This is a genomic window from Mycobacterium sp. NPDC048908, assembly GCF_043197955.1.
Classification (GTDB): Bacteria; Actinomycetota; Actinomycetes; order Mycobacteriales; family Mycobacteriaceae; genus Mycobacterium.
In genome coordinates this window covers 1-82,893 of the sequence record NZ_JBICUE010000021.1, presented here as the reverse complement: position 1 = coordinate 82,893, position 82,893 = coordinate 1, and the positions used below count along the sequence as shown (strand labels likewise).

Here is an 82,893-nt window from a genome sequence, read left to right as displayed (position 1 = left end):
CACTGGACTGGAAAACACCCGCCGAAGCCCTCGACGAACTACTCTCCAACCCGTCCACACCGACCGCTGTTGCATAGAGCGCTAGAAACCGCCGCAAGAAATGGGCAGTTTTGTGTCTGCTCGCCGAGAAGGTTGCTAGGCGGAAACCGCCTCGAGTGCGCGGTGTTTGGTGAACGCGAGCGCCTCGTCGTCGACGTTGCCGCGCCGGATCAGGCGCAGATCGAGCAGATAATTCTGCTTGAGCCGCCATGGCGCGACGTGACCCGCCTTCGGCAGGTAGTCCAGAGCACGCAGCACGTAGCCCGGGGTGAAGTCCATCAGTGGACGCTCATCGACCGAGTTACCGGGATGCTGCGGCTCGACCGTGTCAAAGCCGTTGGCGTCCATGTAGTTCAGCACGCGGCAGACGAACTCCGACACCAGGTCGGCCTTGAGCGTCCACGACGCATTTGTGTAGCCCATGGTGAAGGCCATGTTCGGCATGTGCGTCAGCATCATGCCCTTGTACGCCATGGTGTCGTTCAGTTCCACCGGCACACCGTTGCGCGAAATCGCGGCGCCGCCGAACAGCTGCAGGTTCAGACCTGTTGCGGTGACGATGATGTCGGCCTGCAACTCCTCACCGGAGGCCAACTTGATGCCGGGCTTGGTGAAGCGGTCGATCGTGTCGGTGACCACGTCGGCCTTGCCGGAGCGGATGGTCTTGAATAGATCACCGTTGGGCGCCAAGCACAGTCGCTCGTCCCACGGGTTGTAGCGCGGACCGAAGTGCTTGTCGACGTCGTAGTCCTTCGGCAGTCGCCGGGCCGCCATCGTCATCAATTGCTTGCGGAAGAATTTCGGGAAGCGCCTTGCGATCCGGTATTGGGCCGACCGGACCAGGATGCACTTCCAACGGTTCACCACGTACGCGGCCTTTGGAGGCAGCGTCTTGTTCATCCGCACCGTGAACGGGTCGACGTCTGGAAGCGCACCGATGTACGTGGGTGAGCGCTGCAACATCGTCACGTGGTGAGCGCCCGAATTGGCAAGGGCGGGAACCAAAGTCACCGCGGTGGCGCCACTGCCGATCACCACGATCTTCTTACCGGTGTAGTCCAACTCCTCTGGCCAGTGCTGCGGGTGAATGATCGTCCCGCCGAAGTCCTCGGAACCGGCGAACTCCGGGGAGTACCCCTGGTCGTAGTTGTAGTAGCCGCTGCACGCGGACAAAAACGACGCCTTGATCTCGACTTGTTCGCCGTCACGCTCGACGTGCAGGGTCCATCGGTTCTCGGCGTCGGACCAGTTCGCGCCCGCCACCTTGTGCCCGTAGCGGATATGCTCGTCGATGCCGTACTCGGCGACCGTCTCCTTCAGGTACGCCATGATCGACGGCCCGTCAGCGATGGCCTTCTCGGACGTCCAGGGCTTGAAGCGGAAACCCAGGGTGAACATGTCGGAGTCCGAGCGGATGCCGGGATACTTGAACAGATCCCACGTGCCGCCGAGGTTCTCGCGGCGCTCCAGGATCAGATAGCTCTTATCGGGACAGCGGTCCTGCAGATGCCAGGCGGCGCTGATGCCGGAGATGCCGGCTCCGACGATGACGACGTCGACAAATTCGGTCATGATGTAAAGCTATCAACACCGTGTCGAGAGAGTCAACAGCGTGTCGAGAAATTCAACGTAGCGTAAAGTAAAGCGCTGTGACGACTGCCAGCCAGTCCCGAACCGGTCGTGCCCGCCGGGCCACCCGGCCGTCCGGCGACGACCGCGAACTGGCGATTCAGTCCACCCTCGAGCAGTTGCTAAAGGACCGACCCTTCGCCGATATCTCCGTCGATGATCTGGCAAAAGGCGCAGGCATCTCGCGGCCGACCTTCTACTTCTATTTCTCATCCAAGGACGCTGTGCTGCTGACGCTGTTCGAGCGGGTGCTCGCCGAAGCCGACGCCGCGTTCGGCGGTCACACGGCGGACTACAGCGTCGATCCCACAGCCGCTTGGCGGGACGGCATCTACGGCTTTTTTGAGCCACTACGTGCTCGCCTGGCCGTCGTGCTGGCGGGTGTCGCGGCGACCGGGACAAATGCGGAGATCCGCGAGATGTGGTCGAGGTTCATGCAGAACTGGGTCGATCGCACCGCCACGGTCATCACCGCCGAACGCGCCCGCGGTGCCGCGCCGGAGACTGTCCCGGCACAAGACCTTGCTGCGGCGCTGAATCTGATGAACGAGCGCACTATGGTCGCCTCGTACACAGGCCAGACGCCTGCCATCGCCGAGGATGCTGCGCTCGATACGCTCGCCCACATCTGGATCACCAGCGTCTACGGCCGCACACCTTAGCCTGTCGGCCCTCTATGCGAACATACGTTCGTGTCGGCTGCGGACTTCTACTCGGCGGCTCGGCCGCCGACCATTCTGCATGCCGACTTGGACTCGTTCTACGCGTCCGTCGAGCAGCGGGATGATCCGTCACTGCGTGGCAAGCCGGTGCTTGTCGGCGGCGGCGTGGTGCTTGCGGCCAGCTACGAGGCGAAGGCCTACGGCGTACGCACCGCGATGGGCGGGCGTCAGGCTCGCGCATTGTGCCCGCACGCCATCGTCGTGCCGCCCCGGATGAAGGCCTATTCGGAAGCAAGCGCTGCTGTGTTCGAGGTGTTCCACGACACCACGCCGATGGTTGAACCGCTGTCAGTCGATGAGGCGTTCCTCGACGTGTCCGGGCTGTGGCGGGTTTCGGGCACGCCTGTGGAAATTGCCGCCCGACTGCGCGCGCAGGTTCGTGACCGGGTCGGGTTGCCGATCACGGTCGGTATCGCGCGGACCAAATTCCTGGCCAAAGTCGCCAGTCAAGAAGCCAAGCCGGACGGTCTGCTACTGGTGCCGCCCGACCGCGAACTCGCCTTCCTGCACCCGCTCCCGGTGCGCCGACTCTGGGGCGTCGGCGCCAAGACGGCAGAGAAATTGCGCGCGCACGGCATCGAAACCGTCGCTGACGTCGCGGAACTGAGCGAGTCAACACTCGGGTCGATGGTCGGCGGCGCCATGGGCCGCCAGTTGTTCGCGTTGTCCCACAACATCGATCGGCGTCGCGTCCTCACGGGCGTTCGGCGCAGATCGGTTGGGGCGCAACGAGCGCTGGGCCGCGCGGGTAACACCATGACATCCGCGGAGGTCGACGCGGTCGTCGTCAATCTCATCGATCGGATCACTCGGCGGATGCGCAAGGCTGGGCGCACCGGTCGAACTGTGGTGCTGCGGTTGCGATTTGACGACTTCGGTCGCGCCACCCGATCGCACACGATGCCGAGGGCCACCGCTTCGACTGAGACGGTCCTCGACGCTGCGCGTGGTCTGGTGGCCTCTGCGGCACCACTTATCGCAGAGCGCGGCCTGACGTTGGTCGGGTTCGCCGTCTCGAATATCGATCGGCAGGGCGCGCAACAGCTGGAATTGCCGTTCGAGGAGGTCGCCGACGCCGTCGCGATCGACGCCGCGGTCGACAAAGTGCGGCAGCGTTACGGCAATGCGGCGTTGACGCGGGGCGTCCTGCTTGGCCGCGACCCCGGACTGGAGATGCCGCACCTACCCGACTGATCAGCGGGCCTTACGTGCCCTGTTGGTTTGGCTTTTCGGACTCGATGTGGAGCCACCGCGCTTGGCAGCAGCTTTCTTCGCGGGCACCTTCTTCACAGGCACCTTCGTCGCCGCCGCCTTCTTGGCAGGCACCTTCGTCACGGCCGCCTTTTTCGCGGGCGCCTTCTTGGCAGGCGCCTTCGTCGCGGGCGCCTTCTTCGCGGGCGCCTTTTTCGCGGGCGCCTTCTTGGCAGGCACCTTCGTCACGGCCGCCTTCTTGGCAGGCACCTTCGTCACGGCCGCCTTCTTGGCTGGCGCCTTCGTCGCGGGCACCTTCGCCGCCGGCTTCTTGGCAGGCACCTTCTTCGCGGGTGCCTTCTTGGCCGGTGCCTTCGCCACGGCTGCCTTCTTGGCCGGTGCCTTCGTCACGGCCGCCTTCTTCGCCGCCGCAGGCTGAGATTCGGACGGATTGCCCGAGTCCTGTTGGTCAGCCATAGGTAGGCCGACCCGCTCGGCGGTCTGCTGAACGACCTCACGAACGCGGCGCACGCCGCGGCCCGCGGCCTTGGCTCCCGCGGTGGCCACCTCTGCCGCGCGTTGCGCCAGTTGCTCGGGGTTCACACTGCCTCCTTCAAGCCGCCTTCGACCCAGCTGGTCCGAAGGCGGGTACCCCGTCTACCGCAATTCATCCCAGCGGGTCAGGAAGTCGTCCACTCCAGCAGTTTGTCGGCCGACCAGGTGTTGACGATCCGTTCGACGGGGACGCTGTTCGCCACCGCACGCTGCGCGCCGTAGCCGAGAAACTCCAGTTGCCCGGGCGCATGCGAATCGGTATCGATGGAGAACACGCACCCGATGTCCAGCGCAAGCTTCAGCAAGCGTGTCGGTGGATCACGGCGTTCCGGACGGGAGTTGATCTCCACGGCAGTGCCGTGATCACGGCACGCGGTGAAGACCTTCTCGGCGTCGAATTTCGATTCGGGCCGGGTACCGCGGCCGCCGGTGACCAGTCGACCAGTGCAGTGCCCGAGCACATCGGTGTGAGGGTTGGTGACCGCCTTGATCATTCGTCGTGTCATCGACGGCGCGTCCATCGCCAGTTTGGAGTGCACGCTGGCCACCACCACGTCGAGTCGCTCGAGCAACTCAGGTTCCTGATCCAGCGAGCCATCCTCGAGTATGTCCACCTCGATACCGGTCAGGATGCGCATGGGGGCCAGCCGATCGCGCAACTCGTCGATGACGTCGAGTTGCTGACGCAGCCGGTCGGGCGACAGGCCGTTGGCGACCCTGAGCCGCGGCGAGTGGTCTGTCAACGCGCAATACTCGTGGCCCAATTGCTTTGCGGCGAGCATCATTTCCTCGATCGGCGCCGACCCGTCCGACCAATTGGAATGCACATGGAGATCACCCTTCAGAGCCGCGCGCACGTCGCCGCCACCGAGATCCTTTGCTGTCGAACGTAATTCGACAAGCGCGTCGGGCTCGCTGCCGGCCCACGCCTGCGCGATGACCTTGGCGGTCTTTGGCCCGATGCTGGGCAACGACTGCCAGCTGTTGGCGGCACCGTGGCGGTCACGCTCGGCGTCAGACAGCCCTTCGACGACATCGGCGGCATTGCGGTAGGCCATGACGCGACGCGGATCCTCGCGCGCCCGGTCCTTGTAGTACGCGATCTGGCGCAGGGCAAGTACCGGATCCATTTCTCCAGTCTGCCCTGGCGAGCATCCAATTTGTGCAAAGGGTCGCCGCGCCCTAATCTAAATTGAGAATTCGTTCAATCCATCAACCCGCTAGGTCGTCACGTGCCCCACCGCTTCCCAGGAAGCCCCGAGCTGCCGCTATACGAGATCAAGGCGAACCTGTTCAAGGCGCTCGCGCACCCAGCGCGCATTCGCATCCTCGAAATTCTGTCGGCCGCCGACCGGCCCACTGCGGTCAGCGAGATACTCGCCGAAACCGAGATCGAAGCCACCTTGCTGTCGCAACACCTCGCCGTCCTCAAACGTCACCAGGTGGTCAGTGCCCAGCGCATCGGCAACGCCGTGATCTACGAACTGGCTCACCCGAAGATCGGTGAACTCTTGGTCATCGCGAGGGCCTTCCTCGCCGACACGCTCGGCGCTCAACGCGATCGACTCAAGACGTTCGACTCGCTGCCACCATTGCGACCCCGCAGTTGATCGCCGCCACCGCAGCGAACATCGCTCGACTGCTGTGGTCGCCGCGACGGTAGGTGTAGCAGCGTTGGGCGTCTCGGTTGCGACCATTCACACGTTGGCGCAGATCGCGACCGAGCTGGAGGCCCGCGGAAACTCGGTGATCATCAAGGGCGTTCGGCCCGAACACATGAGCCTGCTGACCAACGTCGGTGTGTTCGAGTCGCTTCGGCATGAGAACCACCTGCTCGACTCGCTGGAGGCCGCCATCGGTCAACCACGTAAGCACGTTGCCCACCAGCCGCACTAGTCGCGCGACGGTTGCCGTCCGGTCAATGCGATAGCGCGGTCGAGGTCCGAGACATCCTGGGACACCGGAACGGCAGGACCGAACAGGCCTTCGGTCGGCCCCTCAGCGGCGATCGCGGTCACGTGCGGCAGCACCGCCGCCAGCGTCGCGGGATCGACGTCGTAGTCCTGCCCGGTGGCGACCGCGACATCCCAGCCGTGGACAACGACCTCGGTCAACGCGATCATGCCGCCAACCTCACCAGGGAAATCGATGCCTCCCGCGCGGGACATGCCTTCCCAGGCCGTCGGTTCCTGCCAGGCCTGCGCCAGTTCGGCGAGCCTTCGCGGGTACGCCGCACGCCAGTCGTCGTCAAGCGGTGCGCCCGGCTCCGGCGGGGTGTCGGTCAGCGGGCCGAAGTCCTTCCTTGCGGCCGCCGTGAAGGCCAGCGTCAGCCCACCGATATGCCCGACGAGATCTCGCAGGCTCAGCTTGTCGCACGGGGTGGCGCCGTCCAGCTGCTCGTCAGTGATGTGGGTCAGTAGGTCGGCGGTGCGTTGACATGCGGGGGTCAGATCGATCATGTGTGTACTGACCGATGACGCGCCAGGAATTAATCAGCTTGCAGGACTACTTTGGACAGACGTGAGATTCGCCTTCAAGACATCCCCGCAAAACACCACCTGGTCGGACATGCTCGCCGTCTGGCAGGCCGCTGACGACATCGACGTCTTCGAGTCGGGTTGGACCTTCGACCACTTCTATCCGATCTTCTCGGACTCGTCCGGGCCCTGCCTCGAGGGCTGGACCACCTTGACCGCACTGGCGCAGGCCACCAAGCGCCTTCGCGTCGGCGTGTTGGTCACCGGCATCCATTACCGGCATCCTGCGGTGCTCGCCAACATGGCTGCAGCACTCGATATCGTCTCCAACGGCAGGCTCGACCTCGGTATCGGTGCGGGCTGGAATGAAGAAGAGTCCGGCGCCTACGGCATCGAGCTGGGCAGCATCAAGGAGCGCTTCGATCGCTTCGAGGAAGCATGCGAGGTGCTCACCAGCTTGTTGAGCAAGGACACCACCACCTTCGACGGCAAGTTCTATCAACTCAAGGACGCCCGCAACGAGCCCAAGGGCCCGCAGCAGCCGCATCCTCCGATCTGCATCGGCGGGAGCGGTGAGAAGCGCACGCTGCGCATCACCGCGAAATACGCCCAGCACTGGAACTTCGTCGGCGGCTCACCCGAGGAGTTCGCGCGCAAGCGTGACGTGCTCGCATCACACTGCGCGGATATCGGCCGCGATCCCAAAGAGATCATGCTGTCATCGCACATCCGGCTCAGCGACAACCACCTCTCCCCCGACAGCCCGATCGACTTCGGTCATGCCATCGACGAGGCCGCCGCACTCGGTGAGGAAGGCCTGGATCTGGCGATTGTTTATCTGCCGACGCCGCACACGCCCACGGTGCTCGAGCCGCTCGCCGAGGCGATCAGGGAGTCCGGGCTGCTTGCCAGCAAAGGTAATAGTCGGTAACGAAAATATAACGATTAGGCAAATGAAAGGTCACTCGGCGCCCGGTACAGGTAACCAGTCGGGCGCGGGTTCTCTAGATGCTGTAACGAAGTAGCTCGTCGGCGGTGATCAGACGCTCCGCCTTGGCGGGAAACTCGCGACTCTTGACAGGGTGCCGAAGCCATGACCAGGCGATTCGCGTCACCCGGGACCTCGATATCGGATTGAGGTACACGGTACTCACTCCTGCGATATAGCAATAGCTGACCGGGGGCTTACGTTACCGCAAAACCCTCACCAAGTCATTAGATACCCAGCATCTGGCAAACTCCACTAGGCGCGCCGATCAAAAATCTGATGTTTTTAGAGTGACTGGTGTGACTTATGAGGTCTAATCGGTGTGCCCTCACGCCTGCGTCTCGGGCTTGGCGAACACGTCGTCGAGCGTGACCGTGCGCAGTTGGCGCGACCGGATCACGTCCACCAATTGGTCGTACACATGGGTGACCGGCAGGTGGTTGAGGTGGCCGATCACGATCGCCTGCGGATGGAAGTACTTGTTGGCCATCTTCACGATCTCGGTTTCAGCGATGACGTTCTGGTCCTCCAACGACCCCGACCACATCGTCGGCACCGTGTAGCCCAGTTCGGCGGCGATCGCATCGACCACCGGATTGTGGCTGCCGTAAGGCGGCCGGAAATAGGGCCTGGCGTCGACCCCGTACTCCCGGGCCAGGAACTGGTGGTTGCGTCGAAGTTGGTCCACCACTTGGTCTTTCGGCAAAGTCGCCAAGTCTGGATGCGCCCACGTGTGGTTGCCGAGCTGAATCTGGCCGGCCTCGACGAGCGGCCGCAGCAAGTCCTTGTTGTCGGTCCACGACGCATACCTACCATTGACGAAGTACGTCAACCGCACGCCGGTGTCCCTGGCGAACTGCGTATAAGCCCGCACCACATCGGAATTGACACCGTCGTCCAGGGTCAACGCCAACAGGTCGCCATCGCCGGGAATGCTGCTCAATTCCCCGCCGCCAGGCAGCGGGAACCGGTTCGGAACCAGCGGCGATGGTACGGGCGCTGAGGCCGCCTGCGCGACGCGCGGTTGCGCGTTGACGGTGCACCGTGCCAGGCCGACGCCGGCGAGAGTCGCGACGGACAGGCCCGCGAGAAAGTGGCGCCGAGTTAGCTCGGTGCCCGCATAGGTGATCGGTCTGCGGCCAGTCATCGGGACTACTGTCTCCCGGCCGCACGCGAAAGCCCCTGATTCGGCCGCGTGTCGCAGCCGCTTGCGGGCTAACCCACAGGTTAGCGCTGCGGTACTGCGGTGGGCTTGATCGGCGCAGGAAGCAGCGTCTCGCCCATCAGGTAACGGTCGACACCGGCCGCGGCCGCCCGGCCTTCGGCGATTGCCCACACGATCAGCGACTGCCCGCGGCCCATGTCTCCCGCCACGAACACACCCGGCACCGAAGTCGCGAAATTCGGATCGCGGGCAACGTTGCCCCGCTCGCTGATTTCGACGCCCAGGTCGGTCAGCAGGCCGTCACGCTCGGGGCCGACGAAGCCCATCGCGAGCAGCACCAGATCGGCTTGCATCTCGAAGTCGGTGCCTTCGACCTTCTCGAACTTGCCCGCCTTCATCACGACCTCGTGGCCGCGCAGTCCCGTGACGTGCCCGTCGCTGCCGAGAAACTCCTCGGTGTTGACCGAGTAGACGCGCTCGCCGCCCTCCTCGTGGGCCGACGACACCCGGAACATCAACGGATACACCGGCCACGGGGTCGACGCGGCTCGCTCCTCCGGCGGACGGGGCATGATCTCGAACTGGTGCACGCTGGCGGCGCCGTGCCGGTGCACGGTGCCAAGGCAATCCGCCCCGGTGTCTCCGCCGCCGATGATGATGACCCTCTTGTCCTTGGCGTGGATCGGCGGCAGGCCGTTCTCGTCGACCACCGGATCACCCTGCTGCACCCGATTGGCCCACGGTAGGAACTCCATCGCCTGGTGGATGCCGTCGAGGTCGCGCCCTGGTATCGGCAGATCGCGCCATGCGGTCGCACCGCCTGCCAACACCACGGCGTCGAACTCGGCGCGCACCTGCGCAGCGGAGATGTCGCGGCCGACGTTCACGCCGGTACGGAATTGCGTGCCCTCGGCCTCCATCTGCGCAAGGCGCCGGTCGATGTGGCGCTTCTCCATCTTGAACTCGGGGATGCCGTAACGCAGCAGGCCGCCGATCCGGTCGTCGCGCTCGAACACCGTGACGGTGTGGCCCGCGCGGGTCAGTTGCTGGGCGGCGGCCAGCCCGGCGGGGCCCGAACCGACGACGGCGACGGTCTTGCCGGTCGTCCTGGTCGGCGGCAGCGGCACCACCCAGCCTTGATCGAAGGCGTTGTCGATGATCTCGACCTCGACCTGCTTGATCGTCACCGGATCCTGGTTGATGCCGAGCACGCACGAGCCCTCACACGGTGCCGGGCACAGCCGGCCGGTGAACTCGGGGAAGTTGTTGGTGGCGTGCAGTCGCTCGATGGCGTCGCGCCAGCGGTCGTTACGCACCAGATCGTTCCACTCGGGAATGAGGTTGCCCAGCGGACAGCCGTTGTGACAGAACGGAATACCGCAATCCATGCACCGGCTCGCCTGCTCGCGCAACACGTGGTGGGAGAAGTCTTCGTAGACCTCTTTCCAGTCCATCAGGCGCAGCGGGACCGGCCGCCGTTGCGGCGTCTCACGTTTGGTGAACTTGAGGAAGCCCTTCGGATCAGGCATTGGCCGCCGCCATGATCGCCTGATCGACGTCCGCGCCGTCATGTTCGGCCTCGGCAATCGCTTCCAGCACCCGCTTGAAATCGCGCGGCATCACCTTGGTGAAGTTCTTCAGCTCGTTCTCCCAATCCGACAGGACGCGTTGTCCCACCGCTGAATCCGTCGCATCGACGTGTGCCTGGATCATGCCGTGCAGCCATTGGATGTCGTCGGCGTCCATCTCGTCGAGGTCGACCATCTCGGCGTTGAGGTTCTGTTCCAGCGCATTGTTCGGGTCGTACACGTAGGCCACACCGCCGGACATGCCTGCCGCGAAGTTGCGGCCGGTGGGTCCGAGGATGACGACCTTGCCGCCGGTCATGTATTCGCAGCCATGGTCGCCGACGCCTTCGACGACGGCATGCGCACCGGAGTTGCGAACCGCGAACCGTTCGCCGACCACCCCGCGCAGGAACATCTGGCCGCTGGTGGCGCCGAACAGGATCACGTTGCCCGCGATGATGTTTTCCTCGGCCACATAGTCGGCTGGCGCGTCGTCTGACGGCCGTACCACGATGCGCCCACCCGAAAGACCCTTACCGACATAGTCGTTCGCGTCGCCATACACCCGCAGCGTGATGCCCTTGGGCACGAACGCGCCGAAGCTGTTGCCCGCCGAGCCGTCGAACGTAATGTCGATGGTGCCGTCGGGAAGCCCTTGCCCGCCATAGGCTTTCGTCAGCTCATGGCCCAGCATGGTGCCCACCGTGCGGTTGGTGTTCGCGATCGTGGTGGAGAATTTCACCGGGGTGCCGGAGTCAAGAGCCTCCCGGCTCATCACGATCAGCTGCTGATCCAGCGCCTTGTCCAGACCGTGGTCCTGACGCGAGCTGCAATACAGGTCCTGGTTCATGAACGCGGACTCCGGCTCGTGTAGCACCGGTGTCAGGTTCAGCTTGTAGGCCTTCCAGTGCTCGGCGGCCTGCGTGGTGTCAAGCACCCCGACCTGGCCGACCATCTCATTGACGGTGCGGAAGCCAAGCTGCGCCATCATCTCGCGCACCTCTTCGGCGATGAACATGAAGAAGTTCTCCACGAATTCCGGCTTGCCGGTGAATCGTTGGCGCAGCACGGGATTTTGGGTCGCGACGCCGACCGGGCAGGTGTCGAGGTGGCAGACCCGCATCATGATGCACCCGGAGACCACCAGCGGCGCGGTCGCGAAGCCGAACTCCTCGGCACCGAGCAGCGCGGCGATCACCACGTCGCGTCCCGTCTTGAGCTGGCCGTCGACCTGGACCACGATGCGGTCGCGTAGTCCGTTGAGCAACAACGTCTGCTGCGTCTCGGCCAGACCGAGCTCCCACGGCGCGCCCGCATGCTTCTGCGACGTCAGTGGCGTCGCACCCGTGCCGCCGTCGTGACCCGAGATCAGCACCACGTCGGCGTGCGCTTTCGACACACCGGCAGCGACGGTGCCAACACCGTTCTCGCTGACCAGCTTCACGTGCACGCGAGCCTGGGGGTTCGCGTTCTTCAGGTCATGGATCAGCTGTGCCAGATCCTCGATCGAATAGATGTCGTGGTGCGGCGGCGGAGAGATCAGGCCGACACCAGGCGTCGAGTGCCGTACCTCAGCCACCCATGGATACACCTTGTTACCCGGAAGCTGGCCACCCTCACCGGGTTTCGCACCCTGGGCCATCTTGATCTGGATATCGGTGCAGTTGGTCAGGTAGTGGCTGGTGACGCCGAACCGCGCCGACGCGACCTGCTTGATCGCGCTGCGTCGCCAATCGCCGTTCTCGTCCTGCTCGAAGCGCCGGACGTCCTCACCGCCCTCGCCCGAATTCGACCGGCCGCCAAGGCGATTCATCGCGATCGCCAGCGTCTCGTGCGCTTCGGCCGAGATCGAGCCATAGCTCATCGCGCCGGTGGAGAACCGCTTGACGATCTCACTGGCCGGCTCCACCTCGTCCAGCGGTACCGCCGGGCGCACACCGTCGCGGAACTTCAGCAGGCCGCGCAGCGATGCCATCCGCTCGCTCTGGTCGTCGACCAGCTTGGTGTACTCCTTGAAGATGTCGTACTGGCCGGTGCGCGTCGAGTGCTGCAGCTTGAATACCGTGTCCGGGTTGAACAGGTGGTACTCGCCTTCGCGGCGCCATTGGTACTCTCCGCCGACCTCGAGTTCGCGATGTGCCCATTCTTCGGGGCGGTCCACATACGCCAGGGCGTGGCGGGCCGAGACATCGTTGGCGATGTCGTCGAGGTCGATGCCGCCGACCGGACAGGTCAGCCCCGTGAAGTACTCGTCGAGCACCGGTTGGCTGATGCCGATCGCCTGGAACAACTGCGCGCCGGTATAGGAGGCGAGCGTCGAGATGCCCATCTTGGACATCACCTTCAATACGCCCTTGCCCGCGGCCTTGACGTAGTTCGCCTTGGCCTGATCGCTGCTGATGCCTGCGATCACCCCGCGATCGACCATGTCCTCGATCGACTCGAACGCCATGTAGGGGTTGATCGCGGCCGCACCGAAGCCGACCAGGCAGGCCATGTGGTGCACCTCGCGGGCGTCACCGGCCTCCACGACGAGGCCGACCTTGGTGCGGGTGCGGTCACGGACCAGGTGGTGGTGCACGGCCGCGACACTCAGCAGCGACGGGATCGGTGCCATCGACTCGTCGGACTCGCGATCGGACAGCACGATGATGCGTGCGCCGTCGCGGATGGCCGCCGACACCTTCGCGCGGACGTTGTCCAGCGCCTCCTTGAGACCCTGCCCGCCGCGGTTGACCGGATACAGGCAGCGGATCACCGCCGCCCGCATGCCGTGCTTGTGGCCGCGGATCTCGTGGTCAGGGTCCACGCACATCAACTTGGACAGCTCGGCGTTACGCAGGATCGGCTGCGGCAGCACGATCTGGCGACAGGACTCGGCGTCCGGGTTCAGCAGATCACCCTCCGGCCCGACGGTGCCCTGCAGGCTGGTCACCACCTCTTCCCGGATGGCGTCCAGCGGCGGGTTGGTCACCTGGGCGAACAACTGCTGGAAGTAGTCGTAGAGCATCCGCGGCCGCTCCGACAACACCGCGATCGGGGTGTCGGTGCCCATCGAGCCGATCGGCTCGGCACCGGTGCGCGCCATCGGCGCCACCAACAGGTTGAGCTCCTCGTAGGTGTAGCCGAAGATCTGCTGGCGCAACACAACTCGGTGGTGCGGCATCCGTACGTAGTCGCCGGGCGGCAGATCCTCGATGCGGAACAGGCCGGCGTCGAGCCAGTCCTGATACGGCTGCTCGGCAGCCAGCTCGGCCTTGATCTCCTCGTCGGAGACGATGCGGCCCTTCGACGTGTCGACCAGGAACATGCGGCCCGGCTGCAGGCGCATCTTCTTGACCACGGTGGACGGGTCCAGGTTGAGCACGCCGGCCTCGGATGCCATCACCACCAAACCGTCCGCCGTGACCCAAATGCGGGACGGGCGAAGGCCGTTGCGGTCGAGCACCGCACCGATCACCGTGCCGTCGGTGAACGTCATCGACGCCGGGCCGTCCCACGGTTCCATCAGCGACGCGTGATACTCGTAGAACGCCCGCCGCGCCGGGTCCATCGACTCGTTGCGCTCCCATGCCTCGGGGATCATCATCAGCACCGCGTGCGGCAGGCTGCGCCCGCCCAGATGCAGCAGTTCGAGCACCTCGTCGAACCGGGCGGTGTCCGAAGCGCCAGGGGTGCAGATCGGAGTCACCTTCTCCAGGTCTCTGCCACCGAACAGGTCGGTGTTGATCAGCGCCTCACGCGCGCGCATCCAGTTCTCGTTGCCGGTGACGGTGTTGATCTCGCCGTTGTGGGCGATGCGCCGGAACGGGTGGGCCAGCGGCCAGGACGGGAACGTGTTTGTCGAGAACCGCGAGTGCACGATGCCGAGCGCACTGGTCAGCCGATCGTCCTGCAGGTCAAGGTAGAACGCCTTGAGCTGCGGTGTGGTCAGCATGCCCTTGTACACGAAGGTCTGACCGGAAAGGCTTGGGAAATACACGGTTTCGCGGCCGGGACCATCCTGGCCCGGTCCCTTGGTGCCGAGTTCGTGCTCGGCCCGCTTGCGCACGACGTACGCGCGGCGCTCAAGGTCCATGCCTGAGGCGCCCGCGAGGAACACTTGCCGGAAGGTCGGCATCGCGTCACGGGCCAGCGCACCCAGCGACGACTCGTCGGTCGGCACGTCGCGCCAGCCGAGCACCTCGAGACCCTCGGCCTCGGCGATCTTCTCCACGGCCTCGCACGCGGCGGCGGCGTCCTTGGACGACTGCGGCAGGAAGGCGATGCCGGTGGCATAGCTGCCGTACTCGGGCAGGTCGAAGTCGACGACGACGCGACAGAAGTCGTCGGGGACCTGCAGCAGGATGCCTGCACCGTCACCGGTGTGCGGTTCAGCGCCCTGGGCACCGCGATGCTCGAGGTTGACCAGGGCCGTAATGGCCTTGTCGACGATGTCGCGACTGCGCCGACCGTGCATATCGGCCACCATCGCCACGCCACACGCGTCGTGCTCGAACGCGGGGTTGTACAGCCCTTGCGTCCTGGGCGCCATTCCCACCTGTCCTTTACTCACACGCCTTAACGAAGCTGCTGCAAGGCAGCCGTCAACGACGGCTTTAGCCGGCTTGCGATGGAGGTGCCCGCGTGCAGCATCGAACGATGGCCCTATCCCACTCGCCACAAGTGGTGAAACGATATGACAAACACCGCCTGACATGCCAACTTAGTCATACCTAACTATACTGATTGCGCGCGGGCGCGGCGGTGCCGATCTCGGCCCAGATAACGAACGAATAACGTTGCCGCTGTTCGACTTTCAGCGACGTTGTGGTGCAGCCGGCGAAGCGAGCGGTCGATCACGTCTTTGGTCCATCCATTGACGATGTTTGCTGTAGTGAAAGACTGATTGTGTGCGCTGCATTAACTGCGTCTGGTTGATTTGCACAAAGCCTAGCCAGATTCTTAGAGAATGGCCGCCACGCTGGCCTGCGGCCGCAGATCCAGGCGACGCAGCAGTTGAGCATTCAGTGCCACCACCACCGTCGAGATCGACATCAAGATCGCGCCCACCGACATCGGCATGACGAAGCCGATCGGCGCAAGCACACCCGCTGCCAGCGGCACCGAGATGAGGTTGTATCCCGCTGCCCACCAAAGGTTTTGCTTCATCTTCCGATACGACGCCTTCGACAGCGCAAGCACCGACAGCACCGACCGGGGATCCGAGCTGGCCAAGATGACCCCCGCCGACGCGATCGCGACATCGGTGCCAGCGCCGATCGCGATCCCCACGTCTGCCTGGGCCAGTGCGGGCGCGTCGTTGACCCCGTCGCCGACCATCGCCACCTTGAGGCCCTCGTTTTGCAGCTGCGCCACCTTGGCGGCCTTGTCCTCGGGCCGCACACCTGCGAAAACCCTGTCGATGCCGAGCTGGCCCGCGACCGACTCCGCGACGGTGTGGGCGTCCCCTGTGATCATCACCACGCGGACGCCCAGCCGGTGCAGGGCGTCGACGGCTTGGCGGGATTCCTCACGCACCTCGTCGGCCAACGCGAGTGCGCCGACAACCTCTGCGGCCCCGTTGTCTTCCAAGAGCACGTGCAGGACGATCGCGCCCTGCTGCCGCCACGCCCCTGCACCGGCCAACTCGGCCCGGCCCACCTCCTCGAGCAGCCGGGGCCCACCGACACGCACGGTCATGCCCTCGACCCGCGCCGTCACTCCGACCGCAGGCGAGGAGCTGAACCCCGATGACGACGGCACCGTCAGCCCGCGGCGCGCTGCCGCGGCCACGACGGCTTTCGCGAGCGGATGCTCGGAGTCCGACTCCGTGGCCGCCGCCAGCGCCAGCACCTCGTCCTCGGTCCGGCTCACCGCGAGTACGCCCGTGACCGTCGGTTCGCCCTTGGTCAGCGTGCCGGTCTTGTCGAACAGCACCGCGCCGACAGTCCGCATGCTCTCCAAGGCCAGCCGATCCTTGATCAGCACGCCGCCGCGGGCTGCACGTTCGGTCGCGATCGACACCACAAGCGGAATCGCCAGGCCGAGCGCGTGGGGGCAGGCGATCACCAAGACGGTGATGGTCCGGATCACGGCGTCGGCGGGTTGCCCGGTCGAGCCCCACACGACCGCGGTCACGATCGCGGCTCCCAGCGCGAACCAGAACAGCCAGGCCGCCGCCCTGTCGGCCAACCGTTGCGCACGCGAGGAGGAGTTCTGCGCCTCCGTCACCAACCGCTGGATGCCTGCCAGCGCGGTGTCGTCACCGACGGCGGTGACCTTGACCCGAAGCCCGGAGTCGGTCGCGACGGTGCCCGCGACCACGGCGTCGCCAACGCTGCGGCGCACGGTTCGGGATTCACCCGTCACCATCGATTCGTCCATCTCGGCGGCGCCCTCGACGATCGCTCCGTCGGCGGGCACGCTGCCGCCCGGTCGTACGATCACAATGTCGTCGACCCTGAGGTCGGACGGTGCGACGGTCTGGGTGCCGTCGGCCGTGATGCGCTCGGCCTCGTCGGGCAGCAACGCCGCCAAGGAGTCCAGCGCTGAGGTGGTCTGCGCCAGCGACCGCATCTCGATCCAGTGGCCGAGCAGCATGATCACGATCAGCAGCGCCAACTCCCACCAGAAGTCGAGATTGTGGGGCAGCAATCCGATGCTCGCACCCCACGACGCGACGAATGCGACCGTGATCGCCAGGCCGATCAGCAGCATCATTCCCGGTGTGCGGGAACGTATCTCACTGATCGCACCGGTGAGGAAGGGCGTGCCGCCCCAGAGGTACATCACCGTGCCGAGCAGCGGCGACACCCAACGCGAACCCGGGAAGTCGGGCACCTGGTAGCCCAGGATCATCGCGAACATGCCCGAGAAGACGACCGTGGGGACGGCCAACGCCAGCATGGTCCAGAACAGCCTGCGGAATTGGGCGACGTGATCGGCGTGGCCGCCATGACCGTGCGCTGCGTGGTCGGCCTGCATGTGGTGCTGCGGATGGGTGACCTCGGTCATGCGGTTCAATATATACCCCCTAGGGGTATATGGCCACCCTCCCGCACGCCACCCTGGATCCGATGTCGCATCCGCTGAACACTCCACTGGGCCGCTTCGGCATCGTGACGCCCGAGGAAGGTCCGCAGCGCTTCCTCGCCGCGATACCCGCAGGCGGCATGCTCAACCCGTTGACCGGCCAACCCACCGTCGCGACGCTGGCGATGCTCGTCGACCACATCGGCGGGCTGGTCAACCATCACCGCCGCGGGCCCGGCGAATGGACGGTCAGCAGCGAGCTGTCGCTCGAGCTGGCGCCGGATGCCCTCCCCCGACTCGAGTCCGCACCCGAGGTGCCGGTGTACGCGACCGGTCAGCCGTGCGGACCCAAGGGCCGCAACGCGCTCAGTCTGTGCGAGCTGACTCACCGCGACTCCGTGATCGGCACCGCGACCGTCCGGTCGTTCTACATCGCGGCCCCCGAGCACCTCGCCGCGTGGCCGGACGGTCCGACGGGGCCTCTTCCAGCCGGGTCGCTCGCCGACCGGATGGCGGTTCGAATCGCCGAGAGCGGCGGCGCGGCCAAGGTGCTGATACAGGACCGGGATCCCGTGCTGAACAACAGCCTTGGCATCGTGCACGGCGGCGTATCGGCGATGGCACTGGAGTTGGTCGGTTCCGCGGCCGTCAACGGTGGCCGCGAGGGCCCGCCACTGCAGACCGCGTCGCTGCGGGTGAACTTCCTGCGCCAGTTCCGCGCCACCTCCGGCGGCCCTCAATCACGTTACGAGGGAACCGCTTTGCGGCTCGGCCGTAGTACCGGTGTCGCGGAGGCACTGGCCGTCGACGACACTGGCAAGGCCGCGATCATCGCACGCGTGACGGCTTATCTCGGATAGCATCCGCTCATGTCCGAGCCCGACGATTCGATGCGGGGTTCGGTACACATCTGCGTCACCGCGATCATCGCCGGCGTCGTCATCGGTTTCGTCGGCGGCGCGTTCCGGTGGTGCCTACAAACGGCCGATGACCTACGCATCGATCTCGTTGACTGGGCACACCGGTTGCCTGGGCCGGGTTGGCTGGTGGCGATCGCTGCCGCCGCGGCAGGCGCCACGCTCGCCGCGCTGATCGTGCGGTGGGAACCGCTGGCCGCGGGCAGTGGCATCCCGCACGTGGAGGCGGTGTTCCTGGGCGCCGCGCAGCCACCGCTCATCCGGTTGCTTCCCGCGAAGTTCATCGGCGGCGTGCTGAGCATAGGGTCCGGCCTGGTGTTGGGCCGCGAGGGACCCACCGTGCACATGGGCGCGGCCATCGGAGCCGAAACGGCGCGGCGCGCACGGTTACCGGATTCTGAGGTCAGAATGATGCAGACGGCGTTGGGCGGCGCCGGCCTTGCCGTCGCGTTCAACGCACCGATCGGCGGAGCGCTGTTCACCCTCGAAGAGGTGACCAAGTCATTTCGGTTGAAAACCGTACTGGCGACCCTCTTTTCGGCTGCTGTCGCAGTCGCGTGTTCACGGCTGATATTGGGAAACCACGCCGACTTCCGCGTCGAACCGATGGCCGCTCCGGCGCTGGCATGGCTGCCGGTGTTCATCGTCTTCGGCCTGCTGACGGGACTGCTAGGGGCCGCCTACAACGGGTTGGTGTTGTGGTTCCTCGATCACGTGGGTGCAATACGGCGAGTCCCGCCCGTGGCGAAAGCCGCGGTCATCGGTGCCATCGTCGGGCTCGCGATGTTCGTATATCCCCTCTCGGTGGGCGGCGGCGATGACCTGACGCAGCGAATCCTCGGCGGACAACACCTGGTCGTCTCCGTCGTCGTCGGAATCCTCGCGGTGCGATTCATCGCCGGTCCGCTTTCGTACTCGGCCCCGGTACCCGGCGGTCTGTTCGCGCCACTGCTGGCCGTTGGTGCACTGTGGGGATTGTTGTTTGTCGGAATCTTCGGCGCGGTATGGCCCACAGATGCAACGCAATTGGCCGTCCCGATGGCGCTTGTCGGCATGGCGGCGTTCTTCGGCGCCACGGTGCGCGCTCCGGTGACGGGGATGGTCGTCGTCACCGAGATGACGGCGACGACCGCGACGCTCGTGCCGATGATGGCCGCGACCGCTGCGGCGGTGCTCGTCGCATACCTCATGGGATCACCGCCGATCTATGACAGTCTGCGGGAACGGATGCCCGCCAAGGCCGATCAGTAGGTCACGCAACAGTCGCGATAGTTTCCGTTGCGGCACAATCCGGATACGGGGTGCCCGTGAGGCAGCCACCCGTGTCACTCTCTCCGCACAGGCGTCACATCCACCGAAGGAGTCACGCATGCGCGAACCGACAATGCTGCATCGATTGGCGGCGGAATTCATCGGCACGTTCTGGCTGGTGTTCGGCGGTTGCGGCGCGGCGGTCTTCGCGGCGAAGTTCACCGCCGACGGCACCTCGCTCGGCATCGGCTTCCTCGGCGTCGCACTCGCATTCGGGTTGACCGTACTCACCGGCGTCTACGCATTCGGCACCATTTCCGGCGGCCACTTCAATCCCGCGGTCACCCTGGGGGCGGCACTGGCCCGTCGGGTGGAATGGAAGGCGGTGCCTGGCTACTGGATCACGCAGGTCGTGGCGGGCTTGGCGGCAGGCATGATGATCTACGTCGTGGCCAAGGGCCAGGAAGGCTGGACGGCGACGGGACACATGGCCGCCAACGGCTTCGGCGACCACTCCCCAGGCGGCTACTCGCTGTGGGCCGTGATCGTGGCGGAGGTGCTGCTCACCGGCGTGTTCCTGCTGGTGATCCTCGGTTCGACCGATGACCGTGCACCGAAAGGATTCGCGGGGCTTTCAATTGGATTGACCTTGACGCTGATCCACTTGATCTCCATTCCCATCTCCAATACGTCGGTCAACCCCGCGCGGTCCACGGGCGTCGCCTTCTTCAACGGCGAAGGCGCCGCCGCGCAACTCTGGGTGTTTTGGCTGGCGCCCCTGCTGGGCGCCGCGGTCGCGGGTATCGCCTACCCGTTCCTGTTCGGCCGGCACGAGGAACTGGCCGACCGTCCGGTACGCGACGACGCCCTCGAAGAGACCCGGCCTGACCCGCCATAGACGAATTCGCCGCCGGGCCAACGGATGTGAATCAACGGCGTCTTCGGTAAAGGCCGAACGGACCTACTTGACCGGCGCCTTCTTCTTGGCCCGGCTCGCGGCGGCCTTTTCGGTCCTCGCGCCCTCATTGGCCAGCTGTCCGCCCGAGTTCTCCAGGTGGGCACGCATGAACCACTGGAACTTCTCCAGCTCGCCTGCGTGGCTGATGATCATGTCCTGAGACACCAGGTCGAGTTCCTCGAGTGTCTCGATGCACTTGCGGGTGTCCTCGATGACGCCGTTGTAGACCAGGTCCAGTGCCGCGAGGTGGGCCTGCACGGTGTCGCGCTCCACGGAGTAGTCGTCCCAGGTGCGGTCCTTGAGAATCGCCCCCGGTGTGCCGAGCGGCGATTTGCCAAGCGTGGCGATGCGCTCCGCGACCTCGTCGGCGTAGCCGCGCACGAGTTCGACCTGCGGGTCGATCATCTCGTGCACACCGATGAAGTTCGGGCCGACGACGTTCCAGTGCACATGCTTGAGCGTCAAATGCAGGTCGTTGTAAGTGCTCAGCTGCTTCTGCAGCAGATCGGCGACCTTGTTGGCGCTCTTTTCGGAAAGGCCAGGGATCGTGAATGAAGTCATGGGCCCCGTGTACCCACCGTCCGCGTCCGGTATTCGCCGCTACATGGCGCGCAGCCTCGGGATGGCTTGACGCGGCGCCCGGCGTGGTGCGTGCGCAGGCCCGGTGACTTCCAACAAGCGCACGGCCCGGTGACGATGCGGCCGCAACGGTTCGAGCAATGTCTCCATCGCCGCGTCGTCGATGGGACGGCCGAGCAACCGCCAGCCGACCATCTTCGCCAGGTGGAAGTCTCCGATGCTCAGCGCATCGGCGTCACCGAACGCCCGCTGCGCGGTCTCCGCCGCGGTCCAGATGCCGATTCCTGGCAGCGACATCATCGCCGCGCGGGCGTCCTCGGGCACGCGCGTGGTCAACCGCTCGAGTGAATCCGCCCGCTGCGCGCAGCCCACAATGGTTCTCGCCCGGCCGGGGTCGACATTGGCACGGTGGAACTCCCACGACGGTATCCGCCGCCACCCGTCCGCAGGCGGCGGCACCCGCATGTGCTCGGGCGCCGGGCCGGGGGCGGGTGCGCCGAACTTCGTCACCAGCGCTCGCCAGGCGCGCCGCGCGTCCTTGCCGTACACCCGTTGTTCGAGGATCGCCGGTACCAGTGCCTCCAGCACGCGGCCGGTGCGGCCCAGTCGCAGGTGCGGCACCCGCCGGTGGGCCGCTGCGATGGTCGGCTCCGACGGCGCGAACCCGGTAGCGTTGTCATGCACACCGAGGAGGTCGGGCAGCGCATCGACGAATTCTGTTGCGCCCGTTCCCCATGCCTCACAGTCGACGGTGTCCACCGCCGACTTCTGCAGCCGCGCGGTGACGGGTCCGCTACGCATCAGGCTGGTCCGCCAGATCGCGCCGTCTTCCGCGTCGTGATAGCACGGATCGCCGCGGCCGCGGCGCAACGGCGACAGCGTCAGTCCCGGAGTGGCAGGCCCGTCGAAGACGACGCTGACCGATCGATGCACCGGTCCAGGCTATGCGACGGTGATGTCGGCCTTGTTCGGATAGAAGGCGACATGGCCCGCGATCTGACCCACCGCGGGGTACGGCTCCCGGTACGTCCAGATCGCATCATCAACTGTGGCGCCTGCCGTGGTGACGACGTGGTAGTAGCTGGCATCACCCTTGTACGGGCAGTAGGTCTCGGTGCCGCTCGGTTTCAGGCGCTCGGCCACCACGTCGCGCAGTGGAATGTATTGCACCGCCGGATACGTGGACTCCTGCAGCGTCAGCGCGGCATCGGTCTCGGCCACCAGTTCACCGTTCACACGCACGGTGACGTGTCTGCCGGTCGGTACGACCGTGATCGGGTGGGAGTCGGTGGGTTCGAGTACGGGTCGCTCGCTCATAGAAGTCCCAACGCGCTCACGCCATACCCTGTTCCACACCCGCTTCCAGGTCCGTCGATACCATCACGCCATGACCGACCAGCAACCGGCCGATGCACAAGCACAGGTGGTCATCAACGCCGACCCGCAGACCGTGTATGCCCTCATCACCGACCTCTCCTCTCTTGCCTCGCTTGCCGAGGAGGTCACGTCGATGACGTGGCGCAAGGGCGATGCGGCGCGGCCCGGTGCGGTGTTCAAGGGCCACAACCGCAACGGCTTCTACCGATGGAGCACCGTCTGCACGGTCACGGATGCGCAGCCCGGACGCACGTTCGCGTTCGACGTCAAGACCGGCGGCGTCATGCCCGTGGCCCGTTGGCGCTACGACATCGAACCGGTCGACGTCGGTTGCAGGGTGACCGAGCGCACCTGGGACCGTCGTCCTGGGTGGATCGTCAAACCCTCGCGGCTCACCACCGGCGTCAGGGACCGCACCGCGGCCAACGTCGAGCACATCAACGTGACACTGCAGCGGCTCAAGCGCAAGGCCGAGCAGGGCTAGTGCGGGCGACCCGCGATCTTGTCGGCGACGACCGCGATGGGTGACGTCGTCGCCCGTCCGCGGCCCTCATGCCAGTCGGCGGCCTTGTAGGCGAGGTACATGCCGCGGACGCCGATCCAGCGCAGCGGTTCGGGCTCCCAGTTCCGTGACCGGTGACCGACCCACGGCAACTCGGTGTGCGCACCGGGCCGGTCGAGCACCAGGTCCGCCAGCGTGCGGCCGGCAAGGTTGGTGGCGGTGACGCCGTGGCCGACGTAGCCGCCCGCCCAGCCAAGACCCGACGCCTTGTCGAGTACGACGCCGGACTCCCAGTCCCGCGGTACCGCGAGCACCCCGCACCAGCCGTGGGCGATCGGAATGTCGCGCACCTGCGGCAGGATCGCATGCAGCGTCGCAGTGAGGTGTTCGATCGTCTCCTTTGGCACCCGTCCGTCGACGTCGATGCGTGAGGCGTACCGGTACGGCACGCTGCGCCCACCGATTGCGATTCGGTCGTCGACGGTGCGCTGGGCGTAGAAGAAGCCATGCGCCGTGTCGCCGACGGTTTCTCTGCCGTCCCAACCGATGGACGCCCAGACGCCCTCGGGTATCGGCTCCGTCGCGATCATCGAGCTGTTCATCGGCAGCCAGCGGCGTCTCAGGCCGCGCATGCGGGCGGTGAAGCCCTCGGTCGCACGCAGCACGATCGGCGCGCTGACGGCGCCCACCGGTGTCCCCGCACGGCCCGCGTCGATCGTGGTGACCGGCGAGTTCTCGTAGATGACGACACCGAGCCGCTCGACGGCGTCGGCCAGCCCGCGCGCCAACTGGGCGGGCTGGATCCGCGCGCAGTGCGGTGTGTGGTAGGCCGATACCACACCGTCGAACTGAATGCGTTCGGCCGCTTCCGTTTTCGTCAACGGGGCGATGCCGCCGATCTTCCAGCTCAACTCTTCGTCGATCTCGGCGGCCAGCCTCGAGGCCTGCGCAGCGTTGCGTGCGATCTGCATGGTGCCGCCCTTGGCGATGCCCGCGTCGATGCCCTCGGTCGCGGCCACGTCGATGACCTCGTCGATGGCCTCGTTGAGCGCCGCCTGCCACGCCAGTACGCCGTCGCGGCCGCACAGCCGGGCCATCCGGTTGCGATCACCAGGCACCAGCCCGGACAGCCAGCCGCCGTTGCGTCCGGAGGCGCCGAAGCCGGCGAAGCGGGCCTCGAGGATCACCACGCGTAGCGAGGGGTCGGCGCGTTTGAGGTAGTACGCCGTCCACAGTCCGGTGTATCCCGCACCGACGATGCACACGTCCGCGTCTCGGTTCCCCGGCAGCGGCGGCCGCGATGGCGGGTAGCCGCTGAACCAGTGCGAGACGCGACCGTTGACGGGACCTGTGGTTGGCACCGTCCGATTCTGGCACCACCCGCACTTGTCGGACCCGAGGGGCAAGCTGGCCGCACCGACGGCAGAAAGAGACGCAGCATGTGCTGGTTGTGCGATCACCCCGAAGCGACGCGCGACGACTACTACGACCTGCTGCAGGCAAAGATCCGTAGGAAGGGGTGGACGGTACAGTACGTCGAAAGTGACAGCAGGCCATACGCTTACACGATCGGGTTGCACGCCTGGGACGTCCCCGAGTTACTGATCACCGGCGTCTCCCCACAACGTGCACTTCGGCTGCTGGACACCGTGGCGCGCAAGCTGGTGCGCGGTGAGGTGCTCACGCCGGGCCAGCAGTTCTCGCTGTCCGACGGACCGCTCGTCGAGGTTGTCGAGGTCGGCCACCCGGATGTGCACATGGGCTGGGCGGTGGCGTTCGGCGGACCGGAGGTCGAGGCGCTGCAGCTGGTGTGGGCTGACGGCAGGGGGCGCTGGCCGTGGTCAGCGGAATTCGCCGACGGGCGGGCGACACAACCGGTGCTGGGTTGTCGGACCCCAGGCGCAAGCTGGCCGTAACCACTAACGAAAGGTGCGGCCATGTGCTGGCAGTGTGAGAACCCGAACGGCACCACCGAGCAATACCTCGACGAACTCCGCGCGATGGTCCGGCTGCACGGTTGGGTGGTGCAGGGCGTCGAGGACGATCGACTCCCCTTTGCCTACACAATCGGCTTGCACGACCGCGGTCTGCCTGAGCTGCTGGTGACGGGCATGTCGCAGCGGAACGCGGCGCGCCTGCTGAACGACGTCGCGGTCGCCGCGCTCAGTGGACGGACATTCGAGCCAGGCGCGCATGTCGCGGTGGGCGACGGCCCGCTACTGGAGATCGTCGAGGTGGACCATCCCGATGCGCACCTGAATTTCGCGGTGGCGCTTGGCGGTCCGGATGTTCGCGCGCTGCAGCTGGTGTGGTCCGACCAGCGCGGTCGGTGGCCGTGGGCTGCGGGATGGGGTCGCGGTCAGCGTCGGCAACCGGTGTTGGGCATGCGCGCACGGAACGCTCAAAAAGCGTAGCGGTGGTATTGCGCCATAAACCGCAGAGCCGGCACGGAACTCATCGCCTTGAGCGTCCACCGGTAGTACCACGGCACATGCTCCAGCGCGTCCGAATCGAGGGCAGATACCCATGACAGCAACCGCACCCCGGGCACCGCCTCGGTGATGTCGTCCGGCCCATTGATGCCCCAGTACAGGGTCGCTCCTGACCGTCGCACCACGGTGTTGGTCCACTGCGATCTGATGCCAAGCCGGTTGAACGCGTCGAACTGCAGCTCACCGGACGGGGCATGGTCCAGCACCCGACGCAGAAGCGCAACGCCGTCGTGCTGTGTCAGGTACATGGTGAGACCTTCGCCTATCATCAATGTCGTTCTGCCGCAGGGGATCTCGGCAAACCAGGCTGGATCGGTGACCGACGCGGCGATGAGGTGGTAGTGGTCGCGCGCGGGGTAGAGCTGGCGACGCAGGTCTGCGACCTCGGGATAGTCGACGTCGTACCACTCGACGCCAGGACCGGGGTCCAACCGCAGGAAGCGGGCATCCAAGCCGCAACCAAGGTGCAGCACGACGGCTTCGGAATGCACTGCGAGAAATTGGCGCGCCCAGCGGTCGAAGTGCGCCGAACGAGTCGTCACCGCAGGTGAAGTCGACGCCGTGATCGACGTCTTCGTCCAGTCGTAGTCGATGCGGTCGACAATGTCCTTGGCGAATCGATCGCCGAGGACAGGACGGTCGAGACTGGCATCCAGCGCCTTGGCGTAGAACGTGGCCAGCATGGTCTGCGGCGCACCGGACAGATCGACGTGAAGTTTCTCGGTCACGTCATCCGACGGTAGTCACGTCGCGGATGGACGGCTAACCGCTGAACGGCGGTCGGCGCGCCGTTCAGCTACCGGTCCTGCTCCCGCGCCTGGCGTCCCGAAGGCTCACCCAGAACCGGGCGGCTTCGCGAATCGAGTCCTCGACGGGCCTTGGCTGCCAACCCAATTCGCGTACCGCCTTGCTGTGATCAACGGGTGCCTCCGCGCGCATCAGGCGCAACGAGCCCATCGACAGCTGCTCGTCGGTGCCGCGCAGCTTGGCTTTGACGCTGCCGGCCGCGGCCAGCGCATACGACATCGGCAGCGGAATCGACTTGGTCGGCGCGGGCACTCCTGCCGCAGCAGCCGCGATCCGGACGACCTCGGCGTTGCTGATCATCTTCTCCGAGATCAGGTACCGCTCGCCGGCCCGCCCACGGTCGGCGGCCAGGATCATCGCGCGTGCCGCGTCGTCCACGCCGACGGCCTCGAGTTCGATGCCGCTCATCACGAACGGCAGCTTTCCGAACGCGGCGCCCGCGATGATCGCGCCGTGTGGCGTGCGGCCCCAGTCGCCGCTTCCGTAGGTCGTCGACACACACATCGCCACCGCGGGCAGGCCGTGTTCCCTGGCGTAGTCCAGCACGATGTTCTCGGCGTGCACCCGCGACCGGACATACGGGGTCAGTCCGCGGAGCCGATTGGTCGGCGACATTTCGCCTCTGTCGACAATGACGTCGTCCTCATTGGCAACACGGCCGCGGCGCCGCCCGACGGTGACGTAGCTACTGGTGAACACGAACTTCCGAAGGCCCGCGTCCTTCGCGACGTCCAGTACGTTGCGGGTGCCGTCGACGTTGGTGTGGAAAAGCGGCGCGGGATCACGCAGCCAACCGCGGGTGTCGACCACGCAGTAGTACACGTCGTCGACGCCGGTCATCGCCTCGCGCAACGTGTCGTTGTCCCAGATGTCGCCGACGAACCGCGTCACGTCGAGATCGTCGATGCCGACGGTCATCGCGTTGGGACGCACCATCGCCCGAACCTGATGGCCGTTGGCGACGAGTTGCCGGGTGACGTGCGAGCCGAGGAATCCGTTGGCGCCGATCACCAGCTTCGCGGTCACTTGTCACCTCCGAACTGCCGCAGCCACACCTCGGCCTCGTCGGGAAGCGTGCCGAGTTCCTGAGCCTTGCGGCACCACTTGCGCGTCGCGGCGACGAACCGAAGCGGGTTGTAGACGTCCTCCTGGCGGCGCCACTGACCTTCGCCGGCATAGGTGAGGATCGAGATGTTCGTGGCGCTGATGATCGTGCCGTCGCCAGGATCGCGCATCGGGTTGTCCAGTTCGCAGATTATCCGCCCGGTCGACTCGTCGATCACCGACCACAGCGACGGAAACGACGTCATGTAGCTGCCGGGAAACGATTCCATGGTCTGCCAGATCCAGGGCCGCACCGCATCCCTGCCGTGCATGGTCCCTGCCGCGTGCTCGACGTAGGTGACGTCGGGTGTGTACTGGTCAACCCAGGGATCCCAGTCACGGGTCTGAGCGGCCCGGTCGACTGTCGCCTCGAACGTCTCGAACGCCGCGGCCAGCTCTTCGTGGGTGAACGTCTCGCTCGTCACACCCAGAACTAGAACACGTTCTATCTGTATTTGTCGAGTGCCCGGCCGTATCGTCAGGTGAGTGAAGGGCCTGCTCGGGCTCGTCTTCGCGCTGGTCTTCGCGGCCGGCTGCGTGGCTGAACCGCGGGCGGCGAACTTCGCGGGTGCCGTCGACATCGGGTCCGGCAGGCAGTTGTTCCTCGCCTGTCAGGGTGCGGGTTCCCCGACGGTGTTCATCATCCCGGGCAAGGGCAGCTACGCCGGAGCGTGGAGCGCTGTCATGCCTGCGATCGCGAAGACCACCAGGGTCTGCGCCTACGACAGACCGAACACCCGTCAGGACGGGGCCTACCTGTCCACCCCCGTGCCGCAACCGCACACCGTTCAGCAGGATGTCGGCGACGTACTGAAATTGGTTGCCGCCGCTGGCCTTTCCACACCGATGGTGCTCGTCGCCCACTCTTACGGCGGACTGATCGCCGATCTGCTGGCCCGCACCCACCCCACTGTGGTCGGTGGGCTGGTCTTCGTGGATCCGACCTCGGAGTACCTGCCGCGACTGGGCCGGGCAGAACAGGACGCCCAGTTCGATGAGGCTGCGCGCACGCCGACGCCTGACCCCGGCGGCGAGGCGTTCTTCGCCGACGATGCGTTCAGCACGATCAGTACGGCCCCGCCGTTGCCGGTGCCGCCGCTGCCTGCGGTCGTGTTGAGCGCCGACGTGTTCCGCGGCGACATGCGCCAGGAGGACTACACCAAATTCCAGGTGCACCGCGCGAACACCCTGCTGGCCGAAACGCTGTGGACGGACAACGTGATCGTCGGCGGCAGCGGGCACAACATGATGCTCTATCAGCCACGCGCGGTCGCCGCGAAGACCCTCGGGATGGTGGACTGGGTGCGCTCGGGCGCTAGCCGGCGCTGAGAACCTGCCGGTCGCCGAGTGGGCTTTCCAGCGGCACGACGAGGGTGCCGGTCACGGCGAGCATGATGCACATCCGGCCTGCGACGGGTGGCAGTGCGCCGCCCTTCAAGTCGATCGTGACGGCCTCGGCCGTTTCGCGCGCGGTCGCGTGCACGCCGTTGCACGCGGGCGTGCCCGACGTGAAATGAACGGCCACGGCCCGATCACCTGCGCGACTCCACGATTCGATGGGCACTGGCTGCGGATCGACGATCGACGCGTTGTCCTTGAAGAGCACGCCGTCCGCATCCGGCACTTCCGGCGGCGCGGTCGGGGCCGCCGCCGCTGCGGGCGCAGCCCACGCGGCGACCACGAGGGCGACGAGAACCACGGCGGCTGCGCGCATGTATTTACGGTAGCGACAACCGCGGATTAACTCGGCGCGGCGCGCGGTTATAAAGACACTATGTCGCAGCATTATCACAACAATCCGGACGCGGTCGCCGCGCTGTCGCCGGAGCAGTACCACGTGACCCAGAAGAACGGCACGGAGCGGCCCTTCACCGGCGAGTACTGGGACAACCACGAGCCGGGCATCTACATCGACGTCGTGTCGGGCGAGCCGTTGTTCGCCTCGGTCGACAAATTCGACAGCGGCACCGGTTGGCCGAGCTTCACCAAGCCGGTCGACGCAGCCAACGTGATCGAGAAGCGGGACTTCTCACACCTGATGATCCGCACCGAGGTGCGGTCCAAACACGGTGACAGCCACCTCGGCCATGTGTTCAACGACGGACCACGCAGCGAAGGTGGGTTGCGCTACTGCATCAACTCGGCTTCGCTGAGATTCATCCACCTCGACGACCTCGAAGCCGAGGGATACGGCGAGTACAAGAAGCTCTTCGAGACGGAGGAAGCACAGGCATGAGTGGCTACAAGAAGGCAATCCTCGCAGGCGGCTGCTTCTGGGGTATGCAGGATCTGATCCGCAAGCAGCCCGGCGTGGTGTCCACCCGCGTCGGCTACACGGGCGGGCAGAATGCGCACCCGACCTATCGCAACCACCCGGGCCATGCCGAGGCCATCGAGATCGTGTACGACCCGGCGCAGACGGATTTCCGCAACTTGCTCGAGTTCTTCTTCCAGATCCACGATCCGAGCACGAAGAACCGACAGGGCAACGACGTCGGGACCAGCTACCGGTCCGCCATCTTCTACCTCGACGACGAGCAGAAGCGCGTTGCACTCGACACCATCGCCGATGTCGACGCATCGGGGCTGTGGCCGGGCAAGGTCGTCACCGAGGTGACGCCTGCCGGCGACTTCTGGGAGGCCGAACCCGAGCACCAGGATTATCTGGAGCGCTACCCCAGCGGGTACACCTGCCACTTCCCGCGGCCAGGCTGGAAACTGCCGGTGGGCCCACGCGCGTAGCGCAGGGTACGGCTCGAGGGTTTAAGCGACCCGGCGGCGCGCCACGATGCGACCGCCATCCTTTGGTGTGAAGGCGATGCCCCGGAAGTGAACCTTCTCGTCCGGGGCGTCGTCCGTCTCAATTACGAAGCGCCGCAGGATCGTTCGCAGCACCACGTCCATTTCGACGTTGGCGAACGCCGCCCCGATGCAGCGCCGGGTGCCGCCGCCGAACGGTATCCACGCCGTGGGTGTTCTGGCGCCAAGGAAACGCTCGGGATCGAAGCGTTCCGGATTCGGGAACACGTCCGCGTTGGCATGCACGTTGGCCAGCGCGATCATCACCGTGTAGCCGTGCGGTATCCGGAAGTCGCCGAGATCGAAATGCGGCGCCTGCACGTGGCGCCCGGAGAAGTCGATCACCGTCCGGTTGCGTTGCAGCTCCTGGATGGTGGCTTGGCGAAACTCGTTGCCGCCCTTGTCGTTTTCCTCGACCAGCCTGGCCAGCACGTCGGGGTGACGGCGCAGCCGTTCGAACGCCCAGCCCAGTGTGGACGCGGTGGTCTCGTGACCGGCACCGAGCAGCGTCAGCAGTTCATCGGATACGTCCTGGCGCGACATCGGCGTGCCGTCCTCATACGTGCTGCGCAACAGCAGCGCGAGAATGTCGGTCCGCTCGCCCAGATGCGGGTCGGCCTCGGCCTTGTCGATGAGCGCGAAGACGGTGCGGTCGAAGTTGCGACGGAACTCTGCGAGCCGGCCCCACGGACTGCGCCTGCCAGTGTCGAACCGCGGTTCCGGCAGCGTGGCCATCCGCGAGCCCAGTTCGGCCCATGGCGGAATGATCTCGCGCAGGTGATCGAGTTCCGCGCCGTCTGCGCCAAAAACGGTGCGCAAGATGACATTCAGCGTGATTCTGTTCATCGCTTCCAGCGTGCGGAACTCGACACCCTCGGGCCATGTCGCGATCTCGCGCAGCGTTTCTTCTTCGATCACCTTCTCGTAGTTCTTGATGCTCTGGCCGTGAAACGGCGGCGCCAGCAACTTGCGGCGGGCCCGATGCTCCTTGCCGTCCAACGCGAAGACCGAACCGGGACCGAAGATCCGGCTCAGGTTCGGTTTGACGTTGATCAGATCATCGGTGCTCGCCAGAAACACCTGTCGCGCCAACGCGGGGTCCGAAACCACCACGCTGCGGCCGAAGAAGGGCACATTGATCGTGAACACCGCGCCATACCGCTTACCGGCGTATCGCAGGAACCTGCGGCGGAATCCGGCCATCAAGACCATCTGAACCGGCTTGGGCAGTCGCACCGCCGGCGGCACCTTGCCCGGCGACTTCGGAGTCGCTGCGGCCTTCGCTTCGACGGTCACTGCGGTGTCTGTCATCGGTGTATCACTCCCCGCCCTTTCCTGGTACTTCGGTGTACCGTTGGTGTGTGTAGTACGGTACCGGTTGGTACCAACAACCACAAGGGCTGCAGGGAGGTGACATGACGACATCGCTCGACAGGGCGGTCGGCGACGCCTACGCAGCTTTTCGGGACCGGTTGATCGACGGGCTGGCTGCATCCATCGGTGAGCGCGGATATCGCGACACCACCGTCGCCGACATCGTCCGGCATGCCCGCACCTCCAAACGCACCTTCTACGAGCAGTTCAGCAGCAAGGAGGAGTGCCTGGTCGAACTGCTGCGGCGAAACAACGAGAACCTGATCGCCAACATCCAAACCGCCGTCGACCCCGAGGCGGACTGGGACGAGCAGATCCGGCAGGCATCGGTGGCCTACGTCGACCACATCGGCTCGCGTCCCGCGATCACGCTGAGCTGGATCCGCGAGGCGCCAGCGCTGGGGGAGGTGGCCAAGCCGTTGAACCGGCAGGCCATGGAGGCGCTGACCGACATGCTGGTCGACCTCACCGACAGCCCCGGTTTCCGGCGTGCGAAGCTAGCGCCGATATCGCGGCCGCTCGCGCTGATCCTGCTGGGTGGATTGCGGGAGCTGACAGCGCTTTTCGTGGAGGACAACCGCGACGTGCACGGCATCGTCGAGCATGCGATCGCGGCGGCCACCGCGATCCTCGGCCCACGCTAACGCAGCATCAGCCTCGCCGACTTCTCGAGTCGCTGCGCGATCTCCGTGTACGACGCATGCCCCATCCCGGCGCGCACCAGCGCCCCCGAGTACAGCATCTCCAGCGAGTCGATGATGTCCGGATCGGTTTCGGGGCGCAGCGCTGCGGCAAGCCGGTCGCGGATGTCGCGGCCGATGCGAAGCCGCAGCACTTCGACGTCGGGATCCTTACCCAGCAGCGCATTGGTGACCGCACAAGCGAATTCAGGTTCGTCGGCGACCAGCAGCGAGATGTGGCGAAGCACGTCGACCACGCGGGTGGCCGCATCGTCGGTCTCGTGCGCGGCGGGTGGCGACGCCGCCAGCCTGCGCCAGAACACCTCCGCGACGAGGTGCTCTTTCGACGAGAAATACGTATACGCGGTGGCAGCCCCGACGCCGGCCTCCGCGGCCACCCGACGCACGGTCAGGCCCGCGAATCCCTCCCGGCTGAGCAGATCGACCGCCGCGCGGCCAAGGCGGTCGACGGTGTCGGCCTGCTTGGCGGTCAGGCGGCGCCGCGTCGACTCCAAGCCCGGATCGGACACGTGTCCGGACGCTACTACAACCACCATCTACCAGCAACGGTAAGTTGGCACCGATGAGCAACACAGAGCAGCTGTTCGCCCTCGCAGAGCAGGTCACCGGCTTCATGCCCGCCGAAGAAGGGCGGACGCTATACGACACCGCCCTGCGGTATCTGGGTGACGGCATCGGTGTCGAAATCGGCACGTACTGCGGTAAGTCGACAGTGCTGCTCGGCGCCGCCGCCCAGCAGAGCGGCGGCGTGGTCTACACCGTCGACCACCACCACGGTTCCGAAGAACACCAGCCGGGTTGGGAGTACCACGACACCACGATGGTGGACGCGGTCACCGGGCTGTTCGACACGCTGCCGGCATTGCGCCACACCCTTGACGCGGCGGGCCTCGACGACCACGTGGTGGCGGTCGTGGGCAAGTCGCCTGTGGTCGCCCGCGGTTGGCGAACCCCGTTGCGACTGTTGTTCATCGACGGCGGCCACACCGAGGAAGCCGCGCAAAGAGACTTCGACGGCTGGGCCCGATGGGTCGACGTGGGCGGGGCGCTGATCATTCACGACGTCTTCCCGGATCCGAACGACGGCGGGCAGGCGCCGTTCCACATCTACCAGCGGGCACTGCAGACCGGTCAGTTCCGCGACGTGCTGGCGGCCGGTTCGATGCGAGTGTTGGAGCGGACGTCGGGATCGACGGGCGAAGCGTTGTAGGCGGCGCGGATTCCTTACCTGCCCGACAGCGAATTCTTGCCTAGGAGCAGGCGCCTGTGGCTTCTGCGCCATTACGGCAGCGCCGGCGGTCACGACACCCTGTTGTGAGCAAAGCCCCCAGAGGGCTTGGCACCGCACCATTGGAGACCACGTCAAGTACATCGGACCCGGGCCGCAACAGCCCGTCCTGAGTCATGTCGACTTCGCCGCCCAACCGTTACGCGTGCTTGATGCCCGTGTGGCACAAGCAGGTAACCATTCATGGATGCACAAGACGCGTGCTCGAATGGCCGCTGCCGTCGTTTCAGTGGGGTTGTCAGTCATCGTCGCTGTGACGCCCTGTGCCGTGGCTGACCCGGAGGTCGATGCGCCGTCCGGCCCGTCGGCCGCCGATGCGCCGCCGCCAATCGCGTTTCCGCTCTTCCAGTTTGCGCTTCCCAACCCAACGCCGGACGGTCAAGACGCGACGCCGTTCACCGGCGTCGCACCGTTCGACGCGCCGACCATCCATCCCTCCGATGGCTCAACGGTCGGCGTCGCCATGCCGATCATCATCAAGTTCAGCGCTCCGATCGGTGATCGAGCGGCGGCAGAAGATGCGATCCACATCTGGTCGGATCCGCCCGTGCCGGGAAAGTTCTACTGGATGAGCGACTCCCAGGTGCGATGGCGGCCCATCGACTTCTGGCCGGCACATACGGTGGTCAACGTCGACGCAGCGGGTACGACGTCGCGCTTCTCGACAGGTGACGCGTTGGTCGCGACGGCCGACGACGCGACCCATCAGCTGACGATCACCCGCAATGGTGCTGTGGAGCACGTGTTTCCGATGTCTATGGGCAAGCCCGGCCACGACACCCCCAACGGCACCTACTACGTTCAGCAGAAGTTCAGCGACATCGTGATGGACTCCGCAACATACGGGGTGCCGAGCTCGGCGCCGGACGGCTACCGGGTGGACGTTGAGCTCGCGGTCCAATTCGACAACAGCGGCAAGTTCGTGCACAGCGCGCCGTGGTCGATAGCGGACCAGGGCGTGCGCAACGTCAGCCACGGCTGCATCAACGTCAGCCCGGCCAACGCGCAATGGTTCTATGACAACTTCGGCGTCGGCGATCCGATCGTGGTGACGAATTCGGTCGGCTCCTACAGCCAGAACGACGGCAGCCAGGACTGGATGATCTAGCGTTCGCTGGTCGCGCAGGCGCAGTCGTACTCGCCCTCTAGGCCGCGCGGCAGGTCGGCCCCACGGAAGATGCCGTTGGCAGGCGTGGTCTGCGACAGCGCATCTGCGGCGAGAATCACCGCCGCGCCGGTCCAGGTGGTGCGCTCCACCGGCCAGCGCTTGCCGTCGGCGTAGACCAGGCCGGTCCAGTAAGACCCGTCTTCCTCGCGCAGATGATGCATGGCGGCGAACTGTTCGTGCGCCCGGCCGGTCTCGCCCATCGCATCCAAAGCCAGAACCAGTTCGCAGGTTTCGGCGCCGGTGACCCACGGTCGGTCGTCGACGCAGCGGATGCCGACGCCGGGCACCACGAAGTCATCCCACCGCGCGTCGATGCGTTCCCTAGCCGCCGCGCCGCGCAGCGCGCCGCCGAGCACTGGGTAATACCACTCCATCGACCATCGATCCTTGACCACGAACGATTCTGGATGGTGCGCGATCGCGTGGCCGAGTTGGCCGACGGCCACCTCCCACTCGGGCTGGGGATCATCGACGTAGTCGGCCAGCGCCAACGCGCACCGGATGCTGTGATAGATGCTCGCGCAACCGGTCAGCAGCGCCTCCGGCTCCGGCCCGGACGGCCCCCTGGCCCAGGCTATTTCGCCACCACTGGCCTGCAGCCCGACCACGAAGTCGATCGCCTTGATCACGACGGGCCACATCGCTTCTGCGAAGCCGCGGTCGCGGGTGATCAACACGTGATGCCACACACCGGTGGCGATGTATGCGCAGAAATTGCTGTCGCTGTTGGCGTCCTCGACCACGCCGTTGCGCAACTGGATGGGCCATGACCCGTCCGGCCGCTGAGCGGTCCGGCACCAGTCGAATGCTGCCCGTGCCGGCTCGAAAAGGCCTGCGACGGTGAGGGCCATTGCGTTCTCGACGTGATCCCACGGGTCGGTGTGACCACCGTCGAACCATGGGATGGCACCCGAGGATTCTTGCGTCGCCGCGATCGATCGCGCGGTCTGCCGACACTGCGCCGGCGTCAGCACGCCGGCAACGCCGGGAACCTCAGGAGACAGCAACAGGCCCCACCGGCTTCCTGAAATACAGCGCCACGCTCTTGCCGATCAGCGGGTTCAGCAGCGACTCAGCGGTGCGTGTCAGCCACGGTTGCTCGACCATGTCCCACACCAGCAGCTTGTGGTAGGCGGCGACCGCGGGGTGGTCGTTATCCGAGGCGCCGACAGCGCATTTCAACCACCAGAACGGCGAGTGCAGCGCGTGCGCATGGTGGGTGTGCGTCAACCGAAGCCCGTGCGTCAGCACCTTGTCGCGCAGCGCATCGGCTTTGTAGATGCGGATGTGACCACCCTCGTTGGCATGGTATTCGTCGGACAGCACCCAGCAGACCTTCTCGGGCAACCACCGCGGAACCGTGATCGCCAACGCGCCACCGGGTTTCAACACGCGCACCAGCTCGCTGATCGCCCGGTCGTCCTCGGGCACGTGTTCCAGAATTTCCGACGCGATCACACAGTCGAAAGTGCCGTCCGCATAAGGCAGTTCGAGCGCATCACCCTTGACCGCCTCGGCACGCGCCGAGTCAGGGACCTCGCCCTGCTCCTTCATGGCCTGCAGAATCTCGTCGACGTCGTTGAGGTCGGCGGCGTTCTGGTCGAATGCGATGACGTCCGCGCCGCGCCGGTAAGCCTCGAACGAGTGCCTGCCCGCACCGCAACCCACATCGATCACCTTGGTGCCCGCGCCGACGCCGAGCCTGTCGAAGTCGACGGTCAGCATTTCGCCATGGCCCGCTCGTAGACCGTGACCGTCTGCGCCGCAACGGATTCCCAGCTGAATACGTCCAGCGCGCGCTGACGTCCGGCGGCCCCAAGGCTGCGCCGGTCACTCGGCGAGTCCAGCAATTCGCCGAGCACTCGGGTCAACTCGTCGACATCGGCAGGGCGCACCAGGCGTGCGCATTCACCGCCGGTGCCGACCACCTCGGGCAGCGCACCCGCCCTGCTCGCGACGATCGGGGTGCCGCTGGCCATCGCCTCGACTGCAGGCAGCGAGAAACCTTCGTAAAGAGAAGGGATGCAAGCGATTTCAGCCGAAGCCAGCAGGTCCGCCAGTTCCGAGTCGGACAGCCCGCTGGAGGTGTGCACGATGTCGGAGATACCCAGCTCGGCGATGAGCTTCTCCGTCGGCCCGTTCGGTTCCAGCTTGGCGACCAGCTGCAGCTCCAGATCCCGCTCGACGCGTAGCCGCGCCACCGCGTGCAGCAGGTGACTGACGCCCTTCAACGGCACGTCGGCGCTGGCGATCGCGATGATGCGACCGCGCACCCGGTGCTGGGCCGGTTTGAACAGCGCGGTGTCCACACCCAGCGGCACCACATGCAGCTGGCTCGGCGCCACCGCGAAGTCCTCGGCGATGTCGGCCGCCGACGTGGACGACACGGTCAGCAGCTCGGGGATCTGGCGGGCGACGTTCTTCTGCATCTCGGCGAACCCGTACCAGCGGCGCACCAATGGCTTGCGCCACCACTTCGCAGCCGCTACCTCGAGTACGCGGTCTCGGGTGATCGGATGGTGCACCGTCGCCACCACCGGCAGGCCGATGGCGGCGATGTCCAACAGCCCCGTGCCGAGGCTCTGGTTGTCGTGCACCACATCGAAGTCATCGCGGCGCTCGGCCAGCAACCGCGCCGCGCGCATCGTGAACGTGCGCGGCTCGGGGAAGCCTGCCGTCCACGTGGTCAGCAGTTCGAATAGATCGATGCGATCACGAATCTCACTGAGCCGGGGAACGCGGAACGGATCCGGCTCCCGGTAGAGGTCGAGGCTTGGCACCTTGGTCAACCGCACGCGCGGGTCGAGCACCTCGGGATAAGGCTGTCCGGAGAACACCTCGACGTCATGGCCGAGTTCGACGAGGCCGCGCGACAGGTGACGGACGTAGACGCCCTGGCCGCCGCAGTGGGTTTTGCTGCGATAAGACAACAAAGCGATGCGCATGGTCAGCTCACGAACGCGCGCAGCCGCGGAGTAATCGAAGGGCCGGTGAGCGGGGCAGATGGCGTCACGCAAGAACTCCGAACCTTCTGGACATGTGTCCAGACTATAGTTTGACGTACTAGCGGGCGCAACGCGACCACCTAGCTCTGACTACCACAGACCCGTCGATTCCCGAACCTCGATCAGGGGTATTCGGCTGCCATGAGCAGACACATCGAGGCGCGCTTCGAGATCGCCAGCTGGGACGAGACACCGTTCGAGGACGGCGACGAAGCGACGAAGCTGACCGAAGCGCTGGTGGCGAAGCGCTACGAGGGCGACATCCAGGGCACCTCGACGACGAAGTGGCTGTTGGCCTATTCGCCGGACAAGAGTGCGTTGTTCGTCGGCGTCGAACACATCACGGGCACGATCGGCGGGAAGAAGGGCGGCATCGTGTTGCTCCACGACGGCCGATACAGCGACGGCGTCGCGGCGGCCGACCTGCGGATCGCATCCGGCACCGAGGGGTTGGCGAAGGTGGCGGGCACCGGAGAGTTCCGGGCCGACCCCGCCGGCGCCATGACACTCGACCTCGACGGCGCTTGGTAGCGCTACTGCGGCGGGGGAAAGCCGCCGGTGGCCACCGGGCCCCACCGGCGCGGCGTGACGCGGATCAGACACTTGCCCTGGTCGACCATCGCCTGCCGGTACTCGTCCCAATCCGGATGCTCACCCGCGATCGACCGGTAGTAGTCGACCAGCGGTTCGACGGCATCAGGAAGGTCGATCACTTCGGCGTCGCCGTCGACTTGCACGTAGGCGTCGTTGAACTCGTCCGACAGCACCATGACGCTGGCCCGCGGCGTGCGGCGGATGTTGGCCGACTTCGCGCGCCGCGGATAGCTGGCGATCACGATGCGACCGTCGTCGTCCACACCGCCGGACACCGGGGAACTCTGCAGCGACCCGTCGGCGCGAAAGGTGGTCAGCACCATGCGATGTCGCGGTCGGATGAAGTCCAACAGATCCGGCAGACTGACCGCGTCGGCGGTCGCATACTTTCGGGCCATAGGACAAACCCTAGCGACGGAGCCTTTGACGGAAGCCAATGACGAACGCCTTTGACAAACTTGTCTCCCTGCTGGACTACCCGATGTACGTCGTCACTGCCCGCGCCGGTGGCGACGCGGACGGTTGCCTCGTCGGGTTCGCCAGCCAAGTCAGCATTCATCCGCAACGGTTCCTGGTGGGGCTGTCCAAGCGCAACCGGACGTATCGGATCGCCGCGAACGCCGATCATCTCGCCGTGCACCTCCTCGAGCGGCGGCACTGCGAACTGGCCCGGTTGTTCGGCGGCGAAACCGGCGATGCGACCGACAAGCTCGCGCGGTGCTCGTGGCATCCCGGCCCGGACGACCTACCGATCCTCGACGACGCGGCGGGCTGGTTCGCCGGTGTCGTCCTGAGCCGTTACGACCTCGGCGACCATGTCGGCTTCCTTCTCGAACCAGTGACCGGTAGCGCGCCCGACCGCTTCGAGCAACTCGTCACGTTCGCCGATGTCCGCGATCTGGAGCCCGGTCACGAGGCGTGATCCGGCAAGCACGACTGTCGGCGCGCTTGTCGTACCCCGCCGATAGTCTTCGAACATGGGTTCGAGTAAACAACAGATCATCGCGGCTCTCGATGCCGCCGAAGCCAGCTACCGTGAGCTGGCCGCGCTCCCCCTGGAGGCGCTGACCCGCCCTGAGAAGACGCAGCTTCTCAAGCGGTTGGGTGATATCGACAAGAAGATGGCCGCACTCGACCGGCGGCTGATCGGCCAACTCATCAGCCAGGGCGACCCCGCGATGTTCGGCGCCCGTTCGTGGGCCGAGGTGCTGTCCAGACGGCTACGCATCTCACCAGGAGAAGCACAACAACGCATCGCCGCGGCGGCTAACCGGTCTTCCGCTTGAGCACCCACGCCGGGATCCAGTGGGTCACGGATTTGCGGCGCGGTCCGTACGCGATTTCGTAGGTCACCAAGCCCCACCAGTAGCCCTGCTCGCAGATGCCCCAGCAGGTGAGGCGGCCTTCGACCACCGAATGCATCTGCAGGCCCGCCGGGTTGTAACCGCCGGCGCGGTGAGGTTCGCGGGGGAACAGCACCGCCAGGTCCACCAGCACCGCGACCGCCGGGTCCACTCGGCGGAAGGTCGGCTGCACGGGTTGCCCGTTGTAGCCGATCGACTGCAACTCGCCCACTGTTCGATCATACGTTCGAACGTTTTCGGGTCGACAACCGTTCTACGCTGAAGTGGCGATGTACATCCCTCGACAGTTCGCGCTCTCCGATGAGCAGACCGCGGCCGCGCTCGCGCAGGCCGAGTTCGGGCAGCTCGTCACCTACGGCCCGTCGGGGTTTCTGGTCACGCCGCTACCGCTGATCTACGAGGGGCATTCGGTGATCGGCCACATGTCGAGGGCCAATCCGCACTGGAAGGCCGACGGCCAGCAGTCGGTGGCCCTCTTCTCCGGCCCGCACGGATACATCTCGCCCGGCTTCTACGCGACGAAAGCCGAGACCGGCAAGGTGGTCCCGACGTGGAACTACGAGGTGCTCAACGTCTACGGCACGCTCGTCGCTCATGACGACCCGGATTGGGTGCTCGACCTCGTCACCCGGCTCACCAATCGGCACGAACAATCGCGCGCCGAACCGTGGCAGGTCACCGATGCGCCGCAGACCTACACCAGGGCACAACTGCGCGCGATCGTCGGCGTGGAACTGGTGATCTCGAAGGTCGAGGGCAAGGCCAAGATGTCGCAGAACCAACCCGAACGTAACCGCGCCGGGGTGGTGGCGGGCCTGAGAGCGTCCAGCGCGCCCGCCGATCAGATCGTCGCCGACCGGGTGGAGGCTTTCGGCACCACGAACGCGAACGGCCGCGGGTAGCCCAGCCCAGTCAGCCGAGACCGCCGCACAGCGTCGACGGTCACGGTGCGCAGCGTCCCCGAGGACGGCTCGTAGCACCGCCACTGCCGTCCCACCGCCTCGACGATCAGCACCCAGTGCCGCGGGATGAACCGGCCGATCAACATCGGGACCGGCAAACGCGCCTCGACCGCTCGCCGGACGTCGGACAACGTGTCGCGGCGGCCGAGGAACGGCCGCCATCGGTAGCGCACACCGGATGCCCGCGCGGTCAGTGCACGCGCCATACCGGCCGGCGTGGTGCCGAGCCGCCGCGGCCACACTCGGTTCACCTCGGCGTGCACCCTGGCTTGCTCGTCGTTGAACCAGTCCGGGTCGGAAAGCTCGGCGTCGTCACGCAGCAGCGCGCCCGCCACCACCGCAACCGTCGGACCACAGGTCACGCCGTCGCGTTGCCGAAGAACGTGCGCCGGGAGCTCCATCGGTTACCACGCTAGGCCTTCGGGGTACCCGACACCGGTGAGCTTCGACATCACCCCGACCGCCGCACAGCACGACCTCGCCCGACGCACACATGACTTCGCCGAGAAATGCGTGCGTCCTGTCGCCCTCGAGTACGACCAGCGCCAGGAGTTCCCCTGGCCGGTGCTGGAGGAAGCGGCCGTCCAAGGCTTCTACAGCCCGCTGTTCTACCGCGATCTGATCGGTGACCCGACCGGGCTGTCGCTGCCGATGTTCATGGAGGAGCTGTTCTGGGGTTGCGCGGGCATCGGCCTCGCGATCGTCATGCCCGCGCTGGCGCTGTCAGCGATCGGCCAGGCCGCCTCGCCTGAACAAATGCTGCAGTGGGCGCCCGAATGTTTCGGCACCCCAGGCGATCTCAAGCTCGCGGCGCTGGCGATCTCGGAGCCCGAAGGTGGCAGCGACGTTCGCAATCTGCGCACCCGGGCCCGCCGTGACGGCGACGACTGGATCATCGACGGCCACAAGATGTGGATCGGCAACGGCGGTATCGCCAACGTGCACGTCGTCAACGCCGTCGTGGACCAGGAACTGGGCCACAAAGGACAGGCCCTCTTCATCGTGCCGGGCGGCACCCCGGGCCTGGAATTGGTCCGCAAGCTGGACAAGCTCGGTTGCCGCGCCTCACACACCGCCGAATTGCGGTTCAACGGTGTGCGCGTGCCCGCTGAGAACCTGCTCGGTGGCGAAGACAAGCTCGAGCACAAGCTGGCCAAGGCCCGAGAGACCGTCGAGGGCGCCAGGAACTCCGGTTCGGCCACCATGGGCACTTTCGAACAGACCAGGCCGATGGTCGCCGCGCAGGCGCTCGGAATAGCAAGGGCCGCACTGGAATACGCCACCGCGTATGCCAACGAGCGGGAAGCGTTCGGGGCGCCGATCATCGACAACCAGGGCGTCTCGTTCCCGCTCGCCGATCTGGCCACCGGCATCGACGCGGCGCGGTTGCTGACATGGCGGGCGTCCTGGATGGCCGCATCAGGCGTGCCGTTCGAGCGCGGCGAAGGTTCGATGGCGAAGCTGGCGGCCAGTGAAGTGGCCGTCCGTACCACCGAGCGCGCCATCCAGACCATGGGCGGGTGGGGTTACATCAAGGACCACCCCGTCGAGAAGTGGTACCGAGACGCCAAGCTGTACACCATCTTCGAAGGCACCAGCGAGATCCAGCGGGTCGTGATCTCCAACGCGCTCGGCGCCGCCGTGGGCAAGCCGCCACTTCACGTCAGCCTCGAACCCACCGGCGGTCCCCTGAACAAGTGGTTCGGCCGCGGCACCCCGCTGCGCAGCAGGGCAGCCGATGCGGCGCTTTCCGCCAAAGACTCCGTTCCCCAACCGATAATGCGATTGGCGATGAACGTGTTGCGCCCACCCCGCAAGTGAAAGGGGGCCGCGATGGGCGTCAGGATGATGGATCTGCTCACCGGCCAACTCGACACCCTGCGGTATCAGCCCACTGCGAAACGGGTGCGGGCCTGCGTCGGCGGTGAACCGGTAGTTGACACCTTCGAAGCGCTGCTTGTCTGGGAACCGCGACGTGTGGTGCCCACCTACGCTGTTCCGGTCGCGGCGCTGTCGGCCCAGTTGGTGCCCGCGGGCGGCGAGTCGGGCGCCGATGACGAGCAATTCGGCGTGCGTCTTCCCGCGATCAGTTCGCGGCCGATCCTCGACCCATCGGTGCCGTTCGACGCGCACTCGTGCGCGGGCACCGCATTCGACGTGATCGCAGGCGAGGAGACCGGCGCCGCGGCGGCGTTTCAACCGGACGATCCCGACCTCGCCGACTACGTGATCCTCGAGTTCGCGGCGTTCGAATGGCGGGAGGAGGACGAACACGTCGTGAGCCACCCGCATGACCCCTTCCATCGCATCGACGTCCTTCGCAGCAGCCGTCACGTCCGCATCGAATTCGACGGACGGGTGCTCGCGGAGTCCGACCGGCCGCTTCTGCTGTTCGAGACGCTGCTGCCCGTCCGGTTCTACCTCCCGCGCGACGACGTCGCCGCCCGACTCGAACGCAGCGACACCGCGACGTACTGCGCATACAAGGGCCGCGCGTCGTATTACTCGATCCCCGATGGCCCCCGCGACCTGGCGTGGGCCTACCAGGAGCCACTGCACGACGCCGAGCCTGTGCGCGATCGGATCTGCTTCTTCGACGAGCGCGTCGATGTAATGGTCGACGGCCGGCGCCGGGACCGGCCGGAGACGCCGTGGAGTGACCCCGATCGCTAGACGGCGCTGAGCGGATCAGAAGTTCAGCGGATAGCCCCCGCTGACCTTCAGCGTCTCCCCGGTGATGAACGACGCCTCGTCGGAGCACAGGAACAACGCCGCGGACACCACGTCGTCCATCGCGCCGAGACGGTGCACCAACTGATGCTTGTGCACGAACTCGTCGATCAACGACGTCGGCAGGTCGGCGAGCGCGCTTTCGGTGTTCGTCAGTCCGGGGGCGATCCCGTTGACCCGAATTCGGTCAGGCGCCAGTTCCGTGGCGAACGCGACGGTCAGGCCCCGGACAGTCAGCTTGGACACCGCATACGGCGTTGCGCTCAGGTAACCCGCCATCGACGAGATGTTGAGCACCACGCCGCCGCCGCGTTCACGCATCGAGTCACGGCACGCCAGCGTCACGTTGACGACGCCCATCACATTGACGTCGAACAGCCTGCGAACATCGTTGCGCGACAACGCTGCGAACGGCTGGTTGTACTTCGTCAAGTGCAGACCCGCGTTGTTGATCAGGATGTCGATGCCGCCGAACTGTCCCGACGCCACAGAAACAGCGGCGTCCACCTGTGCGGGGTCGGCGACATCACAGTCAATGGCGACCGCCCGGCTACCCGCCGAAAGAATCTCGGCCGCAGTGCGTTCGGCTGTTTCGGTGTCCGTATCGGCGATGACCACATAGGCACCCTCGGCGGCCAACGCCCTCGCGAATGCGCGGCCGAGCCCGATCGCGCCGCCGGTGACCACCGCGGTCCGGTTGACAAACTTCATAGCAGCTCTTCCATCGGTGCGGCCGTCGCGCGGTCATCGGCCGGCATGGTGTGCGCGGGCATCACCGTGGACTGCAGAGCCTCGACAGCGTCCGTGTACTCCTGCCGCGTCCAGAATCCGGAGTGCCCGCAGATCGGCGCGCCCGGCTCGGGTCGGCCGTCGATCGACCGCACATCGGGCAGGCGGCTGTCGACGCAGTGTGTCTGCGCGGCGGCCGGGGATGTGTTCTGGTGGTCGAAGATCCACGCCCCGATCGGATCGGTGTGGGCCCACAGATTGATCCACTGTCGAGTCGGCTCCTGCCACGCCCGCAGGAGCCGAAGCGTCTCGGGCCCGAAGTAGGCAGGGAAGTTCTGCGCGTACAGCCGCCGCAGCGGCGAGCCGAATGTCAGCAGCGGGTAGTGCTCGTCCTCGGTGTTGGCCTGCAGGAGTGCCGCCGCCGCGATCACCGTGCCCTGGCTGTGGGCCACCAGGACCACGCGAGTGGGGCCGGCCATTTCCGTCAGCGCGGCCAGCCGCAGCCGAATATCCCACACCGTGCGCGCACCGTAGGACGGCGGGGTGAGCGGATGATTCGCGCGCGGCCAGAACGTGACCACATCCCACAGGATCGCGACAACGCGCCGCAACTGCCGAATTCGATACGCCGCCACCACCAAGGTGACCAGGCCGGCCGCCAGCGCGACGGAGATGAACACGCTGAAGCTGAAGATCGCGCCCGACCAGAAGCGGGCCGAATCAAACTGAGGTATCGACAGATTGAGCACCATCATCGCGACGATGGCCGCCACTGCGACCAACGCCATACCGGCCACCATTCGGGTGCCCACGTCGGTCAGCGACGCGAGCGCCCGCGCGCGGGCGATCCTGTTGATCTGTTCGCAGGCATCCTTCTGGCCCGGATAGTCAGCGTGCACGCCGGGCAACTCACCTGCGGTCCGCTCGGGGACGACTCGGAAATATACGTAGATGCTCATCGCGACCGCGACGGCGATTATGGCTACGGTGGCCACCGAGGCCCAGACATACGGCGGCGGCACAATCAGCGGCGCATCCGCGTTCACGGCCGCGATCTCGCCGTCGAGGGTGGCCGACGACCTCGCGAGAATGCCTGTCATCGAGCTCTTTTCGCGGATAGCCGCCGACGTCGACAACACTGCCTTGCCGAACGTCTGGGCGGCCAGCAGCCCGATGCCGACACTGAAACCGCCGCCGATGAGCCATCCGATCAATGTCACGAACGGCCCGGTGAAGCCGCCGAGCGTCATCCGCCAGCCGCCGTCGTCTTTGGTCCGCTGCGCGCCCCGAGTCCCCCGCAACGACACAGCGGTGAACGCGAACAGCGCCAGCAGCAGCGCCACCTGTACCACGAACAGAACGTAGATCGCTTCGTGCAGGCCGGGAAGGTGCGTCGGCGCGAGGGGATATGCCACCTGCGCGACAGCCACCCAAACCAGCGTTGCGACAAGCAGTCCCAGCGACAACCACCGCGCCACCATGAGCGGTTTCGTCAGCCGGTACACGCCGCTGCCGCCGCGGGCGGTGGCCCTGCTCGATGCGGTGGCCAGCACGGCGACGCCGAGAAACACCGCATTGGCCACCAGCAGGCCTACGCTCACTGTTCGGACGCCACCCGACTGCGCGTAGCGCACCGGCGCCGCCAACGCCACCGCGGCCACGCCTGCAGACCACGCCGTCACATGGCAGTAGCGCAGGCGGACCACGGATTCGTCCGGATTCCAGAACGACGACTGCGTCAACGGAGTCGGTTGGCCCTCCACCACCGCAGGACTCGGCGGCGGCGTGCGCCCACCGGTGTCGACCCCGGTCTCCTCAGAACCCAGTCGCCACAACAAGACCATCACCGCCATCAACGGCACGGCAGCCAGCGCCAGTTGCGCGCCGCGGTGCCACGACGCCAGAAACGTCAGCGGGCCCGCGCTGCAGTAGTCCAAATTCGCACACTGCCAGACCATTACGTCCATCACCGCGACGGCCGAGGCGAGCATCAATGTCAACGTGAACGACAACGCGATCAATCGCAGCAGCGTCACCACGACGACCGCGGAACGCTTCTTGCGTGCCGGCGGCAGCATCCAATGCGCGAGGTCGACGAGAATGAACGGCAGAAACAGCAGCCACAGGGCGCGACTGGCCCGACCGGATGTCAGGGCCCCCCAGGAATACGCTTCCATCACTCTGCGCCATTGGTTCGGCGCGGTGGGACTGGTGATCATGTCAAGCCACGGCTTTCGCCGGTAGAAGCCGGCGTCGTTGCCGCCTGCCGTGCGTTCGATGAATTCGACGGGACAGCCCAACAGCGCTTCCGGCGGCGCGCCGGACACGCCGTGCACCCGCAATTCCACGACCGTTCCGCTTGCGGCCACGCTCCCATCCTTACGCGAGGTTTGGCATTCGCCTCGCTGGGCACGCCCGTAGAGGAACACGAATTCATGAGGAGGACGCCCATGCGAGCGGTTACGTGGCAAGGACGCAGGAAGGTATCTGTCGACACGGTGCCCGACCCGGCGATCAAGGAACCGACCGATGCGATCATCCGCGTCACGAGCACCAACATCTGCGGATCGGATCTGCATCTGTACGAGGTGCTCGGTGCGTTCATGACCCCTGGCGACATCCTCGGCCACGAAGCGATGGGCATCGTCGAGGAGGTCGGCCAGCAGGTGGAGACGCTGAGCGTCGGCGACCGAGTCGTCATCCCGTTCAACATCTCCTGCGGTCACTGCTTCATGTGCGACCATGGCCTGCAGAGCCAGTGCGAGACGACGCAGAACCGCGACCAGGGCACCGGCGCCGCGCTGTTCGGTTATTCCAAGCTCTACGGCGAGGTGGCGGGCGGCCAGGCCGAATACCTGAGGGTGCCACAGGCGCAGTACACCCACATCAAGGTTCCTCAGGACGGACCCGACGAGCGCTATGTGTACCTGTCCGACGTGCTGCCCACCGCATGGCAAGCCGTCGAGTACGCCGATGTGCCGGACGGCGGCACGCTGGTCGTACTGGGTCTCGGCCCGATCGGATCGATGGCGTGCCGGATCGCGGCGCATCGCAAGGGCTGCCGGGTGATCGGTGTCGACCTGGTCGACGAGCGGCTCGCGCGGGCACGGGAATACTGCACGGAGGTCATCGATTTGCGCCGCGACGACGCCGATGAGGTGGTCAAGAGCCACACCGACGGCCGCGGCGCGGACTCGGTGATCGACGCCGTCGGCATGGAAGCACACGGGTCGCCCATCGCCGAGACGATGCAGACCGCTGCCGGCTTCCTGCCGTCGCCGGTGGGCCGGGTCGTGATGAAGCAGGCCGGTGTGGACCGGCTGGCCGCGCTGAACTCGGCCATCACTCTCGTCCGCCGCGGCGGCACCGTCTCGCTGTCCGGGGTTTACGGCGGCGCTGCCGATCCGATCAACATGATGACGTTGTTCGACAAGCAGATTCAATTGCGCATGGGACAGGCCAACGTGAAGAAGTGGGTGCCAGACATCATGCCGTTGCTGACAGCCGAGGACCCGCTCGGCGTCGAGCAATTCGCCACCCACCGGCTTCCCCTCGCTGCGGCGCCCGAAGCCTACGGAACCTTCCAGAAGAAGGAAGACGGCATGGTCAAGGTGGTTCTCACGCCGTAAACCGGGTACTCCGCCGATCATGGATCAATCCGAGGCTCCGCTCCTCGATGCCCTGGTCGACTATCGCAAGAGCAACCGATACGGCTACACCCCGCCGGGGCACAGGCAGGGCCGCGGCGCCGACGACCGGGTGTTGGCGGTGCTGGGTCTCGATCCATTCCGCGATGACCTACTCGCCAGCGGCGGCCTCGACGACCGCAGAACCAGCAACAAGTTCCTGAAGCGGGCCGAGGACTTGATGGCCGACGCGGTCGGCGCCGACGTCGCGTGGTTCTCCACATGTGGGAGTTCGTTGTCGGTCAAGGCCGCGATGATGGCCGTCTCCGGTGGCGGCTCATGCCGGATTGCCGGCTCAGCCGGCGCAGGCCGGATTGCGGGCTCAGCCGGCGCAAGCCTGCTGGTCCCCCGCGACAGCCACAAATCCATCGTGGCCGGATTGATCTTCAGCGGCGTGCAGCCCCGCTGGATCACCCCGCGGTGGGATGCCGACCGGCACATCTCGCATCCTCCGTCGCCGCAGGACTACCGCGACGCCTGGGATCGTCACCCGGACGCCGCAGGCGCCCTGGTTGTCAGTCCCAGCCCGTACGGCACATGCGCCGATCTGTCGGCCATCGCCGAGATCTGCCACGAGCGCGGCAAGCCGCTGATCGTGGACGAGGCCTGGGGTGCCCACCTGCCGTTCCACGAGGACCTGCCGACGTGGGCGATGGACGCGGGCGCGGACGTCTGCGTGGTCAGCGTGCACAAGATGGGTGCAGGATTCGAGCAGGGCTCGGTGTTCCATCTGCAGGGCGACCTTGTCGACCAAGACCGGTTGTCGGCGTGCGCGGACCTGCTGATGACCACCAGCCCGAACGTGCTGGTGTACGCCGCGATGGACGGCTGGCGCCGGCAGATGGTCGAACACGGCCGCGAAAGGCTCGGCGCCGCACTGGAATTGGTGCGTGGGCTGCGCGACGACATCGAGTTGATTCCCGATGTGGAAGTGCTCGACGACGAACTTCTCGGCAATGAAGCGTCCCATGACCTGGACCGCATGCAGATCCTGATGGACGTCTCGGCCACCGGCACGTCGGGCTATCAGGCCGCCGACTGGCTGCGCGAGCACAAGCAGATCGACCTCGGCATGACGGATCACCGCAGGGTGCTGGCCACCATGTCGTTCGCCGATGACAAGGCCACAGGCGAGCGGTTACTGGATGCGCTGTGGGGGTGGCGCAAGGCCGCCAACGACTTCGACTCCCCGCCCCCGATCCGACTGCCCTCGCCGAAGGAGATCGAACTCGAGAACGTGCAACTGCCGCGCGAGGCGTTCTTCGGCAACGTCGAGTCCGTGCCTGCCGAGAAGGCCGGCGGACGGATCTGCGCCGAGCAGATCACGCCGTACCCGCCGGGTATACCTGCGGTGGTTCCGGGTGAGCGACTCAACGACGCGGTGATCGACTACCTTCGCTCCGGCCTGGCCGCCGGGATGAACGTGCCGGACGCCGCGGACACCACTCTGGAGACGATCAAAGTGGTCGCTACCTGATACCGCAGGTTTCGCCTACGGTGGTTCTGGCAACATTACTCACGAGTCAGTTCGGTCCGACGACATTCACCGGTGGGGATGACAATGGGGAACTCGCACAGCTCAGAGACGGTTTCACTGTTAGCGCAGGGAAGCGAGGGTGGCGGCGCTGCGCTCGACCAGGTGATCGGAATGTCGGTGGCCGCGCTCGTGGTCACGCTCGGCCTGCTTTGGATCGGCTACCTCCACCGGCAGCGCCGGATCACCTGGCTGAACAACCTCGCGGAATGGGCGGCCCGCAGATTCAAGCGGCCGCCATGGGTGGCATTGCCGATGGCGCTGTTCATCGCGACGCTGATCTGCGCGTTGTTCGGCTTCATCTGGGACGTCAGCCTGCACATCGGCAAGGGCCGCGACCCGGGGCCGCTGGCTAATCCCGCACACTACTTCATCCTGTTCGGGCTCTTCCTGTTGTTCATCGCCGGTTGCATGGCCTGCGTGCTGCCGTATGACAAGCCCGGTCCGTCGGCGGTGCGCATCACCAAGGATTGGTACGCGCCCGTCGGCGGCATCCTGATGGCCGGGTGCGGGCTGTATGCGTTGATCGGTTTCCCTCTCGACGACATCTGGCATCGCATCTTCGGCCAGGACGTCACGCTGTGGGGGCCGACCCACCTCATGATGATCGGCGGGGCGGGGTTCTCGACGTTGTCGGCCATCCTTCTCAACCACGAAGGCCTCAAGGCCATGGGCGACGACGCCCCGACCGGCGGCATCGGCATCAAGTTCGTCCAGTACCTCGGCTTCGGCGGCATCCTCGTCGGCATGTCGGTCTACCAGATCGAATTCGACTTCGGCGTAGCGCAATTTCGTCAGGTGTTCCAGCCGATGCTGATCGCCGCCGCGGCCGCCTTCGCCTTGGTCGGCGCCCGCATCATGATGGGCCGCGGCGCGGCGATCATCGCCGCTTTACTTGCGATTGTGCTCAGGGGTGGGGTGGCACTCGTGGTCGGCCCGGTTCTCGGCGCACCGATCAACTGGTTCGCGCTCTACCTGGGGCCGGCCATCGTGGTCGAATTGATCGGTCTGACACCGCTTGTCAAACGGGCCGTGGTCTTCGGCGCCGTCAGCGGCCTCGGGGTCGCCACGGTCGGCCTCTGGCTGGAGTCGCTGTGGATCGATGCGGTCTACTACTATCCGTGGCCGAGCAGCATCTGGCCGGAGGCGTTGGCGATGGCCATTCCCGTCGCTGTGCTGACCGGCGCATGCGGCGCGATGTTCGGTCTGGTTGTCACCTCGCAGCGACTGCCTTCACGCGCCATCAGCATCGGCCTGGTGGTGCTGACTGTCGTCGCGATCGGCGGCGCGGCGGCCAACGGATTGCGCTACCACGTGCCCGAAAACGTCACGGCGGCAGTCACACTCACCGAAGCACCCGCCCCTGCGGGTCAGCGGATGGTAAACGTCGACGCCAGGATCAATCCGCCCGACTTCGTCAGCGAGCACCCGAACTGGGTGTCGGTCCTCGCCTGGCAAGGCCATCTGCCCAACCAGCGTGGTCGAGTCATAGACAACATGGACAAGGTCGGGCCCGGTCACTATCGCAGCACCCAACCGGTGCCAGTCTGGGGCACCTGGAAGACGTTGTTGCGGGTGCACGACGGTAAGACGATGACGGCAGTGCCGATCTTCCTCGCCGCTGACCCTGGCATCGGCGCCAAGGAAGTTCCGGCAGAAGCGTCGTTCACGCGGCCGTTCGTCGCGGAGATCACGATCCTGCAGCGCGAACGCAACCCGCAGACCCCAGAGGTGCTGTGGACGATCGGATGTCTGGTGGTGCTGTTCTGCACGCTGGTGCTGATCGGAGGCCTCAGCTGGGGTGCGGGCCGGATCAACCGCACCGAGGGCTCGGGCACCAAGGCCGAACTCCAACCGACGGCCCAAGCATGACACCAGCGCCGCACGTCGAAATACTGGCCCATCACGGGTTGCTGCTCGCGATACCGGCGTTCGCTCCCGCCGTAGCCGTTGCCGGCGTGGTGATCTACATCGCGGTGAGGGACCGCCGGCGCGGCGACGCCCCTCGAGGTGAGAACTCCCGGGCGGCAGGCCAAGATGGTTCACCGTGACAGCTTCCAGGACCCTTCTGATCGTGGCCGCCGCCGCCCTCATCACCGCTGGCTGCGGCGGATCCACCAACTCCGATAACGCTACGGGCAGTGCGCAACCCAGCAACCAGCCCTCGACGGTCAACCCGTCGGACATGTCGAACGAGCAGGCGCCGCCGTCGCGGCTTGTCGTCGACGTCACGATCAAGGAAGGCAAGGTCACGCCCACCAACGAGCAGCTGCAAGCCAGCGTCAAGGAACAGATCGTGGTGCGCGTCAACAGCGACGCCGCCGACGAATTGCATGTGCATTCGACACCGGAGCACAGCTTCAACGTCGAAGCCAAGCCCAACCAGTCCTTCCAATTCAGCGTCGACTTGCCCGGCAAGGTGGACATCGAGTTGCACAAGCTGAACAAGACGATCGCAACCGTCCAGGTGCAGTGATCAGCGATCGGTCGACCGCGGTTTTGGCGCACGGCCTGGGCGGCTCGACCGATCTACCAATTCCGTTGAGCTATGCGCTGATTGGCGCGGCGTGGGCGTTGACGTTCACATTCGCGGTGGTGGCGCTGGCCTGGCGGCGGCCGCGATTCGACCCCGGCAGACCGGGCCGTCCGCTGCCGGGCTGGGTCACCACGATGGTCGACGCGCCCGCGACGCGCTCGGTCGTCGGCCTTGCCGCGCTGGCGTTCGCGGTCTGGGTGGCCATCTCGGGCTGGCTCGGACCGCAGGACAGCGACAACCCGCTGCCCGGCGTGTTCTACGTGTTGTTGTGGGTCGGGTTGGTGGCGCTGTCGCTCCTGATCGGCCCGGTGTGGCGCGTTGTCTCGCCCGTGAGAACCGTGCACCGCCTGCTGGGGCGACGATCGCTGGGCCTGACCTATCCGGAGCGGGTCGGTTATTGGCCGGCCGTCGTCGGGCTTTTCGCCTTCGTCTGGCTGGAACTCGCCAGCCCGGACCCGGGTTCCCTCGGCGCGATCAAACTCTGGCTGCTGGCTTATGTGGTCGTGATGCTGGTGGGCACGTTCAGCTTTGGCGAACGCTGGTGCGCGCGCGCCGACCCGTTCGAGGTGTACAGCGTGGTGGCATCGCGGCCGGCGATTGTGCGCCGCAACAGCGACGGGCGCATCGCGGTCGGCAACCCGTTCGACCACCTGCTCTCATTTCCGGTGCGCGCGGGCAGCGTCGCGGTGCTGTCGGTGTTGCTGGGATCGACTGCGTTCGACAGCTTCTCGGCGTCGCCGCAATGGCGTGGCTTCGTCGACAGCCACACCGACACGGCAGCGACCGCGACGCTGATGAAGACCGCAGGGCTGCTGGTGTTCGCTTGCGTGGTCGCGGGCACGTTCTGGCTCGCCGCACGCGCGACCGGCGGAGTGGACCCGCAGCGCCGCCGTGAGTTGCCGGGCCAGATGGCGCATTCGCTGATCCCGATCGTGATCGGCTACGTGTTCGCGCACTACCTGACGTATCTGGTCGAGCGTGGACAGCAGACGATCATCGCGCTGTTCGGTCTCGACGGCGCGCAGGTGCACTACGTGCTGTCGATGCACCCGTCGCTGCTGGCCACCATCAAGGTGGCGTGCGTGGTGGCCGGCCACATCGCGGCAGTCATCGCCGCCCACGACAAGGCGCTGCGGCTGCTGCCCGCCGGTCATCAGCTGACCGGGCAGTTGGCGATGATGCTGGTGATGGTCGGCTACACCTTCACCGGGCTGTACCTGTTGTTCGGCGGATAGGCTGTCGCCGTGCGCACGCAAGGAGCAGAACCACAGAAGCGGGCACTGATCATCGTCGACGTCCAGAACGACTTCGCGGAGGGCGGTTCGCTCGCCGTGGTCGGCGCGGCGGCGGTGGCTCGGGGGATCAGTGAGTTCCTCGCGGGCAAGCCCGACTACGCGCACATCGTCGCGACGAAGGACTTCCACATCGATCCCGGCGACCACTTCTCCGAGAATCCCGACTACACCGTGTCGTGGCCGCGGCACTGCGTGGCGGGAACGGCGGGTGCCGACTTTCATCCCGAACTCGACACCGACGCCGTCGAAGAGGTCTTCATCAAGGGGAACTACCGGGCGGCCTACAGCGGCTTCGAAGGCGTCAACTCCGAAGGCACGCCGCTGGCGGACTGGCTGCGGCAGCGCGACGTCGATGCCGTCGACATCGCAGGTGTTGCCACCGACTACTGCGTGCGTGCCACCGCCGCAGACGCCGCGAAGGCAGGCTTCATCACCCGCGTGCTGCTCGATCTGACGGCGGGCGTCGCGCCGGAAACCACCACCAAGGCCGTCGAGGACATGCGCGCGGTCGGCGTCGAGGTGGCCTAGACCGCGCACCCAGCTGCGCGGCTCGGCGCCCGTTGAAAGTTGCGAGGTTCTTCGCCGACCCCGGCCCGGGTCGGGCGCCTGCGCAACGCGGGCCGCTCACCAGCACCGCGCGGCCGGTTCTACAGTGATGGACGCCACATCACCGCGCACGACCAGCACCGATGTCCTGCACGTTGGCACGGACCGGTTTGGTTGCGATGCTCTCAGTTTGGGCACCCCCGTATCGTCGCCATATCGGTGATCCACGTCGTCCATTGGAGAGTGCCACTTTGACCCAAGCCGCCACCCCAGATGTCACGCAATACGACGTGTGGCCAGGTAAGGCGTACCCGCTAGGGGCCACCTACGACGGGTCGGGAACCAATTTCGCGTTGTTCAGCGAGGTGGCCGAGAAGGTGGAACTGTGCCTGTTCAGTGCTGATGGAGCCGAAACCCGGGTGACACTGCCCGAGGTCGACGGCTTCGTCTGGCACGGGTTCATCCCGAACATCGAACCCGGCCAGCGCTACGGCTACCGCGTGTACGGCCCCTACGATCCCGCCGCCGGCCTGCGGTGCAACCCGAGCAAGTTGCTGATCGACCCGTACGCCAAGGCGATCGACGGCACCTTCGACTGGGGCCAGTCGCTGTTCAGCTACAACTTCGGCGACCCCGACAGCCGCAACGACGACGACTCGGCGGCCTGCGTGCCCAAGTGCGTGGTGATCAACCCGTACTTCGACTGGGGCGTGGACCGGCCGCCGGGGCATGAGTACGCCGACACGGTGATTTACGAGGCGCACGTCAAGGGCCTGACGCAGACGCACCCTGACATCCCGGAGAACATCCGCGGCACCTACGCCGCCGTCGCGCATCCGGTGATCATCGAGCACCTGAAGTCATTGGGTGTCAACGCAATTGAGCTGATGCCGGTGCATCACTTCGCCAACGACTCGACGCTCGTCGAGAAGGGCCTTTCGAACTATTGGGGCTACAACACGGTCGGCTTTTTCGCTCCTGACTCCAAGTACGGCTCGAGCCCCAATCCCGGCGGCCAGGTGCAGGAGTTCAAGGCCATGGTGCGGGCCCTGCACGAGGCCGATATCGAGGTGATCCTCGACGTGGTCTACAACCACACCGCCGAGGGCAACCACATGGGCCCGACGCTGTCGATGCGCGGAATCGACAACGCCGCGTACTACCGACTGGTCGACGACGACAAGCGGTACTACATGGACTACACCGGCACCGGCAACAGCCTCAACGTCGGCCATCCGCACTCGCTACAGCTGATCATGGACTCGCTGCGCTACTGGGTGACCGAGATGCACGTCGACGGGTTCCGGTTCGACCTGGCCTCGACGTTGGCCCGCGAGTTCTACGATGTCGACCGGCTGTCGGCGTTTTTCGAACTGGTGCAACAGGATCCGACGGTCAGCCAGGTCAAGCTGATCGCCGAACCGTGGGACGTCGGGCCGGGCGGCTACCAGGTCGGGGGGTTTCCGCCGCAGTGGACGGAGTGGAACGGCAAGTATCGCGACACGGTTCGCGACTATTGGCGGGGCGAGTCGGCGACGCTCGACGAGTTCGCGTCCCGGCTCACCGGCTCATCGGATCTCTACGAGCACACCGGCCGGCGCCCCGTCGCATCGATCAACTTCGTCACCGCTCACGACGGCTTCACGCTGCGGGACCTGGTGTCCTACAACGAGAAACACAACGAAGCCAACAAAGAGGACAACCGCGACGGTGAGAGCCACAACCGCTCGTGGAACTGCGGCGAGGAGGGCCCGACCGACGACAAGGAAATCAATGCGCTACGGGCCAGCCAGCAGCGCAACTTCCTTGCCACGCTTCTGCTTTCGCAGGGTGTGCCGATGTTGGCGCACGGCGACGAACTCGGCCGCACCCAGCAGGGCAACAACAACGTCTACTGCCAGGACAACGAGTTGTCGTGGATCGACTGGGCCAACGCCGACACCGAACTGATCGAGTTCACCAGGACCGTATCCGAGTTGCGCGCCGCGCACCCGGTGTTTCGCAGGCGCCGCTTCTTCTCCGGTCGCCCGGTGCGCCAGCGCGGCGGCGACGCGCTGCCCGACATCGCGTGGTTCGCGCCTGACGGATCGGAGATGAGCGACGAGGACTGGGAGTCCGGCTTCGCCAAGTCCGTCGCGGTATATCTGAACGGCCAAGGCATCCCCGACCTCGACGTACGCGGTCAGCGCGTCACCGACGACTCGTTCCTGCTGTTCTTCAACGCCCACTACGAGCCGATCGAATTCACGCTGCCAGCAGAGAAATTCGGCGCTTCATGGGTGCCGGTGATCTACACCGCTGACACCGCGGCGGCCGACGAGAGCAAGCCGGTTACCGCGAACGCCACGGTCTCGGTCAACGCCAGGGCGCTGATGGTGCTGCAGGCCAGCACCGAATAGCTCAGTCGACGACGGGGAAGAACGAGTCGCCGTCTTCCGGCGTCCCGCTGATCTGCGTTTCGTCTGTGCCGTGGTTTTCGGGATCGATCCGGTCCATCGCCACCTCGGCGTCCGGCGGCGCCGCTGCCATGTCCGGCCGCTCGGCGGCGAGCTTGTCATCCAGCGACTCCTGGGCCTCCCCGTGCGCGGCGATCTTGTCCGCCTCGCGCCATGTGTCGGGCGGGTCGACAACCTCGTCGCCGTCGTCGTTGCGGACATCGTCGGAGTCGAAAGCCTCCGTCGGCCTCAGCGTGTCACCGACACCGTCGCCGTCATTGGGGGAATAACCAGGGTCAGAGTTTGCGCTCACACCGCCCCGGTTGCCCACTGGGCTGTGCGCTAAACGCCCGGCTCACTCGACGACGTCGTAGAAGGACTCACCATCCTCGGGCGTGCCGTCGATCTGACCGAACTCGCGGCCGTGCGTCTCGGCGTCGATGTGATCGATCTCGTAATTGCTGACCAGCCTCAGGCCGCCGCCCGCGTCGGAGTCGTGCGCATCGGTAGGTGCCTGGTCATCCTCGTCGTCGGTGCCGTCAGGTACTTCCTCGGCCAGGCGTTCGTCGAGTGTCTCGTTGTCTTTCGGCTCGATCCACTCATCGGGAGGATCGACCACCTCGTCCCCGTCGTCGTTGCGGACTTCGTCGGAGTCCAGTTCCTCCTCCGGCGTCAGTGGGTTGTCATCGAAATCGTCAGAGGCCATGCGCCCATCGTGCCGTACGTCTGGCATCGACGCGCGCGCACTGCGCCGATCGGTCGAACCTGTTGTGCGGCATGCCGCTTGCAAACGAGATGACATCTCCGTACCAGGACGTATGGTACGGTTTAGCTGCTGCAGCAACCGTGGCCGCCGCCATGGCACTCGGGATTTCTCGAAATCTCGCTGACGCCGCCGGCCGGGCGGGCCGGAGTAGGAGCCGAAGAGCGGCGGCGCCCTACCTGGCGGTCACGGTTGCCAGCACCTTTGTTCCGCGTAATCATCGTGGCCGTCAATTGCAATCCCAGCGGATCGCCGTATGCTGCCCGCATGGCGCCGCCGCGTAACTCTGGCGGTCGGCTGACGGCCGATGACTGGATCGACGCCGGATTTGCTGCACTGGCGGAGGGCGGCCCGAATGGGCTGCGAGTGGACCGGCTGTGCGAGCGGCTGCACGTCACCAAGGGCAGCTTCTACTGGCACTTCGCCGACACCTCCGCCTACCGCAACGAGTTGATCAAGGCATGGGGCAGCCTTCGCGACCGCAACCGCAGAGAGTTCGAGCGGATGCCCGACGTCGACCCGCGAGATCGCCTGCGCGTGATGATGCAGACCTGGGTCGCGCCCGAACAATGGCGACTCGAGAGCGCGATGCGGGAGTGGGCGCTGACCGACGACGCGGTGCTGGCCAGCGTCCAGCAGAGCGATGCGCGGATATTGCGCACCATCCGACGCGCGTTCCTCGATTGCGGCTTCGACCGTGCGGACGCAGCGCTGCGCGCGTTCGTGGTGTTCTCCGCGGGCGTCGGGCTGCTGCACTCGACGGATTCCGCGCCCGCCGCTCCGCCCGATGTTCGGGACCGCTTCCTGCGGTTCATGCTGCGGCCGTAGTCACGACCTGGTGGTGGGCTCCAGACCGGTCTGCTTGTCGAGGTACTGCAGGAGGTCGTGGGCGGCGAGCTCGACGTCTTTGTGCCGCCACTCGGACGCCCGGTAGACGCAGGCGATCAGCCCGGTGCGGTGGATGCGGCGAAAGTCCCCGTACACGAACGCATATCGCGCCTTGGTCTCGTCCGACGCGCCCTCCGTCAGGCCAAGGTGCCACTCGGCATATTCGGCCCAGGTGTGCGACCGCAAATAGCTGTTCTGTGCGTCTGCCCGCGGCTGTGCGTCGCCCCAGTCGCTGTCGAGCACGTACTGGCGGGCATCGATCAGCGCCCGCGCCTTGGCCACGGCGGCGTCGTTCAGCAGATAGGAGGCCATGGCCTCATTGTCCGCCAAGGACCGGCCGGATACCTCTGTAACAGAGGTATCATCGGCAGTCGTGGAGACCCGTACCGATCTGATCGCCGAACTGTTCAACGTGGTCGGACGGTTCCGGCGACAGCTACGCCGGTCGACCGGCAGCGGATTCGACGCCACCGGACTGACCCAGTCGCAGGCCGAGATGCTGCGCTTGGTCGGCCGCCAACCGGGTATCTCCGTGCGGGAGGCGGCCGCCGAGTTGGGGTTGGTGCCGAATACGGCGTCGACACTGGTGTCCAAGCTGACGGCCGACGGCCTGCTCCTGCGCACCGTCGACGCGGACGACCGCAGGGTCGGTCGATTGCGGCTGACGGAGTCGGCTCAGCGGATCGCCGACGAATCTCGCGCCGCGCGACGCGCCGCACTGGCCGCGGTGCTCGACGAGTTGGACGCCGATCAGCTCGACAGCCTGGAGCAGGGACTGGAGGTACTCGCCGAGATGACCCAAATGCTGCATGAAAGGCGCACACGATGACACCGCTCGCGATCGACTGTCAGCACTTGACCCACCGCTACGGGCAGTTCACCGCGGTCGACGACCTCAGCCTGCAGGTGCGCTGCGGCGAGACGGTCGGGCTGCTCGGCCCCAACGGTGCCGGAAAGACCACGGTGGTTCGGGTGCTGACCACGCTGACCCCGGTGCAGAGCGGGCAGGTGGCCGTGTTCGGCCTCGACTCCCGCAGACACACGATGGACATCCGGCACAACATCGGCTATGTGCCGCAACAACTTTCGATAGAGGCAGCGCTGACCGGCAGGCAGAACGTCGAGCTGTTCGCCCGGCTGTACGACGTGCCGAGGAGCGAACGCACCGACCGGGTCGACGAAGTACTGCAGGCGATGCAGCTGCTGGACGTCGCCGACGCGGTCGCAGGCACCTACTCCGGCGGCATGGTACGGCGGCTGGAGTTGGCACAGGCGCTGGTGAACCGGCCCTCGTTGCTGATTCTGGACGAGCCGACCGTCGGTCTGGATCCCATTGCGCGCGACAGCGTCTGGAACCAAGTCGAGCACATGCAGAAAACCTTCGGCATGACCGTACTGCTCACCACCCACTACATGGCCGAGGCCGACGCGCTCTGCGACAGGGTGGCGTTGATGCACCACGGTCAGCTGCAGGCGGTGGGCACGCCCGCCGAATTGAAGCGGACCGTCTCACCGGATGCGACGTTGGAAGACGTCTTCCGGCAATACGCCGGATCGGATCTCGGTGAGGACGCCTCGCAGACCGGTTTCCGCGCGATCCGCAACACCAGGAGGACGGCTCGCCGTGTCAGTTGATCAGAACATCGACGTGCAGATCGTCCGCGCGCCGCGCGGCTGGCGCCGCATCCGCGGAATGACCATGCGGATGAGCGCTTTCGCGATCGTGGAACTGCAGAAATTGCGCCACGACCACACCGAGCTGTTCACCAGGATGGTGCAGCCCGCGCTGTGGCTGCTGATCTTCGGTCAGACTTTCAACCGGCTGCGGGTGATCGACACCGGCGACGTGCCCTACCTCGCCTTCCTGGCACCGGGCATCATCGCGCAGTCTGCGATGTTCATCTCGATCTTCTATGGAATCCAACTCATCTGGGACCGGGACGCGGGCATCCTGGCCAAGCTGATGGTGACGCCCGCTCCGGCGTCGGCGCTGATCACCGGAAAGGCGTTCGCCGCGGGCGTGCGTTCGGTGGTGCAGGTGATCGGAGTACTGGCGCTGGCCTACCTGCTCGGCGCCCAGCTGACGGTCAACCCGCTGAAGATCCTCGCCGCAATGGCGGTGGTGGTGCTCGCCGCGGCGTTCTTCGCCTGTCTGTCAATGACTCTGGCCGGGCTGGTGCGCCACCGTGACCGCATGATGGGGATCGGCCAGGCCATCACGATGCCGCTGTTCTTCGCGTCCAACGCTCTCTATCCCGTCGACGTCATGCCGCAGTGGCTGCGCTGGCTGTCGGCGATCAACCCGCTGTCCTATGAGGTGAATGCGTTGCGCGGACTGCTGATCGACACACCGAGCAACACCTTCCTCGACATCGGGGTGCTGCTGCTGGCAGCGGTCCTCGGCATCGCGATGGCCTCGGCGCTGCTGCGCCGACTGGTTCGCTAGGGCATCCGCGCGGCTACTTGGGCGCCGACAGGTCGTACACGGTGGCGTCGCCGACGTTCGTCGGGCGGAACGTGGCGGCAACCCAGTCCGCGATGTCGGTGTGACCGCGACTGCCCCACGTCGGCCCGTGGCCTCGGCTGTTCAGCACCAAGTAGTACGCCACCTTGTGCCGCGCCACATCGTCTTTGAACTCGCTCAACGTCGGCACCGGATCGCTGCCCGAGAATCCGCCGATCGCCATCACCGCAGTGCCGGAGGACAATTCGAGGTTTGCCGCAATCGACGACCGCAGCACTGCCGCCGACCATTCGGTATCGGAGTTCTTCAGGATCGCGCTGAGGCCGGGATTGTCGGCGCCCTGGGCGAACCAGAAGTGCGCCTGCGGATCCTTGTCGGCGGGCCCGACGGTCGGGCCGCCGCCTTCGTGCGGCTGACCGATGGTGACGATCGCATACGCCGCTGGCCCTGCAAGCGCGGCCACCACCCCTGCGCCAAGCACACCGATCGCCACGCCGTGCCGCTGCCGGTGTGTCCACGGGGCGAGCAGGGCGATCGCCGCAACGACCGACAGCAGCAGAATGGCCCACCGCAAGGCCGGCAGCCATCCGGCGTTGCGGCCAAGGATGTACCAGCCCCAAACGCCCGTCCCGCTGAGCAGCACCGCCAAACCGGCGCGGTAGAGCCACTTTTCCCGCAGCCGCCACAGCTCGCGCACACCGATGGCGAACATCGCCGCCACCGGTGGCGCGATGGACATGCAGTAGTACGCGTGGATCGTGCCGTGCATGAAACTCAGCACCAGCCCGTCGACGATCAGCCAGCCGCCGAACAGTATCGCCGCGGCCCGCGTCAGGTCTGTTCGCGGCGCGCGGCCACGGGACAGCACCACCACAATCGTCGCGAGCAGCGCCGCGGGCACCAGCCAACCGATCTCGAATCCGAATTCACCGCTGAACAGCCGGGGCAAGCCATGCGACTGGTTGCCGAAGCCGCCGAAACCGTGCCCGCCGGTGCGTAATTGGGCTCCTGCCGATAGCCCGACGACATGGGCGGGTGTGCCGAAGCCCATGTGGTTCTTGCCCAACACCCGGGCAAACCCGTTGTAGCCCAGCACCAGATTCATGAAGTTGTTGTCGGTGGAACCGGCGATGTACGGGCGCGTGGAGGCCGGCCACAGCAGCGTCAGTACCACGAACCAGCCCGCGGCGACAACGAACGCGACCGCGGCCACCAGCACGTGTCGCAGCCGACCCCGCAGTGTCGTCGGCGCGGCGGTCAGATACGCCGCCGCAAGCGCGGGCGCCACCATCAACCCTTCGAGCATCTTCGCCAGGAACGCGAATCCCAGCGCCACCCCCGCCAAGGCCAGCCACCGCGGACTTGCCTGCTCGAGAGCCCTGACCGTGCAGTACGCCGCGGCCATCATCAGCAGCACCATCACTGCATCGGGGTTGTTGAATCGAAACATCAACGCCGCCACCGGTGTCAGGGCCAGTACCGCGCCCGCGAGCAATCCGATCCGCGGGCCGCTGATACGGGCGACGGCACCGTAGAGCAGCGCGACCGCGGCGACCGCCATCAGCGCCTGCGGGATCATCATGCTGGCGCTGCTGAACCCGAACAGCTGCCCCGACAGCCCCATCACCCATTGCGAGACGGGCGGCTTGTCGACGGTGATGAAGTTGTGCGGATCAAGCGAGCCGAACAGCACCGCTTCCCAGTTCTTCGAACCCGCCTGTGCGGCAGCGGCATAGAACTGGTTACCCATCCCATTGATGGTGATGTTCCACAGGTACATCACCGCGGTGGCGATCAGCAGCACGACGAGGCCCACCCGATGCCGCGTGTCGGCGCTCCACCGGGTGGGCCGTGCGTTGTCGAGGTTGGCAGCGGGCATGTCCAGCGTCGAAGTCACACCCGCCAGTGAGTCACCGCGAGGTTGCGTGGGCCTGTGAGGAACCGGGGAGACTGCTGCGGGTCGCCCGCAGGGCGTCGGACGCCCTCGAAAACACCTGTGGTGGTGGGCAGGAAACTGATGGTGACGATGAACAGCAGAAGCGCCGATGCATTGCCGCGGTGACTTCGAAAATGCGCGCCGACCGCAACACCATGAACACGTGCCGACCACACGGTTATTGACGCTCGCCGTGATTGCGGCGGTCGGCGGCAAACCGACTATCGCGGTTTTGTTACTTTTTGCGGAGAAATACCGATACATCTGTTGATGTCACTTGTCGGGTCCCGAGATAAGGGGTTGGGTTGCGTACCTTGCTGAAGAGCGTCATGGCGCTGGCGGCTGTCATATTGCTGTCGGTGACCTTGACCAACGTGCTGTCCCCGGAGTCGAGGCCGCAGAATTACCAAGTGCGCGAGACGGCCGCGGTGGGGTCGCTCGGTTTCGCCGACTCGTGGTTGTGGTTCCTCTCCCCTGACGACGTCAACCGGCAACTGGACCTGATGGTGTCGACGGGTGTGCACAGCGCCCGAATCCTGATGCCGTGGGCTGCTATCCAGCCCGCCCCGGACTCGTACGACTGGGGCCAGGCGGACACGATCGTCAACGCGGCCAACGCCAGGGGTATCGCCGTCGTGGCCCTGCTCAACTCGACCCCGGGTTGGGCCACCGGAGGCGGACCCGCGATCTCGAGCCCACCCGCGGACCCCAACACGTTCGCGAGCTTCGCCGGCACGGTCGCCTCGCACTTCGCGGGCCGCATCGCCGCGTATGAGGTGTGGAACGAAGAGAACGCGGTCCAGTTCTGGAACGCGGGCGCCGCAGGACCGCAGCCGGATCGGTATGCCCAGATGCTCAAGGCCGCCTACCCCGCGATCAAGGGCGGCGACTCCGGCGCGACCGTCGTGATGGGCGGGTTGAGCCCGACCATCAACTTCTTCTCGATCACCAAGAACCCCGTCGACTACCTGAACAACGTCTACGCCGCGGGTGGCGGCGGCTCGTTCGATGCGGTGGCGTTTCACCCGTACCTGTTCACCAGCAACACCGACGCGCGGTTCTCGACGGGCAAGGCGAATTCGCCGCGCGGCCTGTACGACGGCCTGCGCGGGGCGATGAACGCCAACGGTGATGGCGGAAAGCAGATCTGGGCCACCGAGTTCGGCGAGGCCACCTCGAAGGTCGACGAGGCGACGCAGGCGGCGTGGATCCAGGACTTCATCGTCACGTGGCGCGGACTACCCGGCGCCGGTCCCGCGTTCGTGTACACCACGCGGGACCGCAACACCGGCAACGGCAACGCCCAGGACAACTACGGCGTGTACCGCACCGACTGGTCACCCAAGCCTGCCGCCGATGTGATCCGGGGCTTGGCCTGACGTTCGGGGCTAACCGACGATCCTGGCGATCGACTTCAGCGGGATCGGCAACCAACTCGGCCGGTGCCGCGCCTCGTATGCGGCCTCGTACACCGCCTTGTCGAGTTCGTAGGCCTCGAGAACGTGCCGCGAGTCGCGAGGGTCGGCGCCCGTGACTTCGGCGTAGCCCTCGCAGAACGACGCGGCGTTGCGGTCCACCCACTCGCGGGCACGCGCACCGAGTTGCCGTTCGTTGTCCCCGTCCGCCGACTGCTCCATCAACCGGTGATACGCGGCGTACTCGAACGACCGCAGCACACCTGCCACGTCACGCAGCGGCGAGTCCTGACGGCGCCGCTCGTCGAGCGGTTGGCCGGGTTCGCCTTCGAAGTCGATCAGCAGCCATCCCGCGGGTGTGCGAAGCACCTGCCCGAGATGCAGGTCGCCGTGCACGCGTTGGACGGTGATGGTCTCCTCGGCGAGCTTTCGGTAGCGCTCCTCGATCAGCGCGACGTACTCCTGGAATTCGGGTACCGCCGCGGCCGCGGCGGACAACCGGTCCAGCATGGTGTCGGCCGGGAACACGACTGTCGTTGTGCCGAGTTGGTCGGCGAGTGTGGCGTGAACGGAGGCCACCGCCTCGCCGAGCCGGTACGACTCGCCCGCGAAGTCGCCGCCCACCTCGTCGGCGTAGAGGTCGCCTTCTGCGAACAGGTCGCGGGTGCTTGCCGTCGCCATATCCCAGCCTTCCGCGGAGTTGGCCGCGAATTCGGTGACCATGCCGAGCGCGTACGGTTCGCCGGCGAGCGTGGTCTCATAGGAGCCGAGCAGCCTGGCCACGTGCTCGTTGCCTGCGCGGGCGAGCACGCGGTTGAGTTCGATGTCCGGGTTGACTCCTGGCGTGATCCTGCGGAACACCTTGAACACGGCTCGTTCCTCGAAGATCACGCTGGTGTTCGACTGCTCGGCACTGGACACCCGCGGCGCGGCGTCCACCGGCAGCGTCACCTCGGGCTCCTTGACGAACCGGACGTCGCCAACGGCTGCCGATGAATCCATCAGCGACAGCAGGTATTTAGCGTCAGCTGGGTTGTAGAGCGCGTCGTAGGCGGTGCGGTCGTCCTCCGCGCCGATCGTCGCGATGTCCGCGTATTCCTCGATCGGACTTCCGCCTGATGTCGCCGCGCCCGCGGCTCGGCCGTCCCAGCGGACGATCACCTGGTACCGGTCGCTCGGCCCCTCGCGGTACGCAACATCGAGTGCCACCAAGTCGAGGTCGTCCCTGAGCGGCACCACCACGGCGGGCTCCGCGGACACCAGTTCACGGTTGCGTCCGGCGTACCAGCGTTGGTGGACGATCCATTCGTCGAACGGCAGGCTCATTGCTTTCATTGCTGGTCTCCAGGTTCCGCCGGCCGCAGCTGGAACCAATAGAAGCCGTGGCCGGGCAGGGTCAGCAGGTAAGGCAACTGGCCGATGCGGGGAAACTCAACGTACCCGGTCATCTCGACTGGGGTGTACCCGCTCCAGGTCTGGAGATTCATCTCAATCGGCTGCGGGAACCGCGAAAGGTTATTCACGCACAACACGGTGTCCTTCTGCCCGTCCTCCTCCACTTCGCGAACGAATGTCAGCACCGACGGATTGGAACCGCCGAGTTCGCGGAAGGTGCCGATCGCGAACGCCTCGTGTCGTCGGCGCACCCCGAGCATGGTGCGCGTCCAGTTCAGCAGCGAGTTCGAGCTGTCGCGTTGCGCCTCGACGTTGACGGCCTGATAGCCGTAGATCGCATCCTGGTTCGGCGGCAGATACAGCCGGCCCGGCGTCGCGGTCGAGAACCCCGCGTTGCGGTCGGGTGTCCACTGCATCGGCGTGCGGACCCCGTCCCGATCGCCCAGCCAGATGATGTCGCCCATCCCGATCTCGTCGCCGTAGTACAGCACCGGCGAGCCGGGCAGCGACAGCAGCAGCGCGGTGAACAACTCGATCTGGTTGCGGTCGTTCTCCAGCAGCGGGGCCAGCCGACGGCGGATGCCGACGTTTGCCTTCATCCGCGGATCCTTGGCGTACTCCGCGTACATGTAGTCGCGCTCTTCGTCGGTGACCATTTCGAGCGTCAACTCGTCGTGGTTGCGCAGAAAGATGCCCCACTGCGCCATGTCCGGAATGGGCGGAGTCTGGCCAAGGATTTCCGAGATCGGGAACCGGGACTCGCGTCGTACCGCCATGAAGATGCGGGGCATCAGCGGGAAGTGGAACGCCATATGACATTCGTCGCCACCGGTGTCCGGGTCACCGAAATACTCGACCACATCGGCGGGCCACTGGTTCGCCTCGGCCAGCAACACGCGGCCGGGGAACTCGTCGTCGATCACCTTGCGGCAGTGCTTGAGGAACGCGTGGGTCTCGGGCAGGTTCTCGCAGTTGGTGCCTTCCCGCTCGAACAGATACGGCACCGCGTCCAATCGGAAACCGTCGATGCCGAGGTCGAGCCAGAACCTCAGCACGTCGAGCATCGCGTTCTGCACGGCGGGGTTGTCGTAGTTCAGGTCGGGCTGATGACTGAAGAACCGATGCCAGTAGAACTGGCGCCGAACGGGATCGAACGTCCAGTTCGACTCCTCGGTGTCGACGAAAATGATCCTGGCGTCGCTGTACCGCTCGCTGGTGTCGCTCCACACGTAGTAATCGCCGTACGGACCGTCAGGGTTGCGCCGCGATTCCTGGAACCATTCGTGCGAATCCGACGTGTGGTTCATGACGAGGTCGGTGATGACGCGGATGCCCCGGCGATGGGCCGCGTCCAACAGATCGACGAAATCGTCGACGGTGCCGAACTCGGGCAGCACCTTGTAGAAGTCGCGGATGTCGTAGCCGCCGTCGCGCAGCGGCGAGTCGTAGAACGGTGGCAGCCAAAGACAGTCGACGCCAAGCCACTTGAGGTAGTCGAGTTGTTCGCATAGGCCGCGCAAGTCGCCGGAACCGTCGGAGTTCGAGTCATAGAACGCGCGCACCAACACCTCGTAGAACACCGCGCGCTTGAACCAGGTGCGGTCCTCCGGTAGTGCGCGCGCATGGCCGAAGTCTTCGGCGGTGGGATGTTCCACCACGCCGTGCTCGACGTGGCTGCCCTTGGTTGGATCGTGTGCGACGTTCCCGCTGCTTTGGTCCATCAGCCTTCAAACCTACCCATGTCTGCCGAAACTGAATCGCTCAACGGCCACCAGTTGAAACCGCAATCAAGTCGGGTTACGGTTTCCGCGTCCTAGATCCGTCAGCGTGGCGATCTGGCCATCACTGGCGCAATTTTTTCGATAAAGAATCGAGTGGCCGTGGCTGATTCGACGCCCAATGACGGTGAAGCTCCAGTAATTGTCGGCATGGCCGACGCGGCGATGCACATGTACTCCGCCGCCATCGACACGCTTCCAGATGTGCACGATCCGGAGTTTCCACACCGCGCGGGCATCATCCTCGCCGGCCTCCGCAAACTTCAGGCGTCGTTGTCGGAGGCCGCTGGCCGCAGTCGGGTCACCCCGTCGGTCATCGTCGCCCTCAGCGGTGTCCGCCGCCGTTACGACGAGTTGATGGAAACCGCCGCCAACGGTCCCGGTGCGACGCTCGGGCAGCGACTGTACGTAGCGCGCGGACGGGCCAAGCTGTCCACCAAGGAAGCGGCCAACGGCGTCGGTCTGCGCAAGGACATCATCGAGGACGTCGAGGCCGAGGAACCGGCGACCGAAGAAGAGACGAGCAGGATCAAGGATCTGATTGCCGCGCTCGGCGGCTAGTAGGCAACGCCGCGCTCGGCGGCTAGTAGGCAACGCCGCGCTGGGCGGCTAGCGGTCGGTCAGCGCAGGAACCGGGCGGCGCGCTGCGTGCACAACATGCGGGCGCTGTTGGCCTGCCGATAGCCAATGACGCCTCCGGACATGGTGAGCAGCAGCAGCCCCGCAACTCCTGGCAGAGCGAGCATGGTCAGCTCGGCCTGGCGGGAGCCGCGTAGTTCGCGTTGATAGCCGAGCCTCGTCGGCGCAGCGCTCATCGGCGTCACCGGACTGGCGACCGGTTCCGGCGCAGGCGGCGGCGAACCGCGGAGCACCGGAACGGGTACTTCAGCCGGGGCTACTGACGCCGGCGGGGCATTCGCCCCTGCGCCGACCGGAGCGAACGGCGGGGGCGCCGGCGGCAGTGGGACGGGCAGCGGCGCAATCACCAGAGGCGCCTGCAGCACAGGCGGCTCGGCTGCGACACCGACCGCCAACGGATCGACACCGCCGCCTCCGGAGGAGTCCACCACCGGCGGCGCCTCCTCCCCCCGCATCTTGAACGACGGAGCCGGGGCGGGCGCCGGCGGTTGTGGTTGCATCGCCGCGAGGAAGTCGCCGAGCGTTGGCACCGGGATCACGATGGTCCCGTAGAACAGCGACGGGTCCGGCAAGCCCTTCGGCGGTAGCTCTTTTTGCCGAGGGATGCGGAAGTAAGGAATGACGAAAGACCCCGTGTATTTCTTCGTCGCGGGTTTTGTGTCGTTATTCTTTTTCTCACCGGCTCTGGTTTCGACTCCGACCTCTTCGCGGCCATTACCGATGGTGCTGCTGGGCGGATCGGGATTGCTGGCGCCGTTCGCCTTCGAGTCGGAATCGTTCCGGTCGGATTTGCCGGGGGCTGCGGCAGTTTCGGGTTCGGCACCGGCAGTCTCGCCCGTATCCGCGTAGCCGATCCCGGCATTTGCGGCGATGATCACGAGGCAGGCGGCGAACACGCAAACGGACGAGATGAACCGCATTGCCGAACCTCCTCACCACCGAAGAGAATCGTTGTCCGTCAATCGCATAATCCCGTTTATCTTCGCACAGTGATGCGATTTGAAAGGGCCGAAATACCTCACCGAATTCAAAACCCTCGCGGCCGTTGGGTATCGTGCCGACGTGGCGTCCCGTGATCACGGCGACCCGGGCTCCGATTCGGCGCGCCCGTCGGTCCCTCCCCCGCTCACCGCTGTCATCAACGCGGTTCGGCCGTCGGCGGCCGAGGAGGCCCGCACCATCGCCGCGGCGACGAACACCGGCACACTTGCGACCTTGACCGCCGACGGCGACCCGTGGGCATCGTTTGTCACCTATGGCTTGCTCGGCGGCGCGCCGGTGCTGTGCGTGTCGAATCTGGCCGAGCACGGCCGCAATCTGGCCGCCGACCCGCGGGCCAGCATCGCGATCGTGGCGCCGCAGCGCGAATCCGATCCATTGGCCAGCGGCCGCGTCACCCTCGCGGGCGTCGTCGAGCAACCGGCAGGAGACGAAGCGGCCGCGGCGAGGGAGGCGCACCTCGCGGCCGTCGCGGCAGCGAAGTACTACATCGACTACAGCGACTTCACGCTGTGGGTGCTGCGCGTGCACCGAGTGCGGTGGGTCGGCGGCTACGGCCGGATGGACTCCGCGACGGGCGAGGCGTACTACGCCGCCGAACCGGATCCGGTGTCACCGCACGCCGACGGCGCGATCGCGCACCTCAACGACGACCATGCCGCTGCGCTGGTGGCGATGGCGCAGACCCTCGGCGGATACCCGGACACCACGGCGGCCACCTGCACCGGCGCCGACCGCTATGGGCTGGACCTGCGGGTGGTCACCCCTCGCGGCGTCGCCTACACCCGCATCGGTTATGCGAACCCGATTCAGTCCTTCGATGAATTGCGTTCGGCCACGGTCGAGTTGACGCGTCGCGCCCGGGACGCCTGACCTAGGCTCTCGATATGTCTGTCACCGACCGCCCGGACACCTGGCAAGCCGCCTTCGATCTCATCCGCAGCCGCGGCTATGAGCATCGCGAGGAGCCGTTCAAGTTGGCCAGCGGCCAGCTGTCGCACGACTACATCGATGGCAAGTTCGCCGTCGACACGGGAGAGCGGTTGGGCATCGTCAGCAGGGCTGTGGCCGACCTGGCAGCGCGGCACGGGATCGAATTCGACGCCGTCGGCGGGCTCACGATGGGCGCCGACCCGCTGGCGCACGGGGTCGCGATGGTCACCGGCAAGGCCTGGTTCTCCGTCCGCAAGGAGCAGAAGCAGCGCGGCCGCGAGCAGTGGATCGAGGGCACCCGGATCGAACCGGGCATGCGGGTGCTGCTTGTCGACGACGTGATCAGCACCGGCGGCTCCACCGAGAAGGCCTACGAGCGGGTGACGGCGGCGGGCGCCGTGGTCACCGGCGTGATCCCGATGGTTGACCGCGGCGACGTGGCCACCGAACGCTTCGCCGCGCGCAACGTGCCGTTCGTGGCGCTGGTCACCTACCGGGATCTCGGCATCGAACCGGTCAAAGACGTGTGAGGTGTCTGAGCGCAGCGCATCAATATTGACCCGCTGCCCGTCAAGACCCCGTCAAGGTTCGTGCCATCCGACGTCGACTGGCGCACGGTGGCCTCATGACCTTGCTGGACTTTTTGCCGTCCCTGCACAACGCCGCCGCATCCCGAATCGATCCGGCGATCTGGCCGCTGACAACCTCGGTTGACGAGCTCGGCAGGCTGTGCGTCGGCGATGTGCCATTGACCGACATCGCAGACGAATTCCGCACCCCCACATATGTTCTGGATGAGGCCGACTTCCGGCACCGACTGCATACCTACCGCACGATGCTTCGCGACGTCGAGATTCGCTACGCCGCGAAGTCACTCCTGACCACCCGCGTCGCGCGCTGGGTGGCCGAGGAGGGTGCGGGTGTGGACGTCAGCTCGGCCGGTGAGCTGGCGACCGCGTTGGCCGGCGGTGTGGATGCCGCGCGGATCGTGTTGCACGGCAACGCCAAACCGGTCGACGAGTTGAGCGACGCCGCGGCGGTCGGCGTTGGCCGGGTGGTGATCGATTCGCCGATGGAGATCGCCTACCTGTCCTGTGTGGCAAGGCGTCCGCAGCAGGTGCTGATCCGGGTCACGCCGGGCATCGACATCGGCGGCCACCCCGCGGTCACGACGGGCGTCGACGACCAGAAGTTCGGCTTCGCCCTCAGCGACGGGCACGCGCTCGCCGCCGCCCAACGCGTCCTTCATCAACCTGCGCTGGAGTTGGTCGGCCTGCACTGCCACATCGGCTCGCAGGTCACTGACCCGACGCTGTACGGCGAGGTGATCCGGCGGATGATCGCCGCCATGGCCGACATCCGGCGAGCTCACGGTGTCACGCTGCCGGAGCTCAACATCGGCGGCGGGCACGGAATCCCGTATGTTTCAGGTGATCCCGAGTTGAGCGTCTCACAGCTGTCCGACATCATCTCCGACGCGCTCGACTGGGCGTGCGCCGCAAGGCGGTTCCCCCGGCCGCGCATCGTGGTCGAACCCGGCAGGGCGATCAGCGCCCGCGCAGGCGTCACGCTGTACCGCGTCGTCTCGGTGAAATCCCAACCCGGCGGCCGCACCTTCGTGGCGGTCGACGGCGGCATGTCCGACAACCCGCGCGTCGCCTTGTACGGTGCGAAATACACTGTGGCGCTGGTCAACCGGCACGCTCTGGGCGCGACGAACCGGGTGACGGTCGCCGGTAGGCACTGTGAATCAGGCGACGAGATCGCCCGCGACGTGGCCTTGGCCGCCGATGTGCACCCCGGCGATCTGCTGGCGGTGGCGTGCACCGGCGCGTATCAGCACAGCATGGCGTCGAACTACAACATGGTGGGCAGGCCACCGATCGTCGCGGTGAAACACGGGCGCGTCGAGGAACTGGTGCGGCGCGAGACCATTGCCAATTTGGTTGCCCGCGACCGTGGTTGGTCAGGAGGCCTGCACGACTAGCACGCCGGTCGGCTCGACACCGACCGTCACCCGGTCGCCAGGCGCGAACGTCTTCGCCTTCGAGCTGACCATCTGCGAACTGATCACAGTGCCGTCTTCAAGTGCGGCATAGACCCGGGAGATCGGCCCGAGGAAAGCCACCGAACTGATGGTCGCTGAACCCCGCGGGTCGGCGGTGATGGTAACCGACTCCGGCCGCACCATCGCCAGGCCACTTCCCGCCACGGACCCCTCGAGCGCGGGCACCGACGTACCGAGCAGACGCGCCTGGCCTCCCGAAACATCGGCTGGCACTTTGTTGTTCAGGCCGACGAACTCGGCGACGAACGGCGTGGCGGGGTTGGCGTACAGCTCGGCCGGGGCGGCCAACTGCTCGAGCTTGCCCTGGCTCATCACGCCGACCCGGTCTGCGACGGCCAGCGCCTCCTCCTGGTCATGCGTGACGAACAGAGTCGTCGTGCCGACCTCGAGTTGCACGCGCCTGATCTCATCCCGCAGTTGGGTGCGCACCTTGGCGTCCAACGCCGACAGCGGTTCGTCGAGAAGCAGCACCCGCGGTTGAATCGCGAGTGCGCGGGCCAGCGCGACGCGCTGCTGCTGGCCGCCGGACAGCTCGCTGGCGTACTTGTGCTTGTGCGCGGAAAGGCCGACCAGGTCGAGCATGTCGGCGGCCCGAGAAGTACGTTCGCTCTTCGGTTTTCCGCGCATCTTCAAGCCGAACGCGACGTTGTCCAACACGGTCAGGTGTGGGAACAGGCTGTACGCCTGGAACACCATGCCCATGTCGCGCTTGTTGGCAGGCACATTGCTGACGTCGCGGCCACCCACCGACACGCTCCCTGAAGTGGCCTCGTCGAGGCCGGCGAGGATGCGCAGCGCTGTGGTCTTCCCGCAGCCTGACGGGCCGAGCAAGGCAACCAGTTCGCCGGGCTCGATGTGCAAGGTGAGCCCATCGAGCGCCTTGACACTGCCATAAACCCGTGTCAAGTCCGTGAGTTCGACGGCGACTCCGTTGGTTGTCATGCGGCGGCTCCAGGTTGGACGACGTTCTCGACGGTGGCCCTGCGGCGGCCGCGAGTCACCAGCGACAGGATGAGCAGAAGCAGGAAGCCGAACAGCAGCACGGCCAGCGACGCGGCGACCGACGTCGGTCCGTCGGTCTTGCCGATCTGCACGATCTGCACCTGCAGCGTCTGATAGCCGGAGAGCGACGCGATGGTGTACTCGCCGAGCACCACCGCGATGGAAATGAAAGCCGCCGACAGTATTCCGGACCAGATGTTGGGCACGACGACTCGCAGGATCGTGGTCGCCCAACCGGCGCCCAGTGACCGGGCCGCCTCGGCGAGAGTCTTGAGGTCGATGGACGCCAACGCGGCGTCGATCGCCCGGTATGCGAACGGCAACACCAGCACGACGTAGACGAATGTCAGCGTCAGCGCCGATTCACCAAGGAAATACGTCACCCACAGATAGACGTTGCGCAGTCCCACCACGATCACCAGCGCCGGGATCGTCAGCGGCAGCAGGCAGAGGAATTCCACCATCCCCTTGGCCCACGGCGTACGCAACCGCACCCATATCATGGTCGGCACCAGCACGAGAAGCATCGCGATCACCGTGAAAACGGCCAGCAGCAACGAGATCACGATCGACTGGTACAGCGCCTCGTCGGCGACCAGGTTCTGCCACGCCTGCGCGGTGCGGCCACCGGCGATCAGATTGCGGGTCGAGAAGTCCGCCATCGCGTACAACGGAAACAAGAAGAACAGCCCGAACGCCAGCCACAGCACAGGGCGAACGATGCGGCTCATCGCAGCCACCTCGCAGTGCGGCGCACCAAGGCGTTGTAGGCCACCATCACCAACGCCACCACGATGATCATCTCCAGCGCCAGCGCGTACGCGAAGCCCGACTGGCCGAGCACCACTTCACTGGTGAGCGCGGCGCGGATCAGCAGCGGCACGATCGGGCTGCCCTGGCTGACCAGCGCGGCCGCCGTGGCGTAGGCGGCAAAGGCATTGGCGAACAACAGAAGTGCCGAACCGAGGAACGCGGGGGTCAACAGCGGTACCGCCACTTCACGCCAGTAGCGCCACGTGGACGCGCCGAGGCTGACCGCGGCCTCCCGCCATTGATCCCGCAGTCCCTCGAGCGCAGGCACGAACACGATCACCATCAGCGGAATCTGGAAGTAGGTGTACACCAGGATCAGACCAGGCAGCGCGTAGAGCCAGCCCGAGCCCGCGAGGTTGATGCCGAACATCTGCTGCACCCACAACGTCAGCACACCGTTCAACCCGATCGTGGCGAGAAACGCGAATGCCAAAGCAACGCCGCCGAACTGGGCCAACACGCTGCACAACGAGATGACCGCGCGTCGCACCATTGAGGTCGGCGGACTGCTGACGATCAGCCACGCCAGCACCGCGCCGAGCACCGCCCCGATCAGTGCGGTGCTCCCCGAGAGCAGCACGCTCTTCCACAACGCGCTCAGCGCGGTGTCGGAGAACAGCGCCTGGATCTTCGCCAATGAGAACGCACCGTCGGCGAAGAAAGCGCTGAAGATCACCGTCACCGTCGGGATGATCAAGAAGATCACCACGAGGGCAAGGAAGGGCAGCAACGGAAGCCCGTCGCGCAGCTTGCGTAGCACGGTCAGCCGATCGCCTTGGCCCAGTTTTCCGACAGGTACTTGGTGGCTTTATCGGTCTGGTCGGGGCTCGGCACGGTGACCGGACCGTCGATGACGGGGATCTTGGTCACCGACGCCTTGTCGATGGTGCCCGCCGCCAACATCTGGTCGGCGCGCACCGGACGCACCCCGCCTGCGGCGTAGAGGTTCTGGCCTTCATCGCTGTACAGGAACTCCTGCCAGAGCCTGGCCGCCGCGGGATGCGGGGCGTCCTTGTTGATGGCCTGGTAGTAGTAGCCGGCAACCACCGCGTTCTGTGGAACGAAGACCTGCCAGCTCGGCAGCTTCGCGGTGGTGGCGGCGTTCAGGTAGTTCCAGTCGAGGACCACCGGTGTCTGGCCCGACTCGATGGTCGCCGGAGTGGGATCGACCGGCAGGAAGTTGCCCGCCTGCTTGAGCTTGCGGAAGAACTCGACACCTGGCGCGATGTCGTCAACCGACCCGCCTTGGGACAGCGCAACCATCAGCACGCCGGAGAACGCGGCACCTGCCTGTGTCGGATCGCCGTTCAGCGCCACCTTGCCCTTGTATTCGGGCTTGAGGAGGTCATTGACGTTGCCGATCGGCGGCACCTTGCTGCTGTCGAATCCGATCGACATGTAGCCGCCGTAGTCGTTGACCCACGCGCCGTTGGCATCCTTGAATGCGGCGGGGATGTCGTCGAACGTGGCGACCTTGTACGGCGCGAACACCGCCGTGTTGGCCAGCGCCACCGATTGGCCGAGATCGAACACATCGGGCGCGGTGCTCTTGCCCTTCTGCTGATTGGCGGCGTTGATCTCGTCCTGGCTGGCCGCGTCTGGCTGCGCCGAGTTGACCTTGATGCCGTACTTGTCCGAGAACGCCTTGATGATGGCGCCGTAATTGGCCCAATCTGGTGGCAGCGCAATCACATTGAGCTCACCCTCCTTTTTGGCCGCGGCCACAAGGGCATCCATTCCGCCGAAGTCGGCCGCCGACTTCGCCTCGCTGACGTTCACGCCGGACTCTGTCTTGCCGCCTGAGTTGTCCTTCTGCGGCGGGGCGCAGCCGATCACGGTCGAGAACACGAGGGTGGATGCGGCGGTGACCGCCAGGAGCGACTTGTACATTGGCGAAACCTTCCGATGGGCGAGAGACCGCGCAGTGGCCCGGCGGTAACGGCGCCGAGTCACGATGGTGAATGAATCCGACCGGGGCGACCGAACCCTATCGTGGCGGCGGTGATGTCGCTGTGCGTTCTCTCGACTCAGGCGGATTTCGGCTGACGGCCCATTTGCCCTGGTCCGGGCGATAGCATCGCTGTGTGGTTGAACGCGAAGCCTCGGGGGACTTCGACTATCTCTGGGACGACCAGGCCGACGCGGACGGGTTGACCGGTGATGACCTGGCGTTTGACGCGGATCCGGCCGAGACGCCCGACGACTTGTTGAAGGGCCCTGGCGACGATCAGTGGGATGACCCCGACGACAACTTCTGGGATAACCAACCGGATGTGGACGCCGGCCACGATGGGTTCGACGCGTTCAACGCCAGCACGTGGAGCTTCAAACCGGCGCCCGTGCCCTGGTATCGCACCAAACAGGCGATGACCGCGATTGTCGCGGCATCCGCCGCGATGGCGGCGATCGTGGTGTCGGGCGTGCTGCTGGTGTTCCGCGGTGGCGCCGACGGCACCGTGCCCGAGGTGACGTCCTCGGTGACCCCGACGGCGCCGACCAGCGTCGCGCCCTTGCAGGTGGCGAGCAGCGAGGCGGCGCCGCCGCCAGCGCCACCGCCGCCTGCTCCCCCGCCGGAAACCGCGGCGCCGGTGAACCAGGCCCCCCGATACGAGGCTCCGCGAGTGCAGCCGCGGCAGACGAAGGGCCCTGAGATCAACGTCACCCGATCACCGCTCAGTGTCGCGCCGCAGCCTCGCGGCGGGCGTCATTGACCACGCCCGATATCCGCGACCGATCGCTGCCATAACGTGGACGCATCGCGGACGCGGAACAGTCGGTCAACGGTCGCTATTTACCTCAGGTATGACATCAACACTTGACGGCTCGACGCGTTGGTAACCGGCGCGACCTCGGGCATAGGCAAAGCGATCGCTTCACAATTGGCCGCTCTCGGCGCCGAGGTCGTCGTCCACGGCCGCAGCGCCGCGCGCGGCGCCGAGACGGTGCGGGCGATTGAAAACGGCGGCGGTAAGGCCCGTTTCGTGGCTGCCGACTTGTCGAACGCCGACGACGTCCGCCGGTTGGCAGACGAGGTCGGCCCCGTCGACATCCTGATCAACAATGCAGGTGTCTACCAGTTCGGGGCTACCGCGGATACCGATGACGCGTTCTTCGACGAGCATGTGAACGTCAACATGCGGGCGCCCTTCATCCTGGTGCAGAAGCTCGTGCCAGGCATGGCCGAGCGCGGACACGGTGCCGTGGTCAACATCAGCACCTTGGCCGCGTCGACGCCCGCTCGTCACGCAGGCATCTACGGCGCCACCAAGGCCGGCCTCGAACTGCTGACCCGGGTATGGGCCGATGAGTTCGGTCGCTCCGGTGTACGCGTCAACACTGTGGCGGCAGGACCGACGGAGACGCCGGGCACCTCGGTGTTGCCTGGCCTCACCGGCGCGCTTGCGACCACCACCACGCTGGGTCGAGTCGCCGATCCCGAGGAGATCGCCAGGGCCGCAACCTTTCTGGCGTCACCCGAGGCCAGCTACATCAACGGCGCCATTCTGCATGCAACGGGGGGTCAGCTCGCCGTCGCGCCCTAGGGTCAGCTGTCGTCGGCGGTCTCGAACTGGGTGATCAAAATTCCGACATCGCGCCTGCGCAGACTGGCCGGCCACACCGCCCATGTCCTGCGGACCAGCGGATTGCCCGCGAGCGGCGCCCACACGACGGTATCCGGCATCTGCTCGACCAGCCGTGACGGGGCGAGCGCGAACGCATGGCCCGAGCTGACCGACGCGTACTTCATCGCCGCGATCAACTCGAGGCCGTCCGGCACCGGAGGGCCCGCGTCGATGCCGTGTCTGCGGAAGATCGAGGTCACTTCGTCGAACCAGGCCGGACTGCCCGCGCGTGGGAAACCGACCCACTTCAGCCTCTTCAATGCGGCCAACTGCACACCGTCGGGACCGACGAGTTGATCCGCCATCTCCGAGGCGATCAAAACGCCGAGATTCTCCCGCGACACCAGCATCGCGTCGAACTCGGGACCGGTGGGGCGCTCACGCACGAGGCCGACGTCGAGCGCATCGTCGCGCAACGCCGCGAATTGCGCCGCAGTGGACAACTGACGCGGAACCACCCGCGTGTTGGGGGATTTCGCGGCGAAGCGCGCCAACGCCGGTGGCAGCACGTCGGGGTCCAGCTCCAGCGGGACGCCCACCCGGATCACGCTGATGCCCCCGGCCGTCAGTTCGGCCATCGTCGCGAGCGCCTGGTCGCGGCGCGCCAGCACGGCGCGGGCCTCGCCCAGCAGCGTGTGTCCCGCCGCCGTCGGCCGCACGCCGGTGCTGCTGCGCACCAACAGCTTGACGGCCAACTCGCGCTCGAGGTTGTTCACGGTCTGCGACAGCGCGGGCTGGCTGATGTGAAGGCGCCGGGAGGCTGCCGAAAGCCCACCCTCCTCGACGATCGCGACGAATGCGGCGAGTTCGCGGAACTCCATGCCTCCGTGAGGCTACGCGGCGTTCTCGCCTGCGGTCCACAACTGGTCGACTGCGGCGAGCGCGCGGTTCAGACTGTCGGCGGCCAGCGGCCGCAGTTCGGCCATCGCCGGATTGACGTCAGCCATCGTGAGTTCCGCGGTGATGAATCGCGGCTGCAGACCGGTCATCGACACGCCGTGTGTCAGCCACGGCTGCGCGTGGTCCCAACCTTCGCGAGGGGTGCCGGGTCCGTATCCGCCGCCGCGGCTCGCCAACACGACGAAATCGGTGTCGCCGAGCAGACCCTGGCCGGTGTCGGGGTCGATGGACAAGCCCGGCGCAACGATGTGGTCCACCCACGCATGAACGGTGCTCGGCGCGCCGAAGTTGTACAGCGGCAGGCCCAGCAGCACGGTGTCGGCCCGCTTGATCTCGTCGACGAGCACGGTGCTCAGCGTCGATGCGGTCGCGGGGTCGAGATGCGGGATCGGATTCGCCGCGAGGTCGCGGTAGGTGACGGTCCCGCCCGGATGCGTGGCACGCCAGCGGTCGGCGGCGCGGGCGGACAGCCGACGACTGACGGATCGGTCACCCTGTACCGACGAGTCGATGTGCAGCACGTGTGCCGTGTGTAGTCCTCCATAGATAGTTTGTGTTCTACAAATTATCTATACAAGACCGACTGTGGCTTTATTCCAGTAGCCTGGTCAGGTGGATGACCTGCCGATTGTTCGTCCCGCGGAGCACCTGTCCACTCCGCTGCTCGTCCACCTGGCCCGCCGGATGCAGACCGAGGCGGAGGCCGAACTCGAGGAACTGGGGCTGCGCGCCCGCCACGTCATCGTGCTCACGCTGTTGCGTGACCACGGTGAGCAGAGCCAGTCCGATCTGGCAGTGACGCTCGGCATGGACCCGACGAACGTCGTCGCGCTGTTGAACGAGTTGGAGAACGACGACCTGCTGCAGCGCCGGCGCTCGCCGCAGGACCGTCGCCGCCACACCGTCTCGTTGACCGACGCGGGGCGGGCGCGCCTGAAGAAGGTCGAAGCTCTTCTCACCGGTGTCGAGCAGCGGGTGCTCGAGGCGCTCACACCGGAGGATCAGCAGACGTTGTACGGCCTGCTGTCGCGCGCCGCCTCAGGGATCTCGTGCGCTGAGGCGGCCGGGAATACTCTGGACTGATGGCCGACAATCAGGCAGAGGCCATGTTCGCGGCGTCGCCGGTGGCGATGCTTGCCACGGCCGGAGCCGACGGGAAGCCACATGTGGTGCCTGTCGTGTTCGCGGTTCACGGCGGCGTCGTATACACGGCGGTCGACGCCAAACGTAAATCCACTCAACGGCTTCGCCGGTTGGCCAACATCGAAGCCAACCCCGCGGTCAGCATGCTCGTCGACCATTACGACGACGATTGGACCCAGTTGTGGTGGGTTCGCGCGGACGGCATAGCGGCGGTCCACCACAGCGGGGAGGAAATGGCCGCCTGCTATGCCCTGCTGCGTGCGAAATACGTTCAGTATCAACGCGTTGCGCTGGACGGACCGGTGGTCACGGTCGAGGTCCAGCGCTGGACGCTGTGGCAGGCCTAGGCCATCAGGCCGGCGCGGGCACCTTGTCGAGGAAACCGAGCACGGCTTCGATGCGGCCGGAGTCGTCGCAGACGGCCACGTCGAAGCCGACGATCGGTGCTTCGGCGCCCGCGGGGCCCAGCTCCCAGCGGAACCGGGCTTGGTTGTGGTGGCCGTCGACCGGCCCGGCCAACCGGAACACGAAGCCGGGAAACTGCTCGTGCACGGCACCGATCATCGCGGCGATCGCGTCGCGTCCTTCGGCGGCCGCCAGCGGATCGGTGTAGCGGGCGTCCGGGGTGTAGAGCTGGTCCACGGCGGCGCGGCGAGCGTGCGGGTCGGTCTCGTTCCAGGTGTCGATGTAGCGCTGTGCGAGTTCGTCGAAGTTGGTCATGGCGCCCACACTGGCGGCCCTGTGACCGCGTGTCGATTACCCGCAAGGTAGGGCTGACCAAAGTCGCCGAATCGCTTGTGCTCGGTGTCGGTTGGGGGAATTGTGGTTTAACACATGCCCCGGTAGCGATGCTGCTGCTGTCAGGAGGAACGTCATGGCTGACAAAGCGACAACTTCCCAGGGCGCCGGAGCCGCCCCCACCGCGGACAGTCCGGCCGCCATCCGCAACGTGGTGCTGGTGGGCCCATCGGGTGGCGGCAAGACGACACTCGTCGAGGCGCTGCTCGTTGCCTCCGGGGTGCTCACCAGACAAGGCTCTGTCGTCGACGGCACCACCGTGTGTGACAGCGACGAGGCGGAGATCACGCAGCAGCGCTCCGTCGGCCTGGCGCTGGCGTCGCTGCAACATGACGGGGTGAAGGTCAACCTGATCGACACTCCCGGCTACGCCGACTTCGTCGGCGAGTTGCGCGCCGGGTTGCGCGCCGCGGATTGCGCGCTGTTCGTGATCGCGGCCAACGAAGGCGTCGATGATCCGACCAAGTCGCTGTGGCTGGAGTGCGCGCAGGTGGGTATGCCCCGCGCCGTGGTGATCACCAAACTGGACCATGCCCGAGCCAGTTACGAGACAGCATTGGCCGCGGCGCAGGAAGCGTTCGGCGACAAGGTGCTTCCGCTGTATCTGGCCGCCGACACCCCCTGCACGGGCTTGATCGGACTGCTGTCGCAGGCGCACTACGAATACGCCGGCGGTAAGCGCAGTGGGACGCACCCGCCGGACGATTCCTACGCCGATGCGATCGAGGAAATGCGCGGCACGCTGATCGAAGGAATCATCGAAGAGTCCGAGGACGAGACACTGATGGAGCGCTACCTCGGCGGTGAGGAAATCGACCAGACGGTGCTGATCGATGATCTAGAAAAGGCCGTCGCGCGGGCATCGTTCTTCCCGGTGATCCCGGCCTGCAGCGGCACCGGCGTCGGAACGCTCGAACTGCTCGAGATCATCACCAGCGCGTTCCCGTCGCCGCCCGAGCACACGCTGCCGGAGGTGTTCACGCCACAGGGCAAGGCGCGCAACGGGTTGGCCTGCGATCCGAACGGACCGCTGTTGGCCGAGGTGGTCAAGACCACATCGGATCCGTACGTCGGCAGGGTCAGCCTGGTCCGGGTGTTCTCAGGAACCATCAGGCCCGACGCGACGGTGCACGTGTCGGGCCATCTCTCGCAGTTCTTCGGTTCGGACGGCTTCCTTTCCTCGCATACCGACACCGGCGCGATGGCCGCACATGCCGATCACGACGAGGACGAGCGGATCGGCACGCTGTCGTTCCCGCTTGGCAAGCAGCAGCGGCCTGCGCCGTCGGTGGTGGCGGGCGACCTCTGCGCGATCGGCAAACTCAGCCGTGCCGAAACCGGTGACACACTGTCCGATAAATCCGATCCGCTGGTGCTCAAGCCGTGGACCATGCCCGAACCGCTGCTGCCGATCGCGGTGCAGCCACGGGCGAAGACTGACGAGGACAAGCTGTCGGTGGGCCTGCAACGGCTTGCGGCCGAAGATCCGACGCTGCGAATCGAGCAGAACCCGGAGACACATCAAATCGTGTTGTGGTGCATGGGCGAGGCGCACGCGGGGGTGGTGCTCGACGCGCTGAGCCGCCGCTACGGTGTGGCCGTGGACACCGTCCAGCTGCGGGTGCCGCTGCGAGAGACGTTCGGCGGCAACGCCAAAGGTCACGGTAGGCATGTAAAACAATCCGGCGGACACGGCCAGTACGCGGTCTGCGACATCGAAGTGGAGCCGCTGCCGGAAGGGGCGGGTTTCGAGTTCGTCGACAAGGTGGTCGGCGGCGCGGTGCCACGCAACTTCATTCCCAGCGTGGAAAAGGGTGTGCGCGCGCAGATGGAGAAGGGCGTCGGCGCCGGCTATCCGGTGGTGGACATCCGGGTGACGCTGTTTGACGGTAAGGCGCACAGCGTGGATTCATCCGACTTCGCCTTCCAGATGGCCGGCGGGCTGGCGTTGCGGGAGGCGGCGGCCGCGACGCGGGTGAACCTGCTCGAGCCGGTCGACGTGGTGGCGGTGTTGGTCCCCGACGACATGGTCGGCGCCGTGATGGGTGATCTGGCCGGTCGACGGGGACGCGTGCTCGGCACAGATAAGGTCGGCGAAGACCGCACGATGATCAAGGCGGAGATCCCTGAAGTCGAATTGACACGCTACGCAATCGATTTGCGTTCGCTATCGCACGGGTCCGGCTCATTCACCCGGTCGTTTGCCCGGTACGAGCCGATGCCCGAATCCGCGGCAGCCAAGGTGAAGACGTCTGCCTGAGCCAATTCTCGGCATCGACTTCGGCCGGGTGATCGAGGGCGGCCTCGGAGCAGACGAAGCAGCCGACACCAGTTTCCTCGGTTCCGCTCTTCAAGACGCGATGGCGTCGCCGGCGACACCCGGTGCGTTCGAGGTCATCCCGCGCCTCGTCACGCTGTTCGATGGTAGGGCGTGGATCATCTCGAAATGCGGTGTGGAAACCCAACTCAAGACGCTTGCCTGGCTGGACCATCACGACTTTTACGGACGCACCGGTCTGCCGCGCGGCAACCTGCGGTTCTGCCGCGAACGCGCGGACAAGGCCACCCATTGCCGCGAACTCGGCGTCACGCACATGATCGACGACAGGCTCGACGTACACGCAGCCATCCGAGACGTCGTTCCGCACCTGTATCTGTTCGGTCCGCAGGACGGTGAGATACCGGACTGGGTTGTCCATGTGCCGGATTGGCCCTCGGTCGCTGATCGATTGACATCGGACATTACCGGCTAGCAGGGGGGCCGTTTTGGGCGTCAACCGGGACGACGTCCGCCCACCCCCGGAGAACTCTGGAACTCGTGGAAGAACGCAATCTTCCTCAGAGATAGGCATTTTCGAGGAGTTCGGATGAATCTCAAACGGGTTATCGGCAGTGTGGCGATCGCCAGCGCCATAGGTGTTTCCAGCCTCGGCATCGGTGTGGGCGTCGCCAACGCCAGCACCGAAGGCGCCGGTTCCGGCACGGCCGTGGTGCAACCCGTCGACTGGCGCGGTTACGACCATGGCCACGACTGGGGCCACGGTTACGGACGCGGCTTCCGTGGCGGATGGCCCGATAATCACTGGTGGCATCCGTGGTTCCGGCCCTGGCGCTGGTGAGCCGTAGCCTCCTGCGCGGCAACATCACTCATCGCTTCGGTCCGGTGGGTCGGTGTTGCCGTGGAGGAGTTCTTCGGGGTGGTGGGCGTGGTTGATGTCGGGTGGGCGGGTGCCGTCGGTCCAGGCCAGTCGCCCG

At 66.1% G+C, this 82,893-nt stretch carries 86 protein-coding genes and 1 pseudogene; 47 read left to right on the top strand and 40 right to left on the bottom strand.

Annotated elements, in window-relative coordinates; all coding sequences use genetic code 11:
- Positions 1 to 135: 135 nt before the first annotated feature.
- Positions 136 to 1,611, bottom strand: coding sequence for a flavin-containing monooxygenase (locus ACGFK1_RS30645; RefSeq protein ID WP_393438774.1), 1,476 nt, complete (start codon positions 1,609 to 1,611; stop codon positions 136 to 138).
- 77 nt (positions 1,612 to 1,688) lie between these two features.
- Between ACGFK1_RS30645 and ACGFK1_RS30640 the strand changes: the two genes are divergently transcribed.
- A complete protein-coding gene (locus ACGFK1_RS30640; protein WP_393438771.1) occupies positions 1,689 to 2,330 on the top strand; it encodes a TetR/AcrR family transcriptional regulator in 642 nt (213 codons plus the stop codon).
- 30 nt (positions 2,331 to 2,360) lie between these two features.
- Positions 2,361 to 3,584, top strand: coding sequence for a DNA polymerase IV (dinB, locus tag ACGFK1_RS30635; RefSeq protein ID WP_393438769.1), 1,224 nt, complete (start codon positions 2,361 to 2,363; stop codon positions 3,582 to 3,584).
- Here dinB and ACGFK1_RS30630 read toward each other — a convergent pair whose 3' ends face one another.
- Together ACGFK1_RS30630 and ACGFK1_RS30625 are read right to left on the bottom strand one after the other, a co-directional pair.
- The gene (locus ACGFK1_RS30630) at positions 3,585 to 4,184 is read right to left on the bottom strand and encodes a histone H1-like repetitive region-containing protein (protein ID WP_393438766.1); all 600 of its coding nucleotides are present in this window, start codon (positions 4,182 to 4,184) and stop codon (positions 3,585 to 3,587) included.
- A 77-nt stretch (positions 4,185 to 4,261) separates the two neighbouring features.
- Positions 4,262 to 5,266, bottom strand: a complete 1,005-nt coding sequence (locus ACGFK1_RS30625; RefSeq protein WP_393438764.1) for a PHP domain-containing protein — start codon at positions 5,264 to 5,266, stop codon at positions 4,262 to 4,264.
- Positions 5,267 to 5,368: 102 nt separating this feature from the next.
- Between ACGFK1_RS30625 and ACGFK1_RS30620 the strand changes: the two genes are divergently transcribed.
- Together ACGFK1_RS30620 and ACGFK1_RS30615 are read left to right on the top strand one after the other, a co-directional pair.
- The gene (locus ACGFK1_RS30620) at positions 5,369 to 5,746 is read left to right on the top strand and encodes an ArsR/SmtB family transcription factor (RefSeq protein WP_393438761.1); all 378 of its coding nucleotides are present in this window, start codon (positions 5,369 to 5,371) and stop codon (positions 5,744 to 5,746) included.
- A gap of 13 nt (positions 5,747 to 5,759) precedes the next feature.
- A pseudogene (locus ACGFK1_RS30615) lies at positions 5,760 to 6,032 on the top strand (sodium-independent anion transporter); the annotation flags it as partial.
- Here the strand turns inward: ACGFK1_RS30615 and ACGFK1_RS30610 are convergent.
- Complete coding sequence (locus ACGFK1_RS30610) at positions 6,029 to 6,595, bottom strand: TIGR03086 family metal-binding protein (RefSeq protein ID WP_393438758.1); 567 nt, start codon at positions 6,593 to 6,595, stop codon at positions 6,029 to 6,031. The pseudogene ACGFK1_RS30615 and the gene ACGFK1_RS30610 overlap by 4 nt on opposite strands.
- A 61-nt stretch (positions 6,596 to 6,656) precedes the next feature.
- Between ACGFK1_RS30610 and ACGFK1_RS30605 the strand changes: the two genes are divergently transcribed.
- Complete coding sequence (locus tag ACGFK1_RS30605) at positions 6,657 to 7,544, top strand: LLM class F420-dependent oxidoreductase (RefSeq protein WP_393438755.1); 888 nt, start codon at positions 6,657 to 6,659, stop codon at positions 7,542 to 7,544.
- A gap of 385 nt (positions 7,545 to 7,929) precedes the next feature.
- Here the strand turns inward: ACGFK1_RS30605 and ACGFK1_RS30600 are convergent, their stop codons facing one another.
- The 4 genes from ACGFK1_RS30600 to ACGFK1_RS30585 all read right to left on the bottom strand — a co-directional run bounded on the left by ACGFK1_RS30600 (position 7,930) and on the right by ACGFK1_RS30585 (position 17,330).
- Positions 7,930 to 8,748 (bottom strand): polysaccharide deacetylase family protein, encoded by an 819-nt coding sequence (locus ACGFK1_RS30600; protein WP_393438752.1) that lies wholly within the window; start codon positions 8,746 to 8,748, stop codon positions 7,930 to 7,932.
- Positions 8,749 to 8,828: 80 nt separating this feature from the next.
- Positions 8,829 to 10,295 carry a glutamate synthase subunit beta gene (locus ACGFK1_RS30595; RefSeq protein WP_393438750.1) on the bottom strand — a complete coding sequence of 489 codons (1,467 nt, stop codon included), beginning with the start codon at positions 10,293 to 10,295 and terminating at the stop codon, positions 8,829 to 8,831.
- The gene (gene gltB, locus ACGFK1_RS30590) at positions 10,288 to 14,868 is read right to left on the bottom strand and encodes a glutamate synthase large subunit (RefSeq protein WP_393438747.1); all 4,581 of its coding nucleotides are present in this window, start codon (positions 14,866 to 14,868) and stop codon (positions 10,288 to 10,290) included. Before gltB ends, ACGFK1_RS30595 begins: the two co-directional genes overlap by 8 nt.
- A 410-nt stretch (positions 14,869 to 15,278) precedes the next feature.
- Positions 15,279 to 17,330, bottom strand: a complete 2,052-nt coding sequence (locus tag ACGFK1_RS30585; protein WP_393438744.1) for a heavy metal translocating P-type ATPase — start codon at positions 17,328 to 17,330, stop codon at positions 15,279 to 15,281.
- Between the two features lie 62 nt (positions 17,331 to 17,392).
- Between ACGFK1_RS30585 and ACGFK1_RS30580 the strand changes: the two genes are divergently transcribed.
- From ACGFK1_RS30580 to aqpZ, 3 genes are all read left to right on the top strand, one after another.
- A complete protein-coding gene (locus ACGFK1_RS30580; RefSeq protein ID WP_393438741.1) occupies positions 17,393 to 18,208 on the top strand; it encodes a PaaI family thioesterase in 816 nt (271 codons plus the stop codon).
- A gap of 9 nt (positions 18,209 to 18,217) precedes the next feature.
- Positions 18,218 to 19,516, top strand: a complete 1,299-nt coding sequence (locus tag ACGFK1_RS30575; RefSeq protein WP_393438738.1) for a ClC family H(+)/Cl(-) exchange transporter — start codon at positions 18,218 to 18,220, stop codon at positions 19,514 to 19,516.
- Positions 19,517 to 19,634: 118 nt separating this feature from the next.
- Entirely contained in the window at positions 19,635 to 20,414 is a 780-nt protein-coding gene (gene aqpZ / locus ACGFK1_RS30570) for an aquaporin Z (protein WP_393438735.1), read from the top strand.
- A 63-nt stretch (positions 20,415 to 20,477) separates the two neighbouring features.
- Here the strand turns inward: aqpZ and ACGFK1_RS30565 are convergent, their stop codons facing one another.
- The 3 genes from ACGFK1_RS30565 to ACGFK1_RS30555 are packed head-to-tail and all read right to left on the bottom strand — an operon-like array spanning position 20,478 to position 22,370.
- The gene (locus ACGFK1_RS30565; protein WP_393438733.1) at positions 20,478 to 21,035 is read right to left on the bottom strand and encodes a Dps family protein; all 558 of its coding nucleotides are present in this window, start codon (positions 21,033 to 21,035) and stop codon (positions 20,478 to 20,480) included.
- Positions 21,036 to 21,074: 39 nt separating this feature from the next.
- On the bottom strand, positions 21,075 to 21,986 hold the full coding sequence (locus tag ACGFK1_RS30560) for a DNA-3-methyladenine glycosylase family protein (RefSeq protein WP_393438730.1): 912 nt from the start codon (positions 21,984 to 21,986) through the stop codon (positions 21,075 to 21,077).
- Between the two features lie 9 nt (positions 21,987 to 21,995).
- Positions 21,996 to 22,370, bottom strand: a complete 375-nt coding sequence (locus tag ACGFK1_RS30555; protein ID WP_393438727.1) for a DUF427 domain-containing protein — start codon at positions 22,368 to 22,370, stop codon at positions 21,996 to 21,998.
- A 70-nt stretch (positions 22,371 to 22,440) separates the two neighbouring features.
- Here ACGFK1_RS30555 and ACGFK1_RS30550 point away from each other — a divergent pair, with 70 nt between their 5' ends.
- A complete protein-coding gene (locus ACGFK1_RS30550; protein ID WP_393438724.1) occupies positions 22,441 to 22,914 on the top strand; it encodes an SRPBCC family protein in 474 nt (157 codons plus the stop codon).
- Here the strand turns inward: ACGFK1_RS30550 and ACGFK1_RS30545 are convergent.
- Complete coding sequence (locus tag ACGFK1_RS30545) at positions 22,911 to 24,293, bottom strand: NAD(P)/FAD-dependent oxidoreductase (protein ID WP_393438721.1); 1,383 nt, start codon at positions 24,291 to 24,293, stop codon at positions 22,911 to 22,913. The two genes, ACGFK1_RS30550 and ACGFK1_RS30545, sit on opposite strands and share 4 nt — an antisense overlap.
- Positions 24,294 to 24,371: 78 nt before the next feature.
- On the opposite strand from ACGFK1_RS30545, the gene ACGFK1_RS30540 reads away from it, so the two are divergent.
- Both ACGFK1_RS30540 and ACGFK1_RS30535 read left to right on the top strand, forming a co-directional pair.
- Positions 24,372 to 24,848 carry a DUF4262 domain-containing protein gene (locus ACGFK1_RS30540; protein ID WP_393438718.1) on the top strand — a complete coding sequence of 159 codons (477 nt, stop codon included), beginning with the start codon at positions 24,372 to 24,374 and terminating at the stop codon, positions 24,846 to 24,848.
- Positions 24,849 to 24,869: 21 nt separating this feature from the next.
- Positions 24,870 to 25,346: a DUF4262 domain-containing protein gene (locus ACGFK1_RS30535; protein WP_393438715.1), complete on the top strand. Its 477-nt coding sequence runs from the start codon at positions 24,870 to 24,872 to the stop codon at positions 25,344 to 25,346.
- Here the strand turns inward: ACGFK1_RS30535 and ACGFK1_RS30530 are convergent.
- The 3 genes from ACGFK1_RS30530 to ACGFK1_RS30520 all read right to left on the bottom strand — a co-directional run bounded on the left by ACGFK1_RS30530 (position 25,334) and on the right by ACGFK1_RS30520 (position 27,760).
- Positions 25,334 to 26,107 (bottom strand): class I SAM-dependent methyltransferase, encoded by a 774-nt coding sequence (locus ACGFK1_RS30530; RefSeq protein ID WP_393438791.1) that lies wholly within the window; start codon positions 26,105 to 26,107, stop codon positions 25,334 to 25,336. The two genes, ACGFK1_RS30535 and ACGFK1_RS30530, sit on opposite strands and share 13 nt — an antisense overlap.
- Before the next feature lie 109 nt (positions 26,108 to 26,216).
- The gene (locus ACGFK1_RS30525) at positions 26,217 to 27,257 is read right to left on the bottom strand and encodes an NAD-dependent epimerase/dehydratase family protein (protein WP_393438712.1); all 1,041 of its coding nucleotides are present in this window, start codon (positions 27,255 to 27,257) and stop codon (positions 26,217 to 26,219) included.
- On the bottom strand, positions 27,254 to 27,760 hold the full coding sequence (locus tag ACGFK1_RS30520; RefSeq protein WP_393438709.1) for a nuclear transport factor 2 family protein: 507 nt from the start codon (positions 27,758 to 27,760) through the stop codon (positions 27,254 to 27,256). The genes ACGFK1_RS30525 and ACGFK1_RS30520 overlap by 4 nt, the downstream gene beginning before the upstream one ends.
- Positions 27,761 to 27,821: 61 nt before the next feature.
- Here ACGFK1_RS30520 and ACGFK1_RS30515 point away from each other — a divergent pair, with 61 nt between their 5' ends.
- On the top strand, positions 27,822 to 28,664 hold the full coding sequence (locus ACGFK1_RS30515; protein ID WP_393438706.1) for an alpha/beta fold hydrolase: 843 nt from the start codon (positions 27,822 to 27,824) through the stop codon (positions 28,662 to 28,664).
- On the opposite strand, the gene ACGFK1_RS30510 is transcribed toward ACGFK1_RS30515, so the two are convergent.
- Complete coding sequence (locus ACGFK1_RS30510; protein WP_393438704.1) at positions 28,651 to 29,049, bottom strand: hypothetical protein; 399 nt, start codon at positions 29,047 to 29,049, stop codon at positions 28,651 to 28,653. The genes ACGFK1_RS30515 and ACGFK1_RS30510 overlap by 14 nt on opposite strands.
- A gap of 60 nt (positions 29,050 to 29,109) precedes the next feature.
- Between ACGFK1_RS30510 and msrB the strand changes: the two genes are divergently transcribed.
- Positions 29,110 to 29,571, top strand: a complete 462-nt coding sequence (msrB, locus tag ACGFK1_RS30505) for a peptide-methionine (R)-S-oxide reductase MsrB (protein WP_393438702.1) — start codon at positions 29,110 to 29,112, stop codon at positions 29,569 to 29,571.
- The gene (gene msrA / locus ACGFK1_RS30500; protein ID WP_393438699.1) at positions 29,568 to 30,077 is read left to right on the top strand and encodes a peptide-methionine (S)-S-oxide reductase MsrA; all 510 of its coding nucleotides are present in this window, start codon (positions 29,568 to 29,570) and stop codon (positions 30,075 to 30,077) included. Before msrB ends, msrA begins: the two co-directional genes overlap by 4 nt.
- Before the next feature lie 21 nt (positions 30,078 to 30,098).
- On the opposite strand, the gene ACGFK1_RS30495 is transcribed toward msrA, so the two are convergent.
- A complete protein-coding gene (locus tag ACGFK1_RS30495; RefSeq protein WP_393438696.1) occupies positions 30,099 to 31,445 on the bottom strand; it encodes a cytochrome P450 in 1,347 nt (448 codons plus the stop codon).
- 104 nt (positions 31,446 to 31,549) lie between these two features.
- Between ACGFK1_RS30495 and ACGFK1_RS30490 the strand changes: the two genes are divergently transcribed.
- Entirely contained in the window at positions 31,550 to 32,152 is a 603-nt protein-coding gene (locus ACGFK1_RS30490) for a TetR/AcrR family transcriptional regulator (protein ID WP_393438693.1), read from the top strand.
- Here the strand turns inward: ACGFK1_RS30490 and ACGFK1_RS30485 are convergent.
- Positions 32,149 to 32,718 carry a TetR/AcrR family transcriptional regulator gene (locus ACGFK1_RS30485; protein WP_393438690.1) on the bottom strand — a complete coding sequence of 190 codons (570 nt, stop codon included), beginning with the start codon at positions 32,716 to 32,718 and terminating at the stop codon, positions 32,149 to 32,151. The genes ACGFK1_RS30490 and ACGFK1_RS30485 overlap by 4 nt on opposite strands.
- 53 nt (positions 32,719 to 32,771) lie before the next feature.
- On the opposite strand from ACGFK1_RS30485, the gene ACGFK1_RS30480 reads away from it, so the two are divergent.
- Complete coding sequence (locus ACGFK1_RS30480) at positions 32,772 to 33,419, top strand: class I SAM-dependent methyltransferase (protein ID WP_393438687.1); 648 nt, start codon at positions 32,772 to 32,774, stop codon at positions 33,417 to 33,419.
- A gap of 265 nt (positions 33,420 to 33,684) precedes the next feature.
- Positions 33,685 to 34,605, top strand: coding sequence for an Ig-like domain-containing protein (locus ACGFK1_RS30475; RefSeq protein WP_393438683.1), 921 nt, complete (start codon positions 33,685 to 33,687; stop codon positions 34,603 to 34,605).
- Here ACGFK1_RS30475 and ACGFK1_RS30470 read toward each other — a convergent pair.
- From ACGFK1_RS30470 to ACGFK1_RS30460, 3 genes are read right to left on the bottom strand one after another with little or no spacing between them, the layout of a single operon-like run.
- Positions 34,602 to 35,672 (bottom strand): prenyltransferase, encoded by a 1,071-nt coding sequence (locus ACGFK1_RS30470; protein WP_393438680.1) that lies wholly within the window; start codon positions 35,670 to 35,672, stop codon positions 34,602 to 34,604. The genes ACGFK1_RS30475 and ACGFK1_RS30470 overlap by 4 nt on opposite strands.
- Complete coding sequence (locus ACGFK1_RS30465) at positions 35,659 to 36,390, bottom strand: class I SAM-dependent methyltransferase (RefSeq protein ID WP_393438677.1); 732 nt, start codon at positions 36,388 to 36,390, stop codon at positions 35,659 to 35,661. The genes ACGFK1_RS30470 and ACGFK1_RS30465 overlap by 14 nt, the downstream gene beginning before the upstream one ends.
- A complete protein-coding gene (locus ACGFK1_RS30460) occupies positions 36,384 to 37,610 on the bottom strand; it encodes a glycosyltransferase family 4 protein (RefSeq protein WP_393438674.1) in 1,227 nt (408 codons plus the stop codon). The genes ACGFK1_RS30465 and ACGFK1_RS30460 overlap by 7 nt, the downstream gene beginning before the upstream one ends.
- Positions 37,611 to 37,811: 201 nt before the next feature.
- On the opposite strand from ACGFK1_RS30460, the gene ACGFK1_RS30455 reads away from it, so the two are divergent.
- Complete coding sequence (locus tag ACGFK1_RS30455) at positions 37,812 to 38,201, top strand: DUF3224 domain-containing protein (protein WP_393438671.1); 390 nt, start codon at positions 37,812 to 37,814, stop codon at positions 38,199 to 38,201.
- Between the two features lie 2 nt (positions 38,202 to 38,203).
- On the opposite strand, the gene ACGFK1_RS30450 is transcribed toward ACGFK1_RS30455, so the two are convergent.
- On the bottom strand, positions 38,204 to 38,662 hold the full coding sequence (locus tag ACGFK1_RS30450) for a PPOX class F420-dependent oxidoreductase (RefSeq protein ID WP_393438668.1): 459 nt from the start codon (positions 38,660 to 38,662) through the stop codon (positions 38,204 to 38,206).
- Positions 38,663 to 38,700: 38 nt separating this feature from the next.
- Here ACGFK1_RS30450 and ACGFK1_RS30445 point away from each other — a divergent pair, with 38 nt between their 5' ends.
- Entirely contained in the window at positions 38,701 to 39,186 is a 486-nt protein-coding gene (locus tag ACGFK1_RS30445) for a flavin reductase family protein (RefSeq protein WP_393438666.1), read from the top strand.
- Positions 39,187 to 39,241: 55 nt separating this feature from the next.
- Positions 39,242 to 39,550, top strand: a complete 309-nt coding sequence (locus ACGFK1_RS30440) for a DUF222 domain-containing protein (protein WP_393438664.1) — start codon at positions 39,242 to 39,244, stop codon at positions 39,548 to 39,550.
- Here ACGFK1_RS30440 and ACGFK1_RS30435 read toward each other — a convergent pair.
- Positions 39,531 to 39,839 (bottom strand): hypothetical protein, encoded by a 309-nt coding sequence (locus ACGFK1_RS30435; protein WP_393438661.1) that lies wholly within the window; start codon positions 39,837 to 39,839, stop codon positions 39,531 to 39,533. The two genes, ACGFK1_RS30440 and ACGFK1_RS30435, sit on opposite strands and share 20 nt — an antisense overlap.
- Positions 39,840 to 39,897: 58 nt before the next feature.
- Here ACGFK1_RS30435 and ACGFK1_RS30430 point away from each other — a divergent pair, with 58 nt between their 5' ends.
- Entirely contained in the window at positions 39,898 to 40,530 is a 633-nt protein-coding gene (locus ACGFK1_RS30430; protein WP_393438659.1) for an FMN-binding negative transcriptional regulator, read from the top strand.
- On the opposite strand, the gene ACGFK1_RS30425 is transcribed toward ACGFK1_RS30430, so the two are convergent.
- Positions 40,470 to 40,991, bottom strand: a complete 522-nt coding sequence (locus ACGFK1_RS30425; RefSeq protein ID WP_393438656.1) for a hypothetical protein — start codon at positions 40,989 to 40,991, stop codon at positions 40,470 to 40,472. The genes ACGFK1_RS30430 and ACGFK1_RS30425 overlap by 61 nt on opposite strands.
- A gap of 37 nt (positions 40,992 to 41,028) precedes the next feature.
- Here ACGFK1_RS30425 and ACGFK1_RS30420 point away from each other — a divergent pair, with 37 nt between their 5' ends.
- Together ACGFK1_RS30420 and ACGFK1_RS30415 are read left to right on the top strand one after the other, a co-directional pair.
- Positions 41,029 to 42,411 (top strand): acyl-CoA dehydrogenase family protein, encoded by a 1,383-nt coding sequence (locus tag ACGFK1_RS30420; RefSeq protein WP_393438653.1) that lies wholly within the window; start codon positions 41,029 to 41,031, stop codon positions 42,409 to 42,411.
- A 12-nt stretch (positions 42,412 to 42,423) separates the two neighbouring features.
- Positions 42,424 to 43,263 carry a DUF427 domain-containing protein gene (locus ACGFK1_RS30415; RefSeq protein ID WP_393438650.1) on the top strand — a complete coding sequence of 280 codons (840 nt, stop codon included), beginning with the start codon at positions 42,424 to 42,426 and terminating at the stop codon, positions 43,261 to 43,263.
- 15 nt (positions 43,264 to 43,278) lie between these two features.
- Here ACGFK1_RS30415 and ACGFK1_RS30410 read toward each other — a convergent pair whose 3' ends face one another.
- Positions 43,279 to 44,031: an SDR family NAD(P)-dependent oxidoreductase gene (locus tag ACGFK1_RS30410; RefSeq protein ID WP_393438647.1), complete on the bottom strand. Its 753-nt coding sequence runs from the start codon at positions 44,029 to 44,031 to the stop codon at positions 43,279 to 43,281.
- Positions 44,028 to 46,418, bottom strand: coding sequence for a hypothetical protein (locus tag ACGFK1_RS30405; RefSeq protein WP_393438644.1), 2,391 nt, complete (start codon positions 46,416 to 46,418; stop codon positions 44,028 to 44,030). Before ACGFK1_RS30405 ends, ACGFK1_RS30410 begins: the two co-directional genes overlap by 4 nt.
- A gap of 81 nt (positions 46,419 to 46,499) precedes the next feature.
- On the opposite strand from ACGFK1_RS30405, the gene ACGFK1_RS30400 reads away from it, so the two are divergent.
- From ACGFK1_RS30400 to glgX, 8 genes are all read left to right on the top strand, one after another.
- Complete coding sequence (locus ACGFK1_RS30400) at positions 46,500 to 47,678, top strand: zinc-dependent alcohol dehydrogenase (RefSeq protein WP_393438641.1); 1,179 nt, start codon at positions 46,500 to 46,502, stop codon at positions 47,676 to 47,678.
- 19 nt (positions 47,679 to 47,697) lie between these two features.
- Positions 47,698 to 49,212 (top strand): aminotransferase class I/II-fold pyridoxal phosphate-dependent enzyme, encoded by a 1,515-nt coding sequence (locus ACGFK1_RS30395; RefSeq protein WP_393438638.1) that lies wholly within the window; start codon positions 47,698 to 47,700, stop codon positions 49,210 to 49,212.
- Between the two features lie 84 nt (positions 49,213 to 49,296).
- Positions 49,297 to 51,141: a hypothetical protein gene (locus ACGFK1_RS30390; RefSeq protein ID WP_393438635.1), complete on the top strand. Its 1,845-nt coding sequence runs from the start codon at positions 49,297 to 49,299 to the stop codon at positions 51,139 to 51,141.
- Entirely contained in the window at positions 51,138 to 51,320 is a 183-nt protein-coding gene (locus ACGFK1_RS30385; RefSeq protein WP_393438632.1) for a hypothetical protein, read from the top strand. The genes ACGFK1_RS30390 and ACGFK1_RS30385 overlap by 4 nt, the downstream gene beginning before the upstream one ends.
- Positions 51,317 to 51,745 (top strand): hypothetical protein, encoded by a 429-nt coding sequence (locus ACGFK1_RS30380; protein ID WP_393438630.1) that lies wholly within the window; start codon positions 51,317 to 51,319, stop codon positions 51,743 to 51,745. Before ACGFK1_RS30385 ends, ACGFK1_RS30380 begins: the two co-directional genes overlap by 4 nt.
- Entirely contained in the window at positions 51,742 to 53,040 is a 1,299-nt protein-coding gene (locus ACGFK1_RS30375) for a hypothetical protein (protein ID WP_393438627.1), read from the top strand. Before ACGFK1_RS30380 ends, ACGFK1_RS30375 begins: the two co-directional genes overlap by 4 nt.
- A 9-nt stretch (positions 53,041 to 53,049) precedes the next feature.
- Positions 53,050 to 53,628, top strand: a complete 579-nt coding sequence (locus ACGFK1_RS30370) for an isochorismatase family protein (RefSeq protein WP_393438624.1) — start codon at positions 53,050 to 53,052, stop codon at positions 53,626 to 53,628.
- Positions 53,629 to 53,897: 269 nt separating this feature from the next.
- Positions 53,898 to 56,045, top strand: a complete 2,148-nt coding sequence (gene glgX, locus ACGFK1_RS30365; RefSeq protein WP_393438621.1) for a glycogen debranching protein GlgX — start codon at positions 53,898 to 53,900, stop codon at positions 56,043 to 56,045.
- A gap of 1 nt (position 56,046) precedes the next feature.
- Here the strand turns inward: glgX and ACGFK1_RS30360 are convergent, their stop codons facing one another.
- Entirely contained in the window at positions 56,047 to 56,394 is a 348-nt protein-coding gene (locus ACGFK1_RS30360; protein WP_393438618.1) for a hypothetical protein, read from the bottom strand.
- Between the two features lie 42 nt (positions 56,395 to 56,436).
- Positions 56,437 to 56,787 carry a hypothetical protein gene (locus ACGFK1_RS30355; protein ID WP_393438615.1) on the bottom strand — a complete coding sequence of 117 codons (351 nt, stop codon included), beginning with the start codon at positions 56,785 to 56,787 and terminating at the stop codon, positions 56,437 to 56,439.
- A gap of 324 nt (positions 56,788 to 57,111) precedes the next feature.
- Here ACGFK1_RS30355 and ACGFK1_RS30350 point away from each other — a divergent pair, with 324 nt between their 5' ends.
- Complete coding sequence (locus tag ACGFK1_RS30350; protein WP_393438612.1) at positions 57,112 to 57,672, top strand: TetR/AcrR family transcriptional regulator; 561 nt, start codon at positions 57,112 to 57,114, stop codon at positions 57,670 to 57,672.
- Here the strand turns inward: ACGFK1_RS30350 and ACGFK1_RS30345 are convergent, their stop codons facing one another.
- The gene (locus ACGFK1_RS30345; protein WP_393438609.1) at positions 57,673 to 58,044 is read right to left on the bottom strand and encodes a hypothetical protein; all 372 of its coding nucleotides are present in this window, start codon (positions 58,042 to 58,044) and stop codon (positions 57,673 to 57,675) included.
- 61 nt (positions 58,045 to 58,105) lie between these two features.
- Here ACGFK1_RS30345 and ACGFK1_RS30340 point away from each other — a divergent pair, with 61 nt between their 5' ends.
- From ACGFK1_RS30340 to ACGFK1_RS30330, 3 genes are read left to right on the top strand one after another with little or no spacing between them, the layout of a single operon-like run.
- A complete protein-coding gene (locus tag ACGFK1_RS30340) occupies positions 58,106 to 58,561 on the top strand; it encodes a MarR family winged helix-turn-helix transcriptional regulator (RefSeq protein ID WP_393438606.1) in 456 nt (151 codons plus the stop codon).
- Complete coding sequence (locus tag ACGFK1_RS30335; protein ID WP_393438603.1) at positions 58,558 to 59,367, top strand: ATP-binding cassette domain-containing protein; 810 nt, start codon at positions 58,558 to 58,560, stop codon at positions 59,365 to 59,367. Before ACGFK1_RS30340 ends, ACGFK1_RS30335 begins: the two co-directional genes overlap by 4 nt.
- A gap of 58 nt (positions 59,368 to 59,425) precedes the next feature.
- Complete coding sequence (locus ACGFK1_RS30330; RefSeq protein ID WP_393438788.1) at positions 59,426 to 60,178, top strand: ABC transporter permease; 753 nt, start codon at positions 59,426 to 59,428, stop codon at positions 60,176 to 60,178.
- A gap of 13 nt (positions 60,179 to 60,191) precedes the next feature.
- On the opposite strand, the gene ACGFK1_RS30325 is transcribed toward ACGFK1_RS30330, so the two are convergent.
- A complete protein-coding gene (locus ACGFK1_RS30325; RefSeq protein WP_393438785.1) occupies positions 60,192 to 62,075 on the bottom strand; it encodes an ArnT family glycosyltransferase in 1,884 nt (627 codons plus the stop codon).
- Between the two features lie 362 nt (positions 62,076 to 62,437).
- Here ACGFK1_RS30325 and ACGFK1_RS30320 point away from each other — a divergent pair, with 362 nt between their 5' ends.
- Entirely contained in the window at positions 62,438 to 63,511 is a 1,074-nt protein-coding gene (locus ACGFK1_RS30320; protein ID WP_393438600.1) for a cellulase family glycosylhydrolase, read from the top strand.
- A gap of 9 nt (positions 63,512 to 63,520) precedes the next feature.
- Here the strand turns inward: ACGFK1_RS30320 and ACGFK1_RS30315 are convergent, their stop codons facing one another.
- Positions 63,521 to 64,873 carry a maltokinase gene (locus tag ACGFK1_RS30315; protein WP_393438783.1) on the bottom strand — a complete coding sequence of 451 codons (1,353 nt, stop codon included), beginning with the start codon at positions 64,871 to 64,873 and terminating at the stop codon, positions 63,521 to 63,523.
- Between the two features lie 5 nt (positions 64,874 to 64,878).
- On the bottom strand, positions 64,879 to 66,663 hold the full coding sequence (treS, locus tag ACGFK1_RS30310) for a maltose alpha-D-glucosyltransferase (RefSeq protein ID WP_393438597.1): 1,785 nt from the start codon (positions 66,661 to 66,663) through the stop codon (positions 64,879 to 64,881).
- Positions 66,664 to 66,891: 228 nt separating this feature from the next.
- Between treS and ACGFK1_RS30305 the strand changes: the two genes are divergently transcribed.
- Positions 66,892 to 67,281 carry a hypothetical protein gene (locus tag ACGFK1_RS30305; protein WP_393438780.1) on the top strand — a complete coding sequence of 130 codons (390 nt, stop codon included), beginning with the start codon at positions 66,892 to 66,894 and terminating at the stop codon, positions 67,279 to 67,281.
- A 59-nt stretch (positions 67,282 to 67,340) separates the two neighbouring features.
- On the opposite strand, the gene ACGFK1_RS30300 is transcribed toward ACGFK1_RS30305, so the two are convergent.
- The gene (locus ACGFK1_RS30300; RefSeq protein WP_393438594.1) at positions 67,341 to 68,279 is read right to left on the bottom strand and encodes a hypothetical protein; all 939 of its coding nucleotides are present in this window, start codon (positions 68,277 to 68,279) and stop codon (positions 67,341 to 67,343) included.
- Between the two features lie 142 nt (positions 68,280 to 68,421).
- On the opposite strand from ACGFK1_RS30300, the gene ACGFK1_RS30295 reads away from it, so the two are divergent.
- From ACGFK1_RS30295 to lysA, 3 genes are all read left to right on the top strand, one after another.
- Positions 68,422 to 69,231: a HugZ family protein gene (locus ACGFK1_RS30295; protein ID WP_393438591.1), complete on the top strand. Its 810-nt coding sequence runs from the start codon at positions 68,422 to 68,424 to the stop codon at positions 69,229 to 69,231.
- 14 nt (positions 69,232 to 69,245) lie between these two features.
- The gene (gene pyrE / locus ACGFK1_RS30290) at positions 69,246 to 69,821 is read left to right on the top strand and encodes an orotate phosphoribosyltransferase (RefSeq protein ID WP_393438588.1); all 576 of its coding nucleotides are present in this window, start codon (positions 69,246 to 69,248) and stop codon (positions 69,819 to 69,821) included.
- Positions 69,822 to 69,916: 95 nt separating this feature from the next.
- On the top strand, positions 69,917 to 71,278 hold the full coding sequence (gene lysA / locus ACGFK1_RS30285; protein WP_393438586.1) for a diaminopimelate decarboxylase: 1,362 nt from the start codon (positions 69,917 to 69,919) through the stop codon (positions 71,276 to 71,278).
- Here the strand turns inward: lysA and ACGFK1_RS30280 are convergent.
- From ACGFK1_RS30280 to ACGFK1_RS30265, 4 genes are read right to left on the bottom strand one after another with little or no spacing between them, the layout of a single operon-like run.
- Positions 71,258 to 72,301, bottom strand: a complete 1,044-nt coding sequence (locus tag ACGFK1_RS30280; RefSeq protein ID WP_393438583.1) for an ABC transporter ATP-binding protein — start codon at positions 72,299 to 72,301, stop codon at positions 71,258 to 71,260. The two genes, lysA and ACGFK1_RS30280, sit on opposite strands and share 21 nt — an antisense overlap.
- Positions 72,298 to 73,092: an ABC transporter permease gene (locus tag ACGFK1_RS30275; RefSeq protein WP_393438580.1), complete on the bottom strand. Its 795-nt coding sequence runs from the start codon at positions 73,090 to 73,092 to the stop codon at positions 72,298 to 72,300. The genes ACGFK1_RS30280 and ACGFK1_RS30275 overlap by 4 nt, the downstream gene beginning before the upstream one ends.
- A complete protein-coding gene (locus ACGFK1_RS30270) occupies positions 73,089 to 73,940 on the bottom strand; it encodes an ABC transporter permease (RefSeq protein WP_393438777.1) in 852 nt (283 codons plus the stop codon). The genes ACGFK1_RS30275 and ACGFK1_RS30270 overlap by 4 nt, the downstream gene beginning before the upstream one ends.
- Positions 73,937 to 75,064 (bottom strand): ABC transporter substrate-binding protein, encoded by a 1,128-nt coding sequence (locus ACGFK1_RS30265; protein ID WP_393438577.1) that lies wholly within the window; start codon positions 75,062 to 75,064, stop codon positions 73,937 to 73,939. The genes ACGFK1_RS30270 and ACGFK1_RS30265 overlap by 4 nt, the downstream gene beginning before the upstream one ends.
- Before the next feature lie 194 nt (positions 75,065 to 75,258).
- Between ACGFK1_RS30265 and ACGFK1_RS30260 the strand changes: the two genes are divergently transcribed.
- Together ACGFK1_RS30260 and ACGFK1_RS30255 are read left to right on the top strand one after the other, a co-directional pair.
- Positions 75,259 to 75,885 carry a hypothetical protein gene (locus ACGFK1_RS30260; protein WP_393438574.1) on the top strand — a complete coding sequence of 209 codons (627 nt, stop codon included), beginning with the start codon at positions 75,259 to 75,261 and terminating at the stop codon, positions 75,883 to 75,885.
- Positions 75,886 to 76,053: 168 nt separating this feature from the next.
- Positions 76,054 to 76,716, top strand: a complete 663-nt coding sequence (locus ACGFK1_RS30255) for an SDR family NAD(P)-dependent oxidoreductase (protein ID WP_393438571.1) — start codon at positions 76,054 to 76,056, stop codon at positions 76,714 to 76,716.
- Between the two features lie 2 nt (positions 76,717 to 76,718).
- On the opposite strand, the gene ACGFK1_RS30250 is transcribed toward ACGFK1_RS30255, so the two are convergent.
- Positions 76,719 to 77,618, bottom strand: a complete 900-nt coding sequence (locus ACGFK1_RS30250; RefSeq protein ID WP_393438568.1) for a LysR family transcriptional regulator — start codon at positions 77,616 to 77,618, stop codon at positions 76,719 to 76,721.
- Positions 77,619 to 77,630: 12 nt separating this feature from the next.
- A complete protein-coding gene (locus ACGFK1_RS30245; protein WP_393438565.1) occupies positions 77,631 to 78,218 on the bottom strand; it encodes an FMN-dependent NADH-azoreductase in 588 nt (195 codons plus the stop codon).
- A gap of 91 nt (positions 78,219 to 78,309) precedes the next feature.
- Here ACGFK1_RS30245 and ACGFK1_RS30240 point away from each other — a divergent pair, with 91 nt between their 5' ends.
- Both ACGFK1_RS30240 and ACGFK1_RS30235 read left to right on the top strand, forming a co-directional pair.
- Positions 78,310 to 78,780 carry a MarR family winged helix-turn-helix transcriptional regulator gene (locus ACGFK1_RS30240; RefSeq protein WP_393438563.1) on the top strand — a complete coding sequence of 157 codons (471 nt, stop codon included), beginning with the start codon at positions 78,310 to 78,312 and terminating at the stop codon, positions 78,778 to 78,780.
- Positions 78,780 to 79,187: a TIGR03668 family PPOX class F420-dependent oxidoreductase gene (locus tag ACGFK1_RS30235; protein WP_393438560.1), complete on the top strand. Its 408-nt coding sequence runs from the start codon at positions 78,780 to 78,782 to the stop codon at positions 79,185 to 79,187. Before ACGFK1_RS30240 ends, ACGFK1_RS30235 begins: the two co-directional genes overlap by 1 nt.
- Before the next feature lie 4 nt (positions 79,188 to 79,191).
- Here the strand turns inward: ACGFK1_RS30235 and ACGFK1_RS30230 are convergent, their stop codons facing one another.
- On the bottom strand, positions 79,192 to 79,560 hold the full coding sequence (locus tag ACGFK1_RS30230) for a nuclear transport factor 2 family protein (RefSeq protein ID WP_393438557.1): 369 nt from the start codon (positions 79,558 to 79,560) through the stop codon (positions 79,192 to 79,194).
- Between the two features lie 154 nt (positions 79,561 to 79,714).
- Here ACGFK1_RS30230 and ACGFK1_RS30225 point away from each other — a divergent pair, with 154 nt between their 5' ends.
- The 3 genes from ACGFK1_RS30225 (at position 79,715) to ACGFK1_RS30215 (ending at position 82,757) form a co-directional block, all read left to right on the top strand.
- The gene (locus ACGFK1_RS30225; RefSeq protein WP_393438554.1) at positions 79,715 to 81,898 is read left to right on the top strand and encodes an elongation factor G-like protein EF-G2; all 2,184 of its coding nucleotides are present in this window, start codon (positions 79,715 to 79,717) and stop codon (positions 81,896 to 81,898) included.
- Between the two features lie 28 nt (positions 81,899 to 81,926).
- Entirely contained in the window at positions 81,927 to 82,391 is a 465-nt protein-coding gene (locus ACGFK1_RS30220; protein WP_393438551.1) for a hypothetical protein, read from the top strand.
- Between the two features lie 114 nt (positions 82,392 to 82,505).
- A complete protein-coding gene (locus tag ACGFK1_RS30215) occupies positions 82,506 to 82,757 on the top strand; it encodes a hypothetical protein (protein WP_393438548.1) in 252 nt (83 codons plus the stop codon).
- Positions 82,758 to 82,893: the final 136 nt, after the last annotated feature.

What these genes read in the sequence shown, in the direction of transcription:
- pyrE (WP_393438588.1), top strand. Translation starts at nt 69,246, where the DNA reads ATGTCTGTCACCGACCGCCCGGACACCTGGCAAGCCGCCTTCGATCTC.
- ACGFK1_RS30540 (WP_393438718.1), top strand. Translation starts at nt 24,372, where the DNA reads ATGTGCTGGTTGTGCGATCACCCCGAAGCGACGCGCGACGACTACTAC.
- ACGFK1_RS30400 (WP_393438641.1), top strand. Translation starts at nt 46,500, where the DNA reads ATGCGAGCGGTTACGTGGCAAGGACGCAGGAAGGTATCTGTCGACACG.
- ACGFK1_RS30555 (WP_393438727.1), bottom strand. Translation starts at nt 22,370, where the DNA reads ATGAGCGAGCGACCCGTACTCGAACCCACCGACTCCCACCCGATCACG.
- ACGFK1_RS30460 (WP_393438674.1), bottom strand. Translation starts at nt 37,610, where the DNA reads ATGCGCATCGCTTTGTTGTCTTATCGCAGCAAAACCCACTGCGGCGGC.
- ACGFK1_RS30585 (WP_393438744.1), bottom strand. Translation starts at nt 17,330, where the DNA reads ATGACCGAGGTCACCCATCCGCAGCACCACATGCAGGCCGACCACGCA.
- ACGFK1_RS30250 (WP_393438568.1), bottom strand. Translation starts at nt 77,618, where the DNA reads ATGGAGTTCCGCGAACTCGCCGCATTCGTCGCGATCGTCGAGGAGGGT.
- ACGFK1_RS30510 (WP_393438704.1), bottom strand. Translation starts at nt 29,049, where the DNA reads ATGCGCGCAGCCGCCGTGGTTCTCGTCGCCCTCGTGGTCGCCGCGTGG.
- ACGFK1_RS30565 (WP_393438733.1), bottom strand. Translation starts at nt 21,035, where the DNA reads ATGACTTCATTCACGATCCCTGGCCTTTCCGAAAAGAGCGCCAACAAG.
- ACGFK1_RS30215 (WP_393438548.1), top strand. Translation starts at nt 82,506, where the DNA reads ATGAATCTCAAACGGGTTATCGGCAGTGTGGCGATCGCCAGCGCCATA.
- ACGFK1_RS30645 (WP_393438774.1), bottom strand. Translation starts at nt 1,611, where the DNA reads ATGACCGAATTTGTCGACGTCGTCATCGTCGGAGCCGGCATCTCCGGC.
- ACGFK1_RS30535 (WP_393438715.1), top strand. Translation starts at nt 24,870, where the DNA reads ATGTGCTGGCAGTGTGAGAACCCGAACGGCACCACCGAGCAATACCTC.
- ACGFK1_RS30230 (WP_393438557.1), bottom strand. Translation starts at nt 79,560, where the DNA reads ATGACCAACTTCGACGAACTCGCACAGCGCTACATCGACACCTGGAAC.
- ACGFK1_RS30475 (WP_393438683.1), top strand. Translation starts at nt 33,685, where the DNA reads ATGCACAAGACGCGTGCTCGAATGGCCGCTGCCGTCGTTTCAGTGGGG.
- msrB (WP_393438702.1), top strand. Translation starts at nt 29,110, where the DNA reads ATGTCGCAGCATTATCACAACAATCCGGACGCGGTCGCCGCGCTGTCG.
- aqpZ (WP_393438735.1), top strand. Translation starts at nt 19,635, where the DNA reads ATGCGCGAACCGACAATGCTGCATCGATTGGCGGCGGAATTCATCGGC.
- ACGFK1_RS30430 (WP_393438659.1), top strand. Translation starts at nt 39,898, where the DNA reads ATGTACATCCCTCGACAGTTCGCGCTCTCCGATGAGCAGACCGCGGCC.
- ACGFK1_RS30330 (WP_393438788.1), top strand. Translation starts at nt 59,426, where the DNA reads ATGACCATGCGGATGAGCGCTTTCGCGATCGTGGAACTGCAGAAATTG.
- ACGFK1_RS30445 (WP_393438666.1), top strand. Translation starts at nt 38,701, where the DNA reads ATGACGAACGCCTTTGACAAACTTGTCTCCCTGCTGGACTACCCGATG.
- ACGFK1_RS30610 (WP_393438758.1), bottom strand. Translation starts at nt 6,595, where the DNA reads ATGATCGATCTGACCCCCGCATGTCAACGCACCGCCGACCTACTGACC.
- ACGFK1_RS30275 (WP_393438580.1), bottom strand. Translation starts at nt 73,092, where the DNA reads ATGAGCCGCATCGTTCGCCCTGTGCTGTGGCTGGCGTTCGGGCTGTTC.
- ACGFK1_RS30335 (WP_393438603.1), top strand. Translation starts at nt 58,558, where the DNA reads ATGACACCGCTCGCGATCGACTGTCAGCACTTGACCCACCGCTACGGG.
- msrA (WP_393438699.1), top strand. Translation starts at nt 29,568, where the DNA reads ATGAGTGGCTACAAGAAGGCAATCCTCGCAGGCGGCTGCTTCTGGGGT.
- ACGFK1_RS30325 (WP_393438785.1), bottom strand. Translation starts at nt 62,075, where the DNA reads ATGCCCGCTGCCAACCTCGACAACGCACGGCCCACCCGGTGGAGCGCC.
- ACGFK1_RS30550 (WP_393438724.1), top strand. Translation starts at nt 22,441, where the DNA reads ATGACCGACCAGCAACCGGCCGATGCACAAGCACAGGTGGTCATCAAC.
- ACGFK1_RS30390 (WP_393438635.1), top strand. Translation starts at nt 49,297, where the DNA reads ATGGGGAACTCGCACAGCTCAGAGACGGTTTCACTGTTAGCGCAGGGA.
- ACGFK1_RS30455 (WP_393438671.1), top strand. Translation starts at nt 37,812, where the DNA reads ATGAGCAGACACATCGAGGCGCGCTTCGAGATCGCCAGCTGGGACGAG.
- ACGFK1_RS30225 (WP_393438554.1), top strand. Translation starts at nt 79,715, where the DNA reads ATGGCTGACAAAGCGACAACTTCCCAGGGCGCCGGAGCCGCCCCCACC.
- ACGFK1_RS30600 (WP_393438752.1), bottom strand. Translation starts at nt 8,748, where the DNA reads ATGACTGGCCGCAGACCGATCACCTATGCGGGCACCGAGCTAACTCGG.
- ACGFK1_RS30440 (WP_393438664.1), top strand. Translation starts at nt 39,242, where the DNA reads ATGGGTTCGAGTAAACAACAGATCATCGCGGCTCTCGATGCCGCCGAA.
- gltB (WP_393438747.1), bottom strand. Translation starts at nt 14,868, where the DNA reads ATGGCGCCCAGGACGCAAGGGCTGTACAACCCCGCGTTCGAGCACGAC.
- ACGFK1_RS30575 (WP_393438738.1), top strand. Translation starts at nt 18,218, where the DNA reads ATGTCCGAGCCCGACGATTCGATGCGGGGTTCGGTACACATCTGCGTC.
- ACGFK1_RS30345 (WP_393438609.1), bottom strand. Translation starts at nt 58,044, where the DNA reads ATGGCCTCCTATCTGCTGAACGACGCCGCCGTGGCCAAGGCGCGGGCG.
- ACGFK1_RS30315 (WP_393438783.1), bottom strand. Translation starts at nt 64,873, where the DNA reads ATGAGCCTGCCGTTCGACGAATGGATCGTCCACCAACGCTGGTACGCC.
- ACGFK1_RS30280 (WP_393438583.1), bottom strand. Translation starts at nt 72,301, where the DNA reads ATGACAACCAACGGAGTCGCCGTCGAACTCACGGACTTGACACGGGTT.
- ACGFK1_RS30465 (WP_393438677.1), bottom strand. Translation starts at nt 36,390, where the DNA reads ATGCTGACCGTCGACTTCGACAGGCTCGGCGTCGGCGCGGGCACCAAG.
- ACGFK1_RS30480 (WP_393438687.1), top strand. Translation starts at nt 32,772, where the DNA reads ATGAGCAACACAGAGCAGCTGTTCGCCCTCGCAGAGCAGGTCACCGGC.
- ACGFK1_RS30425 (WP_393438656.1), bottom strand. Translation starts at nt 40,991, where the DNA reads ATGGAGCTCCCGGCGCACGTTCTTCGGCAACGCGACGGCGTGACCTGT.
- ACGFK1_RS30495 (WP_393438696.1), bottom strand. Translation starts at nt 31,445, where the DNA reads ATGACAGACACCGCAGTGACCGTCGAAGCGAAGGCCGCAGCGACTCCG.
- ACGFK1_RS30410 (WP_393438647.1), bottom strand. Translation starts at nt 44,031, where the DNA reads ATGAAGTTTGTCAACCGGACCGCGGTGGTCACCGGCGGCGCGATCGGG.
- ACGFK1_RS30580 (WP_393438741.1), top strand. Translation starts at nt 17,393, where the DNA reads ATGTCGCATCCGCTGAACACTCCACTGGGCCGCTTCGGCATCGTGACG.
- ACGFK1_RS30450 (WP_393438668.1), bottom strand. Translation starts at nt 38,662, where the DNA reads ATGGCCCGAAAGTATGCGACCGCCGACGCGGTCAGTCTGCCGGATCTG.
- ACGFK1_RS30235 (WP_393438560.1), top strand. Translation starts at nt 78,780, where the DNA reads ATGGCCGACAATCAGGCAGAGGCCATGTTCGCGGCGTCGCCGGTGGCG.
- ACGFK1_RS30530 (WP_393438791.1), bottom strand. Translation starts at nt 26,107, where the DNA reads ATGCTGGCCACGTTCTACGCCAAGGCGCTGGATGCCAGTCTCGACCGT.
- ACGFK1_RS30300 (WP_393438594.1), bottom strand. Translation starts at nt 68,279, where the DNA reads ATGCGGTTCATCTCGTCCGTTTGCGTGTTCGCCGCCTGCCTCGTGATC.
- ACGFK1_RS30350 (WP_393438612.1), top strand. Translation starts at nt 57,112, where the DNA reads ATGGCGCCGCCGCGTAACTCTGGCGGTCGGCTGACGGCCGATGACTGG.
- ACGFK1_RS30385 (WP_393438632.1), top strand. Translation starts at nt 51,138, where the DNA reads ATGACACCAGCGCCGCACGTCGAAATACTGGCCCATCACGGGTTGCTG.
- ACGFK1_RS30595 (WP_393438750.1), bottom strand. Translation starts at nt 10,295, where the DNA reads ATGCCTGATCCGAAGGGCTTCCTCAAGTTCACCAAACGTGAGACGCCG.
- ACGFK1_RS30490 (WP_393438693.1), top strand. Translation starts at nt 31,550, where the DNA reads ATGACGACATCGCTCGACAGGGCGGTCGGCGACGCCTACGCAGCTTTT.
- ACGFK1_RS30305 (WP_393438780.1), top strand. Translation starts at nt 66,892, where the DNA reads ATGTACTCCGCCGCCATCGACACGCTTCCAGATGTGCACGATCCGGAG.
- ACGFK1_RS30395 (WP_393438638.1), top strand. Translation starts at nt 47,698, where the DNA reads ATGGATCAATCCGAGGCTCCGCTCCTCGATGCCCTGGTCGACTATCGC.
- treS (WP_393438597.1), bottom strand. Translation starts at nt 66,663, where the DNA reads ATGGACCAAAGCAGCGGGAACGTCGCACACGATCCAACCAAGGGCAGC.
- ACGFK1_RS30265 (WP_393438577.1), bottom strand. Translation starts at nt 75,064, where the DNA reads ATGTACAAGTCGCTCCTGGCGGTCACCGCCGCATCCACCCTCGTGTTC.
- lysA (WP_393438586.1), top strand. Translation starts at nt 69,917, where the DNA reads ATGACCTTGCTGGACTTTTTGCCGTCCCTGCACAACGCCGCCGCATCC.
- ACGFK1_RS30415 (WP_393438650.1), top strand. Translation starts at nt 42,424, where the DNA reads ATGGGCGTCAGGATGATGGATCTGCTCACCGGCCAACTCGACACCCTG.
- ACGFK1_RS30355 (WP_393438615.1), bottom strand. Translation starts at nt 56,787, where the DNA reads ATGGCCTCTGACGATTTCGATGACAACCCACTGACGCCGGAGGAGGAA.
- ACGFK1_RS30625 (WP_393438764.1), bottom strand. Translation starts at nt 5,266, where the DNA reads ATGGATCCGGTACTTGCCCTGCGCCAGATCGCGTACTACAAGGACCGG.